General features: G+C 73.6%; 92 protein-coding genes and 1 pseudogene (1 of these 93 running past the window's edge). 48 read left to right on the plus strand and 45 right to left on the minus strand.

The annotated features are described in order from the left end of the window. Positions 1-198 precede the first annotated feature (198 nt). On the plus strand, positions 199-1,302 hold the full coding sequence (locus E0L36_RS25770) for a glycine betaine ABC transporter substrate-binding protein (protein WP_180931734.1): 1,104 nt from the start codon (positions 199-201) through the stop codon (positions 1,300-1,302). A 120-nt stretch (positions 1,303-1,422) separates the two neighbouring features. On the opposite strand, the gene E0L36_RS25775 is transcribed toward E0L36_RS25770, so the two are convergent. Together E0L36_RS25775 and E0L36_RS25780 are read right to left on the minus strand one after the other, a co-directional pair. Continuing rightward, complete coding sequence (locus E0L36_RS25775) at positions 1,423-2,607, minus strand: glutathionylspermidine synthase family protein (protein WP_180931735.1); 1,185 nt, start codon at positions 2,605-2,607, stop codon at positions 1,423-1,425. A 9-nt stretch (positions 2,608-2,616) separates the two neighbouring features. Next, entirely contained in the window at positions 2,617-3,090 is a 474-nt protein-coding gene (locus E0L36_RS25780) for a hypothetical protein (RefSeq protein ID WP_180931736.1), read from the minus strand. A 770-nt stretch (positions 3,091-3,860) separates the two neighbouring features. On the opposite strand from E0L36_RS25780, the gene E0L36_RS25785 reads away from it, so the two are divergent. Next, positions 3,861-4,349 (plus strand): hypothetical protein, encoded by a 489-nt coding sequence (locus tag E0L36_RS25785; RefSeq protein ID WP_180931737.1) that lies wholly within the window; start codon positions 3,861-3,863, stop codon positions 4,347-4,349. A gap of 251 nt (positions 4,350-4,600) precedes the next feature. On the opposite strand, the gene E0L36_RS25790 is transcribed toward E0L36_RS25785, so the two are convergent. Both E0L36_RS25790 and E0L36_RS25795 read right to left on the minus strand, forming a co-directional pair. After that, positions 4,601-5,410: a class I SAM-dependent methyltransferase gene (locus E0L36_RS25790; RefSeq protein WP_258016618.1), complete on the minus strand. Its 810-nt coding sequence runs from the start codon at positions 5,408-5,410 to the stop codon at positions 4,601-4,603. 160 nt (positions 5,411-5,570) lie between these two features. Then, positions 5,571-5,741, minus strand: coding sequence for a hypothetical protein (locus E0L36_RS25795; protein ID WP_180931738.1), 171 nt, complete (start codon positions 5,739-5,741; stop codon positions 5,571-5,573). Between the two features lie 441 nt (positions 5,742-6,182). On the opposite strand from E0L36_RS25795, the pseudogene E0L36_RS28615 reads away from it, so the two are divergent. Further along, positions 6,183-6,961, plus strand: a pseudogene (locus E0L36_RS28615) (XRE family transcriptional regulator). Positions 6,962-7,085: 124 nt separating this feature from the next. Here E0L36_RS28615 and rocD read toward each other — a convergent pair. Continuing rightward, positions 7,086-8,303 carry an ornithine--oxo-acid transaminase gene (gene rocD / locus E0L36_RS25805; protein WP_180931739.1) on the minus strand — a complete coding sequence of 406 codons (1,218 nt, stop codon included), beginning with the start codon at positions 8,301-8,303 and terminating at the stop codon, positions 7,086-7,088. Positions 8,304-8,920: 617 nt separating this feature from the next. On the opposite strand from rocD, the gene trpS reads away from it, so the two are divergent. The 3 genes from trpS (at position 8,921) to E0L36_RS25820 (ending at position 11,984) form a co-directional block, all read left to right on the plus strand. Beyond that, entirely contained in the window at positions 8,921-9,934 is a 1,014-nt protein-coding gene (trpS, locus tag E0L36_RS25810; protein ID WP_180931740.1) for a tryptophan--tRNA ligase, read from the plus strand. Between the two features lie 168 nt (positions 9,935-10,102). After that, a complete protein-coding gene (locus E0L36_RS25815; protein ID WP_180931807.1) occupies positions 10,103-10,780 on the plus strand; it encodes a 2'-5' RNA ligase family protein in 678 nt (225 codons plus the stop codon). A 178-nt stretch (positions 10,781-10,958) separates the two neighbouring features. Continuing rightward, on the plus strand, positions 10,959-11,984 hold the full coding sequence (locus E0L36_RS25820; RefSeq protein ID WP_180931741.1) for a YihY/virulence factor BrkB family protein: 1,026 nt from the start codon (positions 10,959-10,961) through the stop codon (positions 11,982-11,984). Between the two features lie 54 nt (positions 11,985-12,038). On the opposite strand, the gene E0L36_RS25825 is transcribed toward E0L36_RS25820, so the two are convergent. Further along, on the minus strand, positions 12,039-13,394 hold the full coding sequence (locus tag E0L36_RS25825) for a D-alanyl-D-alanine carboxypeptidase (protein ID WP_308416942.1): 1,356 nt from the start codon (positions 13,392-13,394) through the stop codon (positions 12,039-12,041). Positions 13,395-13,502: 108 nt separating this feature from the next. On the opposite strand from E0L36_RS25825, the gene E0L36_RS25830 reads away from it, so the two are divergent. Both E0L36_RS25830 and E0L36_RS25835 read left to right on the plus strand, forming a co-directional pair. Then, the gene (locus tag E0L36_RS25830; protein ID WP_180931743.1) at positions 13,503-13,814 is read left to right on the plus strand and encodes an SCO4848 family membrane protein; all 312 of its coding nucleotides are present in this window, start codon (positions 13,503-13,505) and stop codon (positions 13,812-13,814) included. A 170-nt stretch (positions 13,815-13,984) separates the two neighbouring features. After that, positions 13,985-15,574 (plus strand): metallophosphoesterase, encoded by a 1,590-nt coding sequence (locus E0L36_RS25835; protein WP_180931808.1) that lies wholly within the window; start codon positions 13,985-13,987, stop codon positions 15,572-15,574. Between the two features lie 513 nt (positions 15,575-16,087). On the opposite strand, the gene E0L36_RS25840 is transcribed toward E0L36_RS25835, so the two are convergent. Both E0L36_RS25840 and E0L36_RS25845 read right to left on the minus strand, forming a co-directional pair. Next, the gene (locus E0L36_RS25840) at positions 16,088-17,563 is read right to left on the minus strand and encodes an acyl-CoA thioesterase/bile acid-CoA:amino acid N-acyltransferase family protein (RefSeq protein WP_308416943.1); all 1,476 of its coding nucleotides are present in this window, start codon (positions 17,561-17,563) and stop codon (positions 16,088-16,090) included. A 297-nt stretch (positions 17,564-17,860) separates the two neighbouring features. Next, complete coding sequence (locus E0L36_RS25845) at positions 17,861-18,868, minus strand: serine protease (RefSeq protein ID WP_180931810.1); 1,008 nt, start codon at positions 18,866-18,868, stop codon at positions 17,861-17,863. A gap of 595 nt (positions 18,869-19,463) precedes the next feature. Here E0L36_RS25845 and E0L36_RS25850 point away from each other — a divergent pair. After that, positions 19,464-20,099, plus strand: a complete 636-nt coding sequence (locus E0L36_RS25850; RefSeq protein ID WP_180931744.1) for a DUF1326 domain-containing protein — start codon at positions 19,464-19,466, stop codon at positions 20,097-20,099. A 109-nt stretch (positions 20,100-20,208) separates the two neighbouring features. On the opposite strand, the gene E0L36_RS25855 is transcribed toward E0L36_RS25850, so the two are convergent. The 5 genes from E0L36_RS25855 to E0L36_RS28085 form a co-directional block, all read right to left on the minus strand. Further along, entirely contained in the window at positions 20,209-21,009 is an 801-nt protein-coding gene (locus tag E0L36_RS25855) for a succinate dehydrogenase iron-sulfur subunit (RefSeq protein ID WP_180931745.1), read from the minus strand. After that, the gene (gene sdhA, locus E0L36_RS25860; RefSeq protein WP_180931746.1) at positions 21,009-22,775 is read right to left on the minus strand and encodes a succinate dehydrogenase flavoprotein subunit; all 1,767 of its coding nucleotides are present in this window, start codon (positions 22,773-22,775) and stop codon (positions 21,009-21,011) included. The genes E0L36_RS25855 and sdhA overlap by 1 nt, the downstream gene beginning before the upstream one ends. Before the next feature lie 26 nt (positions 22,776-22,801). Further along, positions 22,802-23,278, minus strand: coding sequence for a succinate dehydrogenase hydrophobic membrane anchor subunit (locus E0L36_RS25865; RefSeq protein ID WP_180931747.1), 477 nt, complete (start codon positions 23,276-23,278; stop codon positions 22,802-22,804). A gap of 6 nt (positions 23,279-23,284) precedes the next feature. Beyond that, positions 23,285-23,665: a succinate dehydrogenase, cytochrome b556 subunit gene (gene sdhC / locus E0L36_RS25870; protein WP_180931748.1), complete on the minus strand. Its 381-nt coding sequence runs from the start codon at positions 23,663-23,665 to the stop codon at positions 23,285-23,287. Between the two features lie 435 nt (positions 23,666-24,100). Then, the gene (locus E0L36_RS28085) at positions 24,101-24,610 is read right to left on the minus strand and encodes a 2-oxo-4-hydroxy-4-carboxy-5-ureidoimidazoline decarboxylase (RefSeq protein WP_374705595.1); all 510 of its coding nucleotides are present in this window, start codon (positions 24,608-24,610) and stop codon (positions 24,101-24,103) included. Positions 24,611-25,272: 662 nt separating this feature from the next. Between E0L36_RS28085 and E0L36_RS25880 the strand changes: the two genes are divergently transcribed. The 3 genes from E0L36_RS25880 (at position 25,273) to E0L36_RS25890 (ending at position 29,409) form a co-directional block, all read left to right on the plus strand. Beyond that, entirely contained in the window at positions 25,273-26,892 is a 1,620-nt protein-coding gene (locus E0L36_RS25880; protein WP_180931750.1) for a family 20 glycosylhydrolase, read from the plus strand. A 652-nt stretch (positions 26,893-27,544) separates the two neighbouring features. Then, positions 27,545-28,216, plus strand: coding sequence for an RNA polymerase sigma factor (locus E0L36_RS25885; RefSeq protein WP_180931811.1), 672 nt, complete (start codon positions 27,545-27,547; stop codon positions 28,214-28,216). Then, positions 28,216-29,409: a hypothetical protein gene (locus tag E0L36_RS25890; protein ID WP_180931751.1), complete on the plus strand. Its 1,194-nt coding sequence runs from the start codon at positions 28,216-28,218 to the stop codon at positions 29,407-29,409. The genes E0L36_RS25885 and E0L36_RS25890 overlap by 1 nt, the downstream gene beginning before the upstream one ends. A 419-nt stretch (positions 29,410-29,828) precedes the next feature. Here the strand turns inward: E0L36_RS25890 and E0L36_RS25895 are convergent, their stop codons facing one another. After that, on the minus strand, positions 29,829-30,701 hold the full coding sequence (locus tag E0L36_RS25895) for a L,D-transpeptidase family protein (protein WP_258016621.1): 873 nt from the start codon (positions 30,699-30,701) through the stop codon (positions 29,829-29,831). A 317-nt stretch (positions 30,702-31,018) separates the two neighbouring features. Between E0L36_RS25895 and E0L36_RS25900 the strand changes: the two genes are divergently transcribed. Continuing rightward, on the plus strand, positions 31,019-31,411 hold the full coding sequence (locus E0L36_RS25900) for a VOC family protein (protein ID WP_180931752.1): 393 nt from the start codon (positions 31,019-31,021) through the stop codon (positions 31,409-31,411). Positions 31,412-31,442: 31 nt separating this feature from the next. Here the strand turns inward: E0L36_RS25900 and E0L36_RS25905 are convergent, their stop codons facing one another. After that, complete coding sequence (locus E0L36_RS25905) at positions 31,443-32,852, minus strand: polysialyltransferase family glycosyltransferase (protein ID WP_180931753.1); 1,410 nt, start codon at positions 32,850-32,852, stop codon at positions 31,443-31,445. Continuing rightward, the gene (locus tag E0L36_RS25910; protein ID WP_180931754.1) at positions 32,852-33,892 is read right to left on the minus strand and encodes a glycosyltransferase family 2 protein; all 1,041 of its coding nucleotides are present in this window, start codon (positions 33,890-33,892) and stop codon (positions 32,852-32,854) included. Before E0L36_RS25910 ends, E0L36_RS25905 begins: the two co-directional genes overlap by 1 nt. A gap of 187 nt (positions 33,893-34,079) precedes the next feature. Here E0L36_RS25910 and E0L36_RS25915 point away from each other — a divergent pair, with 187 nt between their 5' ends. The 11 genes from E0L36_RS25915 (at position 34,080) to E0L36_RS25965 (ending at position 48,678) form a co-directional block, all read left to right on the plus strand. Continuing rightward, positions 34,080-35,546, plus strand: coding sequence for a DUF6716 putative glycosyltransferase (locus tag E0L36_RS25915; protein WP_180931755.1), 1,467 nt, complete (start codon positions 34,080-34,082; stop codon positions 35,544-35,546). 212 nt (positions 35,547-35,758) lie between these two features. After that, entirely contained in the window at positions 35,759-37,111 is a 1,353-nt protein-coding gene (locus E0L36_RS25920; RefSeq protein ID WP_308416948.1) for an acylneuraminate cytidylyltransferase, read from the plus strand. Positions 37,112-37,256: 145 nt separating this feature from the next. Continuing rightward, positions 37,257-38,243 (plus strand): N-acetylneuraminate synthase family protein, encoded by a 987-nt coding sequence (locus E0L36_RS25925; RefSeq protein WP_180931757.1) that lies wholly within the window; start codon positions 37,257-37,259, stop codon positions 38,241-38,243. 309 nt (positions 38,244-38,552) lie between these two features. Further along, on the plus strand, positions 38,553-39,641 hold the full coding sequence (locus tag E0L36_RS25930; RefSeq protein ID WP_180931758.1) for a hypothetical protein: 1,089 nt from the start codon (positions 38,553-38,555) through the stop codon (positions 39,639-39,641). 205 nt (positions 39,642-39,846) lie between these two features. Continuing rightward, on the plus strand, positions 39,847-41,133 hold the full coding sequence (locus tag E0L36_RS25935; RefSeq protein ID WP_180931759.1) for an amidohydrolase: 1,287 nt from the start codon (positions 39,847-39,849) through the stop codon (positions 41,131-41,133). Between the two features lie 213 nt (positions 41,134-41,346). Continuing rightward, positions 41,347-42,393: a BMP family ABC transporter substrate-binding protein gene (locus tag E0L36_RS25940; RefSeq protein ID WP_308416944.1), complete on the plus strand. Its 1,047-nt coding sequence runs from the start codon at positions 41,347-41,349 to the stop codon at positions 42,391-42,393. 263 nt (positions 42,394-42,656) lie between these two features. Beyond that, complete coding sequence (locus tag E0L36_RS25945; RefSeq protein WP_374705592.1) at positions 42,657-44,276, plus strand: ABC transporter ATP-binding protein; 1,620 nt, start codon at positions 42,657-42,659, stop codon at positions 44,274-44,276. Beyond that, the gene (locus E0L36_RS25950) at positions 44,273-45,403 is read left to right on the plus strand and encodes an ABC transporter permease (RefSeq protein ID WP_308416945.1); all 1,131 of its coding nucleotides are present in this window, start codon (positions 44,273-44,275) and stop codon (positions 45,401-45,403) included. The genes E0L36_RS25945 and E0L36_RS25950 overlap by 4 nt, the downstream gene beginning before the upstream one ends. Continuing rightward, positions 45,400-46,686 (plus strand): ABC transporter permease, encoded by a 1,287-nt coding sequence (locus tag E0L36_RS25955; protein ID WP_180931761.1) that lies wholly within the window; start codon positions 45,400-45,402, stop codon positions 46,684-46,686. The genes E0L36_RS25950 and E0L36_RS25955 overlap by 4 nt, the downstream gene beginning before the upstream one ends. Continuing rightward, a complete protein-coding gene (locus E0L36_RS25960; protein WP_180931762.1) occupies positions 46,683-47,105 on the plus strand; it encodes a cytidine deaminase in 423 nt (140 codons plus the stop codon). The genes E0L36_RS25955 and E0L36_RS25960 overlap by 4 nt, the downstream gene beginning before the upstream one ends. 295 nt (positions 47,106-47,400) lie before the next feature. Continuing rightward, on the plus strand, positions 47,401-48,678 hold the full coding sequence (locus E0L36_RS25965) for a thymidine phosphorylase (RefSeq protein WP_180931763.1): 1,278 nt from the start codon (positions 47,401-47,403) through the stop codon (positions 48,676-48,678). 47 nt (positions 48,679-48,725) lie between these two features. Here E0L36_RS25965 and E0L36_RS25970 read toward each other — a convergent pair whose 3' ends face one another. Further along, on the minus strand, positions 48,726-50,231 hold the full coding sequence (locus E0L36_RS25970; protein ID WP_180931764.1) for an MFS transporter: 1,506 nt from the start codon (positions 50,229-50,231) through the stop codon (positions 48,726-48,728). Between the two features lie 288 nt (positions 50,232-50,519). On the opposite strand from E0L36_RS25970, the gene E0L36_RS25975 reads away from it, so the two are divergent. After that, positions 50,520-51,431, plus strand: a complete 912-nt coding sequence (locus tag E0L36_RS25975) for a LysR family transcriptional regulator (protein WP_180931765.1) — start codon at positions 50,520-50,522, stop codon at positions 51,429-51,431. Between the two features lie 271 nt (positions 51,432-51,702). Next, positions 51,703-52,431 carry a hypothetical protein gene (locus E0L36_RS25980; RefSeq protein ID WP_180931766.1) on the plus strand — a complete coding sequence of 243 codons (729 nt, stop codon included), beginning with the start codon at positions 51,703-51,705 and terminating at the stop codon, positions 52,429-52,431. Positions 52,432-52,528: 97 nt separating this feature from the next. On the opposite strand, the gene E0L36_RS25985 is transcribed toward E0L36_RS25980, so the two are convergent. Beyond that, the gene (locus E0L36_RS25985) at positions 52,529-53,461 is read right to left on the minus strand and encodes an alpha/beta hydrolase (RefSeq protein ID WP_308416946.1); all 933 of its coding nucleotides are present in this window, start codon (positions 53,459-53,461) and stop codon (positions 52,529-52,531) included. A 227-nt stretch (positions 53,462-53,688) separates the two neighbouring features. Here E0L36_RS25985 and E0L36_RS25990 point away from each other — a divergent pair, with 227 nt between their 5' ends. Then, positions 53,689-54,819: an adenosine deaminase gene (locus E0L36_RS25990; RefSeq protein WP_180931767.1), complete on the plus strand. Its 1,131-nt coding sequence runs from the start codon at positions 53,689-53,691 to the stop codon at positions 54,817-54,819. 221 nt (positions 54,820-55,040) lie between these two features. Continuing rightward, complete coding sequence (locus E0L36_RS25995) at positions 55,041-55,439, plus strand: hypothetical protein (RefSeq protein ID WP_180931768.1); 399 nt, start codon at positions 55,041-55,043, stop codon at positions 55,437-55,439. A gap of 251 nt (positions 55,440-55,690) precedes the next feature. Here the strand turns inward: E0L36_RS25995 and E0L36_RS26000 are convergent, their stop codons facing one another. The 5 genes from E0L36_RS26000 to afsQ1 form a co-directional block, all read right to left on the minus strand. Then, the gene (locus tag E0L36_RS26000) at positions 55,691-55,894 is read right to left on the minus strand and encodes a PspC domain-containing protein (RefSeq protein ID WP_180931769.1); all 204 of its coding nucleotides are present in this window, start codon (positions 55,892-55,894) and stop codon (positions 55,691-55,693) included. A 99-nt stretch (positions 55,895-55,993) separates the two neighbouring features. After that, entirely contained in the window at positions 55,994-56,548 is a 555-nt protein-coding gene (locus tag E0L36_RS26005) for a VanZ family protein (RefSeq protein ID WP_180931770.1), read from the minus strand. Between the two features lie 67 nt (positions 56,549-56,615). Continuing rightward, positions 56,616-57,431: a hypothetical protein gene (locus tag E0L36_RS26010; RefSeq protein WP_180931771.1), complete on the minus strand. Its 816-nt coding sequence runs from the start codon at positions 57,429-57,431 to the stop codon at positions 56,616-56,618. After that, positions 57,428-59,113, minus strand: coding sequence for a HAMP domain-containing sensor histidine kinase (locus E0L36_RS26015; RefSeq protein ID WP_180931772.1), 1,686 nt, complete (start codon positions 59,111-59,113; stop codon positions 57,428-57,430). The genes E0L36_RS26010 and E0L36_RS26015 overlap by 4 nt, the downstream gene beginning before the upstream one ends. Positions 59,114-59,201: 88 nt before the next feature. Beyond that, positions 59,202-59,879, minus strand: coding sequence for a two-component system response regulator AfsQ1 (gene afsQ1, locus E0L36_RS26020; RefSeq protein ID WP_180931773.1), 678 nt, complete (start codon positions 59,877-59,879; stop codon positions 59,202-59,204). Positions 59,880-60,070: 191 nt separating this feature from the next. Here afsQ1 and E0L36_RS26025 point away from each other — a divergent pair, with 191 nt between their 5' ends. Beyond that, on the plus strand, positions 60,071-60,880 hold the full coding sequence (locus E0L36_RS26025; protein WP_180931774.1) for a SigE family RNA polymerase sigma factor: 810 nt from the start codon (positions 60,071-60,073) through the stop codon (positions 60,878-60,880). An 870-nt stretch (positions 60,881-61,750) separates the two neighbouring features. Here E0L36_RS26025 and E0L36_RS26030 read toward each other — a convergent pair. Both E0L36_RS26030 and E0L36_RS26035 read right to left on the minus strand, forming a co-directional pair. Continuing rightward, positions 61,751-62,338: an ATP-binding protein gene (locus tag E0L36_RS26030; RefSeq protein ID WP_180931816.1), complete on the minus strand. Its 588-nt coding sequence runs from the start codon at positions 62,336-62,338 to the stop codon at positions 61,751-61,753. 363 nt (positions 62,339-62,701) lie between these two features. Further along, positions 62,702-63,937, minus strand: a complete 1,236-nt coding sequence (locus tag E0L36_RS26035; protein WP_180931775.1) for a pyridoxal phosphate-dependent aminotransferase — start codon at positions 63,935-63,937, stop codon at positions 62,702-62,704. Between the two features lie 87 nt (positions 63,938-64,024). On the opposite strand from E0L36_RS26035, the gene E0L36_RS28620 reads away from it, so the two are divergent. Further along, positions 64,025-64,894 (plus strand): winged helix-turn-helix transcriptional regulator, encoded by an 870-nt coding sequence (locus E0L36_RS28620; RefSeq protein ID WP_374705593.1) that lies wholly within the window; start codon positions 64,025-64,027, stop codon positions 64,892-64,894. Between the two features lie 593 nt (positions 64,895-65,487). Continuing rightward, entirely contained in the window at positions 65,488-67,896 is a 2,409-nt protein-coding gene (locus E0L36_RS26045) for a terpene synthase family protein (protein ID WP_219637117.1), read from the plus strand. 489 nt (positions 67,897-68,385) lie between these two features. Here E0L36_RS26045 and E0L36_RS26050 read toward each other — a convergent pair whose 3' ends face one another. From E0L36_RS26050 to deoC, 3 genes are all read right to left on the minus strand, one after another. Beyond that, a complete protein-coding gene (locus E0L36_RS26050; RefSeq protein ID WP_180931818.1) occupies positions 68,386-69,240 on the minus strand; it encodes an aldehyde dehydrogenase family protein in 855 nt (284 codons plus the stop codon). 331 nt (positions 69,241-69,571) lie between these two features. Then, the gene (locus E0L36_RS26055) at positions 69,572-71,020 is read right to left on the minus strand and encodes an aldehyde dehydrogenase family protein (RefSeq protein ID WP_180931776.1); all 1,449 of its coding nucleotides are present in this window, start codon (positions 71,018-71,020) and stop codon (positions 69,572-69,574) included. 3 nt (positions 71,021-71,023) lie between these two features. Continuing rightward, positions 71,024-72,001, minus strand: a complete 978-nt coding sequence (deoC, locus tag E0L36_RS26060; protein ID WP_180931819.1) for a deoxyribose-phosphate aldolase — start codon at positions 71,999-72,001, stop codon at positions 71,024-71,026. Between the two features lie 465 nt (positions 72,002-72,466). Between deoC and E0L36_RS26065 the strand changes: the two genes are divergently transcribed. After that, on the plus strand, positions 72,467-73,132 hold the full coding sequence (locus E0L36_RS26065; protein ID WP_180931777.1) for a PH domain-containing protein: 666 nt from the start codon (positions 72,467-72,469) through the stop codon (positions 73,130-73,132). A gap of 304 nt (positions 73,133-73,436) precedes the next feature. Here the strand turns inward: E0L36_RS26065 and E0L36_RS26070 are convergent, their stop codons facing one another. Both E0L36_RS26070 and E0L36_RS26075 read right to left on the minus strand, forming a co-directional pair. Beyond that, positions 73,437-75,182, minus strand: a complete 1,746-nt coding sequence (locus tag E0L36_RS26070; protein WP_180931778.1) for a phospho-sugar mutase — start codon at positions 75,180-75,182, stop codon at positions 73,437-73,439. Between the two features lie 876 nt (positions 75,183-76,058). Then, positions 76,059-76,880 (minus strand): purine-nucleoside phosphorylase, encoded by an 822-nt coding sequence (locus E0L36_RS26075; RefSeq protein ID WP_180931779.1) that lies wholly within the window; start codon positions 76,878-76,880, stop codon positions 76,059-76,061. A gap of 212 nt (positions 76,881-77,092) precedes the next feature. Between E0L36_RS26075 and E0L36_RS26080 the strand changes: the two genes are divergently transcribed. Both E0L36_RS26080 and E0L36_RS26085 read left to right on the plus strand, forming a co-directional pair. After that, complete coding sequence (locus E0L36_RS26080; RefSeq protein ID WP_180931780.1) at positions 77,093-78,580, plus strand: NAD(P)H-quinone dehydrogenase; 1,488 nt, start codon at positions 77,093-77,095, stop codon at positions 78,578-78,580. 315 nt (positions 78,581-78,895) lie between these two features. Continuing rightward, complete coding sequence (locus E0L36_RS26085) at positions 78,896-79,909, plus strand: DeoR/GlpR family DNA-binding transcription regulator (RefSeq protein WP_374705596.1); 1,014 nt, start codon at positions 78,896-78,898, stop codon at positions 79,907-79,909. Between the two features lie 350 nt (positions 79,910-80,259). Here the strand turns inward: E0L36_RS26085 and E0L36_RS26090 are convergent, their stop codons facing one another. Beyond that, complete coding sequence (locus tag E0L36_RS26090; protein ID WP_180931782.1) at positions 80,260-82,041, minus strand: biotin carboxylase N-terminal domain-containing protein; 1,782 nt, start codon at positions 82,039-82,041, stop codon at positions 80,260-80,262. A gap of 389 nt (positions 82,042-82,430) precedes the next feature. Here E0L36_RS26090 and E0L36_RS26095 point away from each other — a divergent pair, with 389 nt between their 5' ends. Beyond that, positions 82,431-82,913, plus strand: a complete 483-nt coding sequence (locus tag E0L36_RS26095; protein WP_308416947.1) for a hypothetical protein — start codon at positions 82,431-82,433, stop codon at positions 82,911-82,913. A gap of 87 nt (positions 82,914-83,000) precedes the next feature. On the opposite strand, the gene E0L36_RS26100 is transcribed toward E0L36_RS26095, so the two are convergent. The 4 genes from E0L36_RS26100 to E0L36_RS26110 all read right to left on the minus strand — a co-directional run bounded on the left by E0L36_RS26100 (position 83,001) and on the right by E0L36_RS26110 (position 85,933). Beyond that, positions 83,001-83,636: a nucleoside triphosphate pyrophosphatase gene (locus E0L36_RS26100; protein ID WP_180931784.1), complete on the minus strand. Its 636-nt coding sequence runs from the start codon at positions 83,634-83,636 to the stop codon at positions 83,001-83,003. Between the two features lie 45 nt (positions 83,637-83,681). After that, positions 83,682-83,813: a morphogenic membrane protein MmpB gene (gene mmpB / locus E0L36_RS28090; RefSeq protein WP_258016622.1), complete on the minus strand. Its 132-nt coding sequence runs from the start codon at positions 83,811-83,813 to the stop codon at positions 83,682-83,684. 127 nt (positions 83,814-83,940) lie between these two features. Next, positions 83,941-84,156 carry an acyl-CoA carboxylase epsilon subunit gene (locus E0L36_RS26105; RefSeq protein ID WP_180931785.1) on the minus strand — a complete coding sequence of 72 codons (216 nt, stop codon included), beginning with the start codon at positions 84,154-84,156 and terminating at the stop codon, positions 83,941-83,943. 178 nt (positions 84,157-84,334) lie between these two features. After that, positions 84,335-85,933, minus strand: a complete 1,599-nt coding sequence (locus tag E0L36_RS26110) for an acyl-CoA carboxylase subunit beta (protein ID WP_180931786.1) — start codon at positions 85,931-85,933, stop codon at positions 84,335-84,337. Positions 85,934-86,322: 389 nt separating this feature from the next. Here E0L36_RS26110 and E0L36_RS26115 point away from each other — a divergent pair, with 389 nt between their 5' ends. From E0L36_RS26115 to hutH, 5 genes are all read left to right on the plus strand, one after another. Further along, on the plus strand, positions 86,323-87,291 hold the full coding sequence (locus E0L36_RS26115; protein ID WP_180931787.1) for a biotin--[acetyl-CoA-carboxylase] ligase: 969 nt from the start codon (positions 86,323-86,325) through the stop codon (positions 87,289-87,291). Between the two features lie 130 nt (positions 87,292-87,421). Beyond that, positions 87,422-88,594, plus strand: coding sequence for an adenylate/guanylate cyclase domain-containing protein (locus tag E0L36_RS26120; protein ID WP_180931788.1), 1,173 nt, complete (start codon positions 87,422-87,424; stop codon positions 88,592-88,594). A gap of 197 nt (positions 88,595-88,791) precedes the next feature. Continuing rightward, the gene (locus E0L36_RS26125) at positions 88,792-89,634 is read left to right on the plus strand and encodes an enoyl-CoA hydratase/isomerase family protein (RefSeq protein ID WP_180931789.1); all 843 of its coding nucleotides are present in this window, start codon (positions 88,792-88,794) and stop codon (positions 89,632-89,634) included. A gap of 180 nt (positions 89,635-89,814) precedes the next feature. Continuing rightward, positions 89,815-90,969, plus strand: coding sequence for a diguanylate cyclase domain-containing protein (locus E0L36_RS26130; RefSeq protein WP_180931790.1), 1,155 nt, complete (start codon positions 89,815-89,817; stop codon positions 90,967-90,969). Between the two features lie 33 nt (positions 90,970-91,002). Further along, a complete protein-coding gene (hutH, locus tag E0L36_RS26135) occupies positions 91,003-92,556 on the plus strand; it encodes a histidine ammonia-lyase (RefSeq protein WP_180931791.1) in 1,554 nt (517 codons plus the stop codon). Positions 92,557-92,563: 7 nt separating this feature from the next. Here the strand turns inward: hutH and E0L36_RS26140 are convergent, their stop codons facing one another. Next, entirely contained in the window at positions 92,564-93,073 is a 510-nt protein-coding gene (locus E0L36_RS26140) for a hypothetical protein (RefSeq protein ID WP_180931792.1), read from the minus strand. 329 nt (positions 93,074-93,402) lie between these two features. On the opposite strand from E0L36_RS26140, the gene E0L36_RS26145 reads away from it, so the two are divergent. After that, the gene (locus tag E0L36_RS26145; RefSeq protein ID WP_180931793.1) at positions 93,403-94,647 is read left to right on the plus strand and encodes an Ig-like domain-containing protein; all 1,245 of its coding nucleotides are present in this window, start codon (positions 93,403-93,405) and stop codon (positions 94,645-94,647) included. A gap of 235 nt (positions 94,648-94,882) precedes the next feature. On the opposite strand, the gene E0L36_RS26150 is transcribed toward E0L36_RS26145, so the two are convergent. The 4 genes from E0L36_RS26150 to mca all read right to left on the minus strand — a co-directional run bounded on the left by E0L36_RS26150 (position 94,883) and on the right by mca (position 97,331). Further along, positions 94,883-95,302 carry a thioesterase family protein gene (locus E0L36_RS26150; protein WP_180931794.1) on the minus strand — a complete coding sequence of 140 codons (420 nt, stop codon included), beginning with the start codon at positions 95,300-95,302 and terminating at the stop codon, positions 94,883-94,885. A gap of 202 nt (positions 95,303-95,504) precedes the next feature. Next, positions 95,505-96,170, minus strand: coding sequence for a peptide-methionine (S)-S-oxide reductase MsrA (msrA, locus tag E0L36_RS26155; protein WP_180931795.1), 666 nt, complete (start codon positions 96,168-96,170; stop codon positions 95,505-95,507). A 29-nt stretch (positions 96,171-96,199) separates the two neighbouring features. Further along, a complete protein-coding gene (locus tag E0L36_RS26160; protein WP_180931796.1) occupies positions 96,200-96,448 on the minus strand; it encodes a hypothetical protein in 249 nt (82 codons plus the stop codon). A gap of 4 nt (positions 96,449-96,452) precedes the next feature. Beyond that, positions 96,453-97,331 carry a mycothiol conjugate amidase Mca gene (gene mca / locus E0L36_RS26165; RefSeq protein WP_180931820.1) on the minus strand — a complete coding sequence of 293 codons (879 nt, stop codon included), beginning with the start codon at positions 97,329-97,331 and terminating at the stop codon, positions 96,453-96,455. A 143-nt stretch (positions 97,332-97,474) separates the two neighbouring features. On the opposite strand from mca, the gene E0L36_RS26170 reads away from it, so the two are divergent. Both E0L36_RS26170 and greA read left to right on the plus strand, forming a co-directional pair. Further along, entirely contained in the window at positions 97,475-97,882 is a 408-nt protein-coding gene (locus E0L36_RS26170) for a DUF4307 domain-containing protein (RefSeq protein WP_180931797.1), read from the plus strand. A 656-nt stretch (positions 97,883-98,538) separates the two neighbouring features. Beyond that, on the plus strand, positions 98,539-99,036 hold the full coding sequence (greA, locus tag E0L36_RS26175) for a transcription elongation factor GreA (protein WP_180931798.1): 498 nt from the start codon (positions 98,539-98,541) through the stop codon (positions 99,034-99,036). A gap of 188 nt (positions 99,037-99,224) precedes the next feature. On the opposite strand, the gene E0L36_RS26180 is transcribed toward greA, so the two are convergent. The 3 genes from E0L36_RS26180 to ilvA all read right to left on the minus strand — a co-directional run bounded on the left by E0L36_RS26180 (position 99,225) and on the right by ilvA (position 102,704). Continuing rightward, positions 99,225-100,082, minus strand: a complete 858-nt coding sequence (locus tag E0L36_RS26180) for an ABC transporter permease (RefSeq protein WP_180931799.1) — start codon at positions 100,080-100,082, stop codon at positions 99,225-99,227. Then, positions 100,079-101,128, minus strand: coding sequence for an ATP-binding cassette domain-containing protein (locus E0L36_RS26185; protein ID WP_180931800.1), 1,050 nt, complete (start codon positions 101,126-101,128; stop codon positions 100,079-100,081). The genes E0L36_RS26180 and E0L36_RS26185 overlap by 4 nt, the downstream gene beginning before the upstream one ends. 178 nt (positions 101,129-101,306) lie before the next feature. Beyond that, complete coding sequence (ilvA, locus tag E0L36_RS26190; RefSeq protein WP_258016623.1) at positions 101,307-102,704, minus strand: threonine ammonia-lyase; 1,398 nt, start codon at positions 102,702-102,704, stop codon at positions 101,307-101,309. Positions 102,705-102,959: 255 nt separating this feature from the next. Here ilvA and E0L36_RS26195 point away from each other — a divergent pair, with 255 nt between their 5' ends. From E0L36_RS26195 to E0L36_RS26205, 3 genes are all read left to right on the plus strand, one after another. After that, positions 102,960-103,532, plus strand: a complete 573-nt coding sequence (locus tag E0L36_RS26195; protein ID WP_258016624.1) for a MarR family winged helix-turn-helix transcriptional regulator — start codon at positions 102,960-102,962, stop codon at positions 103,530-103,532. Between the two features lie 715 nt (positions 103,533-104,247). After that, on the plus strand, positions 104,248-104,826 hold the full coding sequence (locus E0L36_RS26200; RefSeq protein ID WP_180931801.1) for a sigma factor-like helix-turn-helix DNA-binding protein: 579 nt from the start codon (positions 104,248-104,250) through the stop codon (positions 104,824-104,826). A 32-nt stretch (positions 104,827-104,858) separates the two neighbouring features. Next, entirely contained in the window at positions 104,859-105,068 is a 210-nt protein-coding gene (locus E0L36_RS26205) for a hypothetical protein (RefSeq protein ID WP_374705594.1), read from the plus strand. A gap of 73 nt (positions 105,069-105,141) precedes the next feature. Here E0L36_RS26205 and E0L36_RS26210 read toward each other — a convergent pair whose 3' ends face one another. Beyond that, on the minus strand, positions 105,142-106,323 hold the full coding sequence (locus tag E0L36_RS26210) for a hypothetical protein (RefSeq protein ID WP_180931803.1): 1,182 nt from the start codon (positions 106,321-106,323) through the stop codon (positions 105,142-105,144). Between the two features lie 299 nt (positions 106,324-106,622). Between E0L36_RS26210 and E0L36_RS26215 the strand changes: the two genes are divergently transcribed. After that, positions 106,623-107,774, plus strand: coding sequence for a cystathionine gamma-synthase (locus tag E0L36_RS26215; RefSeq protein ID WP_180931804.1), 1,152 nt, complete (start codon positions 106,623-106,625; stop codon positions 107,772-107,774). A gap of 171 nt (positions 107,775-107,945) precedes the next feature. Here E0L36_RS26215 and E0L36_RS26220 read toward each other — a convergent pair whose 3' ends face one another. Further along, positions 107,946-109,697: a serine/threonine-protein kinase gene (locus E0L36_RS26220; RefSeq protein WP_180931805.1), complete on the minus strand. Its 1,752-nt coding sequence runs from the start codon at positions 109,695-109,697 to the stop codon at positions 107,946-107,948. Between the two features lie 877 nt (positions 109,698-110,574). Here E0L36_RS26220 and E0L36_RS26225 point away from each other — a divergent pair. Further along, positions 110,575-115,343: part of a type I polyketide synthase coding region (locus E0L36_RS26225; RefSeq protein WP_180931823.1), annotated on the plus strand (this coding region is incomplete at its 3' end). Its footprint extends 244 nt past the window's final position; the window shows 4,769 of its 5,013 annotated nt.

Genomic DNA, 115,343 nt, shown 5'->3' on the forward strand with positions numbered 1-115,343 from the left:
GGGCCCCACCGGCCTCCGCCCGGCCGTCGCTGCCGGGGCGGGCCGAGCGTCCGCGCGTAACGTCCCAGTCTGCTACGTAAGTTGACGCAGAGTAGTTGATCAGAAGTCGGTGAACCCCTCTCCCGTTCCTCGTCGCGGCCCGTCTAAACTCCTTCCACTGGCACCCTCCACGCACCCGAAATGACTGGTGAGAACGGTATGTCTCGGATACGTAAGAGCCCTGCCCTGCTCGCGGCGCTCGCCCTCCTGGCCCTCAGTGCCTGTGGTTCCGAGACTGCGAAGAGTGAGGGAAAGGTCGTTCTCACCGTCCCCTCCTGGGCTGGCGGCGAGGCCAACGTGGCCGTCGCCCGCTACCTCCTGGAGGAGGAACTGAACTACGAGGTCTCCGAGCGGAAGCTGGACGAGCGGGACGCCTGGGAGGCGCTCCACACCGGCAAGGCCCACGCCATGCTGGAGGACTGGGGCCACCAGGACCTCCGACGGGAGTACGTGCACGACAAGAGCACGGTGGTCTCGGCCGGGAGCATGGGCATCAACGGGAAGATCGGCTGGTACGTCCCCACCTACCTCGCGGAGAAGCACCCCGAGGTGACGGACTGGCGCAAACTCAACGCCAACTCCCACCTGTTCGCCCCCGGAGGCAAGGACGAGAAGCCCGGCTCCGGAGACGGCGGGCCGTCCGACACCGGCCACGACACCGGCGGTTCGGGAGACTCCGGCGGATCCGGTGACTCCGAGGGAACCGGCGGGGAGAAGGGGGCAGGCCCCTCGGACGGGAACGACACCACCGACTCCGCCGCCGGGAAGGGATCCGGCGCCACCGGCCAACTCCTCGAAGGCTCCCGGAAGTTCCTCACCCACGACGAGGCGCTGCTGAAGAACCTCGACCTGAACTTCACCACCGTCTACACCGGCAGCGAGGACGCCCAGCTCAAGGAGATCCGGAAGCGGGCCAAGAAGCGCGAGCCCTTCCTCACCTACTGGTGGCGCCCACACTGGGTCGAGGCCGAGGTGGAACTGACCGAGGTGCGGCTGCCCTCCCACTACGGCGGCTGCGACGAGAACAAGAAGAAGGTCGACTGCGGCTACCCGGAGACCAAGCTGGAGAAGTACCTCAACCGGGACTTCAGCAAGGACGGCGGCAAGGCGGCGACGCTGCTGCGCAACTTCCAGTGGAGCGCCGACGACCAGAACTCCGTCGCGAAGCGGATGACCGAGGACGGGCTGAGTCCCCGCGAGGCCGCCAAGGAGTGGGTGGAGAAGAACAAGGGTGTCTGGAAGGTCTGGCTCTGGGGTACCTGACCCCGAGCCCCACCCACACGTCCAACCGGTCGCCCCCGCCCGCACGTTCGGCCCGCACACCCCCCGCCCCGGCCGTCCGCCGGTACGGGGGGCTGGCCCCCGTGGTTCCCCCGGGGCGGCTCAGCGGACGATGTGCGGCAGGAAGCGCGCGTAGCCGTCCGTCACCAGCCCGGCCGACTCGCGGATGCCCAGCCCGGCCGCCGCGTCCCGCACCACCCAGGCGCCCAGCACCACCCGGTTCCCGGCGAACGTCGGCAGCGGCAACAGCGCCTGGTAGCAGGCCGGTTCGGAACGGAGCACCGCCTCGGGACCCGGCTCGTGCAGGGTGATGCCCGCGCCCTCCCGGCCGAACAGCGGCTTGGCCGCGTACCCCGTCGTCGCGGCCAGCTCGCGCGGACCGTCGACGTAGGCGGGCAGCAGGTTCGGATGGTCCGGGAACAGCTCCCACAGGATGGCCAGCAGCGCCTTGTTGGACAGCAGCATCTTCCAGGCGGGCTCGATCCACAGGGTGGTGCCGGTGCCACCGCCGTTGTCCAGTGTGTCCAGCGCCCGCGGCCCGAACTCGTCGGTGACCAGCCACTCCCACGGGTAGAGCTTGAAGCAGGAGCGGATGAAGCGCAGCCGCTGGTCGACGAAGCGCCCGGACAGCCCGTCCCAGCCGATCTCCTCCACCGGGATCGCCTCGGTCTCCAACCCCGCCTGCCGGGCGGTCTCCTGGAGGTAGGCGACGGTCATCAGGTCCTCGCCGGTCTCGTCCTCCACGGAGTGCGCGAAGTGCACCGGCGCCCCCGGGGGCAGCAGTTCGGCCTGCTCCCGCCAGGCGTCCACCAGCCGCTCGTGCAGGGAGTTCCACTGGTCGGCGTCGGGGAAGCGCTCCTCCATCCAGAACCACTGCGGGGAGGCCGCCTCCACCAGCGAGGTGGGGGTGTCCGCGTTGTACTCCAGCATCTTCGCCGGACCGGTGCCGTCGTAGTGCAGGTCGAACCGACCGTATATGGACGGCTGTTCGGCACGTCGTCGCCAGGACTCACTGACCAGCGCGGTGACCCGGCGGTCGGTCAGCCCGAGGTCCGCGAACCGGTCCTCGGCGACGATGTGGTCGGCCGCCGCGAGGCACATCCGGTGCAGTTCCTCGACCGTGCGCTCCAGGGCCTCGATCTCCGGGAGCGTGAAGGAGTAGTAGGCGCTCTCATCCCAGTACGGCCGCAGCGAGTCGTCCGGGTACCGGGTCAACTCGTAGATGCAGCCCTGCTCTTCGACGATCCGCTGCCAACCGGGGCGCGGAGTGATGGTGTGCCGTTCCATGACGCCCCCTCAGCCGCCCACCCTGCCGCCGCCCTTGCAGCCGAAGCCGCCGGAGGAGACGGAACTCTTCACGAAGGAACCGCTGGTGGCGTAGGAGGAGCCCTTGCCGCCGTAGTACCACTGCGGATCGGTCCGGCTTCCGTAGCCACCACCGGAGCCACCGGAACCACTGCTGAAGCCGTCGTCTTCGCCGTACGGGTCGTCGGTCTCGTACCCCGAGCTGGAACCGCCGGAGCTGAGCCCGCTGGAGCTGGAACCGCTGGAGCTGAGCCCGCTGGAGCTGGAACCGCTCGAACTCAGGCCGCCGGAGCCGCCGGCCCGGCACTCGCTGTCGCTGAGCACCCGGTAGCCGGACCCCGTGATGTCGTTGCGGTCCACACACCGTTTGTCGGGCTCCGAGGACCCGCAGGCGGTGAGGGTCATCGCGAGCGCCCCCATGCCCCCCAGGATGACCGTGCTGGAACGAAGCTTCCGGTGCGCCATCTCTCGTCTCCCCCGTGACGTCGGCTGATGTGACCCGTCGGACGCCGGACGCGTGTGCGTCCCGGCGCTTCCCCGTCCGCGTCGGCGTGGACCGCCGGACGGGCGGCCGGTGGTCGGCTCCGGCTCGTGCCCGGCGGATGTCTCCGGCCGAGGACCCCACCCGCCCAGCCCCCACCCCAGCGACTGTCGGACGGGCCGAACGACCGTCATGCGACGGTGGGTGCCCAGGTGTTGGGATGGCCGGGAGGCCGTGCGGTCCCGCGCGAAGTGGACAGGGACACGGCAAGAGTAGGCGGCCCGGGGAACCGTGCGTACGGCGGTTGCCCCTTTCTTTCCGCACCTGGAACCGGGGCGGCACCGATTCAGTACAGAATCCCAACACAACCCCCGCCGGGAGCCGTTCGGGATCCCGGCGCGCCCGGGCCGGCCATCCCGGACCGCGCCCGGGCGGAACACGGCGGCCCCGGCCGCGCCCAGCGGGGCTCCACGGCCCCTCCGGAGCCCTCCCGAGGCCCTCCCGGAGTCCTCCGCGAGCCCTCCCGGTAACACCCGGCGATCCGGCATCTCCGCCTCCGGAACACCCTTGTGTACAGGGCGAATTCCGGCCCCGGCAACACAGGATCCGCCACAGCGAGCCCCGTTGTGTCATCACCCGGTAACAGTCCTTCCCCGAGATCGTGGCAGTCGGCAAGGATGTTGATCGACCACCAGCGCACGGCCGTACGGCAGTTGGGCAGCCGTGCCACCGATCACCAGGGGGATCCCGGAAGATGCTTCGTACGCAGCGCCGTAAGACGGTCCTGACCGCCGTCGCCCTGATGGCGACCACCGCTCTGCTCACCTCCTGCCAGAGCGACGACGACTCGGGGGGCGAGAAGTCCGACGGCGGCTCCTCCCAGGAGGACGCGAAGGACACCTCCGGCGGCGGCGACGGCGAGGACAAGGGCGGCGGGTCCGGCGACGGCGGGGACAAGGGCGACGGCAAGGGTGGCAAGGGCGCGACGGGCACGTGGTTCGGCAAGGTGTCGTACATGGCGCCGGGGAAGTACACGGTGAGCGACCAGAAGGGCACCAAGCAGGCGTTCTTCACCTCCACGTCCACCAACATCCAGGGCAGCGGCGACATCTGCGGTGACGAGAACGGTCAGGCGGCCACCAAGTGCACCGAGGGCCAGCTGGAGGCCGCCGCGAAGAAGGGCGTGTCCGCGAAGGTGGAGATCAGGAGCGGCACCGCGCTCAGCGTCATCGACGACCGCTGACCGCCGCCGCACGCTCCGCGTGCCCCCGTCCCCGTGGGCGGACGACCCGCCCACGGGGACCGCGAGCACCGCGGCAACCCCCACGGCTTCGCCAACCCCCCATCACACACCACGCGTTCACCGCGCTCACGGCCACGGCCCACGGGCGAGCGCCGGGCGGGCGGAGGCGCGGTGCCGGTCCGCCGCACGCCGGGACCTCCCGCGCCGCGCGGTCCGCGACGACCGCTGCTCGGCGGCGAAATCGGCGCGGCTCAGGCGGGTTTGTTGGCGAGGGCGAGCAGGTGGGAGCTGGCGGCCAGCAACTCCGGGTAGGGGTCGGCCAGTCGGGCGGCGGTGAGCGCCGACTCGAAGAGCGCGCTGTCGTCCAGAGGCCGTCCGGCGACCTGTTCGGCGGCCTTCAGCAGACTCCACGCCGGGCCCTCCACGCCCCGCACCTCGGTACCGGTGAACCCCGCGTTGGTGACCTCCGTGCCCAGCTCCGTCGCGCCGTGGAAGTGGACGGTGGTGACGGTGGCGCTCTCGTCCCGCGCCGGGCCGCCGAGAGCGGCGCTGACCTCCTCACGCACGCTGTCCCGGTGCAGATGCGCCAGCGCGGTGTGGTCGAACAGGGCGGCGTACCGGTTGATTCCGGCTGCGGCGAGCAGCCCGCCGGGACGCAGTACCCGGTGCGCCTCCGCGAGGGCCCGGTCCCGGTCGGCGCGCTCCACCAGGTGGTACAGCGGCCCCAGCAGCAGCACGGCGTCGAACGAACCGTCCATGGCGTGGAGTTCACGCGCGTCCCCCAGCTCGGCCGCGCAGCCGGGGAGGGCGCGGGCCTGCTCGACATGGAGCGGGACGGGGTCCACCAGCCGCACCTGGTAGCCGTCCCCCACCAGCCAGCGGGCGTGCGTGCCGGGACCTCCACCGACGTCGAGGACGAGCGCGGGAGGCCGGGGCAGCCGCGCGCGCAGCAGTTCCTGGGTGCGGAGTAACTCCAGCCGCCCGTCCGCGGAGGCGGTCAGCCGCAGCGCTTCGGCGGCGGTGGAGTAGTAGGTCATGACCTCGGGCGCTATGGGGAACATGCCCCGCATTCTGGTCGCGGCCGCCCCCGGCAACCAGACACCCACGAAACCCTTGAACACCCCCCACCCCCACCCCCGTTGGCCCGCCTGCCCCCCGCTGTCCGGGTACCAGGGACGGTCCATCCCGCCCCCGTCTGGCGGCGGACGGAGCGGTGCGGGATCAGCGGGTGGCGAAGGTGTAGCCGAGCAGAGCCACCCCGAGGCCCATGACCGTGACGAAACAGTAGAGCCACGCCGGAACGCCGAAGAACCGCGTTCCCTGGTCATCCGCGTGGGGCTCGGGATTGTGGCACTCGGGATCGGTGCATACGCCTTCGGTGCGGATCTTCATGGGGCTACCGCTTTCGGGCTCGTATCAGGGCTGCCATCACGATACCGACCAGCACGGCCGATAACGGCGCGACAACCATGCAGCCGGACGACCCCCCGTCCGTACCCTGGTCTCCCCCGGAGGGGGTACGGCGTGCCTTCCGCCGCCGCTCTTGCTGTGCCGACCGCCCCGGCTTCCGCTCGCCTTGTCCTGGTACTCGCTGTAGTCGCTCATCCGTCCTTCTCCACTGATCACTGGGTGACTGTTCAGCGGCGAGGTCAGGCCGGAGGAACGGTGCTGGTGGGCACGGCGGGGTCAGGTGGACCCGCGCACCTACTCGCCACGTCTCCATGCTGGAGCGGTCCACCGGGCAGAACGACGTCGCTCTGAGCGTCCGGTCGGTGACACACGCGGGCGTCAAACTGGTGTCACGACAGGGGAGTTGGGGGAGGACGTCCAGGTATGACGACACCATCGGGGGTTCCGAACGACACACTTAGGGCGGTGCGCATCTCCCTGCGGATGAGCCAGGACGACCTGGCGCGCGCGATCCGTCGCGCGGGGGACGCGGCCAACGAACCCAACGAGGCGTCCAAACGCCTCGTTTAGCGGTGGGAAAGCGGTGTGAGCCGATGGCCCCGCCAGGTCTACGCCCGAGCGTTGGAGAGCGTCACTGGTCTGCCCGTCGAGTCACTGGGCTTCGTACTCCCGGTGCCCGCGGCGCGGGTCGTGGGCGATGGCAGAGGAGGGCATGACATGCAGCACGGTACGAACAGTGAGGGCTCCCCGGGGGACAGTCCGCAGGTGGTACTCAACGCGGCACGTGAGAACTACACGGCATCTGGCTGAGCCGGTACGAGTACTTCTCCTCGGGCCGGGACGCGATGTTCCGCGGCCTTCACCACGTCGTGCTGCTCCAACGCGGCGAACGACTCACGGGACGGTCGCTCGACGGCGCGTCATCGAACCCGGATTCCCCCCTCTCCGTTGACCTCACCATCGACCGGAACGTGGTCACCGGAACCTGGCGGGAGCAGACAGCGGAGGACGGTTACTACGCGGGGGCCCACTACCACGGGGCACTTCAGCTCCTCGTGGAGCCGACCGGGCGGCGCATGGTGGGCAAGTGGATCGGATTCGGCAAGGATTTCGACGTGAACACGGGGCCGTGGGAGCTGGTCTTCCAGGAGGCGTCCACGTCCCAGGACGCGATGACCCGGTACAGCCGGACCCCTGGATAGCCCCCGGGCGTGGGTCGGGTGGGGAACCGTCCGCCTGGGGGCGGACGGTTCCGGGCCGGGGGCGGTGGCGCCGCCCCCGGCCGTGGTCTGGTGACCGTTGTTCAGGGGGAGTTGGGCCTCCGCGTCAGGAGAGGGCGGCGCGAAGCTGTTCGAGACCCCAGTCCAGGTCCTCCTTGGAGATCACCAGGGGCGGCGCGATGCGGATCGTCGACCCGTGGGTGTCCTTCACGAGGACGCCCCTGGCCATGAGCTTCTCCGAGATCTCGCGGCCGGTGCCGTGCGCCGGGTCGATGTCGACCCCGGCCCAGAGTCCCCGTCCGCGCACGGCGCGTACGGCGCCCGAGGCGTGCTCGGTCAGCAGGCCGAGTTCGCTGTGCAGATGCTCACCCAGCTCGCGGGCCCGCTCCTGGTACTCGCCGGTGCGCAGCATGTCGATGACCTCCAGCGCCACGGCGCTGGCCAGCGGGTTGCCGCCGAAGGTGGAGCCGTGCTCGCCCGGCTGGTACACGCCGAGCACGTCGCGGTCGGCGACCACCGCCGAGACGGGGACGACGCCGCCGCCCAGCGCCTTGCCCAGCACGTACATGTCGGGAACGACGCCGTCCGGCTCCTCCTGTTCGCAGGCGAAGGTGGCGCCGGTGCGGCCCAGTCCGGACTGGATCTCGTCGGCGATGAACAGCACCCCGCGCCGCCGGGTCAACTCCCGTACTCCGGCGAGGTATCCGGCGGGCGGCACCAGCACCCCGGCCTCGCCCTGGATGGGTTCGAGCAGGACGGCGACGGTGTGTTCGTCCACGGCGTTCTCCAGCGCGGCGAGGTCGCCGTAGGGGACGATCTCGAACCCGGGGGTGTACGGGCCGAAGTCGGCGCGGGCCTCCTCGTCGGTGGAGAAGCTGACGATGGTGGTGGTGCGGCCGTGGAAGTTGTTCTCCGCGACGACGATCTTGGCCTTGTCCCGTGGGACGCCCTTGACCTGGTAGCCCCACTTCCGCGCGGTCTTGACCGCCGTCTCGACGGCCTCGGCGCCGGTGTTCATCGGCAGCACCATCTCCTTGCCGCACAGCTCGGCGAGGCGGGTGCAGAAGTCCGCGAAGCGGTCGTGGTGGAAGGCCCGGGAGGTCAGGGTGACGCGGTCCAGCTGGGCCGTGGCCGCCGCGATCAGACGGGGGTTGCGGTGGCCGAAGTTGAGCGCCGAGTAACCGGCCAGCATGTCCAGATACCGATTGCCGTCGACATCCGTCATCCACGCGCCCTCGGCCGAGGCGACGACCAGGGGGAGGGGGTGGTAGTTGTGCGCACTGTGCGCGTCCGCTGCGGCGATCAGCCCGGCGGTCGTGGTCATACGGGGTCTCCGTTTCACTCGGGCACTCGTGTGGCGAGTGCACAGCGTCGTGCGGGCCCGGTGGGGCGCTGCCCTTTCTACCGTCCGGCGTGCGCGCCGCGAAGAGGCACAGCACCGGGAAAACCGCCCGTGGGACGGGCGTACCCGGACACGTCGCACGCCACCGAGTAGCGCAAGGTCAGTTTCGGTCAGGCTGACCGGAGTTCCGCCCCCTCCGTCCCGGTGTCGTGCGTCCGACGCGGTACGTTTCCCGCGCCTCACCCGTCCTGCCCGCACCCGTACCGTCCGTACCCGTTCCGGTGGCGCGCGCACCGTCCGTACCCGGACGAGCCGACGCCCGGCCGCCTCCGTGGGGCACCGGTGCCCGTCCGCCCGCGACGCGGCGCGACGTCCCGGGCGCGAGCCGGACGCGGAACCGGACGTGGGGTCTGACGCGGAACCGGACGTGGGGCCGGGCGCGGAACCGGGCGCATGCCGGTGCTGCCCGGGGGCGCGGACCGGGCGGCGGCGCGACCGGGGTGCGGCCGGGGTGGGCCGTACCCCGGTGTGCGTCGCGGTGCCCGACATCACTGCCGGGCCCGGCTCGGCCACCCGGAGGAACCTGAGACAATGAGTTCATGGCAAACGACCGTCCCCGTGTGCTCTCCGGTATCCAGCCCACCTCGGGCTCGTTCCACCTCGGCAACTATCTGGGTGCGGTGCGTCAGTGGGGGGAGCTACAGGAGACACACGACGCCTTCTACGCGGTCGTCGATCTCCACGCCATCACGATTCCCAAGGACCCGGCCGAGCTGCGGGAGAACACCCGCTTCGCCGCCGCCCAGCTGCTGGCCACCGGACTCGACCCGGACCGCTGCACGCTCTTCCTCCAGAGCCACGTCCCCGAGCACACCCAGCTCAGCTGGATCATGGAGTGCCTCACCGGCTTCGGTGAGGCGTCCCGGATGACCCAGTTCAAGGACAAGTCCAGCAAGCAGGGCACCGACCGCACGACCGTCGGGCTCTTCACCTACCCGGTCCTCCAGGTCGCCGACATCCTGATCTACCAGGCCGACCAGGTCCCGGTCGGGGAGGACCAGCGGCAGCACGTCGAGCTGACCAGGAACCTCGCGGAGCGGTTCAACGCCCGCTTCGGTGACACCTTCACCGTCCCGGAGGCGTACATCCCGCGCGAGACGGCGAAGATCTTCGATCTTCAGGACCCCTCGGTGAAGATGAGCAAGTCCGCGTCCACGCCGAAGGGGATCATCAACCTCCTCGACGAGCCGAAGGTCTCGGCCAAGAAGGTCAAGAGCGCCGTCACCGACACCGACACGGTCGTCCGGTTCGACGAGGAGAAGAAGCCCGGCGTCAGCAACCTGCTCACGATCTTCGCCACGCTCACCGGCGACCCGATCCCGGAGCTGGAAGCCCGGTACGACGGCAAGGGGTACGGCGCGCTCAAGACCGACCTGGCCGAGGTCGTCGCCGAGTGGGTGACACCGTTCCGGGCGCGCACGCGGCAGTACCTGGACGATCCGGCGGAGCTGGACGCGGTCCTCGCCAAGGGCGCGGCCAAGGCGCGAGCGGTGGCCGCGGACACCCTGGAGCGCGCCTACGACAGGGTGGGATTGCTTCCCGCCAGGCACTGACAGCGCGGGGGGCACACAAGGCACACTGTGCCCGGCGGGTCTCCGGGAGACGGTGGTTCCGGGCCGGTGGCCCGGCCCACGCCGCCGGACGGGCCGGGGTCGAGGCCCCGGGAGCACCCGGGGAAGTCCAGGGAGAGAAGGGAGAGCCACGTGCGAGAGACAGCCCCCATCACGGTCGGCGTATCCGTCGCGGTTCCCGAGCCGTTCGGCACCCTGCTACAGGGCCGCCGCGCGAGCTTCGGCGATCCGGCGGCGCACGGCATCCCCACGCACATCACCCTGCTTCCGCCGACCCGGGTCGACGCCGCCGACCGGCCGGCCATCGTGGAGCACCTCGCCCGCGTCGCCGAACAGGGCCGCCCCTTCCGGGTGCGGCTGCACGGCACCGACACCTTCCGGCCGGTCTCCCCGGTGGTCTTCGTCCAGGTCATCGAGGGCGGTTCCGCCTGCTCCTGGCTCCAGGAGCGGGTCCGGGACGCCGAGGGACCGCTGTCGCGGCGGCTCGACTTCCCGTACCACCCGCACGTCACCGTCGCGCACGGCATCTCCGAAGAGGCCATGGACACCGCCTACGCCGAGCTGGCCGACTTCGAGGCCGACTGGACGGCCGGCGGGTTCGCGCTGTACGAGCAGGGCGCCGACTGCGTGTGGCGGCTCCGGCGCGAGTTCACCTTCGGCCCGCCCCCCGCCGCCGAGATCCCCGGTTCCGGAGCGCGCGCCGCCACCCCGCCGGTGGCGGAGTCCGGCGCCCCCTCCACGGGGCCGTGTCTGCCAGCGGTGCCCCGGCAGGCCACCTGGCCCTCCTCGGCCTGCGACGGCGGGGCCGCCGTCGCCCCCCTCGCCTGAGTGACCTGAGTCACGCCGCGTCGCCCGCCCGTCCGCTGCCGCACTCCCCGCGCGCCCCCGTCCGTGGCCCGTCTCCTCTGAGGTTCTCCCGTCCGTGGCCCGTCCCGTCCGGGAGCAGCCCCGTCCCGTCCGCGCTCCGCGCGTGCGTCTGCCACGCTGACCATGGAGAGAGGGGACCATGGAGAAGCTGGCTACGCTGCCGTTCGTCGGGCCGTTCTTCGCCTGGCTCTTCCGCACCCGGGTCTGGGCGGTCTACGAGCACCTGGACCGGCGGAAGTGGGCGAGGCTGTCCGCCGCCATCACCTACGCCAGCTTCCTCGCGCTCTTTCCGATGATCCTCGTCGGGGCCGCGATCGGCGCGGCCTTCCTGACACCCACGCGGGTGCGGCAGTTCCAGGACTTCCTCGCCGACCAGGTGCCCGGCATCTCGGGCCAGCTCGACCTCCAGGCGCTGGTGGACCACGCGGGGACGCTCGGCCTGATCGCCGGGGCGATGCTGCTCGTCACCGGCGTCGGCTGGGTGGCCACACTCCGTGAGTGCCTGCGGACCGTCTGGGACCTGGAGGAGGACCCCGGCAACCCGGTGCTGCTCCGCGTCAAGGACTTCGGGGTGCTCCTCGGGCTCGGCGCGGTCGGCCTGGTGTCGATGGCGGGTTCGGCCTTCTCGATCACTGCGGTCCGCCGGGTGTCGGAGTGGATGGGGCTCGCGGAGGGCGGCCTTGGCGACGTGCTGCTGCGCGTCGCGGCGTACGCGGCGGCCATCGCCGCCAGCTTCCTGCTGCTCTGGTACGTGCTGACGGTGCTGCCCCGGGTCCGTCCGGCCCGGCGGTCAGCCCTGCTCGCGGCGCTGTTCGGCGCGGTCGGCTTCGAGCTGCTGAAGCTGCTGCTGGGCGGCTACCTCAAGGAGGTCGCGGCGAAGAACATGTACGGGGCGTTCGGGGTGCCCGTCGCGCTGCTGCTCTGGCTCAGCCTGGTGACGCGGCTGCTGCTGGTCTGCGCCGCGTGGACGGCGACCGAGCCCACCGACCCCACGGACCCCGCGCACACCGCCTCCCCGGAGCCCTCCGGAGACGACCCCCGGGACGACTCCGACGAACGGGGCGTAGGCGACGAGCGCGGGGAGGGCGACGAGCACGGGCGGCGCGACGAGCCAGCGGAGCACCGGGAGCGCGACGGACCCGGCGAGCCCCGGCGCTCTCCGTAGTCCGGGGCGGCGTCCCGCCGGCCGCCCGCCGCCCGACGGGTCGCCGCGACCGGGTTACGGACGGTGCTGGCCCTGGCGGTGCTGCCCGTGTTCCCCGGGGCGCTTGCGCAGCCGGGTCAGCTCGGGCAGCGGCCAGCGGCGGTGGACCCCGTAGGCGAGCAGCCCGAGCAGGGCCAGGCAGCCGGCGGTCACGCCGAGAGCGGTGCCCGCGCCGCCCGAGGGCTTGTCGGCCGCCTGGTCGGCCGCCGTCGACTCCTTGCCGTCGTCCTTCTCGGTACGCCGCTTCGTCTCGGTGACGGGTGCCACCAGCCGGCCGACCGGGCGGACCTTCTCGGCGGCGGAGAACCCCCAGTCGAACAGCCGCGCCGTCTCGCGGAAGACCGGGAGTATGCCCTCCTTCTCCGGGTGCATGACGGTCACCAGCAGCACCCGCTCACCGCGCTGCGCGACGCCGGTGAAGGTCGACCCGGCCTTCGACGTGGTGCCGTTCTTCACCCCGGCTATGCCGGGATAGGGGTCCATGCCGGGGGCTCCGGTCAGCAGCCGGTTGGTGCTCTGGATCTCGAAGGTCTCGCGCTTCGCCTTCTTCCCGTTCTTCTTCTCCCGCTCCTCCCCGGGGAAGTCCGCGGTGGCCGTCGCCGCGTACTTCCGGAACTCGGCGTTCTGCATGCCGGACCGGGCGATCAGCGAGAGGTCGTAGGCGGAGGACACCTGGCCCGGGCGGTCGTACCCGTCGGGGCTGACCGCGTGCGTGTCCAGCGCGCGCAGTTCCTTGGCCCGCGCGTTCATCTGCCGCACGGTCCGCTCCTTGCCGCCGTTCATGGCGGACAGCACGTGGACCGCGTCGTTGCCGGAGCGGAGGAAGACGCCCCGCCACAGGTCGTCCACCGCGTACGTCTGGTGCTCCTTGACGCCGACGAGGCTGCTGCCCGTGCCCATCCCGGCCAGGTCGGCGGGGGCCACCTTGTGCTTCTGGTCCTTCGGCAGCTTCGGCAGCACCGTGTCCGCGAACAGCATCTTCAGGGTGCTGGCGGGGGGCAGTTTCCAGTGCGCGTTGTGCGAGGCCAGCACCTCGCCGGTCTCCGCGTCCGAGACGATCCACGAGCGGGCGGTCACCCCGCGCGGCAGGGCGGGCGCACCGGTCCTCAGCGACACCTGGGTGCCGGGCTTGCCGAGCCGTGCGCCGCCCACGGTGGACATCGTGGACGGGGGTCTGGCCTGCTTCTCCGGTTTGTCGTCCGCTCCCGGCCCGTCGGCCCGCGCGCTGCCCGGCAGCAGTAAGACGGGGAGCAGCAGGGAGCCGCTGGTGAGAGCGGCGAGGACGCGGGCCCGGCGCGCGCGGCGCCGGGAGGCTTCGGCGGGCCGAAGGGTGACGGAGTCGGCGGCGGAGCCGAGAGGACGACGAGGCACCCAGTGAACGTACAGGGGCGGGGCTACGGTGTGGATACTCAGGTACCGATCAAGGAGCTGGGTAGCCCCCACCAGCGACGGTATTCGGCCGACGGCCATACTTTCGATATGAAGCTGAGTCGCCCCCTCTCCCTCTTCCTGCTCGCCTTCGGGGCGTGGTCGTGGTTTATCTGGGTCACGTTCGTCCGCAATCTCTGGAAGGACGGCAGTGGGCTGGCCTTCGACGACACGGGGGACCCCACCGGATACTTCTGGGTGCACCTCACGCTCGCCGTGGTCTCCTTCCTGCTCGGTACCGCGATCGGCGCGATCGGCTGGCGCGGACTGCGCGCCCTCCGTGCCGAGCGGCCCACCGGGGGCGGGACCGGAGCGCGCGGAGGGAGCGGCTCCGTTGCCGGCCCGCCGGGAACGCACGGCTAGCGGGGTACGGACGGCGGTGGCGCGGTGGTCGGGTTTCGGCCGAGTATCGGAGAGGTCAGGCAGAGCACGCCCCGGAGGCGTCCTGAAGAACGGACGACCGTGCCGGAGCCCGTTGCTCCGGCACGCGTCGCCGGTACGGACGGTCGGGGCAGGGACAGGTTGGGGTGGGCATGGTCGTGGTCTTCGCGCTGGTAGCGCTGCTGGTCCTCGGGTTGCTGGCGGGGGTGCACCGGTACCTGTGGCAGCGGCTGGTGCGGGACGTCTCGCGGCCCGGCGGGCCCTGGCGCCGGGTGGGCACGGTACTGGTGTGGGTGCTGCCGCTGATCACCGTGGCGACGTTCGTCAGCAGCCGCGGTGGGGCGCCGTTCACCCTCCAGCGGGTGCTGGCCTGGCCCGGCTACCTGTGGCTGGCGCTGGTCCTCTACGTCACGCTGGCGCTGCTGGTGGGCGAGGCGGTCCGGCCGCTGCTCCGGCGCTGGCTGGCCCGCCGGGACGCTGCGGGTGCTGGCCGAAACCCCACCACCGCGTCCGCTGGCCGAAAAGCGCCCTCAGATAGCGGCCCCGAGGGGGAGGCGGACGCCGACGGGCACGGGAGGACCGGCGGCCCCCGGAGCCCCGCCGGAGGCGCCGAGAGCGCCCCCGCCCCGGGCGGCGCCGACGGAACGCCCGAGCCCGCCGCCGCGTCGAGGGAGACGGCCGCCCCGGTGGCCGTCACCACCGCCGAGCGCCCCGCCGGGATGGTGGAGCCGGACGGCGAACCGGCATCCGGCGGCCCGGAGGGCGAACCGGCTTCCGGTAGCCGGGACGGCGCCGCGAGCGCGTCCGCCGAGACCCCCGGGGCCGGGGCGAGCGGCGAGGCACCGGGCCGGGACGCGGAGCGGTCCGGCACCCCGAGGCCGGAGCCGGAGTCCGGCCCGGAGCCGGACGCGCGGGAGGTCTCGCGGCGGCTGTTCGTCTCCCGGGTGGTGGGCACCGGGGCCGCGCTGGTCGGCACCGCGACCGTGGGCGCGGGCGCCTACAGCGTGCTCAACGGGCCGACGCTGAAGCGGATCACCGTTCCACTGGCCAAGTTGCCCCGCCGGGCGCACGGTTACCGCATCGCGGTGGTCAGCGACGTCCACATCGGTCCGGTACTGGGCCGGGCCCACACCCGCCGCGTCGTCGAGACCATCAACCGGGCGCAGCCCGATCTGGTGGCGATCGTCGGAGACCTGGTGGACGGCACCGTGGACGACCTCGGGCCGGCCGCCGCGCCGCTGCGCGAACTGCGGTCCCGGGACGGCAACTTCTTCGTCACCGGCAACCACGAGTACTTCGGGGACGCGGACTCCTGGGTGGACCACCTGCGTGAGCTGAACATCCACACCCTCGCCAACACCCGCCGCGAGATGCCCTGGTTCGACCTCGCCGGGGTCAACGACGTGCAGGGCGAGGAGGAGGGGGAGGGCCCCGACTTCCAGAAGGCCCTCGGGGACCGCGACACCGCCCGCGCCTCGGTGCTGCTGGCCCACCAGCCGGTGCAGATCCACGACGCGGTGGACCACGGCGTCGACCTCCAGCTCTCCGGGCACACGCACGGCGGGCAGCTGTGGCCTGGGGAGTACCTGGCGGGGCTCGCCAACCCGACCGTCGCGGGCCTGGAGCGGTACGGGGACACGCAGCTGTACGTCAGCCGGGGGGCCGGGGCCTGGGGGCCGCCGGTGCGCGTCGGCGCCGAATCCGACGTGACCGTGGTGGAGTTGGCCTCCCGCAGGACCTGACCCCACGACCGGGCCCACGGGGCAGCGCGCTCGCTCACCGCCCTCCGCTCCGGCGATCCGCCCTCCGCTCCCGCTCGCGCTTCGGCGTTCCGCCGGGGCCTCCGCGCTGACGGTGCTCCGCTGGCGTCCGCCTGAACAGCGCCGTGACCGGGGTGAGTTGGCGTGCCCGGTGCCCGGTGCCCGGCAGCGTGGCGCGGTGGCGTGGCGCGGCGGCGTACGGTACGGATCGCGATATCGCGCCAACCGGACGGCGGGGCGGGCGGCGGATATCCGGCGGTACGCCGCCCGATGCGGAGTCCGCCCCAACATCCCTTTCTGGCTTGATCGTTGACTCGCCGATCGGGGCCTCGCCGCTGCCGGTACCGGTGACGCCCCGGAGGACGGGGCCCCCGGGGTTCGGTGCGCCCCGGGGTTCGGTGCGTCCGGGGTTCGGTTCGGGGTTCGGAGTGCACGCCGGGGAACAACTCCCGGGCGGCTGGGGCGAGTCACCGGCACCGGCCGGGGGCGGGTGGGTCAGCGGGCGAGCAGTCCGCGGACCCGGGGCCAGGAGTCGGCGCGCGCCGCCTGGTCGGCGGCGGAGACCGCCCCGACCGAGCCGCGCTGTCCGCCCTCCTGTCCCGGCTGGCCGTAGGGGAACCAGTTCACATGGTGACCGGCCCGGGGGTAGACGAGCCCGCGGGGTGCCGTGTCCGATCCGGCGCGGGCCGCGATCTCGCGGGTGGAGCCCGCCGAGTCCCACATCCGGTCGTCCCCGCCGCCGATGGCCAGGACCTCGCCGCGGACCCGGTCGAGCGGGATCGGGCCGCGCGGGACGGGCTTCCCGTCGTCGGTCCAGGCGGCGGTGCCCACCGGGTAGGGGCCGATGACCTTCGCGGACGGCGCGTAGACGACGACGTCCCGGACCAGTTCCGGGCGGCGCTGACCGAGCAGCTGCGCCACCTCGCTGCCGCGCGAGTTCCCCATCACGGCGAGGCGTTCGGCGTCCGCGGCGGGCTGGGAGCCGACGAGGCGCGCGGCCCGGCCGAAGTAGTCCAGGTCGATGCGGTTGAGCGCCTCGGGCCGCCCGGACCCCTCGCCACAGCGGAAGTAGCAGAGGGCCAGGGCCGGATGGCCGTGCGCGGCGAGCTGGGCCGCCGCGTACGTCCCGGCGCCGCCGCCCTCCGAGCCGCCGAACACCAGGACCGGGGCCCGCTTCGGCGAACCCTTCGGCGGGGTGTACAGGTCGCCGTGGACCCCGTCCTCGGCGACGGTCAGGGAGCGGTGCCCGGCGCCACGCGGCAGCCACTCCCGGGTGAGGGTGCGCTCGGCCAGCCGCTTGCCGGTGGCGCCGCCCCGCCGGACGGTGAGCCGCACCGGGTAGGAGCGGGCGTCACCGGGGGCCTTCGGGCGGAACGAGAACGTCTTCCCCGAGCCGACCTTGGCGGCGGCCTCGCCCCCGCCGTGCGGCAGCATCGCGGAGAGCAGCCCCATGCTGTCGGCCTTCGGGTACGGGCGGCCGCCGCGCGGCGCCTGCCGCTCCAGGTCGACGGTGCCGTCCCGGCGGGCGGTGAACTCCCCGGCGGCGCGCCAGGGTTCACCCCCGCGGTCCTCCGCCTCGGCCTGGAGCGTCACGCGGGCGCCCGCGCGGAGCCCCGTCAGCGTGATCCGCACCCGCTGGTCGGCGCGGGCCGTGGCCCGGTCGACGTCGATGGCCGGTCCGCCGTCTTCCCGGCCCTGGGCGGAGCCGGAGTCGCGCCCGCCGGAGCCATCGCCGCAGCCGCTGACGAGGAGGCCCACCGCGAGCAGGAGCGGGACGAGCGGACCGGATGCCGGGCGGGCGAGGTGGGACGGGCGGGGGCCCAGCGGGGTGCGGGCGGCGCGGAGGCGGGCGCGGCGCCGCCCGGGGCCGTGGCGCCGGGGCCACCGGCCGCGCGCGGGGCCGCCGCTCCGGGGCTCGCTGGCTTCGCTGGCGGGCGCACCGCCTGTCCGTCCTGTCCACACGCGTACCACGGAGGGCAGCCTACGCCGGGCCTCAGCGGTCTGGACGGTCGTCCGCGGGCCGGTCCGGCGTCCGCCCGGCGGGTCCGCCCTCCGCAGGGGCGCGAAGCGGCCGGGCCAGCGGGGACGCTGGCCCGGCCGCCCGCGGTGTCCGGCTCCGGCGGAGTACCGGGACGGGGTCCGGCCGTCCGGGTGGGCTGGGCGGCCGGGCGGGTCAGCCGCCCCGGGCGTGGGTGCCCCGGGGTCCGGCCGCGCGGGCCGTCCGGCTCCCGGCCGTCCGGCCGTCGGGTCCCGCCGGGGGTCAGCCGGTCAGCTGCTCTGCGCGGTCTGGTACAGGGTCTCGGCGTCGGCACCGAAGTGCGGGCCGAACATGGTGTTCGGCAGGAAGACGTAGCCGAAGCTGTTCACCGAGGACTGGAGGCCCTGTCCGGTGGACTCGTCGAAGTCGGTGAACCAGGGGCCGCCGCTGGAGCCGCCGGTCATGTCGCAGTCCATGCCGTGGTCGTTGGAGAGCAGCGGGTCCTTGAAGGTGGTGCCGGAGCAGTAGATCAGCCGCTCACCGTCGTACGGGTCGGCCGCGGGGAAGCCGAAGGCGTACATGTCCTGGTTGTGCTCGCCGTTGAAGGCCAGCCCCTGGCCGCCGACCACGTCGGTGAGCTTCTTTCCGTCCAGCTCGCCCACGACGGCGGCGCCCACGTCGTAGTTGATGTCCTCGCTGGCCTCCCACTGCGGGGTGGTCAGGGTCTCGCTGGCGGTCCACTTGCCGTGCGGGGCCTCGCCGTTGTCGTAACCGGGGACGAACACCCAGTCGGTGTGCCAGTTTCCGTCCATCTTGACGCAGTGCCCTGCGGTCATGACGGTGCTGGAGTTCTCACTGGTGACGGCGTTGCCGGAGCAGGACGCCTGGCGTCCGTCGTAGGTGAAGAAGACCCGGCCGGAGGTGGTGACGACGTCCCCGCCCCCGGTCCACTCCCCACCGGCCTGGGGAAAGTCGGCCGGTCCCACGCCGCGTTCGGGCGCGGCGGGGGTGACGCCCTCGACGGTGCGCTCCGCGCCGCTCGCCACGGACTTCCGCGGCTGCTGGCCGAGCTTCGTGACGGCCTCGGGCGCGAGCTGCTCCAGCGGGGTGGCGTCGCGCATCCGCTCGGCGGTCCAGAACTCCTGGAGCCGTTCGGGGTCCTGGGTCTCGGTGACCGAGGCGGGGGCGGTGGCGACGGCGCTCTTCCCGGAGTCCGGCGCGTTGGCCGCCGGGCTGCTGGAGGCCGCGGCCGGAGCGGCCAGCGCGCCGGTCGCGAGCAGCGCGGCCGAGGCGGTTATCGCGCCCCAACGCGCGTAGCGCGACCGTCTGTTGAGGGGTGATCCGCTGGTGGCGCCGGTGGGGGTGGGGAAGGTGGTGCGGTGGGATCCGGTGCGTCTCACGCGTACTCCTTCTGATGTGGGTGCTGCTGGCGTCCTGGTGGTGCGTCACGTGCGGCGGTGCCGTGTTCCCGCGCGGTGTCGCGCGGCGGTGCGCTGTGCGGTGGCGTTCCGTACGGTCCGCGCCGTTCGTACGGTTCCGCGGCATCCACGCGCGTCGCGTGGCGTGGGGCGGGCCCGGGGGCCCGTCGCGCGGCGGAGGGGTGGTGCGGACGCGTGCGGTTCCGCCCGGCCGTGCGGCGCCCCGCGCGGGGGCGGCACGTACGACCGTTCTGTCATGAGCCTGCCGCAGATCAGGGAAGGCGCCAGGGGTGCGGCGGCAGTTGGCCGGATTCCGCTGGCTCCGCGCCGTTCCGGACAGGCGTGGTACCGGCCAGTCCGGGCTGGCTTGAGCCCGCGCGGCGGCTTTGACGGCCCCTCGGTGGCGATCTACCGTGGATCGCGATGTATACCCCCCGGGGGTAATGAAGCGGGGGTATGAGTCAAGGAGGTCGCGGTGAACGCGAGCGATTGGCGGCTGCGCGGTGAGTGGTTCGACGTGTGCAGCTGCAAGCTTCCGTGTCCGTGCTCGTTCGCCCAGGAACCCACCCACGGCGACTGCCTGTTCACCCTGGTGTGGCAGGTGCGCGAGGGGTACTTCGAGGACGTCCGGCTCGACGGACTCGGCGTGGTCGCGCTGGGGGAGTTCGCGGGGAACATGTGGGAGGGCGACCCGGACGTCGGGATGACGGTGATGCTCTACATCGACGCGAAGGGCGACACCCGCCAACGGGCCGCGCTGGAGAGGATCTTCACCGGGCAGGTCGGCGGCTGGCCGGGCACGTTCGGTGCGTTGATCCGTGAGGTCCGGGAAGTTCGGTACGAGCCCGTCGAGTTCGAGTCCGCCGAGGACCTGGCGTACTGGCGGGCCACCATCCCGGACCGCGTCAGCGTCGGCGCGCGGGCACTCACCGGGCCCACCGCCGACCCGTCCCGCCGGGTGCAACTCGTCAACGCCCCCGGCTCGGAGGTGGGCCCGGGACAGATCGCCACCTGGGGAGTGGTCAGCGAGGACCGAGCGGAGGGCTTCGCCTACTCCCACGAGTACCGGGGCGGCTCCAGCAAACACTTCCCGTTCGACTGGCGCCCCTGACTCCAGCGGGCACCGCACACGGCGGCGGCCCCGTCCCCAGGGGGGGCGGGGCCGCGGTCGCACCCGGCGCGCGGGCCCGGCGGTGGTGTCACCGGACCCGCGCGGACGCTCAGAAGCGCCGGGTGATCAGCGCCTTCTTGACCTCGGCGATGGCCTTGGTGACCTCGATACCGCGCGGGCAGGCGTCCGTGCAGTTGAAGGTGGTGCGGCAACGCCACACCCCGTCCTTGTCGTTGAGGATCTCCAGCCGCTGCTCGCCCGCCTCGTCCCGGCTGTCGAAGATGAACCGGTGCGCGTTGACGATGGCCGCGGGCCCGAAGTACTGCCCGTCGTTCCAGTAGATCGGGCAGGAGGAGGTGCAGGCCGCGCAGAGGATGCACTTGGTGGTGTCGTCGAAGCGCTCCCGGTCCTCGGGCGACTGGAGGCGCTCCCTCGTCGGCTCGTTCCCCGCCGTCACCAGGAACGGCATGACGTCCCGGTACGCCTGGAAGAACGGCTCCATGTCGACGACCAGGTCCTTGAGGACCGTCAGCCCCTTGATCGGCTCGACCGTGATCGGCTTGGGCTCGCCGTCCTTGCCGGTGGCGACGAGGTCCTTGATCAGCGTCTTGCAGGCCAGCCGGTTCACGCCGTTGATCCGCATGGCGTCCGAGCCGCAGATGCCGTGGGCGCAGGAACGGCGGAAGGTGAGGCTGCCGTCCTCCTCCCACTTGATCTGGTGCAGCGCGTCCAGCACGCGCTCCTTCGGGTCGATCCGGAGGGTGAAGTCCTCCCAGAACGCGTTCTCCGAGATCTCCGGGTTGAACCGGCGGACGCGGAAGACCGCGGTGATCAGCTGGCTCGCGCCGCTCTCCGCCGGTTCGGCGGAGGAGCCGGAGGCGTCGCCCTTGGACAGCGTTGCGGTGCTCATCAGTACTTACGCTCCATCGGCTGGTAGCGGGTCTGCACGACCGGCTTGTAGTCCAGCCGGATCGACTCGGTGCCGTCGTCGCCCACCTCGCGGTACGCCATGGTGTGCCGCATGAAGTTGACGTCGTCGCGGTTGGGGAAGTCCTCGCGGTAGTGGCCGCCGCGCGACTCCTTGCGGGCCAGCGCGGAGACCGCCGTCACCTCGGCGAGGTCCAGCAGGTTGCCCAGCTCCAGGGCCTCCAGCAGGTCCGTGTTGAACCGCTTGCCCTTGTCCTGCACGCTGATGTTCCGGTAGCGCCCGCGCAGCTGGCCGATCTCCTCGACGGCCTCCTTCAGGGTCTGCTCCGTGCGGAAGACCATGACGTTCTTGTCCATGGTCTCCTGGAGCGCCCGGCGGATCTCCACCACGCGCTCGTCGCCCGTCGCGTCCCGTAGGTTCGCCACCTCGTCCTCGACGAACTTCGCCGGGTGCTCCGGGAGTTCGACGAAGTCGGCGGTGGCGGCGTACTCGGCCGCCGCGATCCCGGCCCGCCGCCCGAACACGTTGATGTCCAGCAGCGAGTTGGTGCCCAGCCGGTTGGCGCCGTGCACCGAGACGCAGGCGACCTCACCCGCCGCGTACAGCCCCGGGATCACCGTGGTGTTGTCCGACAGGACCTCACCCTCGACGTTGGTGGGGATCCCGCCCATCGCGTAGTGCGCGGTCGGCTGGATCGGCACCGGGTCGGTGTAGGGCTCGATGCCCAGGTAGGTCCGGGCGAACTCGGTGATGTCCGGGAGCTTGGCGTCCAGCTGCTCCGGCGGCAGGTGGGTCAGGTCCAGGTAGACGTGGTCCTTGTCGGCGCCGCAGCCACGGCCCTCGCGGATCTCGGTGTAGATCGCGCGGGAGACCACGTCCCGCGAGGCCAGGTCCTTCATGACGGGCGCGTACTTCTCCATGAAGCGCTCGCCGTCCCGGTTGCGCAGGATGCCGCCCTCACCACGGGCGCCCTCGGTGAGCAGGATGCCCATCTTCCAGATGCCGGTCGGGTGGAACTGGAAGAACTCCATGTCCTCCAGCGGCAGTCCGCGCCGGAAGGCCGCCGCCTGGCCGTCGCCGGTCAGCGTGTGGGCGTTGGAGGAGACCTTGAAGAACTTGCCGTTGCCGCCCGAGGCGAAGACCACGGACTTGGCCTGGAAGACGTGGATCTCGCCGGTGGCCAGCTCGTACGCGACCACGCCAGCCGTCCGCCGCACCCCGTCCGGGCCCTCGTTCAGCAGCAGGTCCAGGACGTAGAACTCGTTGTAGAACTCCACCCCCTCCTTGACGCAGTTCTGGTACAGCGTCTGGAGGATCATGTGGCCGGTGCGGTCCGCCGCGTAGCAGGACCGGCGCACCGGGGCCTCGCCGTGGTTACGGCTGTGACCGCCGAACCGGCGCTGGTCGATGGTGCCGTCCTCGGTGCGGTTGAACGGCAGACCCATCTTCTCCAGGTCGAGAACGGAGTCGATGGCCTCCTTCGCCAGGATCTCGGCGGCGTCCTGGTCGACCAGGTAGTCGCCGCCCTTGATGGTGTCGAAGGTGTGCCACTCCCAGTTGTCCTCCTCGACGTTGGCCAGTGCGGCGGCCATGCCGCCCTGGGCCGCGCCGGTGTGGGAACGCGTGGGGTAGAGCTTGGTCAGCACCGCGGTGCGGCTGCGCTTCGTGGACTCGATGGCCGCGCGCATACCCGCGCCACCGGCGCCGACGATGACGGTGTCGTACTTGTGGAACTTCTGGATCTTCATCGGGGATACCTCAGCCTCAGCCCGGGTCAGCGGATGTTCGGGTCGAAGGTGAAGATCACCAGCGTGCCCAGCAGGACCGTGAACACCGTCGCGGTGTACAGCAGCATTTTCAGCCAGAACCGGGTGTTGTCCCGCTGTGCGTAGTCGTTGATGACCGTGCGCAGCCCGTTCGCGCCGTGCAACATCGCCAGCCACAGCATGATCAGGTCCCAGGCCTGCCAGAACGGCGAGGCCCAGCGGCCCGCGACGAAGGCGAAACCGATCTTGGTGACACCGCCGTCCAGTACCAGCTGGATCAGCAGGTGGCCGATGACCAGGACGGTGAGCAGCACGCCGGACAGCCGCATGAACAGCCAGCCGTACAGCTCGAAGTTGGTCCGGGTGGCCTTCGGGGTCTTACGGGTGCGCGCCCGGGGCGGCTCGATGACCGGGGCCGGATGGTCCACGTCGTACAGCGTCACGGCCTCGGAGGACTCGGACGCGGGGGTCGTGTCGGTCGACATCACTCATCAGCTCCCGAACAGCGAACGCAGCGTGTGCTGGAGGACGGGGTAGAAGGCTCCGGCCATCAGCACGGCCCAGATGCCCATGACGGCCCACAGCAGCTGCTTCTGGTACCGCGCGCCCTTCCACCAGAAGTCCACGGCGATGACCCGCAGGCCGTTCAGCGCGTGGAAGAGCACGGCCGCGACGAGGCCGTACTCCATGAGGTTGACGAGGGGCGTCTTGTAGATGGCCACGGTGTCGTCGTACGCCTCGGGGGAGACGCGGACGAGAGCGGTGTCGAGGACGTGTACGAACAGGAAGAAGAAGATGAGGACACCGGTGACTCGATGAGCCACCCAGGACCACATGCCTTCCCGGCCGCGATACAGCGTTCCAGCCGGCACGGAATAAACCCTCCGGGAGCGGGACGGGGGCCTGCCGCCATCTTCGAATTAACGCAGCGGTGTCGGTCGGGCCCGGCCGGGTACGGTCCACCGGCCGCAGCCATCGTAGCGACGGGCTGTCGGCTGATTCGTGTCGGGTACGCAGGTGTGATCGATCAGGCACGGACGGACCAGCCCGCCGCCCGTCCCCCTGGGCCCCGGTACCGACGGTCCGCTCGCGTTCGCGGCGTTCCGGTCGCGACGACCTCCGGGCGCGGCGGAACGGGCGGGCCGCGTGGCGCGAGACGACGGGGGACGCGGGGGACGACGGGGGCGACGCGGGCTGGAGCGGGGCGGCGAGGGCGACGGCAGGGGCACGGTCCGGGCGGCCCGGCGAGGGCCGGCGACGGTGGGTGACCCCGGGGCCGGTGGCCGGGCCCGGGGGGCCGCCCGGGCTTAGCGCAGCGCGGTCAGCAGGCGCTCCAGTCGGCCGCGGGCCAGCCGCCGCAGTTCGTTGGCGGTGACCACGCGCTCCTCGTCCGGCTCGTTGTTCAGCCGGGTGCGGATGCCGGACAGCGTCTGGTCCAGCCGCTCGCTCCGGCAGAGGCCGTCCAGGCAGATGATGAAGGTGTGGCCGAAGCGGCGCTCGTACGCGGTGTGGGCGGCGCGTAGCGCGGTGTGCGCCGCGAGGGCCGCGGGCTGGTCCGTCGAGGGGTGCAGGGCCCGCTCGCGCGCCAGCGCCTCGGTCAGCTCCTCCCGGGTGAGGTCGTAGCTCGCCTCGTCGGCGGCGGCGAGCAGTGACTCCATGTCCGGGTACGGGCGGTGCGCCGCCAGCCGGGCCGCCCAGCGGCGGCTGCCGCAGCAGCTGAGCAGGACCGTCTCGGCCTGGGCCGCAGGCGCGTGGTTCAGCCGGTGGAGCAGCGAACCGCGCGGGGTGGGCGCGCGGGCCGCGGCGTCCGTCGCCAGTTCGGCGGTCGCCTCCAGGGTGGTCTCCGGTGGTGCGGCGGGTACGCGTTCGGCCGGGCTCCGGGTGGCGCCGTCCGGCTGCTCCGGGACGGTGCCGTCGGCCGGGCGGGGTGAGCCGTTCGGGTCGAGGTCGGGCGCCGTGCGGGGGGTTCCGCCCAGCCAGGCGGTGCCGTCCGAGATGACCGTGGTCTCGGGGTGCTCGACGAGGACATCGCTCTCCACCAACGTCCGCCGCCCGGGCCGGGGTTCGGTCCGCGCCTCGGCCCGCCCGGGGTGGGCGTCCGCCGGTTCCTCCCGCTGGGCGTCGTGGGGGTCGCGCGGGGCCGCCGGGGAGGGCTCGGGCTGCTCGGTCCGTTCCGTCCGTCCTGACTGGCTGGGACGCGCGGAGACCTCGTGCCACTGCGGGCCGGGCCTGCCGCGCGGCGGCGCGGAGGTCTGGGTGGGCGGCGGCGACGGTGGCATGAGCTCCTCGGTGTGGTCCGGTCCGCGCTGCGACGTGGGCCCGGGGGTGACATCGGGTACGGAAGAGGCGAGCGAACGGGGTCACCGTAACGATGATTCGGTGAAGCCGTCCGGTTGAAGCGTGAAGTTCACGCGGACGGGATGAATCGGATATGCATGGTTGACGGAACCGGGTCAGAGAGGGCGAGAGCCGTATTCCTATGGAACGCAACTGGCAGAAGACGCTGGGGGTTTCGGTCGCGGTGCTGGGTGTCGCCGCGATCGTCGCGGTACTGGTCGTGGTGCTGACCGGAGACGACGACGGAGGGGGCGGCGGCCCGAAGGACGCCGCGGAGCGCGGCGGGAGCACCGAACGTCCGGCGGGCGCCCCCTCGGTCCCCAGCGGGCCCGCGCGGATGGGCCCGGCCCCGTCGGCCATCCCGGCCGTGCGGGAGTGGAAGCCGGTGCGGGGCCAGGGCTGGAAGCCGGACCGCTACAGCCGGGTGGTCGCCGACCCGGACGGGCCGCTGGCCGACGAGGCCCGGCTGCTGGCCCGGGAGCTGAGGGTGAAGGCGAGCGGCGGGCCGGCACGCCCCGGGGACGTCGAACTCCGGCGCACGCCGGGCGCGAAGACCGGGCGCGAGGGGTACGTCCTCACCAGCCGGAAGGGACGGGTGGAGATCACCGGCTCGCACGACGCCGGGGTCTTCTACGGCACCAGGACGCTCCTCCAGACCGTCCGTGACCAGGGCCGGTTCGCGGAGGGCACGGTGCGCGACCGGCCGGACCGCCCGCAGCGGGGCTTCATGCTGGACATCGCGCGCAAGCCCTTCAGCGCGGAGTGGATCGAGCGGCGGATCCGGGAGATGGGCGACCTGAAGCTGAACCAGTTCCAGCTGCACCTCTCCGACGACCAGGCGTTCCGCGTGGAGAGCGACCGGTACCCCGAGATCGTCTCGGATCCACACCTGACCAAGGCCGAGGTCCGGCGGATCGTGAAGCTGGCCGCCTCCCGGCACATCGAGGTCATCCCGGAGATCGACTCCCCGGGGCACCTCGGGGCCGTGATCAAGGCGCACCCCGAACTCCAGCTGCGGTCCGCGTCCGGCAGCCCGGCGCCCGGCGCGGTGGACATCACCCGGCCCAAGGCCGCGAAGATCCTCGACGATCTGACGCGCGAGTACGCGGAGCTGTTCCCCGGCAGGTGGTGGCACCTGGGCGGCGACGAGTACCAGGCGCTGATGACCCAGAACCCGGAGGCCAGCTACCCCAGACTGGCCGCCGCCGCCCGGAAGCGGTACGGCGCCCGGGGGCGGGTGCAGGACCTCGCCACGGACTGGCTGAACGACCGGGCGAAGACGGTCCGCGAGGTGGGCAAGACCCCGCAGGTGTGGAACGACGGGATGCACCGGGGCGGGGCCGCCACACCGCACCGGGACCGCGAGGTCACGTACTGGACCGGCAAGGAGATCGGCGCGCGGGAGCCGGAGGAGTACCTGCGTGAGGGGTGGAAAGTGGTCAATCTCAACGACGAGTACCTCTACTACGTTCTGGGCGAGCCGAACCAGTTCACCTATCCCACCGGTGAGCGCGTCTACCGCGAGTGGACCCCGGCGGTCCTCCGGGGAAGCGAGCCGGTGCCGGACAAGTGGGCCGGGCCCGACCGGATCCTCGGCGGGCGGTTCGCCGTCTGGGGCGATCTCGCCGACGCGCAGTCCACCGAACAGGTGGCCCGGGGTATCCGGATGCCGCTGCGGGCGACCGCGCAGAAGCTGTGGGACCCGCGGAAACCGACGCGGAGCTGGGAGTCCTTCACCCGCCTCGCGGGCCGGGTGGACTGAGCGGCACCGGGCCGCGGCCTCCGGGAACGCCCGGGCCCGAGGGGCCCGGTAGCGGCCCGGGAGAAGCGAAGACGACCGGGGTCGCCACCCCCCACAGGAGAGACCCCGGCCGCCGTCGAGTACGGGCGCACTACGCCAGCGGCTGCCCGTACCTCCCTCAGCGTCGCATCCGCGCAAACTGTTACGCGCGCCCTGGCTTTCGCAGCATGGCTTGTCGGCCACGGCGGCGCCCGGGGCGGCGTACGCGGGCCGTGGACGCCCTTCCGGCCGGTGGCGGCGCTCCGGCCAGTGCGGATGGGGGAGGGTGGCGGCGTACGCCGGTGGACCACCGGGACGGGTGTCGCTCCGGGGTCGTTCCCTTGCCGCGCGCGGTATGGCCGGATCCCTGCGGTCACCGGTCGACAGCGGAAGTCCGTCCGGCGGGCGGGTACCGTACCCGGACGGGCGAACGGACCCGGGCGGTCATCCACGACGCGAGGTCGGGCGGCCGCCGGGGACGGGTCTCGGGGAGCCTCCCCGCACGCCCGGCATGGACGAGCGCGCACACTTGGCCTTAGCGTGCTGCATCGCGTTGACAGAGGTCGGCGCGGAACGCAGGACCGTACGGCAACTGTGGGCCGTCGCGATTCGCGGAGTGGGGCGAGACACGGGCGTGCACGGGGACGACGCGGAGCTGACCGCCGCGGTGCGTTCGGCGCAGGAGGGGGACGAGGCCGCCTTCCGCGCCGTCTACCGCGCTGTTCATCCGCGATTGCTCGGTTATGTGCGGACGCTGGTGGCCGACGCCGACGCGGAGGACGTCACCTCCGAGGCGTGGCTTCAGATAGCGCGGGATCTCTCCCGGTTCAGCGGCGACGCGGACCGGTTCCGGGGGTGGGCGGCGCGGATCGCCCGCAACCGGGCGCTTGACCACATCCGGATGCGCGGCCGCCGGCCGGCCGTCGGCGGTGACGAGAGCGAGCTGACCAGCCTGCCCGGCGGCGCTGACACCGCCGACGAGGCGCTGGAGGCGCTGGGGACCGGCCGGACGATGGCGCTGATCTCCCGGCTCCCGCGCGACCAGGCGGAGGCGGTGGTGCTGCGCGTCGTCGTGGGACTGGACGCGAAGAGCGCGGCGCGGGTGCTGGGGAAACGTCCTGGCGCGGTGCGCACCGCCGCCCACCGCGGACTGCGCAGACTGGCGGAGCTGCTGGAGGCCCCACCGCACGACTCGGGGGACACGACGGGACACGGCTCGACGGGCGAGCCGTCGTCCGTCGACAGAGGAAGGGGCGTCACCCGTGGTGTGACGCGCAAAGCCTCCCGAACGCTGAGGGAAACGTGATGGCGGACGACCGGTACCACTGGCTGGATGGCGAAACCGCGGAACGTTTGCTTCAGGGCCTTCCGGTTACCGGGCGCACCGCGCCCGACGCGTCCGGCGGGAGCGAGGAACGGCTGGCCGCGGCCCTGGACGGCCTCGCGGCGGAACACACACCCGGACCGAACTGGGCCGCCTGGGAACTCCCGGGCGAGACCGAGGCGCTGCGCGCTTTCCGCGAGACCGGCCCGGCCCCCGCGGCGGCTGGCGCGCGCGGTACGCGGCGTGGCCGGTGGATCCGGCGCGGCGAGCGTGCCGACGCGGACGAACGCCGTCGTGCCCCCGCGCTGCCCGGCAAGCCGCTGCGCGCGGGCTTCGCGGTGGCGGTGGCCGGGTGCGCGCTCGGCGGAGTGGCCGTCGCGGCGACCGCGGGCGTGCTGCCCACCCCGTTCGGCGGTGGCTCCCCCTCGGTGAGCGTGTCCCCTGCGGGCAGCGCGCCGCAGGGCGGCTCGGGCGACGGCGGCTCCGGCGGTGCCCCGCCCTCCGGTGAGGGGCGCGACGGGACCAGCCCGGACGCCGAGGAGCGCACGGGCGGGAAGAGCCCCCGTGAGACCGAGGAGGAACGGGCCGGAGCCGGGGGATCGGATCAGCGCAGCCCGGGTGAGAGTCCGAGTGACGGCGAGGAGCGGGACGGCCGCAGCCCCGGCGGCGACCGCGAGGGCGACGACGCGCACACCCCGGACCGCACCGCCGTGGCCATCGCGCTGTGTGGCGCGTACGAGCGGGGCGAACTGTCGCCGGGCCAGCGCAAGCGGCTGGAGCGTGCGGCGGGTGGCCCGGAGGCGGTGCGGAAGTTCTGCGACCGGTACGGCCAGGGCGGTGACGGCGCTTCCGGGGGCGAGGGCGGCTCCGGTGGCGAGGACAGCGGTGGCGAGGACGGCGGCTCGGACACCGAGGGCGGTTCCGGCGGTGACGACGACCAGGGCGACAGCGACGCCGGTGGTCCGGGCAGCCCCCCGCACACGGAACCGGGTTCGGACAAGCCCCAGTCGCTGACCGGCGACGGGTACGCGCCGGACGGCTCCGGCGAGGGCGCGGGCGGCGGCCCGGGCGCCCGGAACGCCTCGGGCGCGGAGCCGGGGTCGGTGGACGTCTCCGCCGAGCAGAACCTGCCGGACGAGGGTGGCCGGGTCACCGTCCGCTCGGGCGCGCGCTGAGCGCGTTCGCCCCCGCACCACCGCGGGACCGCCCCCGAACCGCCGCCCCGAACCGCCGCTCCACCAGGCCGAACGATCCCGCGGCCACCGCTGAACGACGGGTGCGCGCGGGCGCGTTAGCGGCTTCCCGGGCAACGTGACGAGGACCACTCGGTTCGGGAGCGCGACCCTGTGACATATTCCGGCACCGTGACGCAGTGATGAGTGAGCCGACTGGTCATCGGCTGCGCGGTAAGCCCGAGGTTCCCCCCGTACCTCTGGTTCGCGCGATCGGCGCGGGCGGGACACGTTCCCCCGGTCCCGCCCGCGCCACCCTTCTCCACTCCTCCCGCCCTCTCCGGCGCTCCGGCCTCCCCGCCCTTCTGGCCCACCGTCCCTCAGGCCCCCGGCCCTTCGGCCGCGTTCGCCGGGTGAGGTGGTCACTTGTAGACGATGACCTTGTCGCCCTTCCGGGCCGCGTCGAAGACCGTGGCGATCGCCTTCCGGTCCCGGACGTTGACGCAGCCGTGCGAGGCGCCGGAGTAGCCGGCGGCCGCGAAGTCCGCCGAGTAGTGGATGGCCTGGCCACGGCTGAAGAACAGGGCATAGGGCATCGGGGTGTCGTAGAGCGTGGAGTGGTGGTCCCGGCTCTTGAAGTCGACCTTGAACTCGCCCTCCCTGGTGGGCGTGTAGGCCGAGCCGAACCGCACGTCCATCGCGGCCCTGACCTCGCCGTCCACCATCCACGCCAGGGTGCGGCTCTCCTTGCTGACGCACAGCACCCGGCCGGTCAGGCAGCGCGGGTCGGGGTCGTCCAGCGGGCGGCTCGTCGGCGGGTACATCTCCGTGCGGCTCGGGGCGTCCGTACGGTCCCTGAGCGAGGACCAGGTAGCGGCGGTGACCGAACCGGTGCGGTCGTCGCCGCGTTGCCGCTGGAGCTCCCGCACCGCGTCGGCGGTTATCCGCCCGTAGTAGCCGGTGGGGTTCCGCTCGAAGAGCTTTATCTGCCGCAGGCGTGCCTGGAGTTCCCGCACCTGCCGCCCCTCGCTGCCGGTGCGCATCAGCACCCGGTCCTCCGGGTCGGGTTTCGGGGGCGGTGGTGGCGGCTCGCTGGCCGGCTTCGGTTCGGGCGGGCGTGAGGTCTCCCGCGCCGCCGGGGTGGGTGGGTCGGAGGTGGGCGGCTCCTCCGGCATCGTCGACACCCGCACGGGCGAGCCCCCCAGCTCCTCGGACTCGCAGCCCGTCGTGCCCCCGACGACCGCCACCACCGTGACACAGGCCGCCGCCGTCACCATCGCTCTCCGCAACGTCATCCCCTCCCGTCCGGAACAGTTCCCAGCGGGTGCCCCGGGCGAACCCGTCACGGGGGCGCGAAACCGGACGTCGCGCCGGGCCGTACCGCCCCTACGGACCCCGTCCGCGTCGCTCCGGCCGCCCGCACGGTCACCCGGGTGCGGGCCGCGCGTCGCCGTGCCGGGCCCGGGGCGCGCCGTAGCGTCGTTGCCGAGCGGGGCGCGGGCGGGAGCGGAGGCTCCACGGCGCGCGGCCCGTTCGCCCCACGGCCGCGCGGTCCGTGCCCCGGCCGTCCCCGCGCGACCGTGGCACAGCGTCGTCGCACGAGGAGAACCGCATGGCTGCCAGCACCTACCCCGTCGTCCCCGCCCTTCGATACCGGGACGCCCACGCCGCGCTCGACTTCCTGACCCACGCCTTCGGCTTCGTCCGACAGGGGGTGATGGAGCGCGAGGACGGCTCGATCGGCCACGCCGAACTGCGGCACGGCGACGGCTTCGTCATGATCGGGCAGGTGCGCGAGGACGATCCCGCGCCGTACCAGCAGCTGGGACCCTGCTGCCTCTACGCGGTGGTGCAGGACGCGGACGCGCACCACGCGCAGGCCGTCGAGGCGGGCGCCCGCATCGTCCAGCCCCCCACCGACCAGGAGTACGGCTCCCGGGACTACCTCGCGCAGGACCCGGAGGGCAACCTGTGGTGCTTCGGCACCTACGCCCCACGGCTCTGAGCCGGACCCGGGCCGTGCGGCGAACTCCCGCTCAGCCACGTGCCGTTCGGCCCCGCGCCGCCCGCCGCACCGCGCGGACCCGGCGGGCGACGCGGCGCACGGCGCGGTTGCGGGGCACGAACGCCAGCCGCCGGGGCACACCCCCGGGCAGGCCGAGCACCGTCAGCCGCCGGCGTTTGAAGTAGCGCCGGGAGCCCGGGGTCAGCCGGTGGGTGAGATAGCGCTCCGCCTCCGCGCGGAGCCCGGGATAGAGCGCCGGTTGCATGCAGAAGCCGACGGCCCGCAGCAGCCCGGTCAGCTCGTCCGCGTCCCGCCCATCGGGCCCCGCCGCGCCGGCGGCGGCCGTCCCCCGTGCCCCGGCGGCCAGGAGGCCGCTCTCCGGGGGCAGTTCGGCGATCTCCGGCAGCACCGCGTCCACCAGCGTCACCGGGACGCGGTTGCTGTTCTGGTACGGGGCGACCCGCTCCAGCAGCAGCCCGGTGCCGGTCCGGGCGGCGGGCAGCCCGTACAGGGCGGAAGCCGTGAGCAGCGCCGTCGAGAAGCAACCGGCCACCAGGGCGGGACGGGCACGCTCGTAGAGGACCTCGGCGAGCACCGGCTCCCGCACCACGGCGAGTTCCACCCCGAGGTCGCCCGCCTCCCGCTCCAGCGCCCGTGAGACCGCGGGCGGCGCGACCGGATGCGGCTTGAACACCACGCTGCGGTACCCGAGTTGGGTGACGCCACGCAGCATCCGCAGATGCAGCGACTCCTCCTCCCCGGCGGAGAGGATGCCCAGCGCCGAGAGGTACTGCCCCAGCAACAACGCCCCACCGGAGGGGAGTTCGGTGACCGAGGTGGGCGCCTCGCGGGCCAGCTCGGCGAGGACCGGACGTACGGCGGTGGACGGCACGACCTCGGCCGGTACCCCGAACTCGCTGAGCAGCAGCGGTTCGAGGCCGGGCAGCAGATCGAGGTGGAGGAGCCGCCGGACCCGGGTGCCGATCTGCGGGTCGAGCCGGTCGCGGGTCGGGCCGTAGCTCATCAGCCCGTCCGCGTAGACGTCGAGCGGCGCGTCGACGAAAATCCGGGCCAGCGCCAGCGCCGGGTCGACCTGGAGGGATTCCAGGGCGAGTTCGACCTCGTCGGCGCCCTGCTCCCCGAGCCCCCACAGCAGCCGAAGGTGCCGCTCCCACAGGGGGACGTCGTCCGCGCGGGGGGACCAGCCGCCGGGGTGGAACGGGCGGATGGCCGCGTTCCAGGAGAGCACCCGGTCGAACCGGGTACGCAGCCGGGCGAAGCCCGGCATGGCGTCCAGCGCCGGGGTGGTCTCCGGATTGCCCGCGTTGTTACTCACCAACAACAGCCGCTGGTCCGCCGGTTGGAAGCAGCCGTGGTCCAGGGCCGCGGCGAGCGTGGCCGCGCCGTAGAGGGTGGAGGCGAAGAAGACCTGCGTCCGCATCAGCCGATCCCCGCTTCGCCGTTGCCGTGACCCCCGACTCCCCGCCCGTCAGGGGCCGTTGCCACCTGCGTCACCTCTCTGGCCCGCACCGGGCGGCGGCGGAGCGCGCGTAGCCGCGCCGCCCGGTCCCCGTCCATGGAGTCCAGCGCCTCGTCCAGCAGGTCCCGGGGGAGGCGCCGGAGCGCGGCGGCGCTCAACGTACGGAGTTCGCGGGCCACTTGGGGTTCGAACCGGCCGCTGGTCAGGTGGTGGACGATGATCGCGCAGTAGGTGCGGACGGCCTTCGGCAGCAGCCGGTCGGCCTCCGCGTCCCGCGCGGTCTCCTCGACGACCTGGTCGAAGGCGCGGATGAAGTCCAGCTGCCGTACGTCCCCGATCTGCGTCAGGGAGGAGGCGACCCCGCGCCGGTAGAAGACGCCGAGCAGGCCCACCACGGCGAACGAGCTGGCCTCGCGGTGCAGCCGCCAGATCCACGGCCGGTCCTCGGCGGTGCGGAGTCCCGGCGGGAAACGCAGCAGCCCGGCGTCGAGCAGCCGCCGGTGGTAGATCCCGGCCCAGGCGAAGGCGTAATCCACCGAGGTGCTCCGCCCGGCCGGGAGAATGGCCTCGCGGGGATTCTGCGGCGTTCCCCTTCCGCCGTGCGGAACCCGGCCTATCGTTCGGGCTCGTGCGGTACAGCTGACATGGTCGGTGCGGAGGAAGTCGCAGTCCAGCTCGACGGCTTTTCCGTGGAGTTCGGAGAAGTAGTCCGGCGCCACCCAGTCGTCTCCGTCGAGAAATGTGAGGTACTCCCCGCGCGCGTGGTCGAGCCCGGTGTTCCGCGCCGTGGCGAGGCCGCCGTTGCGTTCCCTGCGCAGCAGTACGGCGCCGGGAACATCCCGCTCGGCCCGCTCCAGGACCTCCCGTGTCCCGTCCGTCGAACAGTCGTCGACCAGCAGGAACTCGGTTCCCGCCCGGGCGTTGGCGCGCAGGCTGCGCAGGGTTTCGGTGACGAAGGGCCGGACGTTGTAGAACGGCACGATGACGGATAGCTCAACCACGCCGGAAACCCTAGACAGCGATCCGTCCGTGTTTCCCTCCGGAGTCGGGCGCCTCGGTGAACGGAATATGGCGGAATGGTGAACCGCTTCGTCTCACGGCGCGGTTGGCCGTTCCGCGGTGCGCTGTTCACCATTCGTTGCCATAGCGTTGGGCCGCGCGGCGGAATCACTTCCTACCGTCGGGGACGTGCCATCGAATCCCTCTTCGCCCCCACGGGTCGCCGTTCTCGCGGATTCCGACACCCGGTGGAAATGGGGTGCGCTCACGGCCCACCGGCTGCTTCCCGGAGCCCGGATCGACGGGCTGCTCCTGCGCGGCCGGGCCACCCCCACGCCACGTCAGCTGGCCGAGGTCGGCGTGCCCACGCACAGCCTGCGCGAGGTCACCGGCGCGGAGTTCATCCGGTCCGCCGCCACCCGGGAGCGGTACGACGTGCTGGTGCTCGGCTGCGTCGGCGGCGCCGTGGCGGCGATGCTGCACGGACTGTCCCGGGCCGCGCTCGACACCCCCCAGGCCGCGCGGCCCGCCCCCGGACAGCGGGGCCCGCGCCCCGAGACGGATCCCGTCGGGGCGAACCACCCGTCGGACATGGCCGGTTGGGACGAGTGTCCGGCCGGGACGCCCCGTCCGGTGACGGTAACCGGCTACGTCGGGGTGGTCTACGAGAAGCTGTCGGACGGACTGCTGCTGCGGCACGGCGCCGATGTGGTGCTGGCCAACTCCCGTGCGGACGCGGAGCGTTTCCGCGCCGTCTACCGGGGCGTGGGCGCCGACAGCGACAGCGTCGTGGAGTGCGCGCTGCCCTTCCTCGACTCCGGGGCCGTTACCGGGACCCAAGCGGAAGCCCAACGAGACGCTGTACGACGGCCGTTCACCGTCGTCTTCGCCGTCCAGCCCTCGGTGCCCGCCGGACGCGCGGACCGCGCCTACCTGCTCGACCGGGCGGCCCGGCACGCCCGCGCCCACCCGGACCGGGAGGTCCTGGTCAAGCTGCGCAGCAGGCCGGGCGAGCACACCACGCACCTGGAGGACGAGCCCTACCAGCGGCTCGCGCGCCGCCTCCCCGGCGGCCTCCCCACCAACTGCCGCCTGGTGTACGGGCGGATGGACGAGGTGCTGGACCGGTCCGACCTGCTGGTGACCGTCAGCTCGACCGCGGCCCTGGAGTCGCTGCACCGGGGCATCCCCACCGCCGTCCTCACCGACCTCGGGGTCCGGGAGGCGCTGGGCAACCACTACTTCATCGGCTCCGGCTGCCTCGTCTCCTGGGACCAACTCGACGCGGGTGACCTGCCGGTGGCCGACGCCGACTGGGCGTCCCGGCACGGCGCGCGCCCCGGCGGCGACTCCGCGCACGCCTTCGACGCGGCGGCCGAGCGGGTGACGCGCCTGCTGGCCCGCCCCGAACTACCCCCGCCCGCCCCGTACTACACGCCCCGCACCGCTCCCGGGTACCTGCCCGGAGTGCTGACCCGCTACGGCCTCGCACCGGACGGGAGCCTGCCGCCGTCCCTGCCGGGCGGCCGAACAGCACGTGACGGGGCGGGAGTTCGCCGCGCGGTACGAGGAGCCCTGCGGGACGCCGCACGCGGGGCCTACCGGCACGGCGTCCAGCGCGTCGCGCCCCTGATCCGGCGGATGGGGGAGCTGTGACCAGCCAACAGCGCCGCCTCGCGGCCCCGTTCGACCCCGGACCCACCGCCTCCGGGCCCACCGTCCCGCCCCCGCACCGCCGTCGAGGAGCCGAGATGCCCGACACCCCCGGAACGCCCGGGACTTCCGGGACACCCCCGTGCCCGGACCGTGGCCAGCCCGCCGTCGGCTGGCCCCGCCCCGGGGGAGCGGCGGACCCCGACGCGCCCCGGGTGCTCGCGGTGATCCCCGCGCGCGGCGGCTCGAAGGGCGTACCCGGCAAGAACCTCGCCGAGGTCGGCGGGGTGCCGCTGGTCGCCCGCGCGGTCCGCGCCTGCCACGCGGCCCGGCGGGTCACCGGGGTCCTGGTATCCACCGACGACCCGGCGATCGCCGCCGTGGCGCGCGCCGAGGGCGCCCGGGTGGTGGAGCGGCCAGCGCGCCTCGCGGGCGACCTGGCCACCAGCGAGGCCGCGGTGCTGCACGCACTGGAGTGGTACGCGACGGAGCTGGCCGAGCCGGTCGACGCGGTACTGCTCGTGCAGTGCACCAGCCCGTTCGTGACGGCGACCGAACTGGACGCGGTCGCGGGGGCGTTGGCCGACGGCGCGGACAGCGCACTGACCGTCGCCCCCTTCCACGGCTTCGTCTGGCGCGCCGCCCCCGCGCACGCCACCACACCCCCGGACCCCTCCACCCCCGGGAACCGCCGCGACCGTCCAGGCGACCCAGCGCCGGTGAACCGGCCCGCGACACCCACCCGTTCGGCCCCGCTCACCGGCGGCCACGGGGTCAACCACGACGCGGCGCACCGGCCGAGGCGGCAGGACCGCCCGGAGGACCTGCTGGAGACCGGCGCCGTCTACGGCATGGACGCCGCCGGGTTCCGGGCGGCGCGGCACCGCTTCTTCGGCCGCGTCGAGCCAGTCCGCACCGACCCGGCGCGGACGCTGGAGATCGACGATCCGCACGACCTCGCCCGCGCCCGCGCCCTAGCCCCCCTGCTGGACGCCCAACTCCCCGGCGATGCCGATCGGTCGGGGCAGTACGGCCCCCCAGACGACCCCGTTGACCTCGGCCGGTCCGGCTCGTCCCACCACCCCGAGGCGCGTCCGCGCCGCGAGGACGTGGACGCGGTGATCCTCGACTTCGACGGTACCCAGACCGACGACCGGGTCTATCTCGACGCGGACGGACGGGAGTTGGTGGCCGTACACCGGGGGGACGGCCTCGGGATCGCGGCGCTGCGCCGCTCCGGGCTGGAGCTGCTGGTCCTGTCCACCGAGCAGAACCCGGTCGTCGCCGTGCGGGCCCGGAAGCTCGGCCTCCCGGTGCTGCACGGCGTGGACCGCAAGGACCTCGCGCTCACGCGGTGGTGCGCGGAGCGCGGTATCCCGCCCGAACGGGTGCTGTACCTCGGGAACGACGTGAACGACCTGCCCTGCCTGCGCCTGGTGGGCTGGCCGGTCGCGGTGGCCGACGCGCACCGGGTGGTCCGTCGGGCGGCCCGCGCCGTCACCGGGCGGCCCGGCGGGCACGGAGCCGTCCGGGAGGTGGCCTCCTGGGTTCTCGGCGCCACCCTCTGACTCCCCGCGCCGGGCCCGCGCCCCGGCACCGCCCTCGCGCCCCCCGGTCCCGACGCCGCGACTCCCCCTCCCCGAAGCCCCGTACGTCGCCTCCCCGCCGTACGCCCCAACTCCCCATCCCCTGAAGGAAACGAGAGACCAGAACATGACCAGCCTCAACACCCCTCCCCGTACCGGCGGTTCACGCCTGCGCGCGCTGGGCGGGCGGATGGTGGGCCCCGGCCGCCCCGTCTACGTCACCGGCGAGATCGGCATCAACCACAACGGCGAGTTGGAGAACGCCTTCGCGCTGATCGACGCCGCCGCCGAAGCGGGCTGTGACGCCGTGAAGTTCCAGAAGCGCACCCCGGAGATCTGCACGCCCCGCGACCAGTGGGACAAGGAACGGGACACCCCCTGGGGCCGGATGACGTACATCGACTACCGGCACCGCGTCGAGTTCGACGAGGAGGGCTACCGGGCGATCGACGCGCACTGCCGGGCGCGCGGCATCGACTGGTTCGCCTCTCCCTGGGACGTGGAGTCCGTCGCGTTCCTGGAGCGGTTCGACGTGCCCGCGCACAAGGTGGCCTCCGCCTCGCTGACCGACGACGAACTGCTGCGCGCCCTGCGGGCCACCGGCCGCACCGTGGTGCTCTCCACCGGTATGTCCACCCCCCGGCAGATCCGGCACGCGGTGGAGGTGCTGGGCAGCGACAACATCGTGCTCTGCCACGCCACGTCGACGTACCCGGCGAAGGCCGGGGAACTCAACCTCCGGATGATCCACACGCTGCACGCCGAGTACCCCAACGTGCCCGTCGGCTACAGCGGGCACGAGACCGGGCTCCAGACCACGCTGGCCGCCGTCGCGCTCGGCGCCACCTTCGTGGAGCGGCACATCACGCTGGACCGCGCGATGTGGGGTTCGGACCAGGCGGCCTCGGTGGAACCCGGGGGCCTCCAGCGGCTGGTGCGGGACATCCGGACCATCGAGGAGTCGCTGGGCGACGGCGTCAAGCGGGTCTACGACAGCGAGTTGGCGCCGATGGCCAAGCTGCGCCGGGTCCCCGGAGCGGTCGCCGAGGCCGAGGCCGGGGCGGTGGACGACCTGGCCGGACGGGACACCGACCGTGCGCCCGTCACCGCCTGACGCGCCGCGGGCGGCGGCCGTGACCGGCGCCCGTGCGCCACGGCCATCCCGCCCGTCCGGGCACCTGCCCCGGCCGGACGGCGGGGGCGCGGGGGAGCCGGCGGCCGAACAGCTGGCCGGTCGCCCACCCCACCCGTGGGGGTGCTCAACTGCGACCCGAGCGCCGGGGGTTGACGGGACCGGGCGGTGCGCGGCACCCGCCCGCCCGCGCCCCCGCGCCGGGCCGCGACGGCGACCGGCGGCACCCGGCGCGCGACCGGCGCGGCGGGCGGGCCGGACCAGTGGAGAGCGAGCGGCCCGGAGCGGACGATGGTGAGGGGGAGCGGAACGGTGGGACGCGCGGAGCACGCCGACGGGCCCCCGCGTCCGCTGGCGTTCGTCGAGAGCCCCGTCCAGCTGCTGAACACCCTGGAGTGGGCCCACCAGCGCGGGGACCTCCCCGGCGGTCTCACCATCGCCGTACTGGCCCCCAACGACCCCATGACACGTGGCCAGTTGCGCCGGATGACCGAGTACGTGCGCGACGAGGGACACACCCCGCGCTGGATCGAGGCGCGGGCCGGACTGACCGCGCCGCCGCGCTGCGTCAGCTCGCTCTACGGCGAACTGCGCGGCAACCCGCACCTGGTGATCGGCGACCCGTTCTCCACCTACGTGCAGCTGCTGCTGGCTCTCAGCGCCGCCCGACGCGTCACCGTCGTCGACGACGGCAGCGCCACCATGGAGTTCGCCACCCAACTCGCCCACGGGGAACGGCTGGTGCGCTGGCACCGGGTGGGTTCCGGTGGTGCCCGCGCGGCCCTGTCCGCCCCGCTCGCCCGGCGCGCGCTGCGTCGACTGCGGCCCGAACCGGGCCGCGACGTCGAGGTGTTCAGCGCGATGCCGGTGGAACCGCCGCCCGGGGTCACCGTCACCGCCAACGAGTTCGCCTGGACCCGGGACCGGTTCGGTCCGCCCCGGCTGACCCGGGGGACCGACCTGGTCGGCACCTCGCTGGTGGAGACCGGCGTGGTGGACGGCGAACGCTATCTGGAGGCGGTCGCGGAACTCGCCCGAACACACGGCGCCACCCGCTACTTCGCGCACCGCCGGGAGAGCGGGGAGAAGCTCCAGCGGATCACCGCGGCCACCGGACTGGAGATCGTCCGCCCCGACCTGCCGCTCGAACTCGTCGCGCGGCGCGGGCCGATCGGGCGCACCGTCCTCAGCTTCCCCTCCACCGTGGTCCACACGCTGCCGCTGGCGCTGCGCGGTACCCCGGTCACCGTCGCGGTGCGGGACGTTGACCCGCACTGGCTGACGGACCGGGCCTCCCCACGGGCCGGGGGCTTCCTCTCGGGCGTCACCCGGGCCGCCGGAGGCGTCCGGCGGCTGCCGTCGGCCTACGGGACGCCCTGAACGGGACCGGGGGCCCGGAGTGTCCCTCGGAAGCCGTCCGGGACCGCACAGGGCCGCCGCACGGGGCCGCGGAGGGTAAGCGGGTAGGCATACCCACACGCCGGGGCGCGCAACCGCCGCACAGCCTAGTTTCACTTCCCCTTTGGGACTGAACTTTGAAGGAACGGTAGTCAGTTGCGCATCATGGACGCCTAGTCTTCGTTCCATGAACGAACTCCTGTCTCCCGACCCGGAGGTCGCCGTCCCCGCGACCCCCGCCGGGGAAGCCATCAGCGCCCGCGCCGACCTGCCCGGCGCACTGCCCGACGCGCTGTTTCGCGAGTTAGTCGCCTTCCGTCGTGATCTCCACATGCACCCCGAGCTGGGCAACCAGGAGTTCCGTACCACCGCGGCGATCAAAGCGAGACTGGAGCAGGCCGGGCTGCGCCCGCACGTTCTGCCGGTCGGCACCGGACTGCTCTGCGACATCCACCCCGGGCTGGCCGGGGAACCCGCCGAGCCGCCGTCCGGCTCCCGGGGCGTACTCGCGCTGCGCGCCGACATCGACGCGCTGCCCATCCCGGACACCAAGACGGTGCCCTACCGCTCGACGGTCCCGGAGCGGGCGCACGCCTGCGGCCACGACGTCCACACCACGGCCGTGCTCGGCGCGGGGCTCGTCCTGGCCGAACTGGCCCGCGCCGGGCGGCTGCCCCGTCCGGTGCGGCTGGTCTTCCAGCCCGCCGAGGAGGTGCTGCCCGGCGGCGCCACGGACGTGATCGACGGCGGCGCGCTGGAGGGCGTGGGCCGGATCGTGGCGGTGCACTGCGACCCCCGGGTGGACGCGGGACGCATCGGGCTGCGCGCGGGCCCGATCACCTCCGCCTGCGACCGGCTGGAGGTGGTGCTGCACGGCGCGGGCGGCCACACCGCCCGTCCGCACCTGACCACGGACCTGGTCACCGCGGCGGCCCGGGTGGTCACGGACGTCCCGGCGCTGCTCAGCAGGCGGGTGGACGCGCGTGCGGGGCTGGCCGTCACCTGGGGCCGGATCGACGCGGGCCACGCCCCCAACGTCATCCCCCAACGCGCCGAGCTGTCGGGCACGTTGCGCTGCCTGTCGATCGCGGAGTGGCGTGAGGCGCCCGACCTGATGCACGCGGCGATCGACGAGGTCGCGACGGTGCACCGCGCCAAGTCGGAGATCAGTCACGTACGCGGGGTGCCGCCGGTGGTCAACGAGCCCGGCAGCGTTGACCTGTTGCGTGAGGCGATGACCGCGCGACGCGGACCGCAGGCGGTGGAACCGACCGAACAGAGCCTTGGCGGGGAGGACTTCTCCTGGTACCTGGAGCACGTCCCCGGCGCGATGGCGCGACTCGGGGTGCGCCCGCCGGGAGCCCGCCACAGCCGCGACATCCACCAGGGCGACTTCGACGTGGACGAGTCGGCGATCAGGGTGGCGGTGGAGCTGTTCACCGCGACGGCCCTGCTGGAGGCCGAACGGGGCTGAGAGACCGCGGAGTTGGGGCGCCGTGCCCGGGGGAGGGGACGGCGCCGCCGGACGCCGTGGGAGGGGGCGCAGCGCACCGCCGGGGCGGGCCGCGCGACGAAACGATAACGGCGGGCGGATGAGGCTTCCGCAGGTGTTCTACGCGCGTTAATGTCCCGGAGATCCGGACACCGCGGCGCGGCGCCGCACGTCGAGCGAAGGGAAGTAGGACCTGTGCCCCAGGTCATCAGGACCACCGCTGCCCGAACCGCCGCGGCAGCCGTCACCAGCACGCTGGTCGCGGTCCTCGCCACAGGTTGCGGGCAGAGCTTCGCTGAGGCCAACAAGTCTAAGGACTCGGGCGTCGGGCTCGCATTCGATATCGGCGGACGCGACGACCACTCCTTCAACGAGTCCGCCGCGCGCGGGGTCGACGAGGCCGAGAAGAAGCTCGGCGTGAAGGCCAAGATGCTCACCGCCAAGAACGGCGAGACCGAGGCCGACCGCGAGCAGCGCCTCACCTCCTTCGCGGAGGCGGGCTACGACCCGGTCATCGGCGTCGGCTTCGCCTACAGCCAGTCCGTGCAGAAGGTCGCCGCGGACTTCCCCGACACCACCTTCGGCGTGGTGGAGGCGGTACCCGAGGGCAAGAACGTCAACGCGATGGTCTTCGCCGAGCACGAGGGTTCCTACCTCGCCGGGGTGGCCGCCGCGCTGAAGAGCAAGTCGCACAAGGTCGGCTTCATCGGCGGGGTGAACAACGCGCTGATCCAGAAGTTCGAGGCCGGGTTCGTGCAGGGGGTCAAGGACACCGACCCCAAGGCGAAGATCGTCTCGCAGTACCTCTACCCGAACAACGACAAGGGGTTCAACGATCCCGCCGCCGCGAAGGCGAAGGCGAACGGCATGCTCGACCGGGGCATCGACGTGATCTACACGGCCGCCGGGCAGTCGGGCGCCGGATCCATCGAGGCCGTCGCCAAGAAGAAGGGCGCCTGGGCCATCGGGGTCGACTCCGACCAGTACCGCCAGACCGGCCTGCGCAAGTACCGGGACCGGATCCTCACCTCCGTGGTGAAGAACGTCGACGTCGCCGTGCTCGACCTGGTCAAGCGGGTGGAGGAGGGGAAGAAGCCGGGCGGTGTGCACACCTACGACGTGCGCCGCGACGGCGTCACCCTGGCCACCTCCGGCGGGTTCATCGACGACATCAAGGACGAGATCGGCGAGGCCCGGAAGCGCATCGTGGACGGCAAGGTGAAGGTCAAGGAATCCCCGTAGCCGCGGCGGCGCCGCGCCCGGACCCGCTCCGGACCCGCGCCGCGCCACCGGCGGGGCCGCCCGGCGACACCGCCGGGCTCCGCTCTCGCCATCCCCAGCCCGCCCCTCCGCCCTGAGGAGTCGTCATCCCAGCGCCAGAAACTCCCCCCGAGCCCAGCGGCCAGGGGGGTGCACCCAGCCCCGAGCCGCGTGGTTCGGGAACCACGGCCGCCGGAGCCGCGCCCGCCGTCCGGCTGCGCGGTATCACCAAGCGCTTCCCCGGCGTGGTCGCCAACCGCGATATCCACCTGGAGGCCCGCCGGGGCACCGTGCACGCCCTGTGCGGCGAGAACGGCGCGGGCAAGTCCACCCTGATGAAGATCCTGTACGGCATGCAGAAGCCGGACGAGGGCACCATCGAGCTGGACGGCGAGCAGGTCGAGCTGAACACCCCGGCGGACGCGATCGCCCGCGGGATCGGCATGGTGCACCAGCACTTCATGCTCGCCGACAACCTCACGGTGCTGGAGAACATCGTCCTCGGGGCCGAGAAGCTGCACGGCCTCGGCGCCGCCGCGCGCCGCCGGATCGAGGAGCTGTCGCGGACCTACGGGCTCGGGGTGCGCACCGAGGCGCGCGTCGAGGAGCTGGGGGTCGCGGACCGGCAGCGCGTGGAGATCCTGAAGGTCCTCTACCGTGGCGCCCGCACCCTGATCCTCGACGAGCCGACCGCGGTGCTCGTGCCGCAGGAGGTCGACGCGCTCTTCGAGAACCTGCGGGAGCTGAAGTCCGAGGGCCTGACCGTCATCTTCATCTCGCACAAGCTGGGCGAGGTGCTGTCCGTCGCGGACGACATCACCGTACTGCGGCGCGGGACGACCGTCTCCTCGGTGCGGCCGGAGGAGACCAGCCGCCGGGAGCTGGCGGAGCTGATGGTCGGCAGCGAGCTGCCCTCCCCGCAGACCGGGGAGTCGACGGTCACCACCACGCCGGTGCTGCGCGTCGACGACCTGCGGCTGACGGTCGCCGACACCGCGAACGCGGTCCGGCGCACCGTGCTGGACGGCATCTCCCTCACCATCCACCGGGGCGAGGTGCTCGGCCTCGCCGGGGTCGAGGGGAACGGCCAGTCCGAACTCGTCGAGGCCATCATGGGCCTGCTCGATCCGGACGGCGGCACCGTCACCCTGGACGGCGCGGAACTCACCCACGCCTCCACCCGGAGCCGCCGCGAGGCCGGAATCGGCTACATCCCGGAGGACCGGCACCGGCAGGCGCTGCTGCTGGAGGCGCCGCTGTGGGAGAACCGCATCCTGGGCCATGTCACCCAGCGCCCCAACAGCCGTGGCGCGCTGCTGGATCCGGCGGGGGCCCGCGCGGACACCGAACGGATCGTCGCCGAGTACGACGTGCGCACCCCCGGTATCGAGGTCACCGCGGCCAGCCTCTCCGGCGGCAACCAGCAGAAGCTGGTCGTCGGGCGGGAGATGAGCCACGACCCGAAGCTGCTGATCGCCGCGCACCCGACGCGGGGCGTGGACGTCGGCGCGCAGGCGCAGATCTGGGAGCAGATCAGGGAGGCGCGCCGCGAGGGGCTGGCGGTCCTGCTGATCTCCGCGGACCTGGACGAACTCATCGGGCTCTCCGACACCCTGCGGGTGATGTACCGGGGGCAGCTGGTCGCGGACGCCGACCCGGCCACGATCACCCCGGAGGAGCTGGGCGGCGCGATGACCGGCGCGGCCAGCGGCCACCTCACCGGGGACGAGGACCACGCGACGGAGACCGGCACCCCCGGCCCGGCCTCCGGCGCAGCGGAGGCGCCGGACACCCCGGACGGACGGGGGACGCCGGGCGGAAGCGCGGACGACGGCGACGACAGCAAGGACGGTGACGGGGCGTGAAGAGCTTCACCAGGGGGCTGACCAGGGAGAAACTGGTCCTCGCCCTCGCCGCACCCGCCCTCGCGCTGGTCACCGCGATGGTCATCACCTCGGCCGTGTTCCTGGTCGCGGGGAAGGACCCGATCCGCGCCTTCGGGATCATGGGCGACTACGCCCGGTACAGCGACAGCCAGGTCTGGATCATCAACAAGTCGGTGCCGTACTACCTCGCGGCGCTGGCGGTGGCCATCGGCTTCCGGATGAACCTGTTCAACATCGGCGTCGACGGCCAGTACCGGGTGGCGGCCTTCACCGCCGCCGCGGTGGGTGGCTCGATGGCGCTGCCCGGGCTGATCCAGATCCCGTTGCTGATCATCATCGCGATGTTGGTCGGCGCGATCTGGTCGGGTATCGCTGGACTGCTGCGGACTACCCGCGGGGTCAGCGAGGTGATCACCACGATCATGCTGAACTCCATCGCGGCCTCGCTGATCGGCTACTTCCTCCAGGACGGGCGGCTGGCCATCAAGGACGGCAACCTGCTGCACACCGAGCCCATCCCCAGCTCCAGCCACTTCTTCACCTTCCCGACCGACCCCAAGCCGGTATACGGCTTCGTGGTCATCGCGGTGCTGGCCGGGCTCCTGTACTGGTTCACCCTGAACCGCACCCGCTTCGGCTTCGACCTGCGCTCCGTCGGCGCCAACGAACCGGCGGCCGAGGCCGGCGGGGTCAGCGTCAAGCGGATGATCGTCGTCTCGATGCTGCTCTCGGGCGCCGCCGCCGGGCTGGTCGGCATGCCGACCCTGCTCAACGAGTCCTACAACTACGGCACCGACTTCCCCGCCGGGATCGGCTTCACCGGCATCGCCATCGCGCTGCTCGGCCGCAACCACCCGGTCGGCATGGCGTTCGGCGCGCTGCTGTGGGCGTTCCTCGACCGCACCGGCTCCCGGCTGGAGTTCGAGGGGTACGAGCAGGAGATCGTCGGTGTGATCCAGGGCGTCATCGTGCTGTGCGTGGTCGTCGCGTACGAGGTCGTGCGCCGCTACGGCCTGCGCACCCAGCAGCGCCGGGTCGGCGAGGAGCTCGCCGCCGGGCGCACCCCGGACAATGACAGCGGCGACAAGGCGGAGGCCACGGCATGACCCCCACGCGTACGGATCCCCCAAAGACCTGGGGCGTGCCCGCGCTGCGGAACGTCAGCGGCCGGCTCAGCCTCCCCGTGGTGCTGCTGATCATCGCTGGCGCGCTGCTCGTCGTGGCGCTGCTGCGGATACTCACCGGCGCCGACGACCTCACCTCCAGGGGGCAGTTCAGCGCCGCGCTCGCCGCCGCCGTCCCGATCGGCCTCGCCGGTCTCGGCGGGCTCTGGGCCGAGCGGGCGGGCATCATCAACATCGGCCTTGAGGGCATGATGATGCTCGGCACCTTCGCCGCCGGATGGATCGGCTGGCAGCACGGGCCGTGGGCGGCGGCGCTGGCCGGGGTCATCGGCGGCATGCTCGGCGGGCTCGTGCACGCCATCGCCACCGTCACCTTCGGCGTTGACCACATCGTCTCCGGTGTGGCCATCAACATCCTGGCGCTGGGCATCACCCAGTACCTCGCCACGCTCTGGTTCGGCGCGGAGGGCAGCAAGGCCGCCGACGCCGGAGGCAACGACAAGCAGTCGCCCCCCATGGAGGACATGCCGGACTTCACGGTTCCGCGACTCTCCGACGGGCTCGGCTCCCTGGCCGACAAGGGCTGGTTCCTCGTCTCCGACGTGGCCGGGGTGCTCGCCGCGCTGGTCACCAACGTCTCCTGGCTGACGCTGCTCACGGTGCTGCTCTTCGTCGGCAGCTTCTTCGTGCTCTGGCGCACCGCCTTCGGCCTGCGGCTGCGGGCCTGCGGCGAGGCGCCGCTCTCCGCCGAGTCGCTCGGCGTCAACGTCTACCGGCAGAAGTACCTGGCGCTGCTGGTCTCGGGTGGGCTCGCCGGTCTCGGCGGCGCCTTCCTCGCCATCGCCGTGCACTTCTACCAGGACGGGCAGACCGGTGGCCGCGGCTACATCGGCCTCGCCACGATGATCTTCGGTAACTGGCGGCCGGGCGGAGTCGCCATGGGCGCCGGGCTGTTCGGCTTCATGGACGCCATGCAGCTGCGCAGCGGCGGGCCCTCGGTGCACGCGCTGCTGCTCGGCCTGGCCGCGCTGCTCGCCGTCTACGCGCTGCTGCGCTGGCGCGCGGCGCAGCGGGCCGCCGCCGCGGTCTCCGGGATCGTCGCCGTGGCACTGGTCATCTGGTACCTCTCGACCGATACCGTTCCGCTGGAGCTCGTCGAGGCCAGCCCGTACATCGCCACCCTGCTGGTGCTGGCGCTCTTCGCCCAGCGGCTCCGGCCCCCCAAGTCGGTGGGCAAGTCCTATCGGAGAGGGGACGGCGGATGACGGACCGGGAGCCCCCGGCCGAGCGGACGGCGGCCGTCGACTGGCCAGCGCTCCGCGAGGAGGCGACGGAGTCGATGCGCCGCGCCTACGCCCCGTACTCGGGCTTCCCGGTCGGCGCCGCCGCCCTCGTCGACGACGGGCGCACCGTGACCGGCTGCAACGTGGAGAACGCCGCCTACGGGGTGGCGCTCTGCGCGGAGTGCGGCCTGGTCTCGGCGCTCGTCGCCTCCGGCGGCGGCCGGTTGACCGCCTTCACCTGCGTCGACCGGCACGGCGAGCTGCTGATGCCGTGCGGCCGCTGCCGTCAGTTGCTGTGGGAGCACGGCGGTCCGGAGCTGCGGGTGGAGACCGCCTCCGGCGTCCGCCCGCTCTCCGAACTGCTGCCCTACGCCTTCGGCACCAGCGATCTCGACCGCTGACCCCCCGGACGGCGTCCGGCCCACACGGTGGCCGGGCGCCGTCCGTTCGGTGCGTCACCACCGGCCAGTCCGTGCCGCCCGCCGGCTCGCCCGCCGCGCGCGTACCGCCCGCCGGGGCGCGGGCGCGGTCTCCCAACCGCCAACCCACGCCCTCCGTACGGGAGTTCGGCAGCCGGAGCGGTGCCGGACGGGCGGCGGGGGAGCGGCGCGCGGCGGGGCGGGGCGTGGGGCCGTCTCGCACCGACGGGGTCTATGCGGGTAGAAAGGGTGCCGCCCTCCCTGAAAGGAAGCACATATGGACGCGATTTCCGTCATCCGCACCAAGCGGGACGGCGGTTGTCTCACGTCGGAGCAGATCGACTGGGTCATCGACGCCTACACGCGCGGCGCGGTCGCGGACGAGCAGATGTCGGCTCTCGCGATGGCCATCCTGCTCAACGGCATGACCAGGACGGAAATCGCCCGCTGGACCGGCGCGATGATCAACTCCGGGGAGCGGATGGACTTCTCCGCCCTGGTGCGGCCGACCGCCGACAAGCACTCGACGGGCGGCGTGGGCGACAAGATCACGCTGCCGCTGGCCCCGCTCGTCGCCGCCTGCGGAGCCGCGGTCCCGCAGCTCTCCGGACGCGGTCTCGGCCACACCGGCGGCACCCTCGACAAGATGGAGTCCATCCCCGGATGGCGCGCCGACCTCGGCAACGAGCGGATGCTGGAGGTCCTCGACTCGGTCGGCGCGGTGGTCTGCGCCGCCGGATCCGGTCTGGCGCCCGCCGACCGGAAGCTCTACGCGCTGCGTGACGTCACCGGGACCGTCGAGGCCATCCCGCTGATCGCCTCGTCGATCATGTCCAAGAAGATCGCCGAGGGCACCGACTCGCTCACCCTGGACGTCAAGGTCGGCTCCGGGGCGTTCATGAAGGACCTCGACTCCGCGCGGGAACTCGCCACCACCATGGTCGAGCTGGGCAACAGCCACGGGGTGCGGACCGCCGCGCTGCTCACCGGGATGTCCACCCCGCTGGGCCGCACCGCGGGCAACGCGCTGGAGGTCCGCGAGTCGGTGGAGGTGCTGGCGGGCGGCGGACCGGCGGACGTGGTCGAGCTGACCCTGGCGCTCGCCGCCGAGATGCTGGACGCCGCCGGGATCCTCGGCGCGGACCCGGCGAAGGCCCTCGCGGACGGCTCCGCCATGGACCACTGGCGCCGCATGGTCGCCGCACAGGGCGGTGACCCGGACGCCGCGCTCCCCGTGGCCCGCGAGACCGAGGTGGTCACGGCCCCCGCCGACGGGGTGCTCCGCACCCTCGACGCCTACGCGGTCGGCCTCTGCGCCTGGCGCCTGGGCGCCGGGCGCGCGCGCAAGGAGGACCCCGTGCAGGCCGGAGCCGGCGTCGAACTGCACGCCAAACCAGGTGACCCGGTCCGCGCGGGCCAGCCCCTGCTCACGCTGCACACCGACACCCCGGACGCGTTCGGCTACGCGCGCGCCGCGCTGGACGGCGGTTACGAGATCGCCCCGCCCGGCGACCCGGTCACCCCGGACCCGGTGATCCTCGAACGCATCGCCTGACCCCACCCCCGGCCCGCCCCCGCCCCACGAGCCCGTGGGGCGGGGGGTCAGCCGCGGGCGGGGGTGGGGGCCGCCGCCGGTGAGGTCCGGGGGCGGGCGGTGGCCGCTTGACGTGTCGCGTACAGCGTCACGCCCCCGGCGAGCACCATCGCCGCGAGCGCCAGCCCCACCGTCGCGGCCCAGCCCGCTCCGGCGAAGGCCAGGGCGCCCAGCGCGCCGCCCAGCGAACTGCCGGTGTAGTACGCCATCTGGTAGAGGCCGGACGCCTGGGCCCTGCCCTCCCGCGCGGTGCCGCTGACCGCGCCGGAGGCCACGCAGTGCCCGGCGAAGAACCCGGCCGTGATGAGGACCAGGCCCCCGATCACCGCGAGCAGGTGGTCGGCGAGGCTCAGCAGCAGCCCGCCGGAGACGGTGCCGATCCCGAGGTAGAGCACGCCACGGCGGCCCAGCCGGGCGTGCAGCCGCCCGGCCGCCGTGGAGACGAACGTCCCGACGAGGTAGATCGCGAAGATCGATCCGGCGAGGCCCTGGGAGAGGCCGAACGGCTCGCTCGTCAGCCGGTAGCCGACGACCGTGTAGACCGCGCCGAAGACGGTCATGAACAGCGCGCCGATGACGTACAGCCGCAGCAGCAGCGGGTTGGACAGATGCCCGGCCACGGTGCGGGCGGTGCCACGGGCGCTGAGCGCCGTGGCGCGGAAGTTCCGCGGCGCGGGCGCCAGCAGACGGAACGCCACGGCGCAGAGCAGCGCGGTCAACGCGACGGCGAGCAGGGCGGCCCGCCAGCCCCAGAGCTGGGTCACCCAGCCCGCCAGGATCCGCCCGCTCATCCCGCCGACGCTGTTGCCCGCGACGAACAGGCCGACGGCCGAGACCAGATGGCGGCCCCGCACCTCGTCGGCGAGGTAGGCCATCGCGGAGGCCGGAACCCCGGCGATGGCGGCCCCCTGCGCGGTCCGCAGCGCGATCAGCGTGCCGAGGTCGGGTGCGAGCGGGATGAGCAGCGCCAGCGCTACCGCCACCGCGAGGGAGACGGTGAGCAGGCGGCGGCGCCCGAACCGCTCGGAGAGCGCGCTCAGCGGGATGACGGCCAGCGCCAGCCCGATGGTGGCGCCGGAGACCGTCCAGCTGGCGGCGCCCGGGGTGGCGCCCAGCCCCCGGGAGATCTCCGGGAGCATCGCCTGGGTGGAGTAGAGCAGGGTGAAGGTGGAGAGACCGGCGGCGAAGAGGGCCAGCCGCATCCGGCCGAAGCCCGGTTCGCCCGGGCCGAGCTTCCCGTCCGCGCCGGGCGGCACGGGCGCGCTGGCACTCGCGGGGGACGCCCCGGGGCGCGGCGGGCTGGCCGGAATCTCGGGGTTCGTGGGGTTCGCGGGGTTCGCCGAGGAGGGGGTCGGGCCGGGGGCCGGGGGGTTCGCCGTGTCGCCGGACGGATCGGGCGATCCGGTGGGGCGGGCGAACCCGGCGCGCGTGCCGGGGGCCGGAGTGCCGGAGAGGTGGGAGGGGACGGAGGCGGCGCCCACGGGCCGTGTGGACGCCTTGGTATCGGCAGGCATATCGCGAAAGTAGGGCCGCGACGCTGATGCGTCCAATGCACGGAACGGTCAGAATCGATGCGTTCCCGCATCAACCCAGTTCGAGGACGGGGTATGCCAGCCAAGCGAGATTCGCGTCGTGACCAAACCGGCACGTCCCCGGGGGGTCCGCCGGGCTCCACCGCCTCCCGGACGCCCCCGGCCGCGACGCCGGGCGGGGCTGGCGCGACGCCGTCGGGCGGCGGGCCCGCACCCGCCGCCCGAGCCTCGTCCCGGACGCCGCCGCCCGGGACCCCGCCACCGCCGGGGATGGCCGAACGCCCGGTGTGGGCCGGGGCGTTGACGCCGAGGCTCGCCCAGTTCGTCGCGGTGGCCCGGCACGAGCACGTCACCCGGGCCGCCGCCGAACTCGGCGTCCCGCAGTCCACCGTGAGCCGCGCCCTGACCCGGCTGGAGAACGACCTCGGGGTGGCGCTCTTCGCCCGGCGGGGGCGCACCGTCGCGCTCACCCCCGCCGGGCGTACCTTCCTGACGCACGCGGAACGGGCGCTCGCCGCCGTCGAGCAGGCCGCGGAGTCGGTCCGCTCGGACGCCGACCCGGCCACCGGGAAGGTGGCCTTCGGCTTCCTGCACACCCTCGGCTGGGAGACGGTCCCCGAACTGATCCGCGTCTTCCGCGCCGAGCACCCCCGGGTCCGCTTCGCGCTCATCCAGACCTACGGCGAGGCGATGCTGGACCGGCTCCGCGCCGGGGAGCTGGACCTCTGCCTGACCTCCCCCATCCCTGACGAACCCGGGCTGGTGGCCAGTCGGCTGGCCGAGCAGCGGCTGAGCCTCGTGGTGCCGGACGACCATCCGCTGGCGTCCCGCAAGCGGGTGCGGCTGGCCGAGGCGGCCGACGAGCCCTTCGTCACCCTGGAACCGGGGTACGGGATGCGCCGCATCCTCGAAACCCTCTGCGCCGAGGCCGGGTTCAGACCGCGTATCGCCTTCGAGGGCGAGGAGGCCGAGACCATCCGTGGACTGGTCGCCGCCGGACTCGGGGTGGCGCTGCTGCCGCCGCCCGTCGTCCCCCGCGCGGGCGTACGGGAGTTGACGGTCGTCCCGCGGGCCGTCCGGGAGATCGGGCTCGCCTGGCTGGCCGGGCACCCGGACACCGCGCCGGTCGCCGCGTTCAAGAGCTTCCTGCTCAGCCGCCGAGACCGGCTGCTCACCGGCTGACCCCGGCCGCCCATCCCGCCCCGCACCCGGCCCCGGAACACGAACTCCTCTCCACAGCAAGGGAATTCACTGGTGCCCGGGGGCCGGGAGGCGGCACCATCGGCGCTCCGTCGCCTCGCTCCGGAGCGCCGCCGCCGTACGGGCCGCGCGCCCACGCCGGGACGGCCCCGCCGGACCGAGGCGCCGGATACGGAACCCCCGGTGCGGCCACCCGAACCCGGCGCCGGGCGGACCCACCACGCGCGGCGAGGAGCCGGGAAACAGGAGACGCATGGCCGCCCCACGAGCCCAACTCACCCACGACGACCTGCGGTTGAAGATCGAGGTACGGAGAGCCCGACTGGACGGCGTGGACTACCGGGTGCTCACCCCGGCGACGCCACCGCGCAACGCCGCGCTCTACGACACCAGCCGGGGCAGCCGGGGCTACGACATGTACGTGGACCGGCTGGACGGCCGCCGCGTCGGGACCCTGTTCCTGCTGGCCGCGCGCTCCCCGCGTTCCCTGGTCCATCTGCCGCTGCGCCGCAGTCCGTTGGCGCCGGACGTCGGCTGGGAGGGGGAGCGGCCGATCGACCTCGTACTGGTGCCCCGCGCCCAGCAGTTCCGCGCCTCGCGCTGGAAGCGACTGCGCGAGCGGATCACCGCGGGCAACGTGGAGCGTGAACCGCGCACCGCCCGCGTGCCGTTGGGCGATCTCGCGCTCGACACCGAGGCGCCCGACTGGGCGTGGCGGAAGGGTGATCCCCGGTACCAGCTGCGTCAGCACCACGTCGCCGAGACGCTGCTCCTGACGAGCGGCCCGATGGGGTTCCAGGAGGCTGCCAAGGAGTTCTTCGCCGTCACCCGGGACGGTCCGCCCTACGTCGCCACCCGGCACTACATCCCCGGCGGCTGCAACTACCACGTCTGCCGCTGCCTCTACCACTTCGAGGAGATCGGCCCGGACAGTGACTGGGAGCAGTTCCACGTGGAGTACTGCCCGAGCTGGTCCCGTTGAGCCGCGGCGAGCGCGGACCCGCTCCAACTCCCGGCGTATCGCGATGTGGTGACACGTACCGCGTGCTCCCGTCGAGCGGCGAGGGAGCCGGGTGGACTCAGGGGCGCAGCGAGCGGCCGAACCCGGCGGCCAGCGGCATCCGCAGGCCCAGGGGTGGTGGTGCGGCGAACGCGTCGGTGACCGGCCGGGCGAAGTCCCGCCCGCAGAGCGAGCCCAGAACGAAGTCCCGGGTGAGAGCCGTGACTTCGGAGTGGTGCTGGCGGAGGCTGTGGCCGTCGGTGTGCACCTCGAAGCGGCACACCGCCGAGGTCGTCCGCCGCGCCCGCTCGGCCAGCCGGAACGAGAGGTCTGGGTCGGTGTGGTGGTCGTCCGAGCCGTGCACGATCAGCACCTGCCGGCCAGCCAACTGATGGACCGGGTCCGGTAGTTCCTCCGCCGGGTCGGCGTCGGGCGAGTCCGGTTCCGGGAACCACGGCGCCAGCGCCACCACCGAGCTGACCGCCGGGTGCCCGGCGGCGCGCAGCGCGGCCCGGGCACCCACGTCCATCCCGACCAGGCAGACCGCGACGTCCCCGTACCGGCGGACCACCTCGTCGGCCGCCCACCGCGCGTCCTGCGCCGGATGCGCCGCCACACCGTTCCACCCGCTGTGCCGGTAGTGCACGGTGTGGGTGCGCAGCGTCTCGCCGCGTGTGCCGTGCGCCAGCCGCCGCGCCAGGGAGTAGGCCAGCGCCTGCGCCGCCGGGGCGCGCCGCCGGCTGCCGCGCGGGGTGCCCCCGGCCAGTACGAGGACCACGGCGTGCGGAGCGGAGGCGGTGGAGCCCAGCGCCCGCCCCAGCCGGGGGGCTCGCCCGCCCGGCGCTGGCTCGCCGCGCTCCCCGGGCGAGGGCTCCGGCGCCGGGGCGTCCGGGGACCGGGTGGGCTCAGGGACCGTCGCGCCGTCGGCGCCGGGCGCGGGGCGCGGGCCGCCGGGCGTGGGGGTGCCGTCCCGGTCGTTCGGCGCGTCCTCCGGCAACGTTCGCTGAACCATGGCGCCACGATGACAGACGGCGCGCCCGGGGGGAGCGCGGCGCGCGGTCACCATTGCGTATCGAAGACCCGTTCCACCAGGGGGAGTTGGAGCGTCACAGGGTCATCCGGGCGGTGCGCGCGGGGCCCGGTCGTGCTCGCGCGGGGCGGCCGGGACCCGGGTGGCCGGGGTGAGCGCGTGGTGTGCGGGGCCGTGCTGTCTACGCGCGTAGGGGCTACAGTACCGAGATGACGAGCGAACGCCTGAACACCGTCCCCAACCCGGAACAGATCCGCCGCGCTCCCAAGGTGTTGCTGCACGATCACCTCGACGGCGGCGTGCGTCCGGAGACCGTCGCTGAACTCGCTCTGGAGAGCGGCTATCCGGGCCTGCCGGAGACCGAAGTGGACCGCCTGGAGCGCTGGTTCAGGGAGGCGGCGGACTCCGGTTCGCTGGAGCGCTATCTGGAGACCTTCCAGCACACCGTCGGGGTGATGCAGACCCGGGAGGCGCTGGAGCGGGTGGCCGCCGAGTGCGCGGAGGATCTCGCCGCCGACGGGGTGGTCTACGCGGAGGTGCGGTTCGCGCCCGAGCAGCACCTGGCGGGCGGCCTCACCCTGGAGGAGGTCGTGGAGGCGGTGAACGACGGGTTCCGCGAGGGGGAGCGCCGGGCGCGCGCCGCCGGGCACCGCATCCGCGTCGGCGCGCTGCTCACCGCGATGCGGCACGCGGCGCGGGCCCTGGAGATCGCGGAGCTGGCAAACGGCTACCGGGACGCGGGCGTCGTCGGCTTCGACATCGCGGGGGCGGAGGCCGGGCACCCGCCCACCCGCCACCTGGACGCCTTCGAGTACCTGAAGCGGGAGAACAACCACTTCACCATCCACGCCGGCGAGGCGTTCGGACTGCCGTCCATCTGGCAGGCGTTGCAGTGGTGCGGCGCCGACCGGCTCGGCCACGGCGTGCGCATCATCGACGACATCGAGGTCGCGGAGGACGGCACCGTCCGCCTGGGCCGCCTCGCCTCGTACGTGCGGGACAAGCGCGTCCCGCTCGAACTGTGCCCGACGTCCAACCTCCAGACGGGCGCGGCCACCTCCTACGCGGAGCACCCCATCGGCCTGCTGCGGAAGCTGCACTTCCGGGCGACGGTGAACACCGACAACCGGCTGATGAGTGGCACGAGCATGAGCCACGAGTTCGAGCAGCTGGTGAAAACCTTCTCCTACACGCTCGACGACATGCAGTGGTTCACCGTCAATGCCATGAAGTCCTCGTTCATTCCTTTCGATGAACGTCTCGCGATGATTAACGAGGTCATCAAGCCGGGATACGCGGAACTCAAATCCGAATGGCTGTTCCGCGATTCGGTCTCCTGACCTCGGGAAAGCCGCCGCCGGGGAGTTCTCCCCGGTCGGCGGCGGCGAGAGCGCGGTGCGAACGAGCCCCGGAGCGGGCGGTGTGACACCGCAAAGCGCACAACGCGTCGGCCGCGAGGGGGAAAACGCACTGCCGTGCCCCGGCCGGGGTGTTTGCCATGGCGCGGAATTCATCGTTACGTTCGCCGGGCTGCTGAAGCCACCATCACGAGGACGTACACATGAAACACGGAATGATGAAGTCATTTGGTGTCGCCGCGCTGGGCGCCGCGCTCGCCGCGACCGGAGCGGGCATCGCCTCCGCCGCCCCGCAGCCCGGTCTGGCCACCACCGCGGGGAAGCTGACCGGCCCCGGCGGCCCGGTCGAGAACACCGTCAAGACCCTCCCCGGCGCGCACGAGTCCCTCAGCGCGGGCAAGCAGTCCATGGACGCCTCGCACCAGGCGATGGGCGGTGACCGGAAGGTCTCCAGCGCCCCGCAGCGGAAGTCCCCGACGGGGAACGGCGGTCAGCAGGTCAAGGGCGACCACAACAAGTCCGTGAAGGGCGCCGAGGGCCAGGCCCCGAAGGGCGCCAAGAAGGGGCTGCTGGGCGGCCTTCCGGTCGTCGGCGGTCGCTGACGCGGGTCACGGCAGGCCCGCACCCGGCCCCGCCGGAGCGCCCCGCTGAGGCGCGGAGGTGGAACCGGCACCAGGCGGCGGTCACACAGCGCGTGTGGCCGCCGCCTCGTCGTGTCCGTACGGTGCTCGGACCGTCGCACGGCGCGGCGGACAGCGGCGGCCGGGGACGGTCGGCGCCGGCCGGGAGGTGCCCCGGGGTCGGTCAGGGGCGGCCTGGTGACCGCCCGCGACCGCCCGCGAACGGCGGCCGGTCACCAGGCGGTGCGCCGCTCCCGCCCCTCGTTCGGCAGCATGATCCACAGCGCGAGGTAGATCAGGAACTGCGGGCCCGGAAGCAGACAGGAGGCGACGAAGATCAGCCGCATCGTGGTGGGCGTGGTGCCGAACCTCCGGGCGAGGCCGGCACAGACTCCGGCGATGACGCGGTTGTCGCGGGGGCGGGAGAGTGTGGACATCCGGATGGTCCTTCGCTTTCGGGAGACTCCGTCTCCGGCCGGGTGAACCCGTGAACCGGTACCCACACGCTAGAACCGGCGGTCACCCGGGACATCGCCCTACGGTGCTATCCGGACCCTGGCCGTTCTCGGGGGCGACCCCGAGGTGGCGGCCGACTCGCCGCGGCTCTCCTTCGGGGCGCGCTCCCGCCTCTCGCGCCGCAGCCAGTGCCGCAGTGGTGGGCAGAACAGCGCGTGGGTGAGCCCCACCCCCGCTGTGTTCAGCAGCACCGAGTCCACGTTGACCATCTGGCCGGGCAGGGCCGACCGCAGCAGCGAGACCGTGGCGGCGAGCAGCGCCCCCAGGAAGACAGTGCGGACCGCGGTGCCGAGCGCCGGACGGTGCAGCTGGTTGGTGGCCACCGGCAGCAGCACCCCGAGCGGGGCCAGCAACAGCAGCCCCCCGGTGACACGTTGGAACCCCGCCCCCGCGTCGGCCGCGAAGTCCGCCCGGATGGTGGCGAGCGGATGCAGATTCGCCGGCGCGACCCACGGTACGGACAGGGGCCGCAGCATCAGCCACCCGACGAACAACAGGTACGCGAGGAGCAGGACGACTCCGGCGGCCCGGAGTCGAGAAGGGACGGCACTGCCGCCTTGGCCATGGCGCTGCACGTCCAGGAGGACGCCCGGACGGGCCGCGGCGGTTCCGACTGGCGAGTAGCGTTGTGTGCGAACCGACTCACACCTCGGTGCCCGCCGTCCGGGCCGCCTCCGGTTCGGTACGCAGCGCGTCGCCGCACTCGTAACGGCGCAGCGGCTCCGTGGCGGCGCGGCGCTCGCTCCCCTCAGTCCGTTCGCCGCGGTCCTCCGCGGCCGCCGCCGGGCCGGACGGTTCTCCCGGCTCGTCGGCGTCCGTGGCGGCGGCGGACCCGCCGGGGCGCGGACCGCCGAGGGTGACTCCGCCGTCGCCGTCGCCCACCGGGGTATCCGCGAAGGTGCAGACGATCTGCGCGAGCGCGAAGTTACGCAGTTCGCCCGGGGGTTGGCTCAGCCGCAGGGCCTCCTTCGGATCGCCCGCGGCGCCCGCCTCCACCCGCAGGTCGTCCGGGACCGCCGTCTCGAAGCCCGCCCGGCCCTCGCCGGACTCCGGCTCCTTGCGCAGCTCCGCCAGCAGTTTCCGGGCCATCGGCAGCCGGGCGGCAGCCGGGCGGCCCTCGGGCACCGGCACCGTCCGCTCCACAGGGGCGACCCGGGCGCCGCAGACCAGGTAGACCCGGGCGGTGTCCCGCTGGGACCCCTTCGCCCCTCCCGGACGGTCCGACGGCTTCTTTCCGGTCTCCGCCTCGCCGCTCTCCGAACGCTCCGGGGCGGCTCCGTCGTCCTCCCGGCCGCCGGGTCCGTCCGGCGCGCTGTCGTCCGGCCGGACGCAGGCCACCCGCGAGGGCGCCTCCCCCGCGTCCACCGGGACCGAGGTGGCCCGGATACCGCAGCCCGCCAGCAGCGTGCCGAACACGGCCACCGCCAGGAGCGGCCCGTGCGCTCTGCGACGGCTCATCGCCCGTCCTTTCCGTCCCGGGGGGTTCCGTCCCGGGGGGTTCCGTCCTCGGAGTCCGCTCGCCTGCCCGGCCCGCCCGCGTCGGGGGCGTCACCCGCCTCGGACGGGCCCCGCGCGGGTCCCGGTTCGGCCTCCGGCCCGCCGTCCCCCTCCGGCGAGCCGTCCGAGCTGGCGGAGTCGCCCGCGTCGAGCGGCAGGCGCAGGGTGAACACCGCGCCGCCCGCGTCCGCGGGGGCGTTCCGGGCGGTGATCACGCCGCCGTGGATGTGCGCGTTCTCCATGGCGATGGAGAGGCCGAGCCCGCTGCCGTCCGAACGCGGGCGGGAGGCGCTGGCCTTGTAGAAACGGTCGAACACGTGCGGCAGCACCTCGGCCGGGATACCGGGCCCCCGGTCCGCGACCTCGATCACCAGCTCGCCATCGTCCGTCCGGACGGAGACCTTGACGGGTGAGCCGCCGTGCTTCAGGGCGTTGCCGATCAGGTTGGCGAGGATCACGTCCAGCCGCCGCGGGTCGAGCCGGGCCATGATGCCCCGGTCGGCGTCCACCTCCACCGCGTCCAGCCAGGCCCGGGCGTCGATACAGGCGGTCACCTGGTCCGCCACGTCCACGTCGTCCTGGACGAGCCGGGCGGTGCCCGCGTCGAAGCGGGTGACCTCCATCAGGTTCTCCACCAGGTCGTTCAGTCGCCGGGTCTCGCTGACCACCAGCTGAACGGCCGGGGCGATCATGGGGTCGAGGTTCTCCTGCTCCTCCTCCAGGACCTCCGTCACGGCCGAGATCGCCGTCATCGGGGTGCGCAACTCGTGCGACATGTCCGCGACGAAGCGGCGGCTGGACGCCTCCCGGGCGCTCAGATCCGCGACCCGGCTCTCCAGCGCCTCCGCCGTCTCGTTGAACGTCCGGGACAGCTCCGCCAGTTCGTCCGTTCCGGAGACCTTCAGACGGGTGTCCAGCTTCCCCTCGCCGAGCCGCGTCGCCGCGTCACTCAGCCGCCGCACCGGGCGCAGCACCGTGGTCGCCGCGGCCTGGGCCAGCAGCATCGCGCCGATCAGTGCGAGCCCGGTGGCGATGCCCAGCGACCAGGCCAGCGAGGTCAGATCGTCCCGCTCGGACTTGAGCGACTTCAGCATGTAACCGGTCGGGGTCGACCCCTCACCGATCACCTTCGCCCCGCCGACGAGATACGGCTCCCCGTTCTTCGTGATCCGCTGCCAGTACAGGTGGTACGGGTGACGGTTGGACGAGTCCACCGTGCGCTTCTTGCCCACCGCCGTCCGCAGCGACTCCGGTACGTCGCCCGGGGCGAAGTCGTCCCGGTTCGAGGCGGCCACACACCGCCCGCCGTCCCGGGTCCCGGGGAGCAGCAGCACCTCGTAGTTCTGGGCGCTGCGGGCCATCTTGCCCGCGGCGCTGCGCAGTTGCTGGCAGTCGACGGTCCGCGGCAGGTTCCCGACGTTGTCCTCCATCGACTGCCGGAAGTCCTTGAGCGCGGCGTTCTGCGCCCTGGTCAGCACCGCGTCGCGGTTCAGCCAGTACGCGATACCGGAGGCGGACACCGCGGCCGTCAGTGCCACCAGGGCGAAGACCACGACCAGCCGGAGCCGCAGAGTGGGCAGGACACCGGCGAGCCAGCCGCGGATCCGTTCCGCGCGGCGCGGCCGGGGTGGGGCGTCGCTCACTGTCTACTTCCGTTCGGCGCTCCGCCCGAACCGCGCCGTGCCGCGGGTGTCGGAGCTGGGTGGTGACCGGAGGCTGGGCGGACATCACTCACTGAGGGGTGTCCAGCCGGTATCCCACCCCGCGCACCGTGCGGATCAGCGTCGGCGACGAGGGCACGTCCTCGACCTTCGCGCGCAGCCGCTGCACGCAGGCGTCCACCAGGCGGGAGTCACCGAGGTAGTCGTGCTCCCACACCAACCGCAGCAGTTGCTGCCGGGACAGCGCCTGGCCGGGTCGCCTGCTCAGCTCCAGTAGCAGACGCAGTTCGGTCGGCGTCAGTTGCAGATCCTCACCGTTCTTCGTGACCGTCATCGCCGAGCGGTCGATCACCAGTGAGCCGAAGGTCGCCGAATCGCTCGACTCCCGCTCACCGCGGCGCATCACCGCCCGGATCCGGGCGTCGAGCACCCGGCCCTGTACGGGCTTGACGACGTAGTCGTCAGCTCCGGACTCCAGCCCGACCACCACGTCGATGTCATCGCTGCGCGCGGTGAGCAGGATGATCGGCAGCTGGTCGGTCCGGCGTATCCGGCGGCATACCTCGAAGCCGTCAATGCCGGGCAACATCACGTCCAGCACGATCAGGTCCGGCCGCTGCTCGCGCAGCAGTTTGAGGCCGTCCTCGCCGGACGCGGCGGTCGCCACGCGGTGGCCCTGACGGGTCAGCCCCATCTCAAGGGCCGTACGGACAGCGTCATCGTCCTCGATCAGCAACAGGAAAGGCACACGCGCCATTCTGGCCCATGGCCCCCCCACACTTCGAGCGGTGGGTCACAAGAGCACTTCCCAGGGGCCGCGCCGAAGATCGACTCGCTTGTGACACCGCTGTGACAGTCGGGGGACCTGGCGATGAAACTGGCCCGGCAGTGTGTAGCTCATCAAGCAAGCGACCGGGATGTTCTCCGAGGGGGCGCGAGATGCACGCACTGCATGGCACCACCAACAGCGCAGTACTTCACACGCGTCTGTGCGCTCCGATGGTTCCGTCCCGGTCCGCGGAAAAATCCGGTGCCGTGAGCGGGCGGGGGTGCGCTCGCGGCACCGGGCGTCAGCGTCCACCGCACATCACCGCGGTGGAGGGCCTCCGGGGGGAGGCCACCACGGGGGACACCGCGGGGGATGAGCGGGGGGACAACCAGTACGGGGAAGGCTCGGGGGAGCGGCGCGACCGCACCGCGAACGCCCGGCCCGGGCAGGTCGAGGACGCCGAGCTGGCGTTCACCGACTACGTGCGTGAGCGCCGCGCCTCCCTGTACGCCACCGCCTACCACCTGACCGGCGACCGGCACGAGGCGGAGGACCTGCTCCAGAGCGCGCTGTTCTCCACCTACCGGGCCTGGGACCGGATCAGCGACAAGGCCGCCGTCGGCGGCTACCTCCGCCGGACCATGACAAACCTGCACATCAGCGCCTGGCGCCGGCGGAAGCTGAACGAGTACCCGACCGAGGAGCTGCCGGAGACGGCGGGCGAGCAGGACGCGATGCGCGGCACCGAGCTGCGGGCCGTGCTCTGGCAGGCCCTCGCCCGGCTGCCCGAGACCCAGCGCACCATGCTGGTGCTCCGGTACTACGAGGGTCACACCGACCCGGAGATCGCCGACATCCTGAACATCAGCGTCGGCACGGTGAAGAGCAGCATCTGGCGCTCGCTGCGCCGGCTGCGCGAGGACGAGGCGCTCAGCTTCGGCCGGGACGAGGAGGAGTCCTTCGGCGAGCTGGTCGCCTGAGACCGGGGGAACCACGGGGGAGACGGGGGATCGAGCCGCCGGGTGACCGGCGGCGGCGCCGGGGGGCGGGTTTCACAGCCGGGTCGGGGGGCCCGGTGAAGCCCGGGACCCGGGAGGGACCGGGTCCGGCGCGAGGGGGGAACCACGGGGGATACGGAAAACGGGGGGATCAGGGGGAAATCGGGGGATATCGGGGGGAGCCCTGGGTCCGGGGGGACCTGGGGTGTGAAGAGCGGGTTCGACCGGCCGGGGGGTCTGGTCGGACCCGCTCTTCCCGCGCGTCAGCGCCTTCCACCCGGGAACGGCGCCCGGGGGCCCGGCCGCAGTCGTCCAGTCGCACTCGTCCAGGGGCTCCCCGGCGGTTGATTGCCGGCTTCCCCTCGGGCTCCCCTCCGGGACTCCTTCCCGGGTTCGGTGGCTCCCGGAGCGTTCAGCTGCGTGCCGGTCGTCCGGGATCTCCTGGCCGTCCCGAGCCCCGCCCGGCGTTCCTCTGCCATCCCCCCTGCCTTTCCCCGCCTTCTCTGCCTCTCTCCGCTTTCCCCGGCGAGTTCCCCCCCCGGTTCGTCGGGCGCGGAGTCCCGGGCGCCGCCGCCGGTCCCCCCGATACGGTCGTCGGGACCCCGGGGGCGTGGGCTGGACCGAGTTCCGCGAATCGTGACCGTGGGCGCCCGGAGGCTCCGGCGCTCCGGGGTGCGCCGGTGGGGCCGGAACCGTGGTGGTGGGGTGCGGGGGCGTGACCCTCTGGGCGGCGTGCCCCGACGCGCCCGCGCTCCGGGCGCCGTGGCCGCCGTCACCGCGCGCCGGGAGGGTCGGCCCGGGGTGCGCGCCCGGCCCGGGGCGGGCCGGAGCGGGCGCGCGCCGGGACCCGGGTCAGCCGTGGAGGGCGGTGATCCGCCGCCGGGCCTCATCCCGGGTGCAGGGCACGGCGCCGAGCCGGGTGTGCCGGCTGACGATCGCCCCCTCCGCGCGCATCAGCCGCCAGCCGCGCCGCATCAGGAACGGCACCGGCTTCCTGGACTCCCGCACATCGCGCAGCAGCCGCCGCCGGAACGTGGTGAAGGGGCTGCCGCGCAGGCAGATCGCGTCCGCGAGCAGTCCGAGGGCCCGGCAGCGCTCCGCGATCTCGGCGGCGAAGATGCCCTCCGCGACGAACAGCGGCGCCCCCTCCAGCGACAGGGCGTCCTCCCCGACGCGGGCACTGAGTGAGATGTCGTACACCGGGACCGAGGTGTGCCCTTCGGCGCAGAGCGCGCGTACGGCGGCGACGGCGGCGTCCGCGTTCCAGGAGTGCGGGGAGTCCCAGTCCACCCCGCTGGCGTCGGTCAACGGAGGGAGCGTCGGGTCGTCACCCTCCTTGTAGAAGTCGTCAAGTCGCAGCACCGGCAGTCCCGTTCGGGCGGCCAGCCGGGTCTTGCCGGAGCCGGAGGGGCCGGTGAGCAGCACGACCCGGGATATCAGCGGGCCCTCGGGGCTGGGCGATCCGGCCGGGTCCCACGGAGCGCTGTCCGGTGCCGGACGCCCGGAGGAGGTGGGGCGGGCGCGGGAGGCGGCGGACTCGGGGACGCCTTCGGGGTGCTCCTGAGCTGCCTGGGCCAGCGGATCGGCGGATGGAGTGTGGCGGGTGGAGTCGGTCACGAGAGACCATTGTCGGCCATCGCTCCGGACCCTGGGACGGCGACGGAACGCGGTCGAACGCTTTCGTCCCACGGAACCGGCGGGGTCGGCCGCGTTCCGCACCCGGGTGCGGAGCGGGACGCCCGGGTCGCGCTCCGCCCGGCCGGGGCCACGGAGGAGGGTCCGGACTCGAGGGACCGGGGAGGGCTACTGGCGGTAGCCCTCCAGAAAGCGGCCGATGCGGCTGATCGCCGCGTCGAGGTCGTCGGCGTGCGGGAGGGTGAGAATGCGGAAGTGGTCGGGGCTCGGCCAGCTGAAGCCGGTGCCCTGGACTACCTGGATCTTCTCGCGGAGCAGCAGGTCCAGCACGAACCGCTCGTCGTCCTCGATCCGGTGGATGGCCGGGTCCAGCCGGGGGAAGGCGTAGAGCGCGCCCCGGGGTTTGACGCAGGAGACGCCGGGGATCTCGTTGAGCTTCTCCCAGGCGCGGTCCCGCTGTTCACGGAGTCTGCCGCCGGGGAGCACCAGCTCCTCGACACCGCGGGCGCGTACGTCGCCCTCGCCCGCGGGATGGCTGAGCGCGGCCTCGATCGCGTACTGCGCGGGGGCGTTGGGGCAGAGCCGCATGGAGGCGAGCATGCTCAGTCCCTCCAGGTAGTCCCGGGCGTGCTGCCGGGGTCCGGAGACCAGTAGCCAGCCGCTGCGGAACCCCGCCACCCGGTACGCCTTGGAGAGCCCGCTGAAGGTGAGGCAGACCAGGTCGGGGGCGAGCGAGGCGGTGTGGTGGTGCACCGCGTCGTCGTACAGGATCTGGTCGTAGATCTCGTCGGAGAAGACCATCAGGTGGTGGCGCCGGGCCAGATCCAGGATGCCCTCCAGAATCTCGCGCGGATAGACGGCGCCGGTCGGGTTGTTCGGGTTGATGATCACGACCGCCTTGGTGCGGTCGGTGATCTTCGCCGCCATGTCCTCCAGGTCGGGCAGCCAGTCGGAGGACTCGTCGCACAGGTAGTGGACGGGGGTTCCGCCCGCCATGGTGGTGACGGCCGTCCACAGCGGGAAGTCGGGTGCGGGGATGAGGACCTCGTCGCCGTCGTCGACCAGGGCCTGGACGGCCATGGAGACCAGCTCCGAGACGCCGTTGCCCAGGAAGACGTCGCCAGGACCGGCCTCGGTCAGCCCCCGCTCGCGGTAGTGCGCCGCCACGGCGGCGCGCGCGGAGAGTATGCCGCGGGACTCGGTGTAGCCGTGCGCGTGGGGCAGCATCCGGATCATGTCCTGGAGGATGTGCTCGGGCGCCTCGAAGCCGAAGAGCGCCGGATTGCCCGTGTTGAGCCGCAGGACGCTGTGACCGGCCTCCTCCAGCGCGTCCGCCTGCTCGATCACCGGACCGCGGATCTCGTAACAGACCTCGCTGAGCTTGCTCGACTGCCGGAACTCCATGTGCTGCCCGCCTCCTGCCAGATGACCGGACTTGGTTATACCAAGTGGGAGCTTGGAAAGTCCAAGTGATTGCTTAGACTGTCCCGCATGCCGCCGATCCGCGCCCGCCGTCGATACGACCAGTTCTGTCCCATCTCGCGCGCCCTCGACCACATCGGGGACCGCTGGACGCTGCTGATCGTCCGGGAGCTCCTCGCCGGGCCCCGGCGCTACACCGACCTGCACGCCGACCTGCCCGGGGTGAGCACCGACGTGCTCGCCGCCCGGCTGAAGGACATGGAGCGCGCCGGGGTCACCGTCCGCCGTCGCGCCGCCCGCACCGGCCCGGCCCACCTCTACGAACTGACCGAGCGCGGCCGGGCGTTGTTGCCGGTGCTGGTGGCGCTCGGCGAGTGGGGCGCCCCGGAGCTGGCCGAGCGGCGGCCCACGGACGCGGTGCGGGCGCACTGGCTGGCGATACCGCTGCGCGGGATGCTGGAGACCGTGCTCGGCGCGGAGCTCGACCGGGTGGCGGGTGCCGCTTCGGAGTCCACCGCCGGGGCAGCCAGGGTCGCCGGGGCCGCGGGGACCACCGGAACCGGGCCAGCGGAGCCCGGAGAAACCGGAGCGGCGGGCGTCGAGGAGGGTCCGTGGCCCCGTTACTCCCCACAACCCGGTGAGTACGTGGTCGAGTTGCGGGTCCCGGAGGGCGTCTGCCATGTGCGGCTCGGCCCCGGCGGCGGCCCGGTCTACGGCGAGGGTCCGGCCGAACGGCCGGACGCCGGGCTGGAGTTGTCCGCCGCGGTGAGCGCCGCGGTGTTCGCGGGCGAGCTGTCCCTGGCCGAGGCCGTTGCGGAGGGCGCGATCCGGGTGCACGGCGCGGGGCCGGTGGCCCGGGCGCTGCGCACCGGCGTCCGCGCCCCCGGAGGGCCGGACGGCTCCGGGGAGCGGGAGGGCACCGCGATAGCGGGGGCCTGAACGCCCGCCTCCGGGCGGAAGGTTGAGGCGCGGGGCCCGGAGTGGCGGCGACCGGTCCGGGGCGGAACTCCTCCGCGCGGTGGGGCCGGTTCGCGACGTGGGGTCGGTTCGCGGTGCGGGTGGTGTGTGCCGCGGGCGGCCTGTGGTGCGGGTCGGACGGGGAACGGGTGGTCGCGGTGGTGCGGGTGGGGCGGACCGGGTGCGGTCGGTGGTGCGGAAGGGGTGGTGGATGCGGTGGACGTGGGGTAATGCGTCGGTGGACCCGGCGGGCGGGCGGAGTTGGCCGTCGGGCCTGTGGTCCCGGACGCGGGGCGCCCGGGGCGTGAGGGGGTGCCGGTGTGAGCGGACGGCCCGGATGTGAAGGGAAGCGCGGGGGCAAACCCGTGAGGCGCCGGTGTTCACCCGAAGGTGTGGAGTTCCCCGGAAGGGCTCGGGCTCGCCCGGGGCGATGTGCGCCCCTTGGGGGCGACCGGACGACGGGGACGTACCGTCCGCCGGTCAACGGCACCCGTCATCCGCCACCCACCGCCCTGCCGAGAGGGAGCAACACCGTCCCGTCGAAGGGGAGTTCAGCGATCGCCGAGGAGCGTTGCATGTCGTTGCCCGCCAGCCAGCCGTTCCGGTTGCCGGAGTTCTACACGCCCTATCCCGCGCGGCTCAATCCACACCTCGACCGGGCCCGCGCCCACACCAGGGAGTGGGCCCGCGGCATGGGCATGCTGGAGGGCTCGGGAGTCTGGGAGGAGGCCGACCTTGAGGCGCACGACTACGCACTGCTCTGCGCCTACACCCACCCGGACGCGACCGGCCCGGACCTGGACCTGGTGACCGACTGGTACGTCTGGGTCTTCTTCTTCGACGACCACTTCCTGGAGCTGTTCAAGCGGACCAACGACCGTGCGGGCGGCAAGGCCTACCTGGACCGGCTGCCCGCCTTCATGCCGCTGGACCCGGAGGCCGGGACGCCCGAGCCGCGCAACCCGGTGGAGGCCGGGCTCGCGGACCTGTGGGCCCGTACCGTCCCGGCGATGTCCGCGCAGTGGCGGGCCCGTTTCGCGGAGAGCACCGAGAACCTGCTCAACGAGTCCCTCTGGGAGCTGTCCAACATCAACGCCGGGCGCGTCCCGAACCCGGTCGAGTACATCGAGATGCGCCGCAAGGTGGGCGGCGCCCCCTGGTCCGCCGGGCTGGTGGAGTTCGCCGCGCACGCCGAGGTCCCCGCCGAGCTGGCCGAGTCCCGGCCGCTGCGGGTCCTGCGGGACGCCTTCTCGGACGCCGTCCACCTGCGGAACGACCTCTTCTCCTACCAGCGGGAGACCGCCGAGGAGGGCGAACTCAGCAACGGCGTACTGGTGTTGGAACACTTCCTGGGCTGCTCCACACAGGAGTCGGCGGAGGCCGTGAACGACCTGCTGACCTCACGTGTCCAGCAGTTCGAGCACACCGCGCTCACCGAACTGGGCCCGCTCTTCACCGAGCGGGGCACCCCACCCCCGGCCGCCGCGGACGTCCTCAACTACGTGAAGGGCCTTCAGGACTGGCAGTCCGGCGGCCACGAGTGGCACCTGCGCTCCAGCCGGTACATGAACGAGGGCGCGGCGCGCGACGCCCCCGTCCCCACCGCGGTGCCGCGCCACCCCGGGCTGCGCGGCCCCACCGGGCTCGGCAGCTCGGCCGCCGCCCTCCGGCTGACCACGCCCCGGGCGGAGACCGCGCGGTCCCGCCGCTTCCGGCACGTCCCGCACCAGCCCGTCGGCCCGTCCCAACTGCCCCCGCTCGACATGCCGTTCACCCCCGGGCGCAGCCCGCACCTGGAGGGGGCGCGGCGTGCGGTCGTCAGCTGGGCGCACCGGATGGGCATCCTCGCGCCGCAGCCCGGAGTTCCCGCCTCCCACGTGTGGGACGAGGAGCGGATCATCGACTACGACCTGCCGCTGTGCGCCGCCGGGCTGCACCCCACGGCCACCCCCGAGGAACTCGACCTCGCCTCGGCCTGGCTCGCCTGGGGGACCTACGGGGACGACTACTACCCGGTCGTCTTCGGCCGGCCCCGCGACCTCGTGGGCGCGAAGGTGTGCACCGAGCGGCTGGCCACCTTCATGCCACTGGAGTCCCCCGGGACGTTCGAACTCACCCCGGTGAACGCGCTGGAGCGCTCCCTCGCCGACCTCTGGACGCGCACCGCCGGGCCGATGGAGCCACCGGCCCGCCGCGCCTTCCGGGCCAGTATCGAGAGCATGACGGAGAGCTGGCTCTGGGAGCTGGCCAACCAGGCCCAGCACCGGATCCCCGACCCGGTCGACTACCTGGAGATGCGGCGGTTCACCTTCGGCTCCGACCTCACCATGAGCCTGTGCCGTCTCCGGCACGGCAGCCGCCTCTCGCCCGAGGTCTACCGCAGCGGCCCGGTGCGGTCGCTGGAGAACGCCGCCGCCGACTACGCGGCGCTGCTCAACGACGTCTTCTCGTACCAGAAGGAGATCGAGTTCGAGGGGGAGGTGCACAACGCCGTCCTGGTCGTCCAGAACTTCTTCGACTGTGACTACCCCACCGCGCTCGCCATGACGGGCGATCTGATGGCCGGACGGATGAGTCAGTTCCAGCACGTCGCCGCACACGAACTGCCGGTGCTCTGCGAGGACCTGGAGCTGGACGAGGAGGCGCGGAGCGCGCTCCGGGGATACGTGAAGGACCTGGAGAACTGGCTCTCCGCCATCCTCGTCTGGCACCGCGAGTGCCGCCGGTACACCGAGGAGGACCTGCTGCGCCACCAGGCCACACCGCCCGCACTCCCGGCGTCCCCCGAGGCCCCGGAGGCCGGGGGGACCGCCCGGCCCCTCCCGTCCGCCGCGTCCCCGGGTGCGGTCGCCGGGGAGGCGGAGCCCGGCGGGGCGCCGTCCGCCGGAGCGTCGGCGCCCGGTGAGCGGCGGCTCGCGGCCTGGCTCGGTGGGCCCACCGGACCGGGCACCTCGGCCGCCCGGCTGGCACGCCCCCGGGGCTGACGGGGCGGCGCTGAACTCCCGCCCTCGGCACCGGACATCGGGCCGGAGGCCACGCGGTCCTGCCTGAACGTGGCCCCGCCCCGAACGCCGGACCTCAGCGGGTGCTCGGCCCCGGAGGTCCGGCCCCAGCGGTCCGGCCCCGGCGGTTCGGGCGGCTCGGAGGTTCGGTTCGCTCGGCTCGTGGCGGGTCGGTGATCCGGCCTCGCGGCTACCCGTCGGCGCGGTGGTTCGGCTCGGGACGGGCCGAGCCGGCGAGTGGTGGGGCGGGGGAGCGGGAATGGGAGGAAGCCGGGCGCCCGCTCGGGGCACCCGGCTTCCGGTGGGGGGTGGCGGCTCGGGGCGCGGCCCGGCCCAGCGGCCGGAACCGCTCCGGGCGGCCCGGGGGAGGACCCGCCGGGGCCGTCGCGTCTCAACGTCCGCTCGCGCCACCCCTCCCGCCCGCGCTCCCCTTGCTCGTGCTCTCCGTGTCGTACTACGCGCCGTGTCGTGCTACGCGCCGATGGGATGCCAGACCGTCTTGGTCTCCAGGAAGGTCAGCAGCCTTCCGGTGCCGGGGTCCGCCGACCAGTCCGGCTCGGTGGGCTCCGGACGCAGCACCCGCTTGAGGTTGTCCGCGGCCGCCACCTCCAGCTCGGTGGCCGACTCCGGTCCGGCGCCGGTCAGATCGATCGCGTTGACGTCCTGGTGTGCCGCCAGAGTCGGGGCGATCTCCGGCAGCCGCCCGGAGAGCAGGTTCACCACTCCGCCCGGTACGTCCGAGGTGGCCAGTACCTCGGCGAGTGAGAGCGCGGGCAGCGGCGCGGACTCCGAGGCGACCAGCACGGCGGTGTTACCCGTCACGATGACCGGTGCCAGGGTGGAGACCAGGCCCAGCAGCGCGGACTGGCGCGGGGCCAGTACCGCCACCACCCCGGTCGGCTCGGGCGTGGAGAGGTTGAAGAAGGGGCCCGCCACGGGGTTGGCGCCCCCCGCGACCTGGGTGATCTTGTCGGACCAGCCCGCGTACCAGACCCACCGGTCGATCGCGGCGTCCACCTGTGCCGCGGCCCGTTCAGTGGAGCAGCCCTCGGCCGTCGCCACCTCGACGGTGAACTGCTCCCGGCGGCCCTCCAGCAACTCCGCGACGCGGTACAGCACCTGACCCCGGTTGTAGGCGGTGGCCCCGGACCAGCCGCCGAACGCCTTGCGGGCCGCGGCCACCGCGTCCCGCGCGTCCTTGCGCGAGGCACGAGGGGCGTTGGCCAGCCAGCCACCCTGCGCGTCGGTCACCTCGTACACCCGCCCGCTCTCGGACCGGGGGAACTTACCCCCGATGTACAGCTTGTAGGTCTTGAGGACGGACAGCCGGGGCGCCCGCCCCCCTCCGCTGCCGCCGGGAGGGGCGGTACGCGGGTCGTACCCGCCGGAACCGGCCGCCGGGCGGAGCGTGGAGAACTCCGTGGTCGGCCGGTCGGTCGCGGCGCGCGCGCCCGGTGTGCGCAGTTCCGCCGTCGCGGAGCGAGGGGCGTCCGGCTTCCAGGGCTCCGGCGGATCGGTGTCCGGGGTACCGGCCGCGGGCGCCGGGTCCGGAGCGGAGACCTCCGGTCCCTCGGGGGCGCTGTTCCCCGGGCCGGTGGAGCCCGCCGGGCCGCCGCCCGGGCCCGTCGCGCCGGTGGAGCCGGTCTGGCCGGTGGGATCAGACATCGAGGTAAGCCTCCAGACCGTGACGGCCGCCCTCGCGGCCGAACCCCGACTCCTGGTAGCCGCCGAACGGCGAGGTCGGGTCGAACTTGTTGAAGGTGTTGGCCCAGACGACGCCGGCGCGCAACTGGTCGGCCAGCAGCAGGATGCGCGAGCCCTTCTCCGTCCAGACGCCCGCCGACAGGCCGTAGGGCGTGTTGTTGGCCTTGGCCACGGCCTCCTCGGGCGTGCGGAAGGTCAGGACGGACAGCACCGGGCCGAAGATCTCCTCGCGGGCGATCCGGTGCGCCTGGCTGACGTTGGTGAAGACCGTGGGAGCGAACCAGTAGCCGCTGCTGGGCAGGTCACAGTCGGGGGACCAGCGCTCCGCGCCCTCCGCCTCGCCCGCGTCGGCCAACTCCGTGATCCGCGCCAGCTGTTCGGCGGAGTTGACGGCGCCGATGTCGGTGTTCTTGTCCAGCGGGTCGCCCAGCCGGAGGGTCTCCAGCCGGCGCTTCAGCGCGGTCAGCAGCTCCTCCCGCACCGACTCCTGGACGAGCAGCCGGGAGCCCGCGCAGCACACCTGCCCCTGGTTGAAGAAGATGCCGTTCACGATGCCCTCGACGGCCTGGTCAAGCGGGGCGTCGTCGAAGACGATGTTGGCGCCCTTGCCGCCGAGTTCGAGGGTGAGCCGCTTCCGGGTGCCCGCGACCGCGCGGGCGATCTCCTTGCCCACCGCGGTGGAGCCGGTGAAGGCGATCTTGTCCAGCTCGGGGTGGTCCACCAGGGCCGCGCCCGTGCCGCCGTCCCCGGTGACGATGTTGACGACGCCGCGCGGCAGCCCCGCCTGGCGGCAGATGTCCGCGAAGAACAGCGCGGAGAGCGGGGTGGTCTCCGCCGGCTTCAGCACCACGGTGTTGCCGGTGGCCAGCGCCGGGGCGATCTTCCAGGCCAGCATCATCAGCGGGAAGTTCCACGGGATGATCTGTCCCGCGACGCCCAGCGGACGCGGCGTCCCGCCCGCCGTCCGCCCCAGGCCCGCGTACGCGAGCTTGTCCGCCCAGCCCGCGTAGTAGAAGAAGTGCGCGGCGACCAGCGGGAGATCGGCGTCCCGGGTCTCCCGGATCGGCTTGCCGTTGTCCAGCGTCTCCAGAACGGCCAGCTCGCGGGAGCGCTCCTGGACGATCCGGGCGATCCGGAAGAGGTACTTGGCGCGCTCCGCGCCCGGCAGTGCCGACCAGCCCGGGAAGGCGGCGCGGGCGGCGCGTACCGCCGCGTCCACGTCCTCGGAGCTGCCCAGCGCCACCTCGGAGAGCACCTCCTCGGTGGCGGGCGAGACGGTCTTCAGGACCCGGCCGTCGCCCGCCTCGCGGAACTCGCCGTCGATGAAGTGCCCGTAGGAGGGGGCGATGTCGACGATCGCCCGCGACTCCGGGGCGGGCGCGTACTCGAAGGGTGTGGTCATCGATCAGTCCACCGTTACGTAGTCGGGCCCCGAGTAGCGGCCGGTGCTGAGTTTCTGGCGCTGCATCAGCAGGTCGTTGAGCAGGCTGGAGGCGCCGAACCTGAACCACTCCGGGCTGAGCCAGTCCGCGCCCACCGTCTCGGCCACCAGCACCAGGTACTTCACCGCGTCCTTCGCGGTGCGGATGCCCCCGGCGGGCTTCACCCCGACCTGGGTGTCGGTCGCGGCCCGGAAGTCCCGCACCGCCTCCAGCATCAGCAGGGTGTTGGCCGGGGTGGCGTTCACCCCGGTCTTTCCGGTGGAGGTCTTGATGAAGTCGGCCCCGGCGAGCATCGCCAGCCAGGAGGCGCGGCGGATGTTGTCGTAGGTGGCGAGTTCGCCGTTCTCGAAGATCACCTTGAGGTGCGCCGGTTCACCCTCCGAGCGGGCGCAGACCTCACGGACCGCGCGGATCTCCTCGAAGACCGCCATGTACCGGCCGGAGAGGAACGCGCCCCGGTCGATCACCATGTCGATCTCGTCCGCCCCGGCGGCCACCGCGTCCCGCGCGTCGGCCAGTTTGACGGGCAGGGCCGCGCGGCCCGCGGGGAAGGCGGTGGCGACCGAGGCGACCTTGACCTCGGGCGCCCCGGCCGCGGTCAGCGCCTCCCGAGCGGTGCCCACCATGTCCGGGTAGACGCAGACCGCCGCGGATCTGGGGGCCGTGCGGTCGCTCGGGTCCGGGCGGGCGGCCTTGGCGCACAGGGATCGGACCTTCCCCGGGGTGTCGGCGCCTTCGAGGGTCGTCAGGTCGATCATCGACAGGGCGAGGTCGAGGGCGTACGCCTTCGCGGTCGTCTTGATCGAGCGGGTACCGAGGGACGCGGCGCGGGCTTCGAGACCGACGGCGTCGACCCCGGGCAGCCCGTGCAGATAGCGGCGCAGCGCGGCGTCGGAGGCGGTCACGTCCGCCAGCGTGGCGGTTGTGGTCACGGTGGGCATGGTCACCAGGGCAGCATATCTACGCGTGTAGCGACGCGTCACCCCCCGGAATCGGCCTCCGGCCCCCACCCCAGCCCCCTCAGCTCCTTCTCTTTCCCCTGCTCCAGCCCCTGTTCCCAGCCCCCGGCCCCCGAGATCCCCAAGCTGCCCGCGCACCGGCGGGCCCCGCCCAACTCCCCGGCCGCGCGCGCCTCCCCGGCCGCGCCTTCCCACCGGAGTCCGTGCGACGTCCGGGACCGTTCCGCGGCCCCGTCCGCGCCCGCATCCCGTACCCGGGCCCCGTCCCACCCCCCCCCCGCGTACGCCGTCCGCCCGTCCCCGCCCGGCCGTCCGGCCGCCGTCCCGCCGTCGCCCGTCGCCCGTCGCTCGCTCCCGCTCCCCGCCCCGGTGGACAGGTGGGGGCGCGCGCCGAAAGATGCGGGACCGCAATCCCACGGCTCCGGGGCGTCCGGCACAATCGGCGGCATGACGAGCCAGGAGGAGCCGCAGACCTATGCCGACCGCTGCTACCGCTCACCCGCCGGAATCGCCGGTGGAGTGGTGCTGCTGGCGCTGGGCGCCTGGCTCGGTGTGGACGTACTGCTGAACGGGAGCGGGCGGGACATCGCGCTCGCGCTGTCGGGGCTGGCGGTCGGGGTGCCGGTGGTCGTCGCGTTCACCCTGCGGCCCGCCGTCTTCGCCGGGGAGCGGCGGCTGCGGGTACGCAACCCGTTCCGCACCATCGTGCTTCCCTGGCCCGCGGTGGACGCGGTGCGCTCCGGCTACTCCAGCGAGGTGCTGGCGGGCGGCCGGACGTACCAGCTCTGGTCGATCCCGGTCTCGTTGCGGGCCCGGAAGAAGGCGGCCCGGCGGAACGAGCGGCTCAGCCGGGGCGAGCAGCCCGCCCCGGGGCGCCGCACCCTGCTCGGTGGCCCGCCGCTGGCCGGACTGGCCGAGAGCGGGGAGCAGCGCGCCCCCTCGGACCAGGTGATCGACGAACTGCGCGAACTGGCCGAGCGGTACGGGGAGGGCGCGGAGCCGGAGGCGGCGGGGGACGCGGCGGACGGCATCGCGGTCCGCTGGGCGTACGAGATCCTGGCGCCCGTGGCGGCGGGCGCGATCGGGCTGGCGGTACTCGTCGGTCTCGGCTGACCCCCAGCCCCCGGTCCCCGGTCCCCAGTCCCCGGCCGCCGACGGGCGGCCCGCCTCCCGGGAACAGACGGCGGCCGGGGAGCCCCGTCCATGGGGCTCCCCGGCCGCGATCCGGCCGGTGGGCGAGCGGCTCCGTCCGACACCCGCGCCGTGGCGGCGAGGCACCCGCGCCGGAGAGACGTGACGCGTACGGCCACCGCGCGGTGCCGGAGCCTGCCGGAGCGACGGAGTCCGGGCGGTCCGGGCGGTCCGGGGTGGTTCCCGGAAGCCCAGGGGCGGCCAGGGGCGCCTCGCCCAGGGGGCGTCAGACGCCCGCGGCGCCGGACAGGTCGGCCTTCACCGCTTCGAGTACGGCGGCGGCGCGTTCCCTGGCCCGCGGCAGCTCAGCGGCCTCGGCCACCGGAAGGACGACCTCCAGGTAGCACTTGAGCTTGGGCTCGGTGCCGCTCGGGCGGACGATGACCCGGCCCTCGCGCACCCCCGACTCCGCCGAGCCGCCGAGCCGGTAGCGGAGGCCGTCGGTGGGCGGCAGCCCGGTGTCGTCCCGCGCGAGGTCCTCGGTCCGGGCGACGGCGAGCTGGGCCAGCCGCTCGGGCGGTCGGGAGCGCAGCCGCTCCATGGCCCGGGGGATCAGCTCCAGGTCGGCGACGCGCACCGACAGCTGGTCGGTGGCGTGCAGCCCGTACTCCAGGGCCAGGTCGTCCAGCAGGTCGCTCACCGTCCGTCCGGCGGCCTTGAGTTCGGCGGCCAGTTCGGCGACGAGCAGCGCCGCCGTGACGCCGTCCTTGTCGCGGACGGCGGACGGGTCCGCGCAGTAGCCGAGCGCCTCCTCGTACGCGAACCGCAGCTCGGGGACGCGGGTGAGCCACTTGAACCCGGTCAGCGTCTCGGTGTACGGCACCCCGGCCGCCTGGGCGATCCGCGAGAGGAGCGAGGAGGAGACGATGGTCGCGGCGAAGGTGCCGCGCGCCCGCTTGTGCACCAGATGGGTGGCGAGGAGCGCGCCGACCTCGTCGCCCCGGAGCATCCGCCAGCCGGCCTCCCGCGTCGGGTCGGCCACGGCGACGGCGCACCGGTCCGCGTCCGGGTCGTTCGCCAGCACCAGGTCGGGGGCCTCCGCGCGGGCCGTGGCGAAGGCCAGGTCCATCACCCCGGACTCCTCGGGGTTGGGGAAGACCACGGTGGGGAAGTCCGGGTCGGGCTCGGCCTGTTCGGGCACCGGCACCGGCTCGGGGAACCCGGCGCGCGCGAAGGCCGCCCGGACGGTGGCGGTGCCGACCCCGTGCAGCGCGGTGTGCACGATCCGCAGGTTGCGGGGCGCGCCCTCGGTCAGCACCGCGCCGGTGCGGGCCAGGTAGGCGTCGACGATCTCCTCGCCCAGCGTGACCCAGCCGTCGTCCGGACGCGGGACACCGGACAGCGGCCCGACGGCGGCGATGTCGGCGGCGATCTCCGCGTCGACCGGGGGCACGATCTGCGTTCCGGCCGAGGCCCCCGGCTCCCGGGCCTCCAGCTCCTCCGCCCCGGGGGGCGCGCCGAGGTACACCTTGTAGCCGTTGTCCCGGGGCGGGTTGTGACTGGCGGTCACCATCACCCCGGCGGCCGCGCCCAGGTGCCGGACCGCGAAGGCCAGTACCGGGGTGGGCAGCGGCCGGGGGAGCAGCGCCGCCCGCAGCCCGGCGCCGACCATGACGGCGGCGGTGTCGCGGGCGAACTCCGCGCTCTTGTACCGGGCGTCGTAGCCGATCACGACGGTGCCGGGGAGGCCGGTGCCGTCGCCCGGCCCACCGGCCGGTGTCGTCCGGCGGAGGAAGGCGGCGAGCCCGGCGGCGGCGCGGATCACCACCACCCGGTTCATGCGGTTCGGCCCGGCGCCCAGCTCGCCGCGGAGTCCCGCGGTGCCGAACGACAGGGTTCCGGCGAAGCGGTCGGCGATCTCCGCGCTGTTCCCGGCGTCGATCAGGGCACCGAGTTCGGCACGGGTCTCCGGGTCGGGGTCTTCGGCCAGCCAGGCGGTCGCCTGTGCGGTCACGTCATCCAGGTGGAGCACGCTGCTGTCCTGCCTCTCGGGTCAGGGGTGCGGGGTGGGTGCGGACGGTTTCTTCCGGGACGTGGACGGTTCTTCGGGGCGGGGACCGTTCCCCCGGAGGGGGACGGACGGGGACGGTCGGACGGGGAGGGCTCTTCCGGAACGGGGCCGGACGGGCTGGTCCGGGCCCGGGTCCGAACCAGCCGCTCCGCCGGGGGCGCGGCTCTCCCGCTCCGGCCGGTGCGCCGCCCGGGCTCTCGGACGTGGTGTCGGGGGTGGGTGGTGGGGTCCGCGCCGGTGGGCGGGGCGGCGCGGGATGCGCCGGCCGCGGTCCCCGGTGGCGCTTGGGCGCGGGCGGGCCGGTACCGGTTCCCGCGCGCCGGTCCGGGTGGGTCCCACCGGACCCGCCGGTCCGTCGGGGCCCGCCCCGAGCTGGCCCGGTGCGGAGCCTTCCCGGACCGGTTCCGGTTCGGCCGTGCGGGGGCGCGGTGCCAGGCGGACGGCCGCTCGGCCGCGTCCGCCCGTAGCCCCAGGGTGCCGCCTCGGGCCCGGAACGGCACGGCCACCGGGGGTGAACCGGTGGCTGGTGGCGCGCGCCGTGCCACCAGCCACCCCGCTCACCCCCGGCGTCCCGGATGTCCGGACATCCCGCACACCCTGTGTGTCCGTTCCGGGGCCTCCGGCTGGCCCGGTGCGGCGGCGGGCGCTCCCCGAGCCAGGGCGCAGGGTTCCGGGGCCGTGCGGGCCGGGGCTGCGCCGGTCTCGCTCGCCCCGGTGCCCTCGGCTGGTTCCTGCCGGGCTCTGCCGTTCGCCGCACCGCCGTGGCCGGGGCGGAGGCGTGGAGCGGAGGGAGGTCCGGCGGGCGGCGGCGGGAGGGTTCCGGCGGGCCCGGGGCGGTCAGACGCGGGAGACGACCTGGGCGAGCAGTTCACCCATCCCGGCCGCCGAGTCCCGCCCGGCCTGGAGCACTTCCTCGTGGCTGAGCGGCTGACCGGTCATCCCGGCGGCGAGGTTGGTGACGAGCGAGATGCCGAGGACCGAGGCGCCCGCCTCCCGGGCCGCGATGGCCTCCAGGGCGGTGGACATGCCGACCAGGTCGCTGCCGAGGGTCCGCAGCATCGCGATCTCCGCCGGGGTCTCGTAGTGCGGACCGGGGAGCTGGGCGTAGACGCCCTCCTCCAGGGACGGGTCGATCTCGCGGCAGAGCGCGCGCAGCCGGGCGGAGTAGAGGTCGGTGAGGTCGACGAAGCGGGGGCCGCTGAGCGGCGAGGCGGCGGTGAGGTTCAGGTGGTCGCTGATCAGGACGGGCTGGCCGGGACGCATGCCCTGGCGGAGGCCGCCGCAGCCGTTGGTCAGGACGACGGTCTTGCAGCCCGCGGCGACGGCGGTGCGGACGCCGTGCACCACCGCGTGCACGCCGCCGCCCTCGTAGTAGTGGGTGCGGCCGAGGAAGACCAAGGCCCGCTTACCGCCGAGCTGGCAGGAGCGGACCATTCCGGCGTGCCCGGCGACGGCCGCGGGGGCGAAGCCGGGAAGTTCGGTGACGGGGAACTCGGTCTCCGGAGTGCCCAGCGCGTCGGCCGCTGGGACCCAGCCGGATCCCATGACCAGGGCTATGTCGTGGCCGTCGACGCCGGTCAGGGAGCGGAGTCTTCCGGCCGCCACATCGGCGCTGCGGTACGGATCGTCGGCGGGTGACGTGGTGTCGGATGCGTTCACGCGACGAGGGTATCCCCTGAGGCCCTACGCGCGTAGAAGCAATCGTCAGGAAGTCGTACGAGAACTGTCGACGCGGTCCGCGGACCGGCTGCCGGTGACCGGAGGGACCGGCTCCGCCGGGGCCCGGGCCGACGCCGCCGCGAGGCCGGAGTTCCGCGCCGCCGCCGCCCTGCCGGGGGTCGGCCCGGTGCTCGGCCACGGGGTGCGGGACAATGGGGCATGTGACTCGGATCGTGATCATCGGCGGCGGACCTGGCGGCTACGAGGCGGCACTGGTGGCCGCGCAGCTCGGCGCGGAGGTGACCGTCGTCGACCGGGACGGCCTCGGCGGCGCCTCGGTGCTCACCGACTGCGTGCCCTCCAAGACGCTGATCGCGACCGCCGAGGTGATGACCAACTTCGACTCCTCGTACGAGGAACTCGGTATACGGGTCGAGGACTCCACCCACGACCCGGCCGATCCGGCCCGGGTGGTCGGTGTCGACCTCGGCAAGGTCAACCGCCGGGTGAAGCGGCTCGCGCTGGCGCAGTCCCACGACATCACCGCCTCCGTGACCCGTGCCGGGGTCCGGGTGCTGCGCGGCCGCGCCAGTCTGGAGCCCCACCAGGACACGGACGGCTCGCGCGGGGTCGTCGTCACGCCGGTGGAGGGCGGCGGGGTGGATTCCGGTGCCGGTCAGGGGGGCGTCCCCGGTGCGGAGCGGTTGCGCGCGGACGCCGTCCTGATCGCCACCGGCGGTCACCCCCGGGAGATCCCGGACGCCCGTCCGGACGGCGAGCGCATCCTCAACTGGACCCAGGTGTACGAGCTGGAGGAGCTTCCGGAGGAGCTGATCGTCATCGGCTCCGGCGTCACCGGCGCCGAGTTCGCCGGCGCGTACCAGGCGCTGGGCTCGCAGGTCACGCTGGTCTCCTCGCGGGACCGGGTGCTGCCGGGCGAGGACGCGGACGCCGCCGCGGTGCTGGAGGACGTCTTCCGGCGGCGCGGGATGAACGTGATGAGCAGGTCGCGGGCGGCCTCCGCGAAGCGGGTCGGGGACCGCGTCGAGGTGACGCTCTCCGACGGGCGGACGATCAGCGGCACGCACTGCCTCGTCGCGGTGGGCGCGGTGCCCAACACCGCCGACATGGGACTGGCCGAGGCCGGGGTGCGGCTGCGGGAGTCCGGCCACATCCACACCGACCGGGTCTCGCGCACCTCGGCGCCCGGGGTCTACGCCGCCGGGGACTGCACCGGCGTCTTCGCGCTGGCCTCGGTCGCGGCGATGCAGGGGCGCATCGCGATGTACCACTTCCTGGGCGGGGCGGTCGCGCCGCTCAACCTGCGGACCGTCTCGGCGAACGTCTTCACCGACCCGGAGATCGCCACCGTCGGCTACAGCCAGGCCGACGTGGAGAGTGGCCGGATCGAGGCGCGCGCGGTCAAGCTGCCGCTGCTGCGTAACCCGCGCGCCAAGATGCAGGGCGTGCGGGACGGCTTCGTCAAGATCTTCTGCCGTCCGGGGACGGGCATCGTGGTGGGCGGTGTGGTGGTGGCGCCGCGCGCGAGCGAACTGATTCATCCGATCTCGATCGCGGTGGACAACAACCTGACGGTCGAACAGATTGCGAACGCGTTCACCGTCTACCCGTCGCTAACCGGTTCGATCGCCGAGGTGGCGCGGCAGCTGCACACCCGGAAGCCGGTCGAGGAAGGCTGACACCGCGGTGCGCGCGCCCGGTCGCGCGCGCCGGCCGGGAACACCGTGGGTGGCGTCGACTGCCCCCGGAATCACGCGAGTTGAGTACGCGGGACGGGCCGCTGAGGGGTGCGCCGAAACAGGGCGCACGGCCCGCGCGAGGGGGCTCATGGGCAGCTCGGTGAGGCACAACTGGGGCGCGTATCGCGTATACCACGCCGATGGTGTGCGTACGAACAACTTTCGTTCATCACCGCAATCCGCTGAAACCAGATGGACGTTGGCATTACTGTCGGTTTCGTGTTCGCTGCGGAACGTCGTCAACTGATCCTTGAAATGGTGCGTGCCAACGGAGCGGTATCGCTGCGTGAGCTCGCCCGTGTCGTCCAGACCTCAGAAGTGACCGTCCGGCGTGACGTGCGGGCGCTGGAGTCCGAGGGGCTCCTCGACCGCCGGCACGGCGGCGCCGTCCTTCCCGGGGGGTTCTCCCGGGAGTCCGGGTTCCCCCAGAAGTCCCACCTGGCGACGGCCGAGAAGACGGCCATCGCCGACCTGGCGGCGGGACTCGTCGGTGAGGGGGAGGCCGTCGTCGTCGGAGCGGGCACCACGACCCAGGAGCTGGCCCGGCGTCTCGCCCGGGTCCCCGGGCTCACGGTGGTCACCAACTCCCTGCTGGTGGCGCAGGCGCTGGCGCACGCCAACCGCGTCGAGGTGGTGATGACCGGGGGCACCCTGCGCGGCTCCAACTACGCGCTGGTCGGCAGCGGCGCCGAACAGGCGCTGCACGGCCTGCGGGTGAGCCGCGCCTTCGTCTCCGGGAGCGGACTCACCGCCGAACGCGGACTGTCCACCTCCAACATGCTCTCCGCGAGCGTCGACCGGGCGCTCGTGCAGGCGGCGACGGAGGTCGTCGTCCTGGCCGACCACACCAAGCTGGGCACCGACACCATGTTCCAGACGGTCCCCGCCGACGTGATGACCCGGCTGGTGACGGACGAACCACCGGTCCCCGACGCCCGGGCCGAACGGGAACTCCAGGCGCTGGCCGAGCGAGGCGTGCAGGTCACCGTCGCGGGACCGGTGCGGGGCGAGCCGGAGCCCGCGCCGCCACCCGGCGCCGGGGCCACCTCGTCCGGCGGTGGATCCGCGTCGAGCCACGCGCTCGGCGCCGCCCGGCGGGACGTCCCGATGCCCGGGCAGCGCCGCAACCACCCGGCGGGGGGCGGGGGTTCGGCCCCGGCCCCGCAGGGGGCGCACCCGCTGCGTGGAGCGGCGCCGGGGCCGGGGGCGCCGTCCGCCGAGGTGGCGGCCAAGGGCCGGATCGCCGACATCGCGCCGCGCCGCCGCTGACCGTGGAGCCCGCGCGACCGCGTGGGACGCGTGGCTCCGCCCGCCAGGTCCGCGTACGGCGCGGGCTCGGCACGGGCTCGGACCGTGGCGTGGCGGCGCCACGGCCGGGCCGGGGGAGGGGGTCACCCGGTGCGGGTGCCGGAGTGCGTGGCCCGGGGAGCGCCCCGGGCCACCGGCCCCGCACCGCGTGGCCGCGGCGGCCGCCGCCGTGCGGACGGCGGCCCAACCGGTCTTACGGCGCGGGCTTACGGGTCAAACCGTCCAGAGCGCGTGGGGCGTTGAGACCCGTGGGGTGTTGACCGGGGGCCTCCCGGGGTGGCCCCGGGAGGCGGTGCGGGCCGGTGCCCGGGTCAGTCCTTGATCTGGCAGATCACGGCACCGGAGGAGATGGCGGAGCCGATCTCGGCCGCCAGGTCCTTGACGGTCCCCGAGCGGTGCGCGTTGAGCGGCTGCTCCATCTTCATCGCCTCCAGCACGACGACGAGTTCACCCTCCTCGACCCGCTGGCCCTCCTCCACGGCCACCTTCACGATGGTGCCCTGCATGGGCGAGGCGAGGGCGTCACCGGAGACGGACGAGCCGGACTTCTTGACGGCCTTCCGCTTGGGCTTCCGGCCCGCCGCGCCCGCGGCCGGAGCGGCGCCGAGGCCGAGCGAGGACGGCAGCGAGACCTCCAGCCGCTTGCCGCTGACCTCCACCACCACCGTCTCCCGGGCGGCCTGCTCCTCGTCGGCCTCGGCGTCTGCGGGGGCGCCCGCGAACGCCGGGATCTCGTTGACGAACTCGGTCTCGATCCACCGGGTGTGCACGTCGAAGGGCTCGCCCGCACGACCACCGACCTCCGGCGCGAAGGCCGTGTCCGCGACGACGGCGCGGTGGAAGGGGATGGCCGTCGCCATGCCCTCCACCGTGAACTCCGCGAGGGCGCGCGCCGCGCGCTGGAGCGCCTGCCGCCGGTCAGCACCGGTGACGATCAGCTTGGCGAGCAGCGAGTCCCAGGCGGGGCCGATGACGCTGCCGGACTCCACGCCCGCGTCCAGCCGGACCCCGGGTCCGGTCGGCGGGGTGAAGGTGGTGACGGTGCCGGGGGCCGGGAGGAAGTTGCGGCCCGGGTCCTCGCCGTTGATCCGGAACTCGAAGGAGTGGCCGCGCAGCGGCGGGTCGTCGTAGCCGAGCGGCTCACCGTCGGCGACGCGGAACATCTCGCGCACCAGGTCGAGGCCGGTGACCTCCTCGGTCACCGGATGCTCCACCTGGAGACGCGTGTTGACCTCCAGGAAGGAGATCGTGCCGTCCTGCCCGACCAGGAACTCGCAGGTGCCCGCGCCCTGGTAGCCCGCCTCACGGAGGATGGCCTTCGACGCGCGGTACAGCTCGGCGTTCTGCTCCTCGCTGAGGTACGGGGCGGGCGCCTCCTCCACCAGCTTCTGGTGACGGCGCTGGAGCGAGCAGTCCCGGGTGGACACCACCACGACGTTGCCGTGCTGGTCGGCCAGGCACTGCGTCTCGACGTGCCGGGGGCGGTCCAGGTACCGCTCGACGAAGCACTCGCCACGGCCGAAGGCGGCGACGGCCTCGCGGACCGCCGACTCGTACAGCTCCGGGACCTCGTCGAGCGTGCGGGCCACCTTCAGGCCCCGGCCGCCACCGCCGAAGGCGGCCTTGATCGCGATGGGCAGGCCGTGCTCCTCGGCGAAGGCCACCACCTCGTCGGCCCCGGAGACCGGGTCCTTGGTGCCCGCGACGAGCGGGGCTCCGGCGCGCTGCGCGATGTGCCGCGCCGCGACCTTGTCGCCCAGGTCGCGGATGGCCTGCGGCGGCGGGCCGATCCAGATCAGCCCGGCGTCGAGCACCGCCTGCGCGAAGTCGGCGTTCTCGGAGAGGAACCCGTACCCGGGATGCACCGCGTCCGCGCCCGAGTCGGCGGCCGCGGCAAGCACCTTGGCCATGTCCAGGTAGCTGGAGGCCGGGGTGTCGCCGCCCAGGGCGTACGCTTCGTCGGCCACGCGCACGTGCACCGCGTCCCGGTCCGGCTCGGCGTAGACCGCGACGCTGGCGATCCCGGCGTCCCGGCAGGCACGGGCGACCCGGACCGCGATTTCGCCGCGATTGGCGATGAGCACCTTGCGCACGATGACTCCCTACTTGGCGCTGCGCCGCAACAACTAAAGACGACGTGAGTTTAGGTAATGGCGACACCAGGCGCCGAGCGACCGAAGGGCGTGAGCTTGCCCACACACATGGTGACAAGGTGCGCCCGCCCTCCCGCGAACGCCGGTCGTCCCACGGTACGCCGCCCATTGCCGCCTGTACGAGGGCTTGCTGATGTGGTCAAGATCTCTGTCCGCGCAACAGGGCGCCCGCCAGGGGGTTTTGTGGGGTTCCTACGAAGGCGGGCGGGAATCTTTGCCGTCGTCGGATCCCTTGCCCCCTGGTTTACCGGTGCGTAGCGTGCGCGGTGCCAAGGAGATACTTCCGGTAACCAGGAGAGCGGGTGGGCCAGGTGGCGCGGAGACGTCCGGTGGCTGTGGTGGCGGCGCTGGTGCTGGCGCTGGAGGCGATCGGTTTCGTCCTGATCAACATCTTCCTCGGCATGGTCGTCGACAAGCAGGACATGTCGCTCGGGGGCATCGAGCCGCGGGCCATGACCGTCTCCGCCGTGGTCGCCGGTGGCCTCTTCGGCGCCTACCTGCTGCTCTGCGCCTTCTTCCTGGTGCGCGCCGCCGCGCGGGACACCGCGCCCTCCGGGCTGCCACGGGTGCTGCTGATCAGCTGCGCGGTGCTGCACGGACTGCTGGGCGCCTTCTCGGTCGGGCTGGTCGGCTGGCTCGCCTTCGTCGTGATGATGGGGGTGCTCGGGCTCCTGGTCTGGTCGCTGGTCGCCTTCGCGGAGAACGGCGGCGCGGCCTCCGGCGGTGGCCCGGACGCGGACGGCGCCCCGGCCCCGGACGGCGCCGACGCGCCGTCGCTGCCCGGCGGCTCGCCCTCCCCCGTCAAGCCCTGAGCGCCTCCACCCTCGGAACCCCCGGGCCCCCTCAGGCGCCGGGCGTCAACCGGGCGCGCGCGGGAACTCCGCTCGCGCCGCCGGGGTTCAGGGTGCGGGCGGGGTCCACAGGGAGGTCAGCTCGACGCCGAGCTGGGCGAGCAGGCGGCGCAGCGTCGGCAGCGAGAGCCCGATGACGTTTCCGTGGTCGCCGTCGATGCCCTCGACGAACGGGGCCGAGCGGCCGTCCAGGGTGAAGGCGCCCGCCACCCGCAGCGGTTCGCCGGTGGCCACGTAGGCGGCGATCTCCGCGTCCGACGGCTCACCGAAGCGCACCGTGGTGCCCGTGGTCTCCGCCGCGCGGGGGTGGTGCGTCGCGTCCGTGGCGCCGGTGACGTCGATGACGCAGTGCCCGGTGCGCAGCACGCCCGCCCGGCCACGCATCGCCTTCCAGCGCGCGGTGGCCTCCTCGGCGTCGGCCGGTTTACCCAGCGCCTGGCCGTCCAGCTCCAGCACCGAGTCGCAGCCGACGACCAGGGCGCCGGGCGGCACCTCCCGGGCGACCGCCGCCGCCTTCGCCTCGGCCAGCACCAGGGCGAGTTCGGCGGGCGACCCGGCGCTCAGCGCCTCCTCGTCCACGCCGCTCACCCGCACCTCGGGGGCCAGTCCCGCCTGCCGCAGCAGGCCCAGCCGGGCGGGTGAGGCGGAGGCGAGTACGAGGTGTCGTGAGTCCATGAGCGTCATCGTACGGACCGCCCCGGGGCGGCCGGGCGGTGCCGCCGGGGCGGCTCAGCGGGAGGTGGCCGCCAGCAGGAACGTCACGAGCGTGATCCCGGGTAACAGCCAGGCGAGCCGGGCCAGTTTGGCCTGGGCGTCACGCAGCTCCTCCGGGGGTTCGTCCGGCGGATCGGACCAGAGCATCCCTCGATGCTGCATCCCGCCCCGCACGGCCGCCTGAGTACGGGTACCCAGACCCCGCGCCCGGGTGGGTCATCGCCGCCCCACCCGGGTGTGCGACGGCTGCCGCGGTCCGGGTGGGGCGACCGGCTCAGCCGGGCCAGAACGTCGTCCGCCAGGCGCCGGGCCCCGGCACGGGCAGGCGCCGCGGCACGGTACGGGCCGGGTCGGACCACTCGGCGCCGGCGCCGTACGGCCCGCGCGACAGGCCGTGGCCGCCCGCGCTGGCCGCCGCGCGCGCCCGTACCACGGCCAGCGCCGCGGCCAGTTCCTCCGGAGTCGGGTTGCCTCGCACCACCTTGATCACGGGTGCCTCCTGGGTCGGTGGGGATCGGGGACGGGGGGACGGCTACCGGCGGGTGTCCGGAAGGGCTGGATACCCCGTCTCCGGCGCCGGCAGCCCTCCGGGCCGGAGGACGCGAAGAACGCGGGGGAGCCGGGGTCTCCCGGAGGGGCGACGGCGGGACACCGCCGCCCGGTCCCGGTCACAGCGGGATGTTCCCGTGCTTCTTGGGCGGCAGCTGCTCGCGCTTGGTGCGCAGCGTCCGCAGCCCCCGGGTGATGTGCCGCCGGGTCTCGGCGGGGCGGATCACCGCGTCCACGTAGCCGCGCTCGGCCGCCGTGTACGGGTTGAGTAGCGCGTCCTCGTACTCCTGGGTCAGCTGGACGCGCAGCTCCTCGCGCTCCGCGTCCGGCGCGTTCGCCAGCGTCTTGCGGTGCAGGATGTTCACCGCGCCCTGCGCCCCCATGACGGCGATCTGGGCCGTCGGCCAGGCGAAGTTGAGGTCGGCGCCGAGGTGCTTGGAGCCCATCACGTCGTAGGCCCCGCCGAACGCCTTCCGGGTGATCACCGTGATCAGCGGGACGGTCGCCTCCGCGTAGGCGTAGATCAGCTTGGCGCCGCGGCGGATGATGCCGTCGTACTCCTGGTCCGTGCCGGGCAGGAAGCCGGGCACGTCGACGAAGGTGATCACCGGGACGTTGAACGCGTCACAGGTGCGCACGAACCGCGCCGCCTTCTCGCTGGCGTCGATGTTCAGGCAACCGGCGAACTGCATGGGCTGGTTGGCGACGACGCCGACCGACTGCCCCTCGATCCGCCCGAACCCGGTGACGATGTTCGGGGCGAACAGCGCCTGCGTCTCCAGGAACTCGCCGTCGTCCAGCACGTGCTCGATGACGGTGCGCACCTCGTACGGCTGGTTCGCCGAGTCCGGCACGAGGGTGTCGAGTTCGCGGTCCTCCGCGGAGGTCTCCAGGTCGGCCTCCTCGGGGTAGACCGGCGGCTCGGAGAGGTTGTTCGAGGGCAGGTAGGACAGCAGCGCCTTGACGTACTCGACGGCGTCCTTCTCGTCGCCCGCCATGTGGTGCGCCACACCGGAGGTCGCGTTGTGGGTGCGGGCGCCGCCCAGGTCCTCGAAGCCCACGTCCTCGCCGGTGACGGTCTTGATCACGTCCGGACCGGTGATGAACATGTGCGAGGTCTGGTCCACCATGACCGTGAAGTCGGTGATGGCGGGGGAGTAGACGGCGCCCCCGGCGCACGGCCCCACCACCAGGCTGATCTGCGGAACCACCCCGGAGGCGAGGGTGTTGCGGCGGAAGATCTCGCCGTACATGCCCAGCGCGCTGACGCCCTCCTGGATCCGGGCACCGCCCGAGTCGTTGATCCCGATGACCGGGCAGCCGGTCTTCAGCGCGAAGTCCATCACCTTCACGATCTTCTGCCCGAAGACCTCGCCCAGGGCGCCGCCGAAGACCGTGAAGTCCTGCGAGAAGACGCAGACCGGACGGCCGTCCACGGTGCCGTAGCCGGTGACCACGCCGTCTCCGTACGGACGGTCGCGCTCCAGCCCGAAACTGGTCGACCGGTGCCGGGCGAACTCGTCCAGCTCGGTGAACGAGCCCTCGTCCAGCAGCAGTTCGACGCGCTCCCGGGCGGTCAGCTTGCCCTTCGCGTGCTGCTTGGCGACCGCGCGCTCCGAGCCCGCGTGCGTCGCCTCCGCGGTGCGCCGTTCGAAGTCCGCGAGCTTGCCCGCGGTCGTGTGGATGTCAGGGCTGTGCTCGTCCCGCGACTCGGACATCTGGGTGGGGCTCCCTACTCGTCAAACGGGTGGCTACCGGTTCGTAGGCTAGTCGCGCTCGGCGGTTTCGGCGGTGCGGCGTTGACCACATTCACCGGGGGTCCACCGGGGGTCCACCGAGGTCCCCGGGGCCACCGCGCCCCCGGGCCGCCCCGCGCGGAAGCCACGACGGCCCCGGGCGGACCACCCACGGCACCGGCCGGACACCGGCCAGCGGACGGGTCAGCGGATCGGCCGGGGTCCGACCGCCCACCGGGCCCGGGGCCGGGAGGCCATCACCGGTCGCGGGGCCCCGCGCCGTCCCGTCCATCCGCTCGCGGACCCCCGGGGACCTCCCGCTCCCGGGGACCCGCCGTCGCGGGCGGCCGAGGCGCCCTAGGGTGAGGCGTATGGCCGAAGACGCAGACGCCCGCAGCCGCTGGTCCGACCTGGACCGCCCCCCGCTCAACGCCGCCGCGCTGCGCCGGGCCCTGGTGCGGCCCGACGGGCTGTGGACCGGGCTGAGCGTGCTGCCGAGCGCCGGGTCGACCAACACCGAACTCGCCGCGCTCGTCCGGGCGGGCGAGGCCGCCGAGGGCACCGTGCTGGTCGCCGAGGAGCAGACGGCCGGGCGCGGCCGTCTCGACCGGCGCTGGAACGCGCCGCCCCGCTCCGGGATCTTCTTCTCGGCCGTCCTCACGCCCCGGGTGCCCCCCGAGCGCTGGGGCTGGCTGCCCCTGCTCGCCGGGGTGGCCACCGCGACCGCCCTCTCCCGCGCCGCGGGCGTGGACACCGCCCTGAAATGGCCCAACGACCTGCTGCTCCAGATCGACGGCGCGGAGCGCAAGTTCGGCGGCATCCTCGCCGAGCGCGCCGACCCGCCCCCCGGGACGCCCCCCACCACCTCCCCGGGGACGGCAGTGCCTCCCGGAGCGGGGAACCCGGCGGGCGGGCGCGGTCCCGCCGCCGGGCCGAGCGTGGTGCTCGGTATCGGCCTGAACGTCTCGCTGGACAGCACGGAGCTGCCGGTGCCCACCGCGGGCTCGCTCCGCCTCGCCGGGGCCCTCGGCCTGGACCGCGACCCGCTGCTCCGGGCGGTGCTCCGCTCGCTGGAGCAGTGGTACGTCCGCTGGACGCTGGCCGACGGCGACCCGGGCGAGTGCCATCTGCTGGAGGCGTACGCGGCGGGCTGTGTGACGCTCGGCCGGGCGGTGCGGGCCGAACTGCCCGGCGGGGACGAGCTGGTGGGGGAGGCCGTCGCGGTGGACGGCGACGGGCGGCTGGTCCTCGCCACCGAGGAGGGGGTGCAGCGGCCCGTCGGGGCGGGTGACATCGTCCACCTGCGACCGGCGCGAGAGGACGGCGGCAGAGTGAGCTAGCGCACAACTGCCGTATCGTGGGCAACCGGCGGTCGGCGTGCGCCGCGCGTGCGGGCAGTACGCCAGCAAGAGAACGGAAGGGCAGTGCGCAGGGACGACGGTGCGCCACAGGGCCGACAAGGGGCGGGCAGTGACCGGCGGGGATAGGCCAGAGCCCCCGCCCGGCGACCCGGCGTCCCCCGGCGCGGCGGACGCGTCCTGGCCCGCCACCCCGGAGGGCCCGGCGGAGGAGCCTCCCGACCCGGAGGCCGACCCGGGCGAGGCCGAGCAGGGTGAGGAACCCGACCCGAGCGCGCTCCGCATCGAGCAGCTGATCCTCGGGGCCGAGCGGCGGTACACGCCCTTCCAGGCCGCCCGCGCCGCCGGGGTGTCGATGGAGCTGGCGTCCCGCTTCTGGCGCGCGATGGGCTTCGCGGACGTCGGCCAGACCCGCGCGCTCACCGAGGCGGACGTGCTGTCGCTGCGGCGGCTGGCCGGTCTGGTGGAGGCCGGTCTGCTGAGCGAGGCCACCGCCGTGCAGGTCGCCCGCTCCACCGGGCAGACCACCGCGCGGCTGGCCGACTGGCAGATCGACTCCTTCCTGGAGGGCCTGACCGAGCCGCCGGAGCCGGGCATGACCCGGAACGAGGTCACCTACCCCCTGGTCCAGCTGCTCCTGCCCGAGCTGGAGGAGTTCCTGGTCTACGTCTGGCGGCGGCAGCTCGCCGCCTCCGTCGGCCGGGTGGTCCAGGGGCAGGACGACGAGGAGACCGTCGACCGGCGGCAGGCCATCGGCTTCGCCGACCTGGTCGGCTTCACCCGGCTCAGCCGCCGCCTGGAGGACGACGAACTGGGCGAGCTGGTCGAGGCGTTCGAGACCACGGCGGCCGACCTGGTCGCGGCGCACGGCGGGCGCCTCATCAAGGCCCTGGGTGACGAGGTGCTGTACGTCGCGGAGGAGGCGGGCACCGCCGCCGAGATCGGCCTCCGCCTGATCGAGACCCTGGCCAACGACGCGACCATGCCCGAGCTGCGCGTCGGCATCGCCTTCGGCACCATGACGACGCGGATGGGCGACGTCTTCGGCAGCACCGTCAACCTCGCCAGCCGCCTCACGTCGATAGCGCCGAAGGACGCGGTGCTGGTGGACGGCGCCTTCCGGGACGAGCTGACCGCGGTCGGCGACGCCCCCGAGTCGGAGAAGGACACCGCGGACCTCTCCGGCTTCCGCTTCGCCCTCCAGCCGCTCTACCCCCGCCCGGTGCGGGGCCTGGGCGTCGTCGAGCCGTGGATCCTCTCCCGCCGCCGGGGCGGCTCCGCCTAGCGTCCCGGGCGGCCTCCGAGGCCCGCGCTCGCGACGGCAGGGCCCGGCGGCGTCGGCGTGACCGCACGTCAGCCACCGTCGCCAACCGCCGCCGCCCGGTGGGCGGACGGGCCCGCACCGGGCTGGGAGCGCCCGGGACCGCCGCGTACAGTGACCAGCGATCCGGACCGAGCCGGACGGGCGCGCGGGAGGCGTGGATGAGTGCAGACGGGGAGCGGCGCTACGGGGAGTGGGTCGTGGTGCGCGGGGCCGGGGGCGCGGACTCCGGAGAGCGGCCCGCCGACCTCGCCCCCGGGGTCGCCGAACTGGTGCTGGACCGGCCCAGGGCGATGAACGCCGTCTCCACCGAGCTGGCCTTCGGCCTGGCCGAGGCGTGCGCGGCGCTCGCCGAGGACCCGTCGGTGCGGGCCACCGTGGTCACCTCGTCGCACGAGCGGGCGTTCTGCGTCGGCGCCGACCTCAAGGAGCGCAACTCCCTCACCGACCGGGAGCTGTCCCGGCAGCGCCCCTACGCCCGCGCCGCGTACACCGGGGTGCTGGAGCTGCCGATGCCGACCGTCGCCGCCGTGCACGGCTTCGCGCTGGGTGGCGGGTACGAGCTGGCGCTCTCCTGCGACGTGATCGTGGCCGACCGGACGGCCGTCGTCGGGCTGCCCGAGGTGTCGGTCGGCGTGATCCCAGGCGGCGGGGGCACCCAGCTCCTGCCGCGCCGGGTGGGCGCCGCCCGCGCCGCCGAACTCGTCTTCAGCGCACGCCGGGTGGCGGCCGAGGAGGCCCACCGGCTGGGCATGGTGGACGAGTTGGTGCCCGAGGGCGAGGACCGGGGCACCGCGCTGGAGCTGGCCGGGCGGATCGCCGCCAACTCCCCGGTCGGGCTGCGGGCCGCGAAGCGGGCGCTGCGCACCGGCTGGGGCATGGACCTGCGCGCCGGGCTGGAGGTCGAGGACGCCGCCTGGCGCGGGGTGGCCTTCTCCGGCGACCGTACGGAGGGCGTGGCCGCGTTCAACGAGAAGCGGAAGCCGGTCTGGCCCGGCGAGTGAACCGCGCGGCGCCACCCGCCCCCGAGCGCGCCGTGGGGGCCGCGTCCGGCCGCAGCCGGGGGCCGCGGCGGACGCCGTCCGGCGGGCCGCCGCCGACCCGTCCCGTAGGCCGTCTGCGCTGGTCGGGTGAGGGGTGGGCTCGCCCGGCGCGGCACGGTGATTGCTCCTAACCTGGCCCGTATGGGAGACGACGCGCGGCTGGGCGCGGTGGTGAGCCTCGCCCAGAGGATGGCCGCGGCGCACACCCTCCGCGAGGTCGCCCACGCGGCGGGCGCGGGCGCGCTGGAGGCGCTGGGCGGCTCCTTCGCCGCCGTCCTGGTGTGGGAGCGCGCGCACGGACGGCTCCGGGTGCTGGCCAACGTCGGCCAGCTCGCGGAGGGGAAGGAGCCCTTCCCGGAGCGGGAGACCTACCCGGTGCACGACTTCCCCGAGATGAGCAGGCTGCTCCACGAGCGGTGGGCGAGCGGTGGAGAGCCGGACGCCTGGGTCGAGACCGCGCCCGGCGTCGGCGGCGGGGCCGGCGGACGCGCGGGGGCGCGGAGCGGGGAGCCGCCGGGCCGCCGGGGCTGGGGCAGCCGGGTGGTGGCGCCGATCGTGGTGCACGGCCAGGCGTGGGGCGAGCTGTACGTGGCGCGGGCCGGGAGCGAACCGGTCTACGGGCGGCAGGACGCGGACTTCGCCGCGGTGCTCGCGGCGATCGTCGCGTCCGGCATCGCGCAGAACGAGCGGCTGGAGGAGGTGCGCCGGCTCGCCTTCACCGACCCGCTGACCGGCCTGGCCAACCGGCGAGCGGTCGACATAGGGCTGGACGAGGGGCTGGAGCGGCACCGGGCCGACGGCACCGTGCTCAGCCTGGTGGTCTGCGACGTGAACGGCCTCAAGCGGGTCAACGACGAACACGGGCACGAGGCGGGCGACCGGCTGCTCCAGCACTTCGGCGCGCTCCTCTCGCTCTGCGGCGCGCGGCTGCCCGACTCCCTCGCGGCGCGGCTCGGCGGGGACGAGTTCTGCCTGCTGGCGACCGGCCCCCCGGCGGACGACGTGATCGAGGTGGCCAGCGAACTCTGCCGCCGCGCCCTGGAGTTGGAGCTGGGGCAGGGGATCGCCTGCGGGGTCGCCTCGACCGGGGACCCGATCGGCCCCGTCGACTCGGCCCGCCGCGTCTTCCGGCTGGCCGACGCCGCCCAGTACCGGGCGAAGGCGGCGCACGCGCGCACCCCGGTGGTCGCGGGCCGCGCGGGCGGGCGGGACGATCCGGTGGTGCGCCTCGCCGACGAGGCGGTGGCGCGACGGGGGGTGGAGCGCCGCCGATTCCGGGGCCGACCCCCCTCGTGACAGCGCTGGATTCACTCTCTAGGGTTTCTGAATATGAATATGCAGACTGTGGTGGTGGGAACCTCCGGGACGACCCCCGCGGACGTCCTCGCCGTCGCCCGGCACGGTGCCCGGGTGGAGCTGTCCGCGGAAGCGCTGACCGCGCTGCGCGCCGCGCGCCGCTTCGTCGACGACCTCGCCGCCAAGCCCGATCCGGTGTACGGGGTCTCCACCGGCTTCGGCGCCCTCGCCGTCCGCCACATCGGCGAGGACCTGCGCACCCAGCTCCAGCGCAACATCGTCCGCTCGCACGCCGCCGGGATGGGCCCGCGGGTGGAGCGGGAGGTGGTGCGGGCGCTGATGTTCCTCCGCCTCAAGACGCTGGCCTCCGGGCACACCGGAGTGCGCGCGGAGACCGCTCAGACCATGGCCGCCCTGCTCAACGCGGGCATCGTCCCGGTCGTCCACGAGTACGGCTCGCTCGGCTGCTCCGGCGACCTCGCCCCGCTCTCCCACTGCGCCCTGACCCTGCTGGGCGAGGGTGAGGCCGAGGGTCCGGACGGCACCGTGCGGCCGTCCGCCGAACTCCTCGCCGAGGCCGGGATCCACCCCGTCGAGCTGCGCGAGAAGGAGGGGCTCGCGCTGCTCAACGGCACCGACGGCATGCTCGGCATGCTGCTGATGGCCGCCGCCGACCTGTCCCGCCTGCTCACCAGCGCCGACATCACGGCCGCCCTCTCCCTGGAGGCCCTGCTCGGCACCGACCGGGTCCTCGCCCCCGAGCTGCACGCCATCCGGCCGCACCCCGGGCAGGCCACGAGCGCCGCCAACATGCGCGCCGTGCTGGACGGATCGGAGCTGACCGGACACCACCAGGAGGACGCCCCCCGGGTCCAGGACGCCTACTCGGTGCGCTGCGCCCCGCAGGTCGCGGGCGCGGTACGGGACACCCTGACGCACGCCCGCACCGTCGCGGAGCGGGAGCTGGCCGCCGCCGTGGACAACCCGGTGGTGCTGGCGGACGGGCGGGTCGAGTCGAACGGCAACTTCCACGGCGCCCCGGTCGCGTACGTCCTGGACTTCCTCGCGGTGGCCGCCGCCGACCTGGGCTCCATCGCGGAGCGCCGCACCGACCGGCTGCTGGACAAGAACCGCTCCCACGGGCTGCCGCCGTTCCTGGCGGGGGACGCGGGCGTCGACTCGGGGCTGATGATCGCCCAGTACACCCAGGCGGCGCTGGTCAGTGAACTGAAACGGCTGGCGGTCCCGGCGTCGGCCGACTCCATCCCCTCCTCCGCGATGCAGGAGGATCACGTGTCCATGGGCTGGTCGGCCGCGCGGAAGCTGCGCACCGCCGTCGACGCGCTCGGCCGGGTGCTGGCCGTCGAGCTGTACACCGCGACGCGGGCGCTGGAGCTGCGGGCCGAGGCGCTCGGCCGGACGCCGGGGCCCGCCGGGCGCGCGGTGGTGCGGGCGCTGCGGGCCGCCGGTGCCGAGGGTCCCGGCGGCGACCGCTTCCTCGCCCCCGACCTGGCCGCCGCCGAGCGGTGCGTCCGCTCCGGTGAGCTGGTCCGCGCCGCCGAGGCGGTCACCGGCGAGCTGGCCTGAGCCGCCCCTAGGGCGCGGGGCGGGTGGCGGCGCGCGGCGCCGCCCTGCCCGGTGCGCGGATCGAGCGGGTGACGAGCCAGGCGCCGCCCGCGCCCAGCAGCCCCAGCCCAGCCAGCGCGTACGGCATGGAGCTGTCGGCCGCCGACTCGGTGGCCGCCGTGTCCCGCTCAGCCCGGGCCTCCGCGGCCCCGTCCCGCGGGGTGCCGGGCGCGTCGGCCCGGGCGGCCGTGATCCGCTCGTCCGCGCCGGAATCCGCCGGGCGCCCCCGCCGGTCGGTGTTCTCCGGTCCTCGCGCGCGCTCGGCCGCGCGGTCCCGGGCGAGTTGGTCGTCGGCGTGGGGCCCGGCGGCGAACCGCGCGCCGTCGGCCACTTCCGCGCGCTCCGCCGTGCCCGAGTCCTCCGGGACGGCGTGCGCGGTGGGCAGGAAACAGAGAGCCGTCAGCAGTCCTCCGGCCGCCGCCGCGGTGAACAGAGGCCGGCGATGAGCGGACAGAGAGGAATGTCCGGCTTTGACCACGGGGTTTTGTCCCTTTCGGTGTACCGCTGCCGCGCCCGCACAGGCGAACTGGCCTTGCCGCAGGGGATGTTACTGAGAAGGAGGGCTTCCGGAAAACCCGAGTCGCCCCCGGTCGGACGGTCGTTGTGCGGGACGTGTGGCGAGTTCCGCCTGGAGTGGGGGTGGTTCGGACTCCTCGCGAATACGTGTTTCACCCCACAGTTTCACTGAAAGTGGAACCGGCCATAGCCTGTTGGCGTTTCTTCGCGTAGAGGTGGCATACGCATGTCCGGTTTGGCAGGTCTGGGGGCGTACGCAGCACTTCGCGGAGTCATGGGGCGTGAGACCGGATGGAGAGATACGTGATAGCGGTGGGGAAGCGCCAGAGGGTCCTGGCGGGCACGGCCGTGCTGCTGGGCTGCGCGTTGACGCTTACGGCCTGTGGCGGCGGGGGCGACAGCTCGGACGCCTCGTCCGATGTCTCGGGTAAGAAGGGGAGCGAGGGCTCCTCCTCGGAGGCGCGCATCAAGCTGGCGGCCAAGAACGGCTCCGACGGGGCGAGCATCAACACCGGCGGCAACGTCACCGTCTCGGGTGGCAAGCTCACCGAGGTGACGATGCGCTCCGTGCAGTCGGGCAGCGCCGTCGAGGGCTCCATCGCGGGGAACGGCAAGAGCTGGAAGCCCAGCGACCAGCTGGAGCGCGCCACCCAGTACGAGATCACCGCCAAGGCGAAGGACGGCGAGGGGCGCAAGGCCGTCGAGAACGCCACCTTCACCACCGTCTCGCCGGACAACAGCTTCATCGGCACCTACGCGGGCGAGGACGACGCCACCGTCGGCGTCGGCATGCCGGTCTCCTTCACCTTCGACAAGCAGATCACCGACAAGAAGGCCGTCCAGTCCGCGATCAAGGTCAGCTCCACCAGCGGCCAGGAGGTCGTGGGGCACTGGTTCGGCGCGGACCGCCTCGACTTCCGCCCCGAGGAGTACTGGAAGGCGGGCTCCAAGGTCACCGTCAAGCTCGACCTCGACGGCGTGAAGGGCGGCGAGGGGATCACCGGCGTCCAGGAGAAGACCTTCCACTTCACCATCGGCCGCGCCCAGGTCAGCACTGTCGACGTGAAGAAGAAGACCATGGAGGTGGAGCGGGACGGCAAGGTCATCAAGACGATCCCGATCTCCGCCGGAAGCGCGAAGAACCCCACCTACAACGGCGCCATGGTCGTCTCCGAGAAGCACAAGGAGACCCGGATGGACGGCCAGACCGTCGGCTTCGGCCGCAAGGGCGCCGAGGGGTACGACATCCCCGACGTGCCGCACGCCATGCGCCTGTCCACCTCCGGCACCTTCATCCACGGCAACTACTGGGGCGCCCCCTTCGGCGAGGGCAACACCAGCCACGGCTGCGTGGGCCTGAAGGACGAGCAGGGCGCGAAGAGCACCACGACCGACGGCGCCTGGTTCTACGACAACTCGATGGTCGGGGACCTGGTCGTGGTGAAGGGCTCCCCGGACAAGACCATCCAGCCGTCGAACGGGCTCAACGGCTGGAACATGGACTGGTCCGAGTGGAAGGCCGGCTCCGCCGTCTGACGGCCGTCTGACGCCGCCCACCGCGTGACCCCACCGCCCTCGGGTGTGCCGCTCCGGCACCCCGGGGGCGGTCGCCGTTCCGCGACGACTCAGCGGCCACCGCGCGACAGCGGCGGCGTACGGGTCCGTGGGAGTGGGCGCGGTTCAGCGAGGGGTCGGTGCGGCTCGGGTACGGGCCAGCGGAGGTCGGTACCGCCCGGTGCGGTTCAGCGGCAGGGGGCCGGTGGACGGGCCGCTACAGCCCCAGCACGTCGGGTTCGGTGGCCAGCTCGCGCAGCGCCGCGCGCGGATCGGTGACCAACTGCCGTTCCGCCAGGTCGAACACGGCCACGACGCCGTGGACCTCGGCGGCCTGGATACCGTCCGGCCGCCAGAAGACCTGCTCCACCCGGAAGGAGCGCCCGGTGCCCCAGGCGAAGCCGCAGCGGATGTCGACCTCGTCCCCGGCCCGCAGCTCCCGCTGGTACCGCACGGTGTTCTCCAGCGCCACCGGCCCCACGCCCGCCTTCAGCATGTCCTGCTGCCGGATCCCCGCGCGTTCCAGCATCGTCCAGCGGGCGTGCTCGGCGTACTGGAGGTAGACGCTCTGGTTCAGGTGCCCCTGCGCGTCGGTCTCGTAGCCACGCACCGTGATGCGCACACTGAACGGCTCCATGGGCGGTCGCTCCTCGTCAACATGCTCGCGTCACAGGACACTTCGCGCTCAGCATACCCAACAGCCCCTGGCCTGACCGGAGTTCAGGCACCGCTCTGGCCCCACCCCACGCCCCCGATCCGGGGCGTGGGGTGGGGTGGGGTGGGGCCGGGCTTCGGACGCGGCCCGTGTCCGGCGTGTCCCGCGTCCGAAGCTGTCCGGCTCAGTCCCGGGGCGGGGTGAGGCCGGTGGGGCAGGAGACGCCGGTGCCGCCGATACCGCAGTAGCCGGTGGGGTTCTTGTCGAGGTACTGCTGGTGGTATCCCTCGGCCGGGTACAGTGGCCGGTCCTCGGCGGGCAGGATCTCGGTGGTGATGTCGCCGTACCCCGCCCGGTTGAGCACCCGCTGGTACGCCTCGCGGGACGCCTCGGCGGCGGACCGCTGCGCGGCGGAGTGAGTGTAGATCGCCGAACGGTACTGGGTGCCCAGGTCGTTGCCCTGCCGGAAGCCCTGGGTGGGGTCGTGGGACTCCCAGAAGAGCCGCAGCAGCGCGTCGTAGGAGGTCTTCTCCGGGTCGAACACGACACGCACCGCCTCGGTGTGCCCGGTACGGCCGGAGCAGACCTCCTCGTAGGTCGGGTGGGGCGTGTGCCCACCCTGGTAGCCGACGAGGGTGGTCCACACGCCGTCGGCCCGCCAGAAGACCCGCTCGGCCCCCCAGAAGCAGCCCAGCCCGAAGTCGGCGACCTCCGTGCCCTCCGGGTACGGGCCGAGCAGCGGGTTGCCGAGCACGGTGTGCCGCTCCGGAACCGTGAACCCGGGCTCCGAGCGGCCCGGCAGGGCCTCCTCGGGGGTGGGCAGCTGGTGCTTGCTTCGGGCGAACAGCATGGGGACTCCAGGGTGTACTGCGGTGCTGGTCAGGTGGTGGTCTCCGAGGGCTTCGGGCCCCGCCCGGCGGGGGCGTCGGGCGCCCCGGTGGCGTCCTGGTCGAAGTCCACCCTGTTCATGTGCCGGTTCATCGACTTCATCAGCATCCACACCGCGAGACCGATCACGGCGAAGACGAGGAAGCCGAGGACGCCGGGCGTCACCTTGTTCTCGTCCAGCTCCTTCGCGAGGGGAAGGAGCTGGACCGTGCCCGTGTGGACCGTCTGCGTCACGCTCATACCGTCAATTGTCCCGGATACCCGCGAAGAGGTCGTCCTCGGGGAGGGAGGTGTCCACGAGGGACCGGGCCAGCTCGTACTCCTCGGTCGGCCAGACCTCCTGCTGTACCTCCATCGGCACCCGGAACCAGCCACCGTCCGGATCGATCTGGGTGGCGTGGGCGATCAGCGCCTTGTCGCGGATCTCGAAGTAGTCACCGCAGGGCACGTGGGTGGTGATGTTGCGGTCCGGCCGCTTCCAGGTCTTCCAGCGCTCCAGCCACTCCTCGTACGGTGACTCCAGGCCACGCTCCAGCAGCGCGTTGTGCAGGGCCTCCGTGCGGGCGCGGTTGAAGCCCTGGTTGTAGTAGAGCTTCTGCGGCTGCCAGAGCGGCCCGAACTCGGCCTCCGGGTACGCCTCCGGGTCGTTGGCGCCGTCGAAGGCGGCCGCCGAGATCTTGTACGTCATGATGTGGTCGGGGTGCGGGTACCCACCGTTCTCGTCGTACGTGGTGACGACCTGGGGGCGGAACTCGCGGATCAGCCGCACCAGCTCCCCGGCCGCCTCGTCCACGTCCTGGAGGGCGAAGCAGCCCTCGGGCAGCGGTGGCAGCGGGTCACCCTCCGGCAACCCGGAGTCGACGAAGCCCAGCCACGCCTGCCGCACCCCGAGGATCTCCCGGGCCTCGTCCATCTCCTTCTTCCGCACCTCGTGGATGTGCTTCTCCACGTACGGATCGCCCTGGAGCTTCGGGTTGAGGATGGAGCCGCGCTCGCCTCCCGTGCAGGTGGCGACCAGCACCTCCACCCCCTCGTCCACGTACTTCGCCATGGTGGCGGCACCCTTGCTCGACTCGTCGTCGGGGTGGGCGTGCACGGCCATCAGTCGCAGCTGCTCGTTCACGACAGTCAAGACTCCGGTCCTCATCACAGATCAACAGCACGTCAACCCCGTGTCGGTAGCGAGCCGGGGTGGCTTCTATAGTGACCGAAACGGCAGTGGCTGTATTCCCGTGGGCCCGCATCGTTTCGGAGAGGACCGACACCATGGCTGAGGTGCGTCACAACCCTCCGGTGGGTCGCTACGGACGCTCGGGGACGGACCGTGACGAGTCGCGTACGGACCGTCGGCTGAAGGCGGTGGGGGCCGTGCTCGGCGTGGCCCTGCTGGGCGTCCTCGGCTGGATCGGTTTCTCCTACGTCGCCGGGCAGAACGTCAGCGGGGAGATGATCAAGTTCAAGGTGGTCTCCGACCGCGCGGTCGAGGCGCACCTGGAGGTCCGCAAGGACCGCGACGCGGTGGGCACCTGCACGGTCCGCACCCAGGAGGTCAGCGGCGCCGAAGTGGGCCGCCGCCAGGTGGAGTTCGGCGCGGGCGAGAAGCGCGTCGACCGGGTCGTCACCATCCGCACCACGGCGCGGGCGACGAGCGCGGAGCTGGTCGGCTGCGAGTGACCGGCCGCTGAGCCGCGCCTCGCACCTCCTTCGCGCCAGGAAACCCGTCCGCCCGCTTCCCGTTCTCCGCCCTTTCCGCTCTTCCCTTCTTTTCCTGTTTTTCCGTTCGTTCTGCGTTTCCTGTTCTTCCCGGGGTCCGTGTTTTCCGTGTTTCCCGAGTGTCCGGGGGTACGGGGGTACGGGGTCGGGTGTCCGTGCGCCGTCCGTATTCCCCGGCTCGCCGTCTCGTGGCGGGGTGGAGCCCCGTCGCTCCGGTGGGCCGTCCGTCGCGCGTGGGCGCGGGCCTCTGGTGCCGGTTCCCCCGGCGCGCGTGACCCGGGCCGCCCGGCCCGCCCACTCTCTCCCGTGCCCGCGGTGTCCGACGCGGGGTGGATGGCGCTGTCCGGCGCGGCGGCCGGTGCCGGGGGGCCGGGGTGGGGTGCCCGGGGTGGGGGCGGGGTATCGCGGGCCGCTTCGGGGGGTAGGTATCGGGGACACGGCAGCCCAGCGGCAGACAGAGGACCGCAGGTCCACAGAAACCCGGTCCGCGCGGGGCGAACCCGCGTCTTCTTCCCTTTCTCCCCGAAATTGGTAAGGTCGTGGTTTCGCCCCCTGCGAAGGTCCACCCTTCCGGGTAGGGCGTTGTTTGTTATCCACAGTACCGACGAGGAGCACCTGTGACCCAGACCAGCGACAACGTCACCTGGCTGACCCAGGAGGCGTACAACCAGCTCAAGGCCGAGCTGGAGTACCTGTCGGGTCCTGCACGTACCGAGATCTCCAAGAAGATCGAGGCGGCTCGCGAAGAGGGTGACCTCCGCGAGAACGGCGGGTACCACGCGGCGAAGGAGGAGCAGGGAAAGCAGGAGTTGCGCGTCCGGCAACTGGAGCAGCTGCTGGAGACCGCGAAGGTCGGAGTGGCCCCCGCCGACGACGGCGTGGTTGCCCCTGGAATGGTCGTCACCATCGCCTTCGAGGGCGATGAGAACGACACGATGACGTTCCTGCTCGCGTCCCGTGAGTACGCGAGTGGTGACATCGAGACGTACTCGCCGCAGTCACCGCTCGGTAGCGGGGTGAACGGCAAGAAGGTCGGTGCTGAGGCGCAGTACGAACTCCCGAACGGCAAGATGGCGTCGGTGACCGTCTTGGACGCCAAGCCCTACCAGGGTTAGCGGCCGGGGAAGCGAGGTAGAGCCCCCGGCCGGAAGGCCGGGGGCTCTCGCTGTATCCGCCCGCAGGCGTGTCCGCCGGACGCGGTGCCAGCCAGGCACCGCGTCCGGCGGAGGCGTTTCGGCGGACCGTCGGCCAGTGCTCCGGGGGCGGGTCGGGGTGACGCCCGGCCCGCCCAACGGGGCGGCGGTCAGGCGGCGTTGCGGTACTTGCGCACCGCCAGGGTGCGGAAGATCGCGATGATCACGATGGACCAGAGCATCGAGGCGATGGCCGGGTGCTGCATCGGCCAGGCGTCCGGCACCGGATAGCCCTCGGGCAGGTTGCCGAAGAGGTCGCGGCAGGCGACCACGGTCGCGCTGAACGGGTTCCACTCGGCGATGTGCTGGAGGAACGACGGCATGTTCTGTGAGGGCACGAAGGCCACCGAGATGAACGTGAGCGGGAAGAGCCAGATCAGCCCGCCGGAGGTCGCGGCCTCCGGGGTGCGGACGGAGAGGCCGATCAGCGCGCCGATCCAGGTGAAGGCGTAGCCGAGCAGGAGCAGCAGGCCGAACCCCGCGAGCGCGTTGAGCAGTCCGTCGTGTGCGCGCCAGCCGACGAGCAGCGCCACGATCGCCAGCACCACCAGCGTCAGCGCGGTCTGCACCAGGTCGGCGAGCGACCGGCCGGTGAGCACGGCCCCGCGGGACATGGGCAGGGAACGGAAGCGGTCGATCAGCCCCTTGTGCATGTCGTCCGCTATCCCGGCGCCGGCACCGGCGGTGGCGAAGGTGACGGTCTGCGCGAAGATGCCGCCCATCAGGAACTGCCGGTAGGTGTCGGCGTCGAGACCGGCGCCCGGGACGCTGATCGAGCCGCCGAAGACGTAGCTGAACAGCACGACGAACATGATCGGCTGGATCAGCGCGAAGATGACCACCTCGGGGATGCGCAGCATCCGCAGCAGGTTGCGTTTCGCGATGATCAGGGAGTCGCGGACGGACCGCGCTATCCCTCCGCCGCTCGCCGAGGGCGTGGGGGTGGCGGTCTGGGTGGGGGCGCTCACTGCTGGTTCTCCTTGTCCGTCACCGTGTTCTCCGCGGTCGCGCCTCGGTCACCGCCGCGTGAGCCTCCCGCGGACGGTGGGGTCTCGTCTCCCTCGGCGGCGTGTCCGGTGAGGGAGATGAAGACGTCGTCCAGGGTGGGGCGGCGCAGTCCGATGTCGTCGATCTCGACGCCCTGGGCGTCCAGTTCGCGGATGATCTCGGCCAGCAGCTTCGCGCCGCCGGTGACCGGGACGGTGAGTCTGCGGGCGTGGGTCTCCACCGCGACCTCGGTCTTGCCGGGGCCCTGGAGTCCGTGCCGGTCGAGGATCGCCTTGGCGGTGGGTATGCGGTCGCGCTCGTGGACCACGACCTCCACGCGTTCCCCGCCGGTCTGGGCCTTGAGCTGGTCGGAGGTGCCCCGCGCGATCACCCGGCCGTGGTCGACGACCGCGATGTTGTGGGCCAGCCGGTCGGCCTCCTCCAGGTACTGGGTGGTGAGCAGCAGCGTGGTGCCGCCCGCGACCAGGTCCTCGATCACCTCCCAGAGCGCCTGCCGGTTGCGGGGGTCGAGGCCGGTGGTCGGCTCGTCCATGAACATCACGGGTGGGCTGACGACCAGCGCGGCGGCGAGGTCGAGCCGTCGGCGCATACCGCCGGAGTAGGTCTTCGCGGGGCGGTCCGCGGCCTCCGTGAGGTGGAACCGCTCCAGCAGTTCGGTGGCCCGGCGCTTCGCGTCCCGGCCGGACATCTGGTAGAGCTGGCCGACCATCTGGAGGTTCTCGCGGCCGGTGAGGTACTCGTCGACGGCGGCGAACTGGCCCGAGAGGCCGATGGAACGGCGCACCGCGTCCGGGTTCCTGAGGACGTCGATCCCGGCGACGACCGCGGTGCCGCTGTCCGGCCGGAGGAGGGTGGTCAGGACCCGGACGGCGGTGGTCTTTCCCGCTCCGTTCGGCCCGAGCAGACCGAGCACGGTGCCTTCCGGGACGTCGAGATCGACGCCGTCCAGAGCCCTTACGTCGCCGAAGGTCTTGACCAGACCCTCGGCGTGAATGGCGCCTGGCATAGATGGGCTCCCAGGGATGGAGGGCGGTCCGCGGCGGACCGCGATGTCGGGATGGTGGATTCACCGGATTTATCCGGCATCAGAGACAGTGCTGTGGCCGGACCAGCAGTATGGAGGACGCGCTATATCGCGTCAAGGAAACTAGCGATATAGCGCGCCAACCTGTCGCGTACGCGCCTCAGTTCATGATCGTGTACCCGGCGGCCCGCAGGGCCCGTGCCACCTCGTCACAGTGCCGCGCCCCCTTCGTCTCCAGGTGGACCTCCACCTCCGCCTCGTCCAGGCCGAGCCGGGGGTCGGTCCGCACATGGCTCACGTCCAGCACGTTCGCGTCCGCGAGGGACAGTTCGCGCAGCAGCCCCGCCAGCACGCCCGGGCTGTCGGGCAGCCGGAGCCGGAGGGAGAGGTATCGCCCGGCCGCCGCCATCCCGTGCCGGAGGGTGCGCTGTAGGACCAGCGGGTCGACGTTCCCCCCGGAGAGCACCGCCACCAGCGGCCCCTCGAAGGAGTCGGGCTCGGACAGCAGCGCCGCGACCGGGCTCGCCCCCGCCGGTTCGACCACCAGCTTCGCGCGCTCCAGGCACAGCAGGAGCGCGCGGGAGAGCGCGTCCTCGGACACGGTACGGACCTCGTCCACCAGAGAGCCAACGATTTTGAACGGCACGTCGCCGGGGCGTCCGACCTTGATCCCGTCGGCCATGGTGCTCACCGAGTCCAGGGCGACCGGATGCCCGGCGGCCAGGGAGAGGGGGTAGGCCGCCGCCCCCTCCGCCTGCACCCCGATCACCCGCACGTCCGGGCGGAGCGCCTTGACGGCCGTGGCGACCCCGGCGACCAGACCGCCTCCGCCGACACCGACGACGATCGTGCGGACCTCCGGGCACTGCTCCAGGATCTCCAGGCCCAGGGTGCCCTGACCCGCGACCACGTCCGGGTGGTTGAAGGGGTGGATGAACACGGCGCCGGTCTCCCGCGCGTACTCCTGCGCGGCCTCCAGCGTCTCGTCGACCACCTGGCCGTGCAGTCGCACGTGGGCGCCGTAGTCGCGGGTGGCGGTGACCTTCGGCAGGGGCGCGCCCTCCGGCATGAACACGGTGGCGGTGACGCCGAGGAGCCGCGCGGCGAGCGCCACCCCCTGCGCGTGGTTGCCCGCGCTGGCCGCCACCACGCCGCGCGCCCGCTCGGCGGCGGAGAGCCCGGCGATGCGCACGTAGGCGCCGCGCAGTTTGAAGGAGCCGGTGCGCTGGAGGTTCTCGCACTTGAGGTGCACGGGCGCGGAGATCAGCTCGGAGAGCTGGCGGCTGCTCTCCATCGCCGTCATCCGGGCGACGCCGGAGAGCGTCTTCCGGGCTGCGGTGACGTCCTCGGGGGTGGGGCCGGACGCGGGATCGGAGGTGCTGGCGGTGGTGCCGGGATCGCTGACGGGGGTGGTGTCGGAGGGGGGATGGGGGGTGGGGGTGGGACGCGTCGCGGGGGTGGTGGACGCGGTCGTGGCGGGGGTGGGTGTGGACCCCGGGGAGATGGCGCCGTCGGTGTGGGCGGGGTCGGGCTGAGGGGTGGCAGAGCTGTCGACCATGCGGCCAGTCTTGCACCAGGGGGCCGGAGGTGAGGGCTCGTGGGTTTGCTGCGCGGGTTCCCGCAGTGTCGGTACGAGCCGGGCGTGAGCGGCGTACTGTGTGCCCCACACCACGGCCGTACGGACCGCGCACTTCAGGAACTTAGGTAACTTTCCCCAAAGAAGCGAGCATCCGCCATGCCCACACACCCGGACATGACGACAGACATCCCGACACACATGCCGACACAGATGCCCACAGATGTGCCAACTGACATGCCGAACCCCGTGACCACGGAGCTTCCCGCCGCCAGCGCGGTCGACCGGAAGCCCGCGGCGGACCCCGACATCACCGACCCGAACGACCCCGTGCAGGACCGAGTGGCGCTGCTTGAGGCGATCCAGCATCAGGTGGCCGTCTTCGCGCGGCGCGCCGAGCAGACCCGCCTCGGGGGGATCGGCCAGGCCCGGAACTCCATGGACCGCGCCGCCTACCTGCTGCTCAACCGGCTTGACCAGGAAGGCCCGATGGGTGTGAAGGCGCTCGCGGCCGGGATGGGCATCGACTCCTCCACCGTGACCCGGCAGGTGGCCCCGCTCGTCGATTCCGGCCTGGTCAAGCGGACCTCGCACCCGGAGGACGGCCGGGCGGTCGTCCTGGCGCTGTCCCCGCGCGGCGCCACCCGGCTCGCCGATGTGCGCACCTCACGCCGGGAGTTGATGGCGCAGGCCACGGAGGACTGGAGCGAGGACGAGCGGGAGGAGTTCTGCGACCTGCTGACCCGCTTCAACGCCGCGCTGCTCCGGGTCAACCCGTCCGCCGCCACCTCCGGACCCGTCTCCTCCTGAACCGCCCCGGGGGCGCCCCGGCCCCCAAGTAGCCCCGCACCCCGGATCGTTCACGCCCCGGGACGACGTGTCCCGGGCGGAGCTGATCCGGGCGTCCCCCGTACCCCGGCGCCCGCTGGCCAGGACCGACTCCCGCGGCCGAGCCCGGTGTGGCCGTCCCGGACGCGGACGCCCCCCGGCCGGGCGGGGTTCAACAAGCGCCCGGCGTGGCGGTGTTGGGCAGCCGGTTCGCGTCCCGCCGGACCGTACGGGGTCGCCGTGCACGGCGCTCGGCCCAGCCCGGCCGCGCCCTCCCACGTCGTCGCTCGCGCGGGGACGCACGCACGCTCCTCCCCCAACTCGCCCGCGCGGCACGGTAGTCGGTCCGACGGGACGTTTCCCGGCCGCCGACTCCCGTGCCCGCTCCGTCGGTTCTGACCCGCGATGCCGTGCGACGGTGCTCCACCCGGTTCGTACCGGCGGTGGGACGGGGAGGTCTGGGGAGCGAACTGGGGTGCCGAACCGCCGGATTACGGGCGGACGCGACAGCACGCGCGGACGCCGGGGACGCGGGCCGGGCGGGCCGTAGCACCCCGGAGACGGTCAACCCGACCGCCCACGGCGCCTGTCGCGCGCCGCGTCCGGCACCCCGTACTCCGGCCCGCGCTCCCCGCCGGGCCCCGCACCCTTGATTCGATCATCCGCGCTGCCGTCCCATGGCGAACAGGAGGGTGGGGTGGAAGAACGGAGAGACCGCCAGGAACGCTGTCGTACCCGGGAGTTCGAGAGCTACGTCGCGGGCGCGGGTGGCCGGTTGCTGCGCGCCGCCCGGCTGCTGAGCGGCGAGCCGCCCGGCGCGGCGCCCGCCGCCCGGCGGCTGCTGGAGGGTGCGCTGGCCGAGACCTACGCCGACTGGGACCGGCTGCGCGGCGCCGATCCGTACGAGCACACGCGGCGGACGCTGGCCGCGCGCTTCGCCCGGCACGCCTGGCGCCACCGGCGCCCACGCGGGGGCGTGCTCGGTGAACTGCCCCCGCGCGAACGGCTGGTGCTGGTGTTGCGGATGTACGAGGAGGTGGCCGAGGAGCAGACGGCGGCCGTCCTCGGGCTGCCCCGGGAACGGGTCCGGATGCTCTGTGCCCGTGGCGTCACCCGGCTCCTGGCCGCCTCGCCCACCCGGACGACGGCCCCGGCCGCCCCGCCGCGCGCCTCCGGCCCCCGGCTCCCCAGGTCCCAGCAGCCGCCGTCCTCCGGGCTCCAACAGGGCGCGCGGCGGGGGACGTTGGACGATCCGCGCCCCGGGGGCGCGGGATGAACGCGAGCCGCAGAAGGGAGGCGGTCCGCCGGATGCTGGAGGGACCGGCCGAGCCGGTGCCCCCGGACCTGGCGGGGGCCGCCGCCCGTCGGGGAGCGCGGCTGCGGCGCGGCCGCCGCGTGCTGCGGCGGTTCGCCTGGGGGCTGCTCGCGGTGCTGGTCGTGGCGCTGGTCGTCTGGGTGGCGCTGGAGAGCCCCTGGTCGGCCCGGCCGGTCCCGGCCCCGCCCCCCATGGACTGGTGACCCCACGTCGCCGCCCCCGGGGCGCCGACCGGTGGCGGGGCTTTCGCCCAACAGAGCAGAGTGGGACGGCAGTTCAGGAGGTGGGCGGCTGCTGGGCGCGGCTGCCGCCGGTGGCCTCCCAGCCCGCCACGGCCAGCGCCCGGTAGCCGGCGTACTCGGTGGCCGGATCGGCCGAGTCGGCCCAGGGCAGCGCGCCGACGTACCCGTCGACCACGCTGAGGGCCTCCATCGCCTCCCGGTAGCGCTCGGCCCGGACCAGGAAGCACACCAGCAGGTGCAGCACGTGCGGACGGACGGGGTGGCCGTCCTCCACCTGGTCGACGGCGAACTCCGCGGCCTCGATGGCCGTCTCGATCTCCGCGCTCTGGTACAGGCCGCGAACCATGTTGACCTCGGGCAGGTGCGCGTAGGTCGCGAACAGCGGCAGCGCGGGTAGCAGCGTGCCCTCCGGGGCCTGGGCGGCCGCGGTCCGCGCGAAGGCGTCCGCCCGCTCCTTGGCGCCGCTGTCCTGCTGCGACCAGTACGGCAGCGCGACCAGGTGGGCGCCCATGTGGTGCGGGGCGCGCCGCCGCACCTCGGACCAGAGCGACTCGAAGTCGGCCGTGCGGTAGCCCAGGTACCGCGCGACGAACAGCTCGGTGATGTGCGGCGTCGGGTCACGCGGGTCGAGCGCCGCCGCGTCCCGGCAGATGTTGCGCGCCTCCTCCAGCACGATGCGGTGGTCCTCCGAGGCCGGGTCCGCCACCGCCTGCCACACCAGGAACTGTGCGTACACCTGCGCGCCGCCCGCGTCCCCCGGCTGTTGCGCGCGCCAGTTCCGCAGCCACCGGGCGTCCCGGGGCCGCGGCTCCTTGCTGAGCGAGGGCCCGCCCGGCGCCTCACCGGAGGTGGCGTCCGCCGTGTCCAGGCCCCCGGCCCTGGCCTGCGACAGCTCCATCGCGGCGGCCCCGGCCAGCGACTGCACCCGCTGCCAGCGCAGCTCCCACTCGTCCGAGGTCAGCGCGAGCATCCGGGCCACGGGGCCCCAGTCCTGGGTGCGTTGGGTCTCCTCCAGCGCCTCCAGCAGCTCCGGGTCCGGTCCTGGCAGCCGTACGTCCAGCTCCTGGGGCGGGACGAAGCCGTAGCCCGAGGAGGGGTCGAGGGTCTGCCGCATCCCGCCCTCGGCCTCCTTCCGGAGACGGCGACGGCGCAGCGCGGGCGCGACCAGGACGCCGAAGACGGCGGTGAGGGCGATCAGCAGGAGCAGGGCTTCCATGTCGGCGGGTCTCCACACGGCTCGGGTCGGGCTCGGAGCGGGTGGCGGCCACCGCCCCGCTGGCCGGGCGGGCCGCTCCCTCCCTCCACGGTACGGTGCCGCGCCGGGACCGGGGCCGACCGGCCGCGACGGACGCCGGGGGCCGGGCGGCGGCGCGCGGCGGCCGGGCCGGGCGGAGGTCCGGAAGGGGTGTTTTCGGCGGGTTCGCCGGTGGTCTCCCGCGCGGGGTGGGAGCGGAGTCCCCTCCTCCTCCCCGGCGCCCTGGCGGGGAGTGCCCCACCAGGGCCTACCCTCGCCTCATGAGCGACCAGCCTGACAAGAGTTTCGAAACCCTGGCCATCCACGCCGGGCAGACCGCGGATCCGGTCACCGGGGCGGTCGTACCGCCGATCTACCAGGTGTCCACCTACAAGCAGGACGGTGTCGGCGGGCTGCGCGGCGGTTACGAGTACAGCCGGTCCGGCAACCCGACCCGGACCGCGCTGGAGGAGAACCTCGCCGCGCTGGAGGGCGGCAGGCGCGGCCTCGCCTTCGCCTCCGGCCTGGCCGCCGAGGACTGCCTGCTGCGTACGCTGCTCACACCGGGTGACCACGTGGTGATCCCGAACGACGCCTACGGCGGCACCTTCCGGCTCTTCTCGAAGGTGGCGGAGCGGTGGGGCGTGCGGTGGTCCGTCGCCGACACCTCGGACCCGGCGGCGGTGCGGGCCGCGCTGTGTGACCGGACGAAGGCGGTGTGGGTGGAGACGCCGTCCAACCCGCTGCTCGGCATCACCGACATCGCGGCGAGCGCGGAGGTCGCACGGGCCGCCGGGGCGCGGCTGGTGGTCGACAACACCTTCGCCAGCCCCTACCTCCAGCAGCCGCTGGCGCTCGGCGCCGACGTCGTCGTCCACTCCACCACCAAGTACATGGGCGGCCACTCCGACGTGGTGGGGGGCGCGCTGGTGGTGTCCGATCCCGAGCTGGGGGAGGAACTGGCCTTCCACCAGAACTCGATGGGCGCGGTGGCCGGCCCGATGGACGCCTGGCTGGTGCTGCGCGGCATCAAGACGCTGGCGGTGCGGATGGACCGGCACTGCGCCAACGCGGAGCGGGTGGTGGAGGCGCTGACCGCGCACCCGGAGGTGGCCGAGGTCTGCTACCCGGGCCTCCCGTCCCACCCGGGCCACGAGACGGCCGCCAAGCAGATGCGGGCCTTCGGCGGGATGGTGTCCTTCCGGGTGCGTGGCGGCGAGGAGGCCGCGGTGGGCGTCTGCGACCGTACCCAGCTGTTCACCCTCGGTGAGTCGCTGGGCGGGGTGGAGTCGCTGATCGAGCACCCGGGGCGGATGACGCACGCCTCGGCGGCCGGTTCCCCGCTGGAGGTGCCCGCCGACCTGGTGCGGCTGTCGGTGGGTATCGAGTCGGCGGACGACCTGCTGGCGGACCTCACCGCGGCGCTCGGCTGACGCCTCCCCGCGTCCGCCGTCCCGTGCCCCGGGTGCGAGTCCGCGCGGCTCGTACCCGGGGCACGGCCGTGCGGCGGCGCGGGACGGTTCGCGGGGCCACCGGCCGCCCCGCCGGGCCCCCGAACCTCCCGTGTGCCGGGGGTGGTTGGGGCGGTCCGGCCCGGGGGCGGGTCAGGGGATGGTGGACCAGGCCGGTGTCCGTGCGAGCTTCCGCACGATGCGGTCCTCGTAGGAGACGTCGGCCACGGACATGCGCAGGTACCGGGTCCCGGAGAAGACCCAGTACTCGTTCGGTTCGCCGGGGACGGGCAGGGCCGCGTCGATCCCGCCCCGGAACGGGTCGTACTTGCCGAGGGTTCTGGACCACTCGCTGATCGCCGCCGGTCCCTGGGCGATCTGACCGCCCGCGGTGTCCCCGTCCGCCACCTCGTCGTCCAGCCGCGCCCGGACGTACCGGTCCCCGGCGAACATCCAGACCTGGTACGGGTCGTCCGGCACCGGCAGCAGCGCGTCGAGCCCGTCGTCGAGGAGGTCCCCGAAGGCTCCCTCCCAGTCGCTGAGGGGCCTGCGGTCGTGCACCCGGGACGCCTGGTAGAACGAGGTGTCGCCCGCGATCCGGATGCGGATGTAGTGGTTGCCGGAGAACACCCAGTACTCGCTGGGCTGATCGGGGACGCGCAGGGTCGCGTCGATCCGGTTCTGGAACACCGGCAGGTCCGCGAAGGTCCCCTCCCAGGCGCTGAGCGGTTCGGGCCCCTTCAGCAGCCGCCGGAACGGCTGACCCGTCTTCGCGATCCGCGCCCGGACGTACCGGTCGTCGGAGAACAGCCAGTAGGTGTGCGGCGCCCGCACGTCGCCGGCGTCCGGTGCCGCCATCACCGCGTCGATCCGGTTCGGCCGGGGTGAGGGAGAGCCGTCCGGCCGGTCGTCGTCCGAACGGCCGTACCCGAAGCGGTCGTCCAGCCACCAGGCGGTGGCGGCGCCGCCTCCGGTCACCAGCAGCGCGGCCCCGAACAGCAGGGACCGTCGGCCGGGCGAGCCGCCGCCCGTTCCGGGACGGTCCGGCCCCGGACCGGGCGGGTGCCCGGTCGAGGCGCCCCAGCCCGACGGCGAGGCCACCCGCCGTAGCGCCTCCCGCGTCTGCGCCACGGTGGGCCGTTGGGCCGGGTCCTTGCGCAGCAGCGCCTCCAGCGTGCCGCGCAGCGGCCCCGCCGCCTCCGGGATCAGCGGTTCCTCCCACACCACGGCGTGCAGCACGGCCGCCGGTTCGGGCCGGGTGAAGGGCGAGCGGCCCGAGAGCAGGGCGCACAGGGTGCCGCCCAGGGAGAAGAGGTCGCTGGGCGGCCCGGCGGGCTGGTTCTCCAGCCGTTCGGGGGCGATGAACTCCAGGGAGCCGACGACCTCGCCGGACGTGGTGAGGGAGTCGGAGCCCGCCAGCGCCGCGATCCCGAAGTCGCAGAGCACGACGCCGCCTTCGCGGCGGAGCAGCAGGTTGGCGGGCTTCACGTCGCGGTGCAGCGCGCCGACGGCGTGCACCGCCTCCAGCGCGTCCAGCACCTCCAGACCGACCCCGGCGACCTGGGCGGGCGTCATCGGCCCGCTGGTGGCGAGGTATTCGGCCAGGGAGGAGCCGTCCACGAACTCCATGACGAGCCACAGCCGTTCGTCGTGGGTGACGACGTCGTGGAGGTTGAGGACATGGGGGTCGGAGACCCGCGCGATGGCCTGGGCCTCCCGACGTGCCCGCTCGACACGGCGGTCGAGCACCTCGCTGCCGGAGTGCGGGTGCACCTCCTTGACGGCGACGACGCGCCCCAGCAGTTCGTCGCTGGCCCGCCACACGGTGCCCATGCCGCCGCTGCCGAGCCGGTCCAGCAACAGGTACCGGTCGGCGATGAGTCGACGTTCGTCAGGGTCCTCCACGCCCCGAGTGTCCCACGACTCTCCGGCGAGCCGGGGTTTTGGTCGTCCAACAGCGGGCACGCGCGGGGAGTTGGGACCGGCTGGAAGACGTCCCCCGGTCCGGCACCCCGGCCGGGCCACGGGCCGCCGTCCCGTGCCACGGCTCCTGTCCACCTGGCGGGCGGTGTCGGTGGTGGTGGAGGATGGTGCCCTCCGACGGGCACCGCCCCGTGGCCCGTGGTGCCCGTTGCCGCCGACGGCGACCGGAGCGGCGGACGACCGGGGAGAACGAGCCATCCCGCACCGCCCCCAACCCCCCGGCGCCGGATGGTTGGTGGCACCCGCACAACCGGTGTGACCTGCGCGATAGGGGGGCCGCTAGGGGTGTTGTTAGGGGTATGGCGCCGCTGGGGCCGCCGGTACGTTGAGGCTTGATCACTGACGAACCCGCACATCGAGCCTGCCGTCGCCACCCGGCCGACCCGCCGCCCGCGCCCGTCAGGCTCCGCTGTGCCGGTCACCGCACTGAGACGGGGGAGGTTCTGTGCCGACGACAGCGGCCACGGACCGGGACGCCCGGTTCCGCGGACCCGCCGGTCCACCCGCCCCCGCGCCGCCGTCCGCGCGGGACGCCGCACCACACCATCACCCCCGCGCGGAGCGGGAGTTGACCCCGGCCCGCAGCCCGGCCACCCCCACCAGGACCCGTCCCGGTACGCGGCCCCGCGCGCGGCTGAGAGCGGTCCCCGCACGCCGTCCCCCCTCCGGAGTCCCCCCTGTCGCGCTGTCGCGCTGAGCGGCGCGACCCCCGCCGGGCGAGACCCCCGCACCGGTGGGCGCCGCGCCCGCGGTTCTGTCCACGCTCGTCCCCCTCATGGCCACGGAGGTGATTTCAGCGATGCTGGAATCGGCGACCGACGCGCACGGAGTCCCCGACCGTCAGCCGATAGCCGTGGTCGGGGTGTCCTGCCGACTGCCGGACGCGGAGACCCCCGAGGCGTTCTGGCGCCTGCTGTGCGACGGGCGCAGCGCCGTCGGGTCGGTGCCGGAGGGCCGGTGGCGGGAGGAACCGGCGGAGGAGGAGGCCCGCCGGGGCGCGTTCCTGGACGAGGTGGACCGGTTCGACGCCGCGTTCTTCGGCGTCTCGCCCCGCGAGGCGCGGACCATGGACCCGCAGCAGCGGCTGACGCTGGAGCTGTGCTGGGAGGCGCTGGAGGACGCCGGGATCGTCCCGGCCACGCTGCGCGACCACCCCGTGGGCGTGTTCGTCGGCGCGATCTGGGACGACTACGCCCGCCTGCTGCACGGCCACGGCATGCCCGCGATCGGCGCGCACAGCATCACCGGACTGCACCGTGGCGTGATCGCCAACCGCGTCTCCTACAGCCTCGGTCTCAACGGGCCCAGCCTCACCGTCGACGCGGGGCAGTCCTCGTCCCTCGTCGCGGTGCACCTGGCGGCGGAGAGCCTGCGCCGTGGCGAGTCCGAGGTCGCGCTCGTCGGCGGGGTGAACCTCAACCTCCTCCCGGAGAGCGCCGTGACCGCCGCCCGGTTCGGCGGCCTCTCGCCCACCGGCCGCTGCCACACCTTCGACGAGCGCGCCGACGGCTACGTGCGCGGCGAGGGCGGCGCGATGGTCGTCCTCAAACCCCTCGACCAGGCCCGCGCCGACGGTGACACCGTCTACTGCGAGATCCGCGGCAGCGCCGTCAACAACGACGGTGGCGGCCCGAGCCTCACCAGCCCCAGCGGGCGCGCGCAGGCCCAGGTGCTACGCGCCGCCTACCGGCGCGCCGGGGTGGCCCCGGAGCGGGTGGGCTACGTCGAACTGCACGGCACCGGCACCCGCGTGGGCGACCCGGTCGAGGCGGACGCGCTCGGCTCCGCGCTCGGCTCCGGCCGCCCCGTGGACCAGCCGCTGCTGGTCGGTTCGGTCAAGACGAACATCGGCCACCTGGAGGGCGCCGCCGGGATCGCCGGACTCGTCAAGGCGGTGCTGTCGCTGGCGCACCGGACGATCCCGCCGAGCCTCAACTTCACCCGGGCCCACCCGGACATCCCCCTGGACGCCCTGCGGCTCGACGTCGTACGGGAGACGACGCCCTGGCCCGGCGAGGAGGGCCAGGCCGTCGCCGGAGTCAGCTCGTTCGGCATGGGCGGCACCAACTGCCACGTGGTGCTGGCGGAACCGGCACCCGACCCGGCCGCCCCCCGCTCCCGCCCGGCCGGAGCCCCCGGCGACACCGGGGCCTTCGGCGGTGCCGGAGACGACGGCGTCCCGAGCGCGCACGACGGCCTTCCGCCGGCCGACGCCGCCTCCGCCGGACACACCGTGCCGTGGGTGCTCTCCGGCCGCTCCGCCGCCGCCGTCCGGGCCCAGGCCGGCCGGCTGCGGGAACGCGTCCAGGCCGACCCGGGGCTGCGGCCCCGCGACGTCGGCCGCACCCTCGCCGCCCACCGGGACACCTTCGAGCACCGTGCCGTCGCCATCGGGGACGACCGCGAGGAGCTGCTGGACGCCCTCAACGCCGTGGCGGACGGGCGGCCGGGCGACGCCATCACGGGCAGCGCCCGGCCGGACCGGCGGCTGGCCTACCTGTTCTCCGGCCAGGGCTCCCAACGGCCGGGTATGGGAAGCGAGTTGTACCGCGCGTACCCGGCCTTCGCCCGGGCCTGGGACGAGGTCGGCGAACACCTCGACCCCCATCTCGACCGCCCGCTGCGCGAGATCGTCAACAACCGTGTGGACAGTACGAGTTCCGGCAACCCGCCCGGCGACACGGTGGACCTGGACGACACCGCGTACGCCCAGCCCGCCCTGTTCGCCCTGGAAGTGGCGCTGTTCCGGCTGCTGGAGAGCTGGGGGATCCACCCCACCCACCTGCTCGGCCACTCACTCGGTGAACTCGCCGCCGCCCACGTGGCCGGGGTGCTCTCGCTCCCCGACGCCTGCGCCCTGGTCGCGGCACGTGGCCAGCTGATGCGGGAACTGCCCGCGGGCGGCGCGATGGCCGCGATCGAGGCCGAGGAGGCGGAAGTACGGGACTCCCTCGCGGACCGTCGGCCCCGTGTCGACGTCGCAGCGGTCAACGGCCCCACCGCCGTGGTGATCTCGGGCGAGGAAGCGGACGTCGAGGAGGTCGCCGCCGCCTGGGCCGCACGAGGCCGCCGCACCCGCCGGATGCGCGTCAGCCACGCCTTCCACTCCGCGCGGATGGACCCCATGCTCGACGCGTTCCGGCGGGTCGCGTCCGGCGTCACCTACCGGCCACCGCGCATCCCCCTCGTGTCCAACGTGACCGGCGCCCCCATCCCCGACGAGGAACTGTGCACCCCGGACTACTGGGTGCGCCACGTCCGGGAACCCGTCCGCTTCGGCGCCGGAGTGCGATGGCTCGCCGGGGAAGGCGTCGACAGCTGGCTGGAGCTGGGCCCGCACGCGGTGCTGGCACCGCTGGCCGCCGAGACCCTGCTCGACCTGCCCGACCGGGACGACCAGCCGGTCGCCGCGCTGCGCGCCGACCATCCGGAGCCGCGCACCCTGCTGCGTGCCCTGGCCCAACTCCACGTCGACGGCGTCCCGATGGACTGGGCGGCCCTCTCCGCCGCCCTGGGCGGACGGCGGGTGCCGCTGCCCACCTACGCCTTCCAGCGCGAACGGTACTGGTGGGAGCCGGGCACCACCGCCCTCCCACGACCGGGGCCCACCCCAGCCCCGGCGACCCACCCGGACGACGCCGAAGACACCCGCCCGGACGGGGAACCGGAGCCGGGATGGGCTCCGGAGGGGGCGACCGCCCACCGGTCACTGGCGGAACGCCTCGCCCCGCTGCGCGAGATCGACCGCGACCGCGTGCTGCTCGACCTGGTACGCGCCCAGGTGGCGGCCGTACTGGAACACGACGCGCCGGACCGCGTCGAGGCCGACCGGACCTTCCGCGACCTCGGCCTCGACTCCCTCCTCGCCGTCGAACTGCGCCGCCGCACGAACACCGCCACCGGCCTGCCGCTGCCCGCCAGCGTCCTGTTCGAGCACCCCACCCCCGCCCGGCTCGCCCGCCACCTCCGGCGGGAACTCCTCGCGGAATCACAGGAGTTGGCCGTCGTCCCCACCGTGGCGACGGAGGACGACCCGATCGTCATCGTCGGCGCCGGCTGCCGCTTCCCCGGCGACGTGCGGTCGCCCGACGACCTGTGGCGGCTGCTCGCCGACGGCGCCGACGCCGTCTCCGGCTTCCCCGACGACCGTGGCTGGCGCCTCGACGAGCTGTACGACCCGGACCCGGAGAGCGGCGGCCGCAGCTACGTCCGGCACGGCGGATTCCTTTACGACGCCGCCCAGTTCGACGCGGCCTTCTTCGGCATCAGTCCCCGCGAGGCCGACGCGATGGACCCCCAGCAGCGGCTGCTGCTGGAGACCTCCTGGGAGGCGCTGGAACGCGCCGGGATCGACCCCACCACCCTGCACGGCAGCCAGACCGGCGTCTTCCTCGGCGCCACCTCGCAGGACTACGGCTCCCGGCTGGACGAGGCGCCCGTCGGCTACGAGGGCTACGTCCTGACCGGCAGCACCGCCAGCGTCGCCTCCGGCCGCGTCGCCTACACGCTGGGCCTGGAGGGACCAGCGCTCACCGTCGACACGGCCTGCTCCTCCTCGCTGGTGGCGCTGCACCTCGCCCGGCAGGCGCTGCTGCGCGGCGAGTGCTCGCTGGCGCTGGCCGGAGGCGTGACCGTGATGGCCACCCCCGGCATGTTCGTCGAGTTCAGCAAACAGCGCGGACTCGCCCCCGACGGGCGCTGCAAGCCCTTCGCCGAGGCCGCCGACGGCACCGGCTGGAGCGAGGGCGCCGGGGTCCTCCTAGTGGAGCGGCTGTCCGACGCCCGCCGCAACGGGCACCCCGTCCTCGCCGTCCTCCGCGGGTCCGCGGTCAACCAGGACGGCGCGAGCAACGGCCTCACCGCGCCGAACGGTGGCGCCCAGCGGCGCGTCATCCAGCAGGCCCTCACCTCCGCCGGGCTCGCCCCGGGCGACGTGGACGCCGTCGAGGCCCACGGCACCGGCACGACACTCGGCGACCCCATCGAGGCCCAGGCCGTCCTCGCCACCTACGGCCAACAGCGCCCCGCGGAACGGCCGGTGCTGCTCGGCTCCCTGAAGTCCAACATCGGGCACACCCAGGCCGCCGCCGGGGTCGCGGGCGTCATCAAGATGGTCCTCGCCCTGCGGCACGGCACCCTGCCGCGCACCCTGCACACCGACCGTCCGTCCTCGCACGTCGACTGGACCGCCGGCGCCGCCGCCCTGCTGCCCGAGACCACCCCCTGGCCGGAGGTGGACCGGCCCCGCCGCGCGGGCGTCTCCTCGTTCGGCATCAGCGGCACCAACGCCCACGTCATCCTCGAACAGGCCCCGGCCGACCCGGAGTTGGCCGCCCCCGCACCCGACCCGAGCGCCACCTCGGAGGCAGTGCCGACGGCCGTCCCCTGGCCACTGTCCGCCCGCGACCCGCGCGCCCTGCGCCAGCAGGCCGCCCAACTGCACGACTGGCTCTGCGACCACCCCGGCGTCCCGCCCACCGCCGTCGCCCACACCCTCGCCACCGGACGCGCCGCCCACGCCCACCGGGCCGTCGTCGTCGGGGGAGCAGACGACCCGCTCACCGGACT

The organism is Streptomyces sp. AJS327 (genome assembly GCF_013450295.1).
Taxonomy (GTDB): domain Bacteria; phylum Actinomycetota; class Actinomycetes; order Streptomycetales; family Streptomycetaceae; genus Streptomyces.

Bases quoted from the DNA above. Each gene is read 5' to 3' on its own strand.
- E0L36_RS25790 (WP_258016618.1), bottom strand. From the start codon at position 5,410: ATGTTCCCCATAGCGCCCGAGGTCATGACCTACTACTCCACCGCCGCC.
- E0L36_RS25770 (WP_180931734.1), top strand. From the start codon at position 199: ATGTCTCGGATACGTAAGAGCCCTGCCCTGCTCGCGGCGCTCGCCCTC.
- E0L36_RS26125 (WP_180931789.1), top strand. From the start codon at position 88,792: ATGAGTGCAGACGGGGAGCGGCGCTACGGGGAGTGGGTCGTGGTGCGC.
- E0L36_RS26055 (WP_180931776.1), bottom strand. From the start codon at position 71,020: ATGACCACACCCTTCGAGTACGCGCCCGCCCCGGAGTCGCGGGCGATC.
- E0L36_RS25830 (WP_180931743.1), top strand. From the start codon at position 13,503: ATGAAGCTGAGTCGCCCCCTCTCCCTCTTCCTGCTCGCCTTCGGGGCG.
- E0L36_RS25905 (WP_180931753.1), bottom strand. From the start codon at position 32,852: ATGCGGACGCAGGTCTTCTTCGCCTCCACCCTCTACGGCGCGGCCACG.
- E0L36_RS25955 (WP_180931761.1), top strand. From the start codon at position 45,400: ATGACCCCCACGCGTACGGATCCCCCAAAGACCTGGGGCGTGCCCGCG.
- E0L36_RS26035 (WP_180931775.1), bottom strand. From the start codon at position 63,937: ATGGAGTTCCGGCAGTCGAGCAAGCTCAGCGAGGTCTGTTACGAGATC.
- E0L36_RS25975 (WP_180931765.1), top strand. From the start codon at position 50,520: ATGGCCGAACGCCCGGTGTGGGCCGGGGCGTTGACGCCGAGGCTCGCC.
- sdhA (WP_180931746.1), bottom strand. From the start codon at position 22,775: ATGAAGATCCAGAAGTTCCACAAGTACGACACCGTCATCGTCGGCGCC.
- E0L36_RS26000 (WP_180931769.1), bottom strand. From the start codon at position 55,894: ATGTCCACACTCTCCCGCCCCCGCGACAACCGCGTCATCGCCGGAGTC.
- E0L36_RS25935 (WP_180931759.1), top strand. From the start codon at position 39,847: ATGAACGAACTCCTGTCTCCCGACCCGGAGGTCGCCGTCCCCGCGACC.
- E0L36_RS25970 (WP_180931764.1), bottom strand. From the start codon at position 50,231: ATGCCTGCCGATACCAAGGCGTCCACACGGCCCGTGGGCGCCGCCTCC.
- E0L36_RS26010 (WP_180931771.1), bottom strand. From the start codon at position 57,431: ATGAGCCGTCGCAGAGCGCACGGGCCGCTCCTGGCGGTGGCCGTGTTC.
- E0L36_RS26085 (WP_374705596.1), top strand. From the start codon at position 78,896: ATGGTGCGTGCCAACGGAGCGGTATCGCTGCGTGAGCTCGCCCGTGTC.
- E0L36_RS25925 (WP_180931757.1), top strand. From the start codon at position 37,257: ATGACCAGCCTCAACACCCCTCCCCGTACCGGCGGTTCACGCCTGCGC.
- E0L36_RS26115 (WP_180931787.1), top strand. From the start codon at position 86,323: ATGGCCGAAGACGCAGACGCCCGCAGCCGCTGGTCCGACCTGGACCGC.
- E0L36_RS26025 (WP_180931774.1), top strand. From the start codon at position 60,071: ATGCACGCACTGCATGGCACCACCAACAGCGCAGTACTTCACACGCGT.
- E0L36_RS25865 (WP_180931747.1), bottom strand. From the start codon at position 23,278: ATGTCGACCGACACGACCCCCGCGTCCGAGTCCTCCGAGGCCGTGACG.
- E0L36_RS26195 (WP_258016624.1), top strand. From the start codon at position 102,960: ATGCCGAACCCCGTGACCACGGAGCTTCCCGCCGCCAGCGCGGTCGAC.
- ilvA (WP_258016623.1), bottom strand. From the start codon at position 102,704: ATGGTCGACAGCTCTGCCACCCCTCAGCCCGACCCCGCCCACACCGAC.
- E0L36_RS25835 (WP_180931808.1), top strand. From the start codon at position 13,985: ATGGTCGTGGTCTTCGCGCTGGTAGCGCTGCTGGTCCTCGGGTTGCTG.
- E0L36_RS26170 (WP_180931797.1), top strand. From the start codon at position 97,475: ATGGCTGAGGTGCGTCACAACCCTCCGGTGGGTCGCTACGGACGCTCG.
- E0L36_RS25880 (WP_180931750.1), top strand. From the start codon at position 25,273: ATGGAACGCAACTGGCAGAAGACGCTGGGGGTTTCGGTCGCGGTGCTG.
- mmpB (WP_258016622.1), bottom strand. From the start codon at position 83,813: ATGCTCTGGTCCGATCCGCCGGACGAACCCCCGGAGGAGCTGCGTGAC.
- E0L36_RS26215 (WP_180931804.1), top strand. From the start codon at position 106,623: ATGAGCGACCAGCCTGACAAGAGTTTCGAAACCCTGGCCATCCACGCC.
- E0L36_RS25775 (WP_180931735.1), bottom strand. From the start codon at position 2,607: ATGGAACGGCACACCATCACTCCGCGCCCCGGTTGGCAGCGGATCGTC.
- E0L36_RS25995 (WP_180931768.1), top strand. From the start codon at position 55,041: ATGAAACACGGAATGATGAAGTCATTTGGTGTCGCCGCGCTGGGCGCC.
- E0L36_RS26080 (WP_180931780.1), top strand. From the start codon at position 77,093: ATGGGGCATGTGACTCGGATCGTGATCATCGGCGGCGGACCTGGCGGC.
- E0L36_RS25890 (WP_180931751.1), top strand. From the start codon at position 28,216: ATGGCGGACGACCGGTACCACTGGCTGGATGGCGAAACCGCGGAACGT.
- E0L36_RS25780 (WP_180931736.1), bottom strand. From the start codon at position 3,090: ATGGCGCACCGGAAGCTTCGTTCCAGCACGGTCATCCTGGGGGGCATG.
- E0L36_RS25990 (WP_180931767.1), top strand. From the start codon at position 53,689: ATGACGAGCGAACGCCTGAACACCGTCCCCAACCCGGAACAGATCCGC.
- E0L36_RS25965 (WP_180931763.1), top strand. From the start codon at position 47,401: ATGGACGCGATTTCCGTCATCCGCACCAAGCGGGACGGCGGTTGTCTC.
- E0L36_RS26100 (WP_180931784.1), bottom strand. From the start codon at position 83,636: ATGACGCTCATGGACTCACGACACCTCGTACTCGCCTCCGCCTCACCC.
- E0L36_RS26045 (WP_219637117.1), top strand. From the start codon at position 65,488: ATGTCGTTGCCCGCCAGCCAGCCGTTCCGGTTGCCGGAGTTCTACACG.
- msrA (WP_180931795.1), bottom strand. From the start codon at position 96,170: ATGCTGTTCGCCCGAAGCAAGCACCAGCTGCCCACCCCCGAGGAGGCC.
- E0L36_RS26145 (WP_180931793.1), top strand. From the start codon at position 93,403: ATGGAGAGATACGTGATAGCGGTGGGGAAGCGCCAGAGGGTCCTGGCG.
- E0L36_RS28620 (WP_374705593.1), top strand. From the start codon at position 64,025: ATGCCGCCGATCCGCGCCCGCCGTCGATACGACCAGTTCTGTCCCATC.
- E0L36_RS25960 (WP_180931762.1), top strand. From the start codon at position 46,683: ATGACGGACCGGGAGCCCCCGGCCGAGCGGACGGCGGCCGTCGACTGG.
- E0L36_RS26205 (WP_374705594.1), top strand. From the start codon at position 104,859: ATGCTGGAGGGACCGGCCGAGCCGGTGCCCCCGGACCTGGCGGGGGCC.
- E0L36_RS25895 (WP_258016621.1), bottom strand. From the start codon at position 30,701: ATGACGTTGCGGAGAGCGATGGTGACGGCGGCGGCCTGTGTCACGGTG.
- E0L36_RS26150 (WP_180931794.1), bottom strand. From the start codon at position 95,302: ATGGAGCCGTTCAGTGTGCGCATCACGGTGCGTGGCTACGAGACCGAC.
- deoC (WP_180931819.1), bottom strand. From the start codon at position 72,001: ATGCCCACCGTGACCACAACCGCCACGCTGGCGGACGTGACCGCCTCC.
- E0L36_RS25820 (WP_180931741.1), top strand. From the start codon at position 10,959: ATGGAGAAGCTGGCTACGCTGCCGTTCGTCGGGCCGTTCTTCGCCTGG.
- E0L36_RS25785 (WP_180931737.1), top strand. From the start codon at position 3,861: ATGCTTCGTACGCAGCGCCGTAAGACGGTCCTGACCGCCGTCGCCCTG.
- E0L36_RS26065 (WP_180931777.1), top strand. From the start codon at position 72,467: ATGACGAGCCAGGAGGAGCCGCAGACCTATGCCGACCGCTGCTACCGC.
- E0L36_RS25985 (WP_308416946.1), bottom strand. From the start codon at position 53,461: ATGGTTCAGCGAACGTTGCCGGAGGACGCGCCGAACGACCGGGACGGC.
- E0L36_RS26160 (WP_180931796.1), bottom strand. From the start codon at position 96,448: ATGAGCGTGACGCAGACGGTCCACACGGGCACGGTCCAGCTCCTTCCC.
- E0L36_RS25795 (WP_180931738.1), bottom strand. From the start codon at position 5,741: ATGAAGATCCGCACCGAAGGCGTATGCACCGATCCCGAGTGCCACAAT.
- trpS (WP_180931740.1), top strand. From the start codon at position 8,921: ATGGCAAACGACCGTCCCCGTGTGCTCTCCGGTATCCAGCCCACCTCG.
- E0L36_RS25900 (WP_180931752.1), top strand. From the start codon at position 31,019: ATGGCTGCCAGCACCTACCCCGTCGTCCCCGCCCTTCGATACCGGGAC.
- E0L36_RS25980 (WP_180931766.1), top strand. From the start codon at position 51,703: ATGGCCGCCCCACGAGCCCAACTCACCCACGACGACCTGCGGTTGAAG.
- E0L36_RS25855 (WP_180931745.1), bottom strand. From the start codon at position 21,009: ATGAGCACCGCAACGCTGTCCAAGGGCGACGCCTCCGGCTCCTCCGCC.
- E0L36_RS26110 (WP_180931786.1), bottom strand. From the start codon at position 85,933: ATGTCCGAGTCGCGGGACGAGCACAGCCCTGACATCCACACGACCGCG.
- E0L36_RS25930 (WP_180931758.1), top strand. From the start codon at position 38,553: ATGGTGAGGGGGAGCGGAACGGTGGGACGCGCGGAGCACGCCGACGGG.
- E0L36_RS26210 (WP_180931803.1), bottom strand. From the start codon at position 106,323: ATGGAAGCCCTGCTCCTGCTGATCGCCCTCACCGCCGTCTTCGGCGTC.
- rocD (WP_180931739.1), bottom strand. From the start codon at position 8,303: ATGACCACGACCGCCGGGCTGATCGCCGCAGCGGACGCGCACAGTGCG.
- E0L36_RS26185 (WP_180931800.1), bottom strand. From the start codon at position 101,128: ATGCCAGGCGCCATTCACGCCGAGGGTCTGGTCAAGACCTTCGGCGAC.
- E0L36_RS26130 (WP_180931790.1), top strand. From the start codon at position 89,815: ATGGGAGACGACGCGCGGCTGGGCGCGGTGGTGAGCCTCGCCCAGAGG.
- hutH (WP_180931791.1), top strand. From the start codon at position 91,003: ATGAATATGCAGACTGTGGTGGTGGGAACCTCCGGGACGACCCCCGCG.